Here is a 115,343-nt window from a genome sequence, read left to right as displayed (position 1 = left end):
GACAATATTTCGTCAAACTTTGGTATCAGGAACAATGTATTGAGTACCCAGGGAATTCTGAACAACTCCACTTCAGATTTATATGTAACCAATTTCTCGGGAAGTTCCGGTGTACAGTACCTGAGCGACTATTTTATCAAAAATGCTTCTTTCCTGAAGATGGATAACCTTGGTTTATCCTATAATGTTGGTAAACTGTCTAAAACCGGAAATGCAAACATGCGTATCTCTGCAAACTGCCAGAATGTGTTTGTGGTTTCCAAATACAAGGGTATAGATCCGGAACTGGTTTCGGGTATCGATTATAACCTTTATCCTCGTCCACGTACCTATACTTTGGGCTTAAATGTTGGTTTCTAATACTGAAAAAAGAAATAGAAAAAATGAAAAATTCATTTAAAACAATATTGGCATTGGGTTTCCTGGCTATCAGTTTAAATGCTTGTAAAAAAGAAGATTTAAACCTGAGGCCTACCAATGACGTTACCGCCGAGAACGTTTATGCAACGCCGGCAGGTTACAAAAACAGCTTGGTAAAGCTATACGCAACCTATGCACTTACCAGTCCATCCGGATCAGATAACAGCGATGTTGGCGGTCTGAACGCAGGTTTTGCCGATTTTTTAAGGTTATTCTGGACCTCACAGGAACTGGTAACCGATGAGGCCATCTGTGCCTGGGGCGATGTGGGGATTCCCGAACTGGATTATGGTACACCAAGTCCGGATAACCAGTTTCTGCGCGGTTTATATTCAAGGAGTATTCTGCAGATCACTTTCTGCAATGAGTTTCTTCGCGAAAGTACACCTGAAAAATTGGCGGGCAGAAACATTACAGGAGCCGACGCTAGTGCAATTAACCGTTACCGTGCCGAGGCACGTTTCTTACGCGCCTATCAGTACTGGGTATTGATGGATGCTTTCGGAAACCCGCCGTTTATTACCGAGGATGATGCCATTGGTAAAGTCAACCCTAAACAGATCCAAAGGGCTGCCTTGTTTACCTATATAGAATCAGAATTAAAAGCCATTGAAGGTGATTTAGCCGATGCGCGTACCAATGAATACGGACGTGCAGATAAAGGGGCTGACTGGGCTTTACTGGCAAGATTATATCTTAATGCTCAGGTGTATACCGGAACAGCTAAGTATACCGAGGCTATTACCTACTCAAGCAAGGTAATCAATGCAGGTTACAGCCTTAAAGCAAACTATATGAATTTGTTCAAAGCAGATAATGAAGTGAACAATACCGAGAATATACTAACCATCAACTATGACGGCATCAACGGTACCAACTATGGCGGTACAACGTTTTTAATTAATGCGGCCATCAATGGAGATATGAACCCAACGACTTACGGCGTGCCAAATGGTGGTTGGGGAGGCAACAGGACCAGGCAAAACCTGCCGGCACTTTTTCCTGATGCTAATGGAAGCCAGGATAAACGTGGTGTATTTTTTGGTACAAAAAGAAATGTTGATGCTGTAGGCGAATTTACTGATGGTTTACGCGTAACCAAATTCAAAAATGTAACTTCTACAGGTGCAATGGGCCGCTCATTGAACGGAACTTTCAGCTCGCTTGACTTCGCATTATTTCGTTTGGCAGAGCAATACCTGATTTATGGTGAAGCTGTTGCCCGTGGAGGTTCAGGCGGTAGTCTATCGCAAGCCAGAACGTATGTAAACCTGTTGCGCGGAAGGGCTTATGGCAATACCTCTGGAGATGTTTCTGAGGCGGCGTTAACTACAGACTTTTACCTGGATGAACGTGCCAGAGAACTTTATTGGGAAGGTCATCGCCGTACCGACTTGGTGCGCTATGGTAAATTTACAGGTTCAACTTATTTGTGGCCATTCAAAGGTGGTGTACAGGCGGGGGCATCATTACCTGCTTACCGTAATTTGTATCCGCTTCCTTTAGCAGATCTGATTGCAAACCCGAATTTGGTTCAAAATACTGGTTATTAATATTTAATCTTAAGAGAGATGAAATCGATATTTTTCAAAACCCTGGCAGTTGGCCTTATCGCGGTTTCGCTGTGGTCGTGTAAGAAAGACGAAACGCAGACCGTTTCAAATATTAGCCCTGCAGGAACATTAACCACATCAGCAACTACGCTTAACCTGGTACAATCTAATGCCTCGCAGGTAGCATTTACCTTAAGCTACCCGCTTGCTACTTCAACCGGATACGTGGTGCCGGTAAATACCAGCTTACAGTTTGGCTTAAAAGGCACTAATTTTTCTCCGGTTAGAGAGGTGGCCGTAACTACTAAGACTTATGCACCAACCGTTACCGAGGTAAACAATATGATTTTGGCCCTTGGCGGAAAGGTAGGAACTGCAGCACAGATTGAGGTTAGACTAAAATCGGGTGCGGCAGCAAACGATTTAACTTATTCAAACGTGATTACCTTAACTGCTACGCCTTATCTTGCCTCTGCATGGGTATACGTTCCGGGAGCGTATCAGGGCTGGAATCCTTCAACTGCCGATAGTTTGATCTCTGTTTCAAGCAATGGCATTTATACAGGAATGATCGCATTCACACCAGGCAACCTTGAGTTTAAAGTTACCCCGGCAAAAAAATGGGATGTAGCTTATGGTGACGCAGGAAGTGGTAAAATCAGCAGCAGTGCAGGCGATAACCTTAAATCACCTGATGCAGTAGTGAAACAGGTAACTGTTGACCTGAACGCGGGTACTTACACCATCGGCGTTCCGAAAGAATGGTCGATTATTGGCGACGCAACCGCAGGTGGCTGGGGCAATGATACCGATATGAAGGTGACAAACGATGGCAAAGCAAACATTTATACCATTAAAACCACTTTAACTACCGGGGCATTTAAATTCAGGTTTGCGCACGATTGGGGAACCAACCTTGGTGGTAGTTTAAGCACCCTTACAAACGGGGGTGATAATATTGCGGTTACCACTGCTGGAACCTATACCATCACTTTAGATGTGGCTGCTAAAAAAGCCACAATGGTTAAAAACTAATTTGTTATACATACCGCCCTGCAGCATTTCTTGCTGCGGGGCATTTTTAAGTTTTAGCATGATCATAATCAATTCCCTTAAAAAATTTACTTTGCTATTTAATGCTCATACTAACACTTTTTTAAATAAGGTAAGCAGTGCCGTTGTGCTTTTACTTATCTTATCTTTCAATAGTCTTTTTGCCCAAAAACTCGAGCGTATCGAACCGATGTTTTGGTTTGCCGGCATGCACAATCCTAAACTGCAATTGCTGGTTCACGGCGAAAATATTGCTTCTAGTTCAGTTTCTTTAACTTATCCTGGGGTAAAACTGCTAAAAGTAAACAAAGTAGAAAACCCAAATTATTTATTTCTTGATTTAACCATTGCACCAGCTGCTAAGGCCGGAAAATTTCCGATCAACTTTACAGCTAAGGGCAAAAAGATATTCAGTTATACCTATGAATTAAAAAACCGTGATAAAAGCGCAGGCAGGATTCAAGGGGTAACCAACAAAGATTTTATCTATCTGCTGATGCCCGATCGTTTTTCGAACGGCGATAAAAGCAACGATGTGGTTCAGGATTTAACTGAAACGGCATTGAACCGCGATAGTATGTACTACCGCCACGGTGGCGATATCCAGGGCGTAATTAATCACCTTGATTACCTGAAAGATTTAGGCGTAACCACAGTTTGGATGACTCCGGAGGTAGAAAATGACATGCCACAGGCTTCTTACCATGGCTACGCGGTAACCGATCATTATAAAATAGATCCGCGTTTTGGTACCAATGCACTTTACAAAAAATACGTAGAGATTGCACATGCCAAAGGATTAAAAGTAATTAAAGACATTGTACACAACCACATTGGTACCCAACACTGGTTTTATAAAGATTTACCGATGAAAAGCTGGCTAAACCAATGGCCAAAATATACACAAACCAGTTACCGCGATCAAACCGTAATGGATATTCATGCTTCTGCTGCAGATCGCAAACAGATGCTGGATGGCTGGTTTGTACCGACAATGCCCGATTTAAATCAGCGTAATCCATATGTACAGAATTACCTTACCCAAAACCATATCTGGTGGATCGAATATGCAGGTATAGATGGTTTACGTTTGGATACCTATGGATATAACGATCCGGTTTATATGGCCGATTGGGCTTTAAAAGTTCAGGCTGAATTTCCGCATCTTTCGGTTTTCGGTGAAACATTGGTGACTGCAGTAGCAAACCAGGCCTTTTTTACAGGGGGCAATACGGTTAACCGCGGTTTTGATACCCATTTGCAGGGGATTACAGATGCAACGTTAAAGGATGCCATTTATGAAGGAATAAACGGTAAAAATGGTTGGGTAGACGGTATTAACCGTTTGTATGCCACCTTAGCTCACGATTTTCTGTATAAAAACCCGAATACCAACTGCATCTTTTTAGATAACCACGATATGAGCCGCTTCTATTCGATGGTTGGCGAAGATTTTGATAAATACAAAATGGGAATGAGTATCCTGTTAACCATGCGTGGCATTCCTCAGATGTATTATGGAACTGAAATTTTAATGAAAAACTTTTCCAATCCGGATGGGCTGATCCGTTCTGATTTTCCTGGCGGCTGGGAGGGTGATAAAAAAGATAAATTTGTGGCTGATGGACGTACCAAAAAAGAAAACGAAGCTTTCGATTTTGTTAAAAGGCTGGCCAATTTCCGTAAAAGTAGTCTGGCTTTACAAACAGGCAAATTAATGCAGTTTGTTCCTCAGGATGATGTGTATGTGTACTTCCGATACAATGCAGAACCAAAAGGCACGGTAATGGTTATTGTAAACAATACAGAAAACGAAAAAGCATTAAGTACAGATCGTTTTGCCGAAAGAACAGCTGGAATTACAAGCGCAAAAAATGTGATCACCGGCGAAACTATCGGATTTAAAAATATTAAAGTACCCGCAAAGACCACTTTGGTGCTTGAATTAAGGTAGAAAGGTAAAAGGTAGATGGTTTAAGGTGTCGGACTTACATCTTGATACTCATTACTTGCTACTCAATACTCACTACCTGATACAAAAAAATATAACAAAAATGCAAGAAAATCTCCAATCTAAAATCTCAGATCTCAAATCTCAAATCAAAGCTTGTTTATTCGATTTAGATGGCGTACTGGTAGATACCGCAGTTTATCATTATAAAGCCTGGAAACGGTTGGCCAATACCATGGGCTTCGATTTTACAGAAGAGCAGAATGAGCAATTAAAAGGTGTAAGCAGGGTAGAAAGTCTGAATAAGATTTTGGCCTGGGGTGGTGTACAAAAAAACGACGCAGAGAAAGAAGAGCTTGCTAGCTTGAAAAACGGCTGGTATGTAGATATGATCACCAAAATGACGCCAGCAGAAGTTTTGCCTGGAACAGTAGATTTTCTAACGGCAATTCACAAAGCGGGTTACAAACTGGCCTTGGGTTCGGCAAGCAAAAACTCTGGAATTATTTTAGAAAGAACAGGCCTTGCCCATTTTTTCGATGAAATCGTCGATGGAAATATGGTGACCAAATCAAAACCCGATCCTGAGGTGTTTTTAAAGGGGGCCGAACTTTTAGGCTTTACACCCGAAGAATGTGTGGTTTTTGAAGATGCTGTTGCAGGAGTAGAAGCGGCAAAAAGAGGTGGAATGAAAGCCATCGGTATCGGCGAAAAAAATGTGCTTAGCCAGGCTGATCTGGTAGTAAGCGGATTAGACAAATTAACAGTAAAAGATTTAGAAGAATTATAAAAAAGGTTTAAGGTGTAGGGTTTAAGGTTTAGGGCGTTATGTCTTAATACTTGATACTAACTACTCGATACTAGAATATGAAAAACTACATTAAAGCAGATGAGTGGAATATTATCGAAGAAGGCTTTGATCCACATTTAAATAAAATTTCCGAGAGTATTTTCAGCTTGGGGAATGGACGTATGGGCCAGCGCGCCAATTTTGAGGAAACTTATACAGGAGAAACCTTATTGGGAAATTATGTTGCTGGTGTTTATTATCCGGATAAAACCCGCGTGGGATGGTGGAAAAACGGATATCCTGAATATTTCGCCAAAGTTTTAAACGCCGCAAACTGGGTAGGAATAGAGGTGAAAGTAGATGATGAAATTCTTGATCTGGCAACAGCCGGGGTAAGCGATTTTAAAAGGGTGCTGAATATGCATGCTGGTTACCTGGAACGTACTTTCACGGCAAAACTGAAAAGTGGTAAAACACTAAAAGTTAAATCAACCCGTTTTTGCAGCATTGCTGATGATGAAGTTGGTGCCATCCGTTATAGCATTACACCATTAAATTTTGATGGCAGATTAACATTAACACCTTTTATTGATGGGGATGTCAAAAATCAGGACAGTAACTACGATGAAAAGTTCTGGGATAAAGTTGTTGATGAAATCTCCGGAACAGAAGCTTATATCAAACTAAGAACAAAGAAAACTGAATTTGAAGTTTGCACTGGCAGTAACGTCGAACTGTATACGAATGCAGAGCGGTTGGCGATCAGTCCAGAGGCTGTACGTAAAGAGAAATTCGTCGGGCAAACTTTTTCTGTAGATGCTAAAGCAAACGAAAAGGTTACGCTGGTAAAAATTGCCGCGAATTTATCTTCAGAAAATTATCCGAAAGAGTCACTTCTGAAAGAAACCAAATCCGTAATAGCCCGAGCATCTGCCAAGGGTTTTGATACTTTACTAAAAGAACAAAGCGAAGCCTGGGCAGCGAAGTGGAAAGAAAGTGATATTATTATCGAAGGTGATGTTTCTGCACAACAGGCAATCCGTTTTAATATTTTTCAGCTTTTTCAAACGTATACCGGTAAAGATGACCGCTTAAATATCGGTCCAAAAGGCTTTACAGGCGAAAAATATGGTGGCTCTACTTATTGGGATACAGAGGCCTACTGCGTGCCTTTTTACCTGGCAACTGCTCCGCAGGATGTAAGCAGAAACCTCTTAGTTTATCGTTATAAACAATTGGGTAAAGCTATAGAAAATGCGGCTAAATTGGGTTTCAAAGACGGGGCTGCCTTGTACCCGATGGTTACCATGAATGGCGAAGAATGCCATAATGAATGGGAAATTACGTTCGAGGAAATCCACCGTAACGGAGCCATCGCTTTTGCTATTTTTAATTACATCCGTTATACAGGAGATGAAAGTTATCTTTCTGATTATGGTTTAGAAGTATTGATCGGTATTGCCCGTTTCTGGAAGCAACGTGTAAACTGGAGCAACGATAAACAACAATATGTAATGCTTGGTGTAACCGGACCAAATGAGTACGAAAATAACGTAAACAACAATTGGTACACCAATATTTTGGCTACTTGGTGTATGAGATATGCAACAGAAGCTGCCGAAGTTGTAAAAGCGCAACAACCCGAAAAATATAACAGGCTGTTGAAAGCCCTGGATTTCGATCAAAAAGAATTTGCTGATTGGGCCGATATCATCGAGAAAATGTATTATCCACAAGATGAAAAATTGGGGATTTTCTTACAACAGGATGGATATTTAGATAAAGAGCAGATTTTGGTGAAAGATCTTCCGGCAAGTGAACGCCCGATTAACCAAAAATGGAGCTGGGACAGGATTTTACGTTCATGCTTTATTAAACAGGCCGATGTTTTGCAGGGATTGTATTTCTTTGAAGACGATTATGATTTGGAAACCATCAGAAGAAACTTTGATTTTTATGAGCCACGTACCGTACACGAAAGTTCGTTATCGCCTTGCGTACACAGTATTTTAGCCGCAAAATTAAACGACGAGGCACGGGCCTATGAATTTTACTTACGTACTGCACGCTTAGACCTGGATGATTATAACAACGATACAGAGGACGGTCTGCACATCACCTCAATGGCAGGAACCTGGATGAGTGTGGTGGAAGGTTTTGCCGGTATGCGTGTACGTGATGGTAAATTGCATTTTAGTCCTTTCTTGCCGGGTAAATGGAAATCTTTTTCTTTTACTATCGGCTTCCGGGGAGCTACCTTAAAGGTGAACATTGACGGAAACAGCATCAATATCAAAAACAATACAGGTGTTGATGCAGAAATCGGCATCAGAAATCAGTTTTATCAACTGGCAGGCAATACGGAGATCGAAGTAAATAATGCTGCGCTGGTATGAGACAGGTAAAGGCTATAAAGGCGGATGGTAGAGGGTTAAAATCTAAAACTTTATCTGATAGAAGATGTTATTTTGCTCAAAGCTTATTCGCATTCGAAAGCAATAAAAGCTGGCTATTGATACTTTTTTTTTATTTCATCATCATCCCCATATCATCCTTTGCACAAAAAAAGCGCACAAAAATGAATGATAAACAGATCGTTATTTATCAGTTACTGCCCCGTTTGTTCGGAAACAAAAATACCACCAATATCCCATACGGAACCATCCAACAAAATGGTTCCGGTAAGTTTAACGATATTACCGATAAAGCATTAGATGGGATAAAAGAACTTCATGTGAACTATGTCTGGTATACAGGGGTATTGGCCCATGCCAGTTTAACTGACTATAGTGCCCATGGAATTAAACCTGATGATGCCGATGTGGTGAAAGGCAGGGCAGGTTCGCCTTATGCCATCCGCGATTATTACGACGTAGATCCCGATCTGGCTGTTGACGTTAAGAACAGGATGAAAGAGTTTGAAGCACTGGTAAAAAGAACACATGCTAAAAACTTAAAAGTGCTGATCGATTTTATACCCAATCATGTGGCCAGAAGTTACCATTCTGATGCAAAGCCAAAAAATGTAATCGACTTTGGTGCAAATGATGATGTAACTGTAGCTTTTAGTCCTAGGAATGATTTTTATTATATCCCAGGTCAGCCCTTAGTGGTTCCAACAAATGGGCAAAAAACGCCCCTTTCGGTACTTCAGGACGGGAAATTTGATGAAAATCCGGCAAAAGCAACCGGTAATAACGTGTTTTCAGCACAACCAAAATATGACGATTGGTACGAAACCATTAAGTTGAATTACGGTGTTGATTATCAGAACAGCGAGAAACAATACTTTGATCCCATTCCACCCGTTTGGTTGAAAATGCGCGATATTTTAATCTTTTGGACCCATAAAGGAGTAGATGGTTTCAGATGTGATATGGCCGAAATGGTGCCCATTGCATTTTGGAACTGGGTAATTCCGCAGGTTAAAAAAGTAAATCCGGATTTAATTTTTATCGGAGAAGCTTATAATCCAAAAGTTTACAAACAATATCTGGATGAAGGGAAATTCGATTACCTATATGATAAAGTTGGTTTATATGATGGTTTAAAAAGGTTGATCAGAAATGAACCAAATGCAGATGTAAAAGATATCCGTTTCATTTGGCAACAAGAAAGTGCCGGTTTTGGCCATCACATGCTTCGCTTTTTAGAGAACCATGACGAGGAGCGTATTGCTTCAGCTGCATTTGCGGGCAAGGCAGAACTCGCGTTACCCGCAATGGTCCTTTCCGCAACTTTAGGCGGAGGACCCGTGATGCTTTATTTTGGTCAGGAAGTTGGCGAACCGGGAAAAGGGCAGGAAGGTTTTGGCGGGGATGATAACCGGACCACCATTTTTGATTATTGGGGCGTTCCGAACCACCAGAAATGGATGAACGGGGGCTTATTTGACGGCCATAAACTAAATGCTGCACAGCAAAATTTGAGGGCTTTCTACAGGCAATTATTAAAAGTAACGTCAACAAGCGATGCCGTATTGAATGGAAAAATTTATGAAGTTCCTGTTACCGGCAATATGAACAACCGGATGTATGCTTTTATCCGCTACTCAGGCAAGCAGCGTTTACTGGTAGTAGCCAATTTTGATCGAAACCAAACATTAACCGCCAATATAGAAATCCCTGATCAGGTTTTAAAGGCGAAATCTTCCGTTCCGGTTACAGAACTGCTAACAGATAAAAAATTAAATATTCCGGCAGGAACAGCTATACCAATAAAGCTTGGGCCGGTTTCGGCACAGATAATTGAATTTTAAGATTGACTTAATGGGACAAGTAAAATTAAAACCGAGGTTATCAAACCTTCAGATCATTAACATGAGTGTTGGTTTTTTTGGAATACAGTTCGGTTTTGCTTTGCAAAATGGTAATGCAAGCCGTATTCTCCAAACCTTTGGTGCTGATGTTGAGCACCTATCCCTCTTTTGGTTAGCTGCACCTATAACCGGAATGATTGTGCAACCGATTATCGGGCATTACAGCGATAAGACCTGGAATCGATTGGGAAGGCGGCGGCCCTATTTTTTAGTTGGCGCAATTCTCACCGCACTGGCTTTAATTTTAATGCCGAATTCAGCTTTAATGGCAAGTTTACTTCCGCCTATTATAATTGGTGCAGGTATGCTGATGATTATGGATGCTTCAATTAACGTTGCTATGGAACCTTTCAGGGCTTTGGTTGCTGATAAATTACCCGACGAGCAACGTAGTTTCGGCTTTTCTGTACAAACATTTCTGATTGGGGCTGGCGCTATTGCTGGTTCCTGGCTGCCCTATATTTTATCTGAATATTTCGGTGTAGCGAAAGTGGCGCCAGCCGGGCAGGTACCTGCTAACGTGATTTATTCATTTTATTTTGGTGCAGCTATTCTTTTGGGAACAATTCTGTATACCATTTTCACCACGAAGGAATACAGCCCGGAAGAAATGGCCGATTACTATGAACATACCCAGGAAGTGGAGGAAAGTAATGGCTTAAAAGATATCCTTAAAGATTTTTCTAAAATGCCACCAACCATGAGGCAATTGGGTTTAGTGCAATTTTTCTCCTGGTTTGCACTATTCTCGATGTGGGTTTTTACTACTCCAGCCATTGCTCAACATATTTACAAGGTAGCACCGGGAGATACCTCATCAATCAAATTTGCCGATGCAGGAAATTGGGTAGGAGTTTTGTTTGGTATTTATAATGGGGTTTCTGCTATTTACGCTTTAATCCTGCCTGCTATTGCAAAAGCAACCAGTAAAAAAGTTGCACACGCCATCTCTTTAACTGCAGGAGGTATTGGACTACTTTCCATCTATTTTATTTCCGATCCGCATTATTTAATCTATTCGATGATTGGGATAGGCCTGGCCTGGGGAAGTATTTTGGCAATGCCATATGCCATTTTGTCGGGTTCCATTCCTGCAAAAAAAATGGGTGTTTACATGGGGATTTTTAATTTCTTTATAACAATGCCCCAAATAGTAAATGGTTTTTTTGGTGGTTTAATTGTAAAACACCTCTATCATGATCAGGCCATATATGCAATCGTTTTGGCTGGGATATTCATGGTATTAGGGGCTATTTCTGTCATGTATATCCAAACAAAAAAGGAATCTTAACCTGGGCTAAATTTTTTAAGCCTGCAATAAAAATTTATATGAAAAAAGTGTTTTATCTCTTGCTGTTAATAACGGCAACGCATACCGCCTGTAAAAAAGCGCCGGATGGTGGTTTAGAATCTACACCAACTGATCAGAAAGCTGATCTGCCGGCGGGAGCCAAAGATGGTGTGGTGTTTACCAACAATGGAACATCGGCCATTGTAACACTTTATGCACCAGGTAAAAAATCCGTATCGTTGATTGGTGAATTTAACGATTGGTCTGCCACCAGCTTACCCATGAAAAATACACCAGATGGAAATTATTGGTGGACTCAGGTAGATAATTTAAATCCATCTACAGAGTATGCCTATCAGTTTTATGTAGATGGAAACTTAAAAGTTGCCGACCCTTATTGCGAGAAAATACTCGATCCTGATAATGATAAATACATTTCAGCAGCCACCTATCCTAATTTAAAAGCCTATCTAACAGGTAAAACAACAGGAATTGTAAGTGTAATGCAGGTTAATCAACCCGTTTATACCTGGAAAAATACCGGTTTTACCCGTCCTGAAAAAAATAACCTGGTGATTTACGAATTATTGATACGCGATTTTACTGCTGATCATAATTATGCCTCAATTTTGGCAAAACTCGATTATTTAACCGGTTTAGGTATTAATGCAATCGAATTAATGCCGGTAAACGAATTTGAAGGAAATTTAAGCTGGGGCTACAATCCATCATTTTATTTTGCACCCGATAAATATTATGGCACCAAAACCGCATTACAGAATTTTATTGATGAGTGCCATGGACGTGGCATTGCTGTGATTTTGGATATGGTGTTAAACCACTCTTTTGGTCAGTCACCGATGGTGCAGTTGTATTTTGATGGCTCGAAACCTACAGCAAATAGTCCATGGTTTAATGTGGATGCGAAACATCCGTTTAATGTTGGTTATGATTTTAACCATGAAAGTGCGGCGACCAAAAAATTCTCGAAAGACGTGATGAAGTTCTGGATGCAACAATATAAAATTGATGGTTTCCGTTTCGATCTTTCAAAGGGATTTACACAGAAACAATCAACGGATGATGCACAGTTCAGGTTGTACGATGCTGGCCGTGTTGCCATTTGGAAAGATTACAATGGCTATATCAAAAGTTTAGACCCTAATTTTTATGTGATTTTGGAACATTTTGCAGAAGAATCTGAAGAGAAGGTACTGGCTGATGAGGGCATGATGCTCTGGAACAATATGAATTATAACATGAATGAGGCTACGATGGGCTGGTTGGACAATTCTAATTTTCAATGGGGTTTTTATGCCAACCATGGCTTCGCTAAATCGGAAAACTTAGTTGGCTATGGCGAAAGTCATGACGAGGAGCGCTTAAATTTTAAGAATATTACCTACGGCAATGCTTCCGGAAGTTATGTAATTAAAGGAAACCTGGCTACTTCATTAAAAAGAGAAGAACTCATAGCAGCCTTTTTGTTCAGCATCCCGGGACCTAAAATGGTATGGCAGTTTGGTGAATTGGGTTACGATATCAGTATCGATTTTAACGGGCGGACAGGTGAAAAACCTATTAAATGGGATTATTACAGCGATCCGAACCGTAAGGCATTATACGATGCTTATGCCAGATTTATCAGGTTGAAAAAAAATAACAGTATTTTTAATTCAAGCAATTCGACATATAACCTTGCCGGCGGCGTCAAATATATCAAGTTAACTGAAGGAACTAACACTGTTGTGGTAGTTGGTAATTTTGATGTAGTGAGCCAGGCAGCCAATATTGATTTAGGGTCTGCTGGAACCTGGATCGATGCAATTGGTGGTAGTGTTAATTTAAGCACCAGCAGCTACACCCAAACTTTAGCGCCTGGAGAATACCATATTTTTAGTAAAACAGCATTAAAGTAATTTTTTTTATCCAAAAGGCTGAATCATAAATATAAAATTATCCTCTTGAAGAGTAATTCGCTTATGTGATCCTTCTTTCGGGCGGAGTAACGCAGTGGAGAAATCTTTTGGTAGATCGCTCCACTTTGTGTTGCTGCGTTCGAGATGATGAGCCTCTGTTGGATGCTGCTCAACGTGTCAAGTTTGAAGTGAATTACAGTTTATGAGAAAGCCTCTGCTATCATTTATAAAACTTCAATCCATTATCTTTTCTCATCAATACTTTTTTATGGTAACAATTCTAATGTGCTTTTTTGATTAATACGATAATAGTTTGATCTTTAGGGACCAAACCAAACTTCATGAAACTCAGATTTATAATTGCTGCCTTGTTAAGTATCGGTATTTGCGCATACGCACAACAAAGTCCCAGAAAAAACCAATCGAAAGAAACCGTAAACACTACGCCGGTAACCATTAAAGATGAACCTAAATCTTCAGCGAATGAGAGGAACATTAAAGTGGAGAGTACAGTGGTTACCAATCATTCGGTGAACATTGATGGAAAGTCCGTTCCATATAAGGCTACTACCGGTACCTTACCGGTTTGGGATGAAGATGGAAAACCGATTGCCGGTTTATTCTATACCTATTACGAACGGAGTGATGTACAAAGCCGGGATAAACGTCCTTTGGTGATCTCTTTTAATGGTGGTCCGGGCTCTGCTTCTGTATGGATGCACATTGCTTATACTGGTCCGGTGGTTTTGAATATTGATGATGAAGGTTATCCTGTCCAACCTTATGGTTATAAGGAAAATCCATATTCTATTTTAGATGTGGCAGATATCGTATACATCGATCCCGTAAACACAGGCTATTCGAGAGCCGTGAGCAAAGATATTCCAACCAATAAATTCTTCGGTGTACGTGCTGACATTAAATACCTGGCCGAGTGGATCAATACTTTCGTAACCCGCAATAACCGATGGGCCTCGCCTAAATTTTTGATTGGCGAAAGTTATGGCACTACCCGCGTTTCAGGATTGGCTTTGGAACTGCAGAACAGTCAATGGATGTACCTGAACGGTGTGGTCTTGGTTTCGCCAACCGAATTGGGCATTGAACGTAGCGGCCCGGTTGACGCCGCTTTGCGTTTACCATATTTTGCAGCTACCGCCTGGTACCATAAAGCTTTGGCAGCCGATTTACAAGGCAAAGATTTAACAGCTATGCTTCCGGAAGTAGAAACTTTTACCATTAACGAACTCATCCCGGCCATTTCGCAGGGAGGAATGTTAAGTGCAGATAAAAAGAAAGCCATTGCCCTAAAAATGGCGCGTTACTCCGGCCTTTCCGAAAAAGTAATTTTAGATTATAACCTTAACGTACCAACCGATTTCTTTTGGAAAGAGTTATTGAGGGATAAAGGTTTTACGGTTGGTCGCTTAGATTCACGCTATCGGGGGATCGATAAAATGAGCGCTGGCGAAGCACCAGATTATAATGCTGAACTTACCTCCTGGTTGCATTCTTTTACGCCAGCCATTAATATGTACATCCGCAACGAGCTGAATTATAAAACCGATTTGAAATACAATATGTTTGGTTCCGTTTACCCATGGGACAAATCCGGAGACCAGACCGGCGATAACCTCCGCCAGGCCATGGCACAAAACCCTTATTTACATCTATTGGTGCAATCGGGTTATTATGATGGCGCCTGCGATTATTTTAATGCGAAATACAGCATGTGGCAGTTAGATGCTGCAGGTAAACTGGAAGACCGCATGACTTGGGAAGGTTACCGCAGTGGACACATGATGTACCTGCGTAAAGATGATCTGAAAATGGCGAATAACCACATCCGTGAATTTATTAAAAAAGCTTTACCAAAAGCAGGCGAGGCCGCTAAGTTCTAAAAATTTAGCGTTGATAGATTCCTATACACATGGCTATTAATTTGTCAGCATTTTTTGGTTATAGGAGCGCACTTGTATTGCAATAATTATCGTTAGTCCTGCTTTGCGCTCCGATCTTTTTTGCCCTTCGACTTCGCTCAGGGTGACAAAAAAGGATCTTCACTTCAATCAGGGCTAGGTAGGTTAGGGCGGTGGCACAGAAACCCGGCATAGTTGCGAGAACAGGAGTAATCTAAACCCGACCGGAGTGAGATGCCGATTTTTTCAATCGGCAGAAATGGGGCAGGATTGCTTTAGCCAAGGGGCTACAGGTATTGCTTTCCAAATAATATGATCTTTCAGTGGTGACAAATTCCTATTTAAATCGCTATTATTTGTCAATGCTTTTGGGTTTATAGGAGCGCAGCTACAGTGTAATAATTTATGTTCGTCCTGCTTTGCGCTCCGATCTTTTTTGCCCTTCCACTGCGCTCAGGCTGACAAAAAAGGATCTTCACTTCAATCAGGGCTAGGTAGGTTAGGGCGGTGGCACGGAAACCCGGCATAGTTGCGAGAACAGGAGTAATCTAAACCTAACCGGAGTGAGATGCCGATTTTTTCAATCGGCAGAAACGGGGGCGGGACGGAACCAAACCAAAGCACTACTGCAATTGCTTTCCAAACCATGATGATTAAAAAGTACTAAAAGCTATTTTTCTTTAGGTTAACGCGATTTTTCTGCCTAAATACTTAAACAAAAAACTGTTGGCTGCAAACCAAAAATAATTACTTATTTTTGTGGTTCAATTATGCAGCAAATAAAAACATCATTCGATTTTGAGAAACCTATTGCCGATTTAGTTCAGCAGATAGAAAAGGTTAAGCAAGTTGCCGAAAAAACCAAGGTAGATATGTCTGCCACTTTGGACGAACTTGATGGTAAATTAGATGAAACTACCAATAACTTATATAAAAATTTAACCGGTTGGAACAAGGTTCAGATGAGCCGTCATCCAGATCGCCCGCAAACCCTTGATTATATCAATATGATCTGTGATGATTTTATTGAAATGCACGGCGACAGAACGGTTAAAGATGATAAAGCTATTGTTGGCGGTTTTGCTTCTATAAATGGTCAAACGGTAATGATTATCGGTCATCAGAAAGGTAAAAATACCAAAGAGCGCCAGTTCCGCAATTTTGGTATGGCCAATCCGGAAGGTTACCGCAAAGCGTTGCGTTTAATGCGTTTGGCTGAAAAATTTAACAAGCCGGTGATCTCTTTTATCGATACAATGGGCGCTTACCCTGGTTTAGAGGCCGAAGAGCGTGGACAAGGTGAAGCTATTGCCAGAAATTTATTGGAAATGTCGGTTCTGCGTGTGCCGATTATTTGCATTGTAGTAGGTGAAGGTGCTTCCGGAGGTGCTTTGGGTATAGGAATAGGCGATAAGGTATATATGTTAGAACACACCTGGTATTCAGTAATTTCTCCTGAATCATGTTCTTCTATTTTATGGAGAAGCTGGGATTTTAAAGAAAAAGCTGCTGAGTGCTTGAAATTGACTTCTGATGATATGTTTGGCAACAAACTAATTGATGGCATTATTCCTGAGCCCCTTGGTGGTGCGCATCAGGATCCGGAGTTAATGGGTAAAACATTAAAAGAATATATCGTAAAGGATTTGGCCGCTTTGGGCAAATTGAAAACAGATAAGATGATTGAGCAAAGGATTGAGAAATTCTGTGAAATGGGTGTAGTAAACGAATAATCATTAACTAAAATAAATTTGAATCCTGTTTGGCTATGCTGAGCGGGATTTTTTTGTGCTCACGCTCGTTTCTAACGAGCGTGTAAATAGGGTACCGTATTTTACGGTGTTAATTATCAATACCTTTAGCTTGCTATACAATATTATCTTAAGGCTATTGCTGCACTCATTATAGACGAGCGCAAGCATTCAATAAATATTAATCAATGTCTAGTAATTCAATTTCTATTAGTCCTCTAAGCCCATGATAAGCACGCTCACGGTCGTTTCTAACGAGCGTGTAAATATTTAGTCGTATTTACGGCTTAGATGCGTTAATTCTAGCAATCTTTTACGGTATCTTATGGCTATTGTTGCACTCGTTTAGCGAGTACATGTAAAAGCTTTTGATATTAATTAAAATCCAATAATTCAACATCTATTGGACCGCCCAAATTACAATAATTCGATGCTGAACTGTAAATATAATGTTCCGGCTCTGATACAATCCCTGCAGTAACCGGATTTTGATGGATGTAATTTAACTTTTGAAATGTAAACTCCGAACTGATTAACTCAACTGCATGGTAACCGTCTTGCCATACCTTATAATTCTCAATTCTTGTAAGATATCTTCCTGCGAATTCAAATTTATTCAACAGCCACTTTTTCCTGCTTTCATTTCCAGAGTTAATTTCTGTGATGATTGCCCTATTCGTAAACTTTTTAAAATCTCTTATAATTTCAAAAAGCTTTATGCCACTACATGCTGAGGCGATGAGGTGTATATGATTCGTCATTAAGCAATAGGCGTAAAGTTTTAGTCCTTTGTTAGATTGGCAATATTTTAGCGAGTTGATTATGATATCTTTATAAGATATACGTGTGAATACATCAACCCAATCTACAATTGTAAAAGTTAAAAAATAGATGCCTTCTGGATCTCTGGCTTGATATTGATCTGACATTTAATAAAAATATTTATTTATTCAGAAAAATCATAATTGCTAACGTTTGCTCTAAAGAGCATTTAGATAGTTAATCATATTTACGACTTACATCCTAATTTAAATTTATATCATCTTTACGATGAAATCGTAAGGCTATTACTGCACTCGTTAGAAACGAGCGCAAGCAAACAAAAAAGCAGCTACAAATGAATGCAGCTGCTTGGTAAACTATTTTCAGATCCCTTTATTGTTGCGGACCTTGTTGTGGGAAAAACATGGATAAACGGCCTTCCAGGTTATTGAAAGTCTTTTGCAATTTATCGCTCAACTTATCCTGTCCAGCAGCTTTGCTTGTTTTAATCATTCGGTCCAGATAGTATAAGCCGGTTTGGATATTCTGCGATCCGGTTAAACCTTTTGATTGTGAAATATCGGCCAGGTAATTCAATTCCTTATTGATGTAATCGCCTGATTTGTCTAAAATATCATTGGCTCTGGCAGTTTCACCTAATTTATACAGGTTTTCAGCCATATAGAATTTTACGACAACTGTACGGATGCCGAAGAATTTATCCGGCATTACCGCATAATATTTATCCACCACTTTTTTGGCTTCATCCATTTTACCTTCTTTAATTAAGCTGTTGGTTAAGCTGCTGAAGATGTTGGTGAAAATAAATGTATCATCTGATGATTGTGGATCTAAATATTTAGCAGTTTTCATATTTCCCCACTTAAACTTATTCATCACATTATCATATAAAACAGGCGTGTTCAATTGCTCCGGTCTATCCTCAGATGCGGTTGTATCAGCTTTAAGCGGCAATAAACGCAAAGCTAAACCTTCGCTGTATAAATACTTATCCAAACCGTTATATTGCTCAGAAGGAACAGTGGAAGCGAAATAAATCGGGCGTTTCCAGTTGTTATGTGCCAGGATGTCAAACATGGCCAAAGTTCCTTTGGTAACGTAACCTTTATTAAATTTCCAATCCATTGTGGTGGTAATTTTTGAAGCATCTGCTGCAGGCACCGTTCCGGTACTGATTACTTGCTGTGGATCTACCGTAATTTTAAGGTTTTTAGTAGGCAGGAAATTAGATTTTGTTCCATCCTGCATCGGTACTTTATCGCTCTCATCGTTTGATAACAATAAATCAACTACGTTTTTAAGCTCCACGCTACCCGCAATTTTATAATCATCATATGGCATCACGTCTCTTTCTCCCTGTACATATTGCTCAGGCTTCATGGTAATTGGCAATGGGGCAGATTCGTTTTGTTTTTGCCTTAAACCGTTGATGTACCAATCTGTATCAAATAAACTTAAGTTTACAATACGTACGTCGGGGCGAACATTTTCTACTTCCTGGATATACCAAAGCGGGTAGGTATCATTATCACCATAAGTAAATAAGATGGCATTTGGCGCACATGATTGCAGGTAATCATAAGCAATATCATGTGGAACCAGTTTGGTAGAACGGTCGTGGTCATCCCATCCCTGCTCGGCCATGATAACCGGTGCGGCCAGTAAGCCAATTACTGTGGCGCCAATAGCTCCGGCAGTTGGGGTTAATTTTTTAAACAGCCATTCTTTAATTCCAAGGGCTCCTAACCCAATCCATATGGCAAAGGCATAGAAAGATCCTACATAAGCGTAATCCCGTTCACGAGGCTCTAAAGGCTTTTGATTTAAGTATAATACAATCGCAATACCTGTAAAAAAGAACAACAAAGCCACTACACCAGCATCTTTCTGGTTGCGTTTAAAATGCCATAATGCACCGATTATGCCCATGATTAACGGTAAAAAGAAGAAACGGTTGTAAGCTTTATTATCAACCGTTGATGGTGGCAAATGACTTTGATCACCACGTAACCAGCTATCAAATGGTTTGATACCACTAATCCATTCGCCTTCAAATCCGCTGCCCTGGCCTTGCTCATCGTTCTGGCGACCAACGAAATTCCAGAAGAAGTAACGCATATACATATAGCCGATCTGGTAGCTGGCCAAAAAGCCAACATTGTCAACTACATTCGGATGTTTGCTGTCATCTAAATGCATCCATTCTTTATAAAAACTGGCATGTCTGGGGTCGTCACTGTACATGCGTGGCAATAAGGTATTGTTGTTGTATTCGTAGTCGGTTTTTTTACCTGCCACTTCATATTTATCCTTACCTTTTATCCAGATGGTTTTACCTTCAGTTACACCTGTTCTTTCAGAATTGTAGTTTGGTCCATAGGCCAATGGTCTATCGCCATATTGCTCACGGTTTAGGTAACTTAAGAAAGAGAAAGCATCTTTAGGCGCACTGTTATTCAAGTTTGGATCAGCCTTTGCCCTGATGATGATCATTGCGAAAGAGGCATAACCGAAAATGATTAGAACTGTAGAGATTAAACCTAAATTTAATAATTTCTTTTGATGCTTGATCGAATAACGGATTCCCCAAACCAGGGCGCCGATCAATAATATAGCGAAGAACAATACACCTGTTCCGAAGCCCATACCCAATGTGTTCACAAAGAACAGATCGAAATAAGCACCGAATGATACAAGATATTGGATAATACCATATTGAATTACTGCCAAGATCAGGATACCTGCCAGAAGTGTTTTGATAATTCCGGATGTAGTTGCTTTATCAGTTCTTTTAAAATAGTAAACAAAGGCAAGTGCTGGTATAGTTAATAAGTTTAGTAAGTGGATACCGATTGATAAACCCATAATATAGGCAATAAACAGTAACCATCGGTCGGCTCTTGGCTCATCGGCATGCGCCTCCCATTTTAGTATAGCCCAGAATACAATGGCAGTAAACAATGATGATTGTGCATAAACCTCAGATTCTACCGCCGAAAACCAAAAACTATCAGAAAAAGTATAAGCCAAAGCACCAACAGCACCTGCACCCATAATACTGATTAACTTGCCTGTAGTTAATTCTTCACCGGCTTTTAATATGGTTTTTTTAGCCAATGCGGTGATTGTCCAAAATAAAAATAAGATAGTTGCCCCACTCGAAACAGCCGAACCCACGTTCATCCAGTAAGCAATTTTGGTTAAATCACCCGCTGCAAAAATAGAAAAGAAACGTTGGATCATTAAGAATAAAGGCGCACCAGGCTGGTGAACAACCTGCATTCTAAATGCCGATGCGATAAATTCACCACAGTCCCAAAAACTGGCAGAAGGCTCTAAGGTTAAAACGTAAGTTAGTGTAGCAATTAAAAAGCAGATCCAGCCTACTATATTATTAACTTTTGAATAATTCATTGGTTTGTTTAATGATATTAAAAAATGTTTTCACATAAAAATGCTGCCGAAATTAACTATTCTAGTCGATAAAACAGGTAAATTTTTGCATTGATTTAACAAATTTTAACGGCTTAAGGGCTTTAACATAAAGTATTTTAATTTATCGGAAAGTAAAAACCCATAAGCAGAAAGGTGAAATCTGCTTATGGGTTACATTTAGCATGTTTTTTGCCTATCCTGCAGCAAAAGGAGTAAATCTTACAATCAGATCATTATATTGTTTTTCGAGGTTTTTACTCAGGCTTGCCTGTTTAAATGCATTGGTCAGTTTGACCATCTGGCCTAAATAACCAAGGTAGAAACGCACATCCTGTTCTGATGATAACTGGTTTTTGCTTTCCGAAACATCAGCCAGATGGGTGAGTTCCTTTCCGACATAATCGGCCGTTTTTTTGATCATAGCATTCGCACGGTTTAAATCATTTAACCGATACAGGTTTTCGGTAAAATAATACGTGCTCATTACCTGGCGCCTGCTGTAAAATTTAGCCGGAATTACTTCAAAGTATTTATTTACCGCTTTTTTGCTTTCAACAATTTTACCCTCATTAATTAGTCCGGTTAATAAACCATTAAACATGTTAGATATCATGGCTACATCATCGGCAGATTGTCTGTCTAAATGATTGGCATATTTAATGTTGCCGAAGCCATACACATTCATCAGGTTGTTGTACATCGGTTTCAGGTTTACGCGATCAAAATCCTGTGTAATGGCCGTATCAGGTTTTAACGGAAGTAATCTTTTGTTTAAACCTTCGGAATAAAGGTACTTGTTAAGCCCTAAATATTGCTCGTCTGGCATGGCGCCGCTAAAATAAATCGGCCGTTCCCAGTTATTGTGCGTTAAAATATCAAACAGAGCTAAAGTACCTTTGGTTACAAAATTCGAATTGTAAGTCCATTCCATACTGCTTGCTATTTTTCCGGCATCTTCTTTTGGAACGGTTCCGGTATCCAGTACCTGTTGTGGACTTACTGCCAGTTTTAGGTTCTTTGTAGGTAACACATTGTATTTAGAGCCATCTGTCATGGTTACCTTATCCTCGTCATGATCGGACAGCAACACATCTAAAATTTCCTGTAGCTCAATGTGCTGTGCAATCTTATAATCCTGGTAATACATGATATCCCTCGTGCCTTCAACGTATTGCTCATGTTTGAGGGTGATCGGTAAAGGGGCAGATTCATTTTGTTTTTTTCGCATACCGTCAATATACCAGTCGGCAGTAAATAAGCTTAAATTCACCACCCGCACATCCGGACGGATATTTTCTACTTCCTGTGCATACCAAACCGGATAGGTGTCATTATCGCCATAGGTAAACAAGATAGCATTAGGTGCGCAGGATTTTAGGTAATTGACAGACATGTCTCTTGCCATGTGACTGTCAGAACGATCGTGATCGTCCCAGCCCTGGTTGGCCATAATGATCGGGGCGCCAAATAAAGCTATAACCGTAGCAAAAATACTGGCACGCAAGGGCGTTAGTTTTTGTGAAAACCAATCCTTTAATCCCAGTACCCCTAAACCGATCCAGATGGCAAAAGCATAAAACGAACCTACGTAAGCATAATCCCTTTCGCGGGGTTCAACAGGAACAGAATTTAAGTAAACCACTATGGCCACCCCGGTAAATACAAAAAGTAAACCGATAACACCTGCATCTTTTTGGTTGCGCTTAAAATGCCAAACGGCGCCAATTAAGCCGATAATTAAGGGCAGAAAGAAAAATCTATTATATGCTTTGTTCTCTACAATGGATGGTGGAAGGTTTTTTTGATTGCCCAGCCTGATCACATCCAAAGGTTTTACACCACTGAGCCAATTACCGTCTTTCCCGCCAAGTTGTCCATCTTCATTATCCTGTCTGCCTACAAAATTCCACATGAAATAGCGCATGTACATTTGTCCGGTCTGGAAAGAAAACATATATTTCAAATTATCCAATAGGGTAGGTTTATGTTCGTCGTCAAAACCCATGTAGCTTTTGTAAAAATTAACATGTTCAGGTTTGTCGCTATACATGCGTGGCAGTAAAGTTTTATCGGCAAAAACATATTCCGATTTTGTGCCTGCTGGTTCGTATTTTTTATCGCCTTTACGGATAATCTTGCCTGTTTCTTTAATTCCGATTTTTTCTGAATTGTAGTTTTCGCCATAAAGCAAGGGTCTGTCGCCGTATTGGTCGCGACTCACATATCTCGAAAACGAGAATACATTATCTACATTATAGTTGTTTAAATTTGGTTTAGCCTGTGCCCTGATGATGAGAAGCGCAAAAGAGCTATACCCAAAAAGTAGCAATACAGTAAACAACATCACCAGGTTCAAAACCCTTTTATTTTTAAGGATGGAATAGCGGATACCGTAAACCAGTCCCCCGATTAGGAATACTGCAAAAAACAATATCCCTGTTCCAAAGCCTAAACCCAGGGTGTTTACAAAAAAGTAATCGAAGCTTGCGGCAAAAGATATTACATATTGGATGATCCCAAATTGTACCGCCGCCAATACAGCTATTGCAACAAGGAGTACCTTTAAAATATCTTTCCAATTGGGCGATTGGTTCTTTTTGAAATAATAAACAAATATTAATGCGGGAATGGTAAGCAGGTTTAAAATGTGTACCCCGATTGATATCCCCATCATGTAAGCCACAAAAAGTAACCAACGGTCTGATTTTGGTTCATCAGCCTGTGATTCCCATTTTAATATACCCCAGAATACAATGGCGCTACAGAGCGATGACATGGCGTAAACTTCAGCCTCTACAGCTGAAAACCAGAAACTGTCAGAAAAAGCATAGGCCAAAGCGCCAACAAAACCGGCCCCCATTATGCCGATTATTTTTTGACTGCTGATTTCTTCGCCTTTTTTAATGACTGTTTTCCTGGCCAGTGCAGTAATGGTCCAGAACAGAAATAGAATAGTGCCAGCACTTGCAAGCGCAGAAGATATATTAATGAAATAGGCGACCTTGGTTTTATCGCCAAAAGCGAATATCGAAACTAACTTTTGGATCATGGAGACTATTGGAGCGCCTGGCTGGTGAACTACTTCCATCCGGAAGGCAGAAGAAATGAATTCGCCACAGTCCCAGAAACTTACAGATTGATCTAAGGTTGAAATGTACGTGAAAGTGGCAATAACAAAACAGAGCCAGCCTCCAATGGTGTTGATCCTTGAGTAATTCATAGTTTAATTTTAGTCTTTGATAATAAATGATTTAAGTGGTTCGTATTAAAAAAAAGTCACATAAAAAAAGAAAATGTTGCATGCTATATGATGATTTTTTTATCTTTGCATCGCAAACAGGAACAGCGGGAAAGAAATTAAAAATATTTTAAAATCACTCTTGCATATTTAAAATAAGGTTCCTACATTTGCATTCCCTTTCAAAGAGAATATCTTTGATAAAGCTTGTCCGATAGTATAAGGGTAGTACAACGGTTTTTGGTACCGTTTGTCTTGGTTCGAATCCAGGTCGGACAACTAAAATTTAATAACGGATCATGTTTTAAATAGGCATGATCCGATTTTTTTTAACCGTAACTACACGAACCCATGCCATTGCAGTTTAACCCGGTAAAGCTTTTTTCCGGAACAGGTTCTAAAGGATTATCACTTAAAATTGCCGAGCATTACGGCAAGCCACTTGGTAGCGTAACCATTCACAAATTCAGTGATGGAGAATTTCAGCCTTCTTTTGATGAGTCAATCCGGGGTAGTGATGTTTTTCTAATCCAGTCAACTTATCAGCCCAGCGATAATTTAATGGAACTTTTGCTTATGGTTGATGCTGCTAAAAGGGCATCTGCACATTATATTACAGCAGTTGTTCCTTATTATGGGTTAGCCCGTCAGGATAGAAAAGACAAGCCACGTGTAGCAATCGGTGCCAAATTGGTGGCCAACTTATTGAAATCAGCAGGTATTCACCGCATCATGACGATGGATTTACATGCTGCACAGATACAGGGTTTCTTTGATATCCCGGTTGATCACCTCGATGGATCGGTAATCTTTGTACCTTATATCAAAAGCTTAGGTTTAAAAAACTTAACCATTGCATCGCCAGATATGGGCGGTTCATACAGGGCACGTACTTTTGCCAAGTTTTTTAATGCTGAGGTAATTATTTGCGATAAGCGCCGTAAACGTGCCAATGAAATCGAATCGATGTCGATTATTGGAGATGTAACCGGACAGGACGTGGTACTGATTGATGATATCTGTGATACTGCCGGAACTTTATCGAAAGCTGCTGCTTTGATTATGGAAAACGGCGCAGCAAGTGTGAGGGCAGTTTGTACACATGCTGTATTATCTGGCAAAGCCGTTGAAACGGTAGAGAATTCAGTATTAACTGAACTGATCGTTACAGATACGATCCCGCTGAAAAGGGAAAGTTCGAAAATCAGGGTGCTAAGCACAGCCAGTTTATTTGCAAGGGCAATTGCTAATGTAAACGAACATGGTTCAATTAGTGACCTGTTTAGGGTTTAGTGAGGTTAATCGTATAAATTGATTGATCGGTTAATTGTAGATTTACCATCAGTTAACCAATTACAACAATTAACCAATTAAAAAAAAGAGAGTTTAAAATAAGGTTGAAGGTAGCGGGTTGAAGGCGTAAGGCTGGATACTTGATACTTAATACTTACTACTAATAAATAAATAAATATAAAAATGAAAACAATCGCAATTAGCGGTTCTCCAAGAGAGAACGTAGGGAAACGCGATGCCAAGGAACTTCGTTACGAAGGTAAAGTTCCGGCGGTATTGTATGGTGGAAAAGAGCAACAACACTTAGCTGTGGTTATTGCTGATTTAAGAGATGTTATTTATACCCCGGAAGTAAACTTTGTTGAAATCGATGTTAACGGTGCCAAAACCAAAGCTATCGTAAAAGATACTCAGTTCCACCCACTTACCGATGTATTATTGCACATCGATTTTCTTCAGTTATTTGACGATAAAGAAATCGTTATGGAGATCCCGGTTAAATTAACAGGAACTTCTCCAGGTGTTAAAATGGGGGGTAAGTTAATCCAGAAATTACGTAAACTACGTGTTAAAGCTTTACCAGCTAACATGCCGCAAAACGTAGAAGTAAGCTTAGAGAAATTAGAAGTTGGAAGTTTATTCCGTGTTCGTGACCTTCAAGGTGACAAATATGTAATCACTAACACTCCTGAAGATACCATCGTTTCTGTTGCAATGTCTAGAGCATTAAAACAAGCAGAAACTGAAGCTGCAAAAGGTAAAAAATAATCAGGATTCTTAGGATTTCCTGATTTCAAGATTAGCGTTTCGATTTAGGTCGGAACGCTTTTTTTATTGATATGAGGTTAGTTCTGCCATACCTTTATTGCTAACTGCCCCACTCTTCATCAAGAGGTTGTTTGGAAATTAGTGGTTTAGACTCCCGACTTCAGACTCCTGACTTCGGACTTTTTTTTATCTTTGCTTCCATGAAATATCTTATAGTTGGCTTAGGAAATATCGGCCCGGAGTATGCGCACACCAGGCATAATATTGGTTTTGATATCGCCGATGAATTGGTAAAAGGCTTAGGTGGTAGTTTCGACAATATCCGTTTGGCCTATTATGCTGAGGTTGGTTTTAAAGGTAAAAAACTGCATGTAATTAAACCGACCACATTTATGAACCTGAGCGGTAAAGCCGTGAACTACTGGATGAAGGAATTAAAAATAGCACCGGAAAATGTGCTGGTTGTTGTCGATGATCTTGCGTTACCGCTTGGGAAGCTCCGGTTGAAACTGCAGGGTTCCAGCGCCGGTCATAATGGATTAAAAAGCATAGAAGAAGTTTGCGGTGGACAAAATTATGCGCGTCTACGCTTCGGCATCGGAAACGATTACCCTAAAGGCAGGCAAATAGATTTCGTTTTGGGTTTGTTTGATAAAAATGAACAGTTAGAACTTCCTGCATTAATTGATAAAAGTGTAGAGTTGATTAAAAGCTTCGTTACCATTGGACCTGCCCATACCATGACAGCTTTTAATAAATAGATAGTTGATGGGCTAACTGTCCATACTGTCATCCTGAGCGAAGCGAAGGATCTTTCGTAATTTAAATCTCAAAGGAGTGTAGTCCAAAAAAGGTCATTTGAAGAGCAATTACAGTAGCTCTTTTTAATGTTCATCCTGCTTTCCATTTCAAGTCCTCGCTTCGCTGCGGGCTTTCCATTTCAATCAGGTCTAAAATGGCAGTGTCTATGCTGTTATTAAAGGGTGAATAGCATAGTCTGCTAATATGCCTTTATTTGTCAGAATGTTTCAAAACCCAATTCGTCTTAGTGTATTTGCTACCTAAATCCGATTGCAGTGGCTCCGGTGCTTTTGATAAATTACCTATCAGATTAAATCAAACAACGGATTAACGGGGCGCGGGACTGCTGGAAACCAAACGCATCTGTACCTGATTTCCAGAAAAAGAAGTGAGTTCTTACGCTGTTTGGTGAGCCACCAAACATGGAATGAGGGTAGCTTTTTTGAAGAGCAATTGCAGAATTTCTTTTAAGGTTCGTCCTGCTTTCCATTTCAAGTCCTCGCTGCGCTGTGGGCTTTCCATTTCAATCAGGTCTAAAATGGCAGTGTCTTTGCTGTAATTAAAGGGTTGAATAGCATAGTCTGCTAATATGCCGTTATTTGTCAGAATGTTCCAAAACCCAAATCGTCTTACTGCCTTTGCCACCTAAGCCCCATCGCAGTGATTCCGATGCTTTTGATAAATTATCATATCAGATTAAACAAACAACAGATTAACGGGGCGCGGGACTGCAGCAACCTAAACGCATCTGTACCTGATTCCAGAAAAGAAAGAAGTAAGTTTTTATGCTGTTTGGTGAGGCACAAAACATGGAATGGGTTTGTCATTTTTAACACAACTGAACGATGTATTAGCTCCTCTTATAGATTTCTCCATTTCGTTGCACTTAAGTCGAAATGACGGAATTATTTCAAAAGCTGCTAAATAAAAAAAGACCATCTTTCGATGATCTTTCCTGTAAGTATGTTTAGTTTTGTTTATTTAACTTTTTCCTGAGCTCTTGCAATGTAAGCGTCAATTAATTGTGCTTCTGCGCTCTCCGGATATTGCGTTTTTATTTTGGTATAAGCTTCAACCGCACCTTTAAAATCATTTTGGCTTTCATTAACCAATCCTAGCTTCTTTAAAAACATAGGTGAAGTAAATTTACTGGCTTTATCAGCCGCTTTTTTATAATAGGTGGTCGCTTGTTTGTAGTCTTTCAATTCGCTGTAAGCATCACCCAATAAACCTAAAGCCAATGGATCTGCAACCGGGCTGCCGGTAGCGCTATATTTGCTTAATGCCTCTATTGCTTGTTTATATTCGCCTTTACGTAAATAAATGCCACCTAAATAAAGGTTAGCTAAGTTTGCCGATTTGGTGTTATCATATTCTTTAGCAATCTGCTCAAAACCCGGGTAACCACCTTCGCCTTTAACTGCTCTGTTTGATAATGAATCTACACCAACAAACTGCTCAGCTTTATACATTTTGCTGGCGGCTTCTTCAGCACGGCCTTTTAAATACACGCCTTGATACCAAAGATATATTAAAACTAATAAAACTACAGCACCTGCGATAAACAGTAAGCTCTTATTATTCTCTTGTAAAAATGAACCTTTTTTAGTTGGTTGAATTGTCTGGTTATCTGTTGTAGACATGTTTGTTTAAAAAATTTAAGATTGCAAAAATACATTTTTCAATCAAAGTATCAACCTTTATTTTGAAGTATTTAATTAAACATTAGTTAATTAGGCGTTCAGATCGTAAAATCATCAAGGTCATTAGCGTAACAAGCTAATCAGGGTATTAAACCAGGTTTGGTTATCGCTAAAAATCCCGGTATGGTTAATGACCAGGTATACGGTTTGGCTTTCAGAATTGCTCAACATCGACCTGATTCTGATCGGCTGCCAGAATGCACCAAAGTTTTTGGCTGATGAAGCCGGGAATAAATCATCGAATCCCATATAAACCTCTTCAATATGGGATAATGGTAGTTCCAATTGTTCATCCCCGGTAATGAAAATACCATTGGAGGCTAGTAAAATGTCGCCTTCGTGATTATGGATAGGTTTTAAAAATGAAAATAACTCAGCTATTTTTTTTACCCAGTTCGAATTTTTATTGCTGTTCAGTTCATGATCATAAGACCAAAGAACATTTCCTTCCAGCATTTTTTGTGCAACCATTGATTCCTCCTTGCGATGAAAGTACAATTTTTTTAAATCTTATTAACGTTTATTTTAAACAATGGGTTTTAAGAAGTTAAAAAAGGGTAAATTTGTGACATATTTATGTGGTTAAAAAACATTACCCTTTTAAATTTTAAGAATTATACAGATGCAGATCTCCATTTCTCGGAAACTGTAAACGTATTTACGGGTAATAATGGCGCTGGCAAAACGAATATGCTTGATGCGATTCACTACCTCTGTTTGTGTAAAAGTTACTTTAATCCCATCGATAGCCAGCAGATCAAAACCAATGAAGAGGTTTTCATGATCCAGGGCGATTTTGATCGCAATGAAAAAAATGAAAAAATTTCTTGTGGTGTAAAGCGAAACCAGAAAAAGCAATTTAAACGAAATAAGAAAGAATATGAGAAGTTGGCCGATCATATTGGCCTTTTTCCGGTGGTAATGGTTTCTCCCTATGATGTAAACCTGATTATGGAAGGGAGTGAGGAGCGGAGAAAGTTTATCGATAATGTGATTTCACAAACCGATGCACATTATCTGGATCAACTGATTACCTACAACCGCATCCTGTTGAACCGGAATGCTTTGCTAAAACAGATCGCTATTACCAGAAAATATGATCCTACGCTGCTCGAAATTTTAGATGAACAACTGGTTATAGCCGGCAACAAAATATTTGCTGTCCGTAAAGCTTTTATGGATGAATTTATTCCACTGTTTAATCAATACTATATCTATCTTACTGAAAACAAGGAAATTGTAGAATTGAACTATCAATCGCAATTGAATGATGCATCTTTTGAAGAGTTGTTAAAAAAGTCGGTAGAAAAAGACCGTATACTGGAGCGGACCACAACTGGTATCCACAAAGATGAACTGGCTTTTGTGATCAGCGGGATGCCTTTAAAAAAGTTTGGTTCGCAAGGGCAGCAAAAGTCTTTTTTAATAGCTTTAAAAATAGCACAATATGCTTATCTTTCTAAAAACAAGGGGTTTAAGCCTTTACTCCTGTTGGATGATATTTTTGATAAGCTCGATGATAACCGCGTTCAAAAACTCATGCAAATGGTTTCACACCATGATTTCGGACAGATATTTATTACAGATACCGGGAAAGAAAGAGTGAAATCTATTTTTGAAAAAATAGAAGTTGATGTAACTTTGTTCGAAGTAGATAACGGAACCATACAAAATGCGTAAACCCAACGATGTTACCTTAAAAGATGCGATCGGCAAAATGCTTGATGTATACCGTTTACGACGTAAGTTCGATGAAACCTCAATCTTATCCGTCTGGCCTGAGATTATGGGTACTGCAATTGCCAACAGAACCAAGCAGATTTACATTCACGATAAAAAGTTGTTTTTGAGGATAGAATCTTCCGTAATCAAAAATGAACTGATTATGGTAAGACAGGGGATTATCCAGAAACTGAATGAGCATGCCGGTAGTGAGGTAATTACCGAAATGGTGTTTTTATAATGGGTACAAAAGGGCAAAAGCTTAAAGTTTTTGCCCTTTATATTTTAATAGGACTGATCATCCCGACTATAGACTTTGGACTCAGGACTAAACTAACTCCTGCCTCCGCCAAATATTTTGGCCAAAATCCAGATGACCAGCGCCACTACTACTACCACTACAATTACGCCTACCCAAACGCCGGCTTTAAATATACCTTCTACCAGTTCACAACTGCTTAAGGTGGTGCATAAAAATGCAATCAGTACTAAAGGGAATGCTTTTTTCATATTCATGTTAATTTGTAATAGCTAACATTGAATAGCGAAGAAAGTTTTAAGAATTCCTGGATTCCGTCTTGCTGAACTTGTTTCAGCATCTTTAGATAGAGTTAAATGTGGTGTCGGATGTTTCCATCTGACACAGTGGAAAAGTCCATTTTGAAAATCATTCTTGTTTAAACAAACAGTCAGCTGGTAACAGCTGACCGCACAGCAAATGTGGTGTCGGATGTTTCCATCTGACACAGTGGACAAGTCCATTTTGAAAATCATGCTCGTTTAAACAAACAGTCAGCTGGTAACAGACTGCATAGTTCTTCAAAAGATGTGGTGTCGGATGTTTCCATCTGACACAATAGAAAAGTCCATTTCGAAAATAATGCTCGTTTAAACAAACAGTCAGCTGGTAACAGCTGACCGCACAGCAAATGTGGTGTCGGATGTTTCCATCTGACACAATGGAAAAGTCCATTTTGAAAATCATTCTTGTTTAAATAAACAGTCAGCTGGTAACAGCTGACCGCACAGTATATCTTTAGATAGAGTTAAATGTGGTGTCGGATGTTTCCATCTGAAACAGTGGGAAAGTCCATTTTGAAAATCATGGTTGTTTAAACAAACAGTCAGCTGGTAACAGCTGACTGCATAGTATTCTTCAAAAAAAAATCGTCATCTCAAACTGCCTATGCTTGCCTGAGATGACGATTTCTGGTAATTTCTTCAGATGGTCTACCTTACATTTTCCATTTCACATATACCATCTTACATTTCAATTATTTCCCGTTAACCTTTAACAGTTCTACTTCAAAAATCAAAGTGCTGTAAGGAGGAATGTCTGCTCCTGCACCGCGTTCACCATAAGCCAGGTTGTACGGGATAAAGAATTTGTATTTTGAACCTGCAGGCATTAGTTGAACACCTTCTGTCCATCCCGGAATTACCCGGTTCAGTGGGAAAGAAATCGGCTCACCTCTGTCATAAGAACTGTCAAATTGTTTTCCATTTAATAAGGTGCCTTTATAATGTACCAGTACCGAATCGGTTGCCTGTGGTTTAACGCCGGTACCGGCAGTTAAAACCTCATATTGTAAGCCACTTGCAGTGGTTTGTACACCCGCACGTTTTTTGTTCTGTTCTAAGAAATCTTGTCCTTCTTTCATAATTGGCGCATATTTAATTTTGTTTGCAGCTTCTTCAGCCTTGTTTTTTATTGATGATGCCTTTGTTATCGCTTCGCTTATACATTGTTGGGCCTGCTGTTGCGTTAACAAAACCTTATCGCCGGTAAATGAATCTTTCAGGCCTTTTAACAATACATCGTAATTTAAGGTAGAAAGGCCGGTTGTTTTTAAACTGGCTCCGATTGATGTGCCAAAAGCGTAACTGGTAGAGTCTAAGGCCGATTGTAAGCCACCCATTTTTAAAGTTGATGTTTTGGTTACTGCGGTTGTTTTTTTTACAGCTGGTTTTTTTGCTGTTGTTTTGGTTTGCGCATAAGATGCACCAGCGATACCAGATAAACATACCGCTAATAAAATTCGTTTCATTGTTTGTTTTATGTTGTAATTAATTCCAGCAGGTATAACTGATGGATCATATTTAAGGCCGAAAGATACAAAATAGATAAAACAATAAAACCCCGAATATTCGGGGTTTTATTGTAAATTTTTTGTGTTGGCAGTTAGAAACGTTCGTCTGCTTTGAAGAAGAAGTTACCTTCAATTTCTGCATTTTCATCAGAATCTGATCCGTGAACCGCGTTTGCATCAATCGATTTTGCATATTTCTGACGGATTGTACCTTCAGCAGCTTCAGCTGGGTTAGTAGCACCGATCAATTTTCTGAAATCTTCAATTGCATTGTCTTTTTCTAAAATAGCGGCAACAATTGGTCCTGAAGACATAAAGCTTACTAAATCTTTATAAAACGGGCGCTCAGCGTGAACAGCATAAAACTGACCAGCAGTTTCTGGTGTAAGTTTGGTATATTTTAATGCAATGATTTTGAAACCAGCATTAGTAATGTCGTTAATGATTGATCCAATATGGCCGTTTGCTACAGCATCAGGCTTAATCATGGTGAAAGTTCTGTTAGTACTCATTGTGTTTTGATATCAATTTTCTGCAAAAATACGTTTTAATTGACGAATAACCAATAAGCATATTTTTTCGGCAAAGAGTAGAAGGTAAAATAGTTCAAAATAGCTTATTAGGCTCGTTTTATAGATGATCCGGCTAATAGTACTATCCATATACATGATCTCTTTTAAAACTATAATCTTGCTAATCCTAAAATCTTTAAATCCTAATCAAAATTTACTTAGCTTTGCAGCGCAAAAATATATGCTTACACTAACTGAATTAAAAACATTATTGGCTACGCCACAACGTATTGTGATCACTACGCATCACAAGCCTGATGGTGATGCGATGGGATCATCCCTGGGTTTGTATGGATATTTAATTCAGAAAGGCCACCATGTTAAGGTAATTACACCAACGGATTATCCTACTTTTTTGCATTGGATGCCAAATAACAGCGATGTAATTATTTTTACAGAAGCACAGGAAAAGGCTGCACAACTGGTGGATGAAGCTTCACTCATATTCTGCCTTGACTTTAATACCTTAAGCCGTATCAATGAATTAGGCGAATTAGTTAGGGCTGCTGGTGCCAAAAAGATTATGATCGATCATCATCTTGAACCAGAAGATTTTGACGACTATCGCCATTGGGATATCAATGCCTGTGCTGCAGCACAATTGGTTTATGATTTTATTGTGAACCAGTTGCAGGATGGTGAGCTGATTAACAAAGATGTAGCTTCTTGTCTGTACACAGGAATCATGACCGATTCTGGGTCGTTCCGCTTCTCATCAGCAACAGCTGAAGTATATCGCATTGCTGCAAATCTGATTGATCTGGGGGCTGACCAATCGAAAATACACGAATTGGTATACGATAACTCCAGCGAAAACCGACTGCGTTTTTTAGGCTATTGCCTGTCTAATAAACTGGAGGTTTTAAGAGATTACAACACCGCCCTTATTTCGGTTACCAAAGAAGAATTGGCTCAATACCATAGCATTACCGGCGATACGGAAGGTGTTGTAAATTATGCACTTTCCATTAACGGCATCCGTTTGGCTGCACTGATCATAGAGCGTACTGATAAAGTAAAATTATCGGTGAGGTCTACCGGCGATTTTCCGGCTAATGAAATCTGCAAGAAATATTTCAATGGCGGTGGGCACAGGAATGCGGCGGGTGGTGCATCAGAAAAACCGTTAGCTGATGTTGTAAACGAATTTAAATCAATATTAGCAGAATATAAAGAACAATTGATAGCTTAGAAACAAGAAATTAAAACAATAAAAATTTTAAAAAGTCAAATTAATAAATGAAAAAGGGAATTATTATTCTAGCAGCAGCCACTTTAGGTTTAGCAGCATGTAAACAAGAGAAAAAGGGAGCTGGTGGCTTACTATATACCATTCACCACTCGGCAGGTAACGAAAAAATCAAAGAGGGTGATATCGTGAAAATGAATTTTATTCAAAAAAATGATAAAGATTCGGTTTTGGCAAACACCTTCGAAAGTGAAACACCTGCGGTTTTTCCTGCACAGAAAAAGATGTATGCTGGCGATATGAACGATGTTTTAACATTGTTTGGAGAAGGCGATAGTGCTACTTTTAAGGTAAACCTGGATACTATGGCATTTCATAGTAAACAACCTAAACCAGAGCAGTTCAAAAATGATAAATACATTACTTTCACGGTGAAAGTTGAAAAAGTAATTAAGAAAAAAGCTGGCGAAGCTGATTCTACCTTTAACAAACGGGCTCAAGAATTTTTCCAGGCTGATTATAAAGCAACTTCTGAAAAAAAGAAAGCCGCTGAGCCTGCTAAATTAAAAGCTTATTTAGAAGACACCAAACTGGCCACCAAAACAACTGCAAGTGGTTTACACTACATCATCGAAAAACCTGGAAGTGCAGAAAAACCAGCTTTAGGCGATACCGTATTGATTGAATATACTGGTAGGGTAACTAAAAAAGGTAAAGATGGTAAATACAAAATCTTCGATACAAGTGATGAGAAACTGGCAAAAGCAGAAAACGAATTTAAACCAGGTAAACCTTACGGTCCTCAAAAAATGCCGGTTGGCGGTACAATCCCAGGATTTACTGAAGCTTTACAATTAATTGGTAAAGGTGGTAAAATAAAGGTGATTATCCCATCTAACTTAGGTTATGGCGAACAAGGTGCACCACAGGTTGGTATTATGCCTTTCAGCCCGATTGCCTTCGATCTTGAAATTAAAGATATCATCAAAGGAAAGCCGGCTGCAGCTACTTCAGCTCCGGTAACGGCCGCTCCGGTTAAAAAATAATTTCTAATTAGGTTTTAAATCCTGCTTATTCATGATAAGCAGGATTTTTTTTTGCCTTTTTTTTTGACGCTGAACATAGAAATAAAACCTTCCAAAGATTTTTAAAAACTTATTATAGCCTATCTTTGTATGATCAGATAAAGTAGCCTGTTATCCGTAAATGGGTGATAGGCTAATTTTTAATTAAAATATTAAATGAAAAAAGGAATAATTATTCTCTTGGCAGCAGCATCAGGGCTAACTGCTTGTAACAAGTTCGAAAAGGGTGAAGGAGATATGACTTACAAAATCTATCAAAGTGAAGGTAAGCCGAAAATTCAGGAAGGTGATTATGTAAAGCTAAATGGCGTTCAAACCGTAGAAACCAACAACAATCCCGATTCGGTAATGGTCAATACATACGACAATGAACGTCCTGCATTCTTTGCCATTAGTAAATCGATGTTTAAAGGCGATTTGGCCTCTGGACTAAAACTGCTGGGTGAAGGGGATAGTGCTGTCTTTAAATTGAACCTGGATTCGATGGAGAAATATTCAGGTCAGCCGAAACCAAAAGGGTTAAAGTCGAATATTGCGTCATTTACCATTAAAATTGAGAAGGTTTTACATAAAGGAAAGGATCCCGATTCTATTTTTGAAGCAAAGAAGAGACTTTTTTTTGAAGCTGAATACAAAGCTTTAAATGATAAAAACAAAACGGTAGAGCCTGCCAAAATAGCTAAGTATATTGAAGAAAACAACCTGAAGATGACTACTGCACCGTCTGGCTTGCAGTATGTGATTTATGCTCCTGGAAACTCTGAAAGAGCCACTTTAACAGATACAGTTTTAATTGATTACACCGGCCAGTTTACCAATAAAAAATCAAATGGGGGATTAAACGTCTTTGATACTTCAAATGCTAAAATTGCAAAAGAGGCTGGTATTTTCTCCGAAAATGTACAATATGTACCACGAGGCTTACCATTGGGCCAATTGCCACAAGGAGTGATCCAGGGTATTCAAATGATTGGAGTTGGTGGCAAGATCAAAATGATTTTGCCCTCTAAATTGGGTTTTGGGGAAAGTGGCGGCGGACCCATCAATCCGTTTACACCATTGGTTTTCGATGTCGAATTAAAAGGTATTATTAAGCCAAATGCAGCTTTGCCATTAGCTAAATAAAATTTATTAGACCTCGCAGGTTTTCAAAACCTGCGAGGTCTTCAATCTAAATCCAATCTTTAAAAGGTTTAACCGTGAGGTTAGAATTGTAATATTTTGCCTCTTCGGTAACTTCGGTACTTACCCAATCTGGTAAATCAAAAGGCTCATCTTCGCTTTCCAGTTCTATTTCTGCAACAATTAATCCTTCATTGTCTCCGGTAAATACATCAACTTCCCAGAGTTTGCCATTAAACTCAATTTCGTACCGGGTTTTCGAAAGCTCGGAAACCGAGAAGTTATCCAGCAATTCTGTGGCTTCGCCAACCGGAATTTCATATTCATATTCCAACCTCGACGCACCAATGGTTTGCCCTTTGATGGTTAAAAAACCTTTAGTTTCTGTTGCCCTTACCCGTATCGTTTTAGTTTGATCGGTTAACAGATAACCCTGCCTTAAAAGTTTCCCCTTTGGCTTGGTTAAGTTATCCCACTCTGGCTGATGGATTAAAAATTTGCGCTCTATTTCTTTTCCCATTTTATCTTGCCCTTTTTTGTAAATCTGCAACAGGCATACTGATCAATCTTCCGATAGGCTGTTTACCACGATAGGTAATTACGCGCAACATACTGGCATCTTTAGGCACCTGTAATGCAGCAGTATACTTAGGGTAAAAACGGTCGGGCGTAGAGTTGTCAAAACTGTAGTAAATGTCTAAGCCATCTATTTCTGTTGTCAGTTCCACCATCAGCTGTTTATCTGCGCTGCGTTTTACGGTAAAAATCGGATCGTAGATAGCAGGTGAATATTTAATCTCTGCTAAATCCAATCGTTTGAAATGCTGTTGCGTACGATCGACAAAATTTGTCCAGTTTTTTTTGTCAATCGGGCTCCAAATGGATTCAGCGATAGCAAATGCACGTGGGTAAAGCATGTATTCAACCTGGCGGAAAGTAAAAATCTGCTCTGTCCAAAGGTTAGCCTGTGCCCCAATGATATACTTTGCATTTACACCTGCAGGAACAGGATTAAATTGGTAAGCTTTATTTAACCTAAGCGAGGCATATACTTTTGGCTCCGTAATAGCGTCAGCCTGCATATAGTCCAGATAGGCGAAATCGGTAGGGCTCATCACCACATTGTGTTTATCATTGGCGGCCTGGATCCCGTATTTCATTCCCCTCCAACTCATTACTGCAGCTGTTTGCGATACCCCTCCTTCAAGAATCTCGTCCCAACCCATAAATTTCTTACCTTTCGAAATCACGATCTGTTCTGCACGTTTTTCGAAATATGCCTGAACCTGCGGCATGGTTTTCAATCCTTCACGAACCATTAAAGCTTTAACCTGATCGTTCTTTTCCCAAAAATTATGCGGCGCTTCATCGCCACCCATGTGGATGTATTCAAAAGGGAACAGGTTAGCTACCTGGGTAAGTACCGAATCTAAAAATACGTAAACCTTTTCATTGGCCGGGCAAAGTGTATTGTCAACCAAGGCCGTTGGTGGCGCACCACGGCTCCAGTCCATTATTTTCTCTCCTGACCGAACCTTATAATTAACGGCCTCTGGTGTGCATGATAGCTCTGGATAGGAGGCAATAATGGCTAAACTATGTCCCGGAACATCAATTTCCGGCAATATGTTTACAAAACGTTCCTGTGCATACTGAACAAGTTCTTTAATGTCATCCTGGGTATAAAATCCGCCATAAGTGCGGGGCTCATCAGGTGCAGGTGGAGTAAAATCACCGAAAGTTCCGGTTTTTTTAACACTCCAGGCACCGATTTCGGTTAATTTCGGCAAGCCTTTAATTTCAATCCTCCAGCCTTCATCATCGGCAAGGTGTAAATGTAAAAGGTTGAATTTATAGCGCACCATACCATCAATAAACTGTTTTACTTCTTGCTTGGTAAAAAAATGGCGGGCAACATCGAACATCAAACCTCGCCAGCCTAATTTCGGATAGTCTATTACATCAACACAGGGTGCTTTCCATTTGATGCCATTTACCAGCTCTTTACTTTCTATTTCGGCTGGGAAAAGCTGCAGTAATGATTGAATACCGTAAAAAATACCGGCCGGCTGGTTAGCTGTGATGACAACCTGCGTAGGGTTAACATTTAATTTATAGCCCTCTTTACCCAGTTGTACGTCTTCCTGCGTATTTAAAATCAGTTTAATGGTAGGATGGGATGAATTGCTTACCGAACTCACAAATTTTCCCGTGGCGGTTGTGATCCTGTCAGACAGATAATTAATGGATTGCTTTAATTCTGTACTTTTAGCCGCCTGTACAATTATATTTTCAGGCAAAGTAAATGTACCTGCCTTTTTTACCAACGATACAGGCTCAGGTATAATGGCAATTGGTGTTGGTACCACTTCACTTTCTGCAGCGCCGATTTCAGTTTCGGTAACAATATTCTGAGCGGAGATTTTAGCTGCGAAAAAGCAGCAGGAGATAATCAGGAATAATTTTTTCATGAAAATAATTAAAGCGGATTGACCGGATAAGTATAATCTGCAATTTATTAAAAAAGATTTTAATTGGAGGTTTTTGTTTTCTCAATTTAACCACTGAGTTTACAAAGAGGGGCACAAAGCACGCAGATTAGTAGGTTAATAAGCCGGATATTTGTCAGTCCGGAGTCGAAGACTTAACTGAAAACTGTTATGACGTTAAGGGAAATGGAGCTGTTTTATTTACAAAAAACGTCTCAGCCATTCCAACGCTTTCTCTTGATCTGTAAATGATTTAATCGGAATAGGTGGGTTCTGAAACTTAAATAAAATCTTCATAATCAATTGTGTCAAACCAGGTTTCGAAACCATGGCCATGGCCTTATAGATTTTAGGTAACTGCTCGGTTGAAAATTTTCGCGTTTCTTTGTCTGGTACGGGAGAATTTTTTAAGTAAATTAACAATGGAACTTTCCTATTATTGGTGATTTTCTTTACCAGCTCGACATTGGCCTTAATATTTTCTACGGTACGTAAAACGCTTTTACTGTATGAAATCAGTATGCCGTCATTCGTTAATAAATAATCGGCAATTTCGCCTTCTATAAGTTGATTGATGCTGTCGCTTTCCATGTTATTTCTTTCCTGAATATCGCCTCATGTTTGGTAGAATGCCCATATATCAAGAGCGCTATTTATCGGCATATCTATTTGCTTTCATTTTTGAGCCTGGTCTTAATGGCGTGTACGAAAGCCTCATGTATGTTTTTGCAAAACGGGCTTTGCTGATCTTTCAGCCGCTCCGGATGCCATTGTACGAATAACAAAAAAGATTTTCCGTGAGGTTCAATCCTTTCCATGGCTTCGGTAACCCCATCAGGAGATAGGGCACTCACCACGAGTCCTTTTCCTGTTTTATCGGTACTTTGGTGGTGGTTACTGTTTACCAATCCCTTATCGGTATTCACCACCTGGCTTAGCCATGAAGTGGGATTTACAATAATCTCATGATAGCGGTCTGATTTATCGCGCATTTTCGAATGATCAAATTTGCCCCAGGTTGGGATGTCGGGAATCAGGGTGCCGCCAAAAAATACATTTCCAACCTGCATGCCCCTGCAAATACCTAAAACCGGGATAGAATTGGCTTCGGTATACGTTAATACCTTAAATTCGAATTCATCGCGTTTTTCGTCTACATCATCATCATAACAGTAAGCATAATATTCAGGCTGATCGTAAAATCTTGGATGCACATCTTCACCACCAGTTAAGACAATGCCATTACATTTTTTAATCTCGTCGAAATTATCGAGTTTATGTCCAAGCCGGATCACTGTTATATCTTCACTATAGGATAAAACCCAATCCCGATAGATGTCGAATTTGCTGCAATCGGTAACGCCTATGATTATTTGATCAGTCATATCAATTATATTCGTTCTATTTCACTGATTACAAGATTACAAAATTTACCCTTAAAGTGATAAATAAAAGGCTTTTGACACAAGTTTTAAGATGGCAATTATTTCGAAGCATTTATCCTCACTAACCTTACTGCAATATTTGTTAATTTTTTTAAAGTGCTTTTGAGCATTTACCAGTTTTCTTATCTTGCATTACCAAACAATATCGTTATGTACAAAAATGCGCTCCAACCCTCTGCAAATTTTAAGAAGATGGCCCGTAAATCTATTCTGGCTATTTTATTATTTGTAGTAACCTACCTGCTATTGGTTTCTGCCGCGGTGGTTTTAACTATCCTTTCAGCGTATGCTGGGCTTATGCTTATTGTAGCCAAGCCGATGGTAATTACGATTATGCTTGGCGGTGGATTGATCTGTTTTGGCGTGTTAATCTTAATTTTTTTGGTGAAGTTTATATTCAAGGTTAACAAAATTGACCGCTCTCACTTAACACAGGTTACCAAAGCAGAACAACCGGCACTTTTCAAAATGATTGACGAAATTGTGATCGCCGTAGGTACTGATTTTCCTAAAAAGGTTTACTTTTCGTCAGAGGTTAATGCCTCAGTGTTTTACGATTCCAGTTTTTGGAGCATGTTCCTTCCGGTAAGAAAAAATCTGCACATTGGCCTGGGGCTTATGAATACGATATCAATCGATGAGCTAAAGGCAATTCTTGCACATGAATTTGGGCATTTTTCACAAAAGAGTATGCGTACCGGTAGTTATGTATATAATGTTAACCAAGTGATATACAATATACTTTACGATAACGAAGGCTACAGTCATTTTGCCCAACAGATCGCAAATGTGAGCAATTACTTCGCATTTTTTGTTGTTTTAGCTGGTAAAATAACCGGTGGAATACAGTTTATATTAAAAAAAATCTATGATGTTGTTAACCTGAACCATTTGGCACTTTCTAGGGAAATGGAATTTCATGCTGACACCGTTGCGGCAAGTATTGCCGGCTCCGATGCTTTGATTACCGCTCTTCACCGCTTACAGCTTGCTGACTATTCGCTGAACAATGTATTTAGCTATTACAACGATAAAATAAAGGATAAGGAAAAAACCAATAACATTTTTCCACAGCAAAAATTTGTGATGGATTTTTATGCCAGTCTTCAGCAGATCAGGACAGTCCATAATCTTCCAATAGTGTCAGAAGAACATTATAATAAATTCAATAAAAGTAAACTTGTGCTGAAAGATCAATGGTCTTCGCATCCAAGTACTGCAGATAGGGTAACACATCTTAAGCAACTGAATTTTCCGCTGAAAAGTTATGGTTCCGGTATAGCAATAGATTTGTTGGTCAATAAAGATGAAGTACTTGAAGAGATTACAAAAAAGCTTTTTGATGCAATAGATTATGGAGATACTCCTCTAATTTCAGATTTAAGTAAGTTTGAAGAAGGTTTTTTTGAAAACCAGCGACAAAATGCATTTCATCAGTTATATAATGGCTATTTTGATTTCAGAAATCCACCTCACGATCTCGGTGCTGATGCATTTGAAAAAACAACATTTACCATCGCGTTAGATGTTGAGGATTTTTTTAGCGATGAAAATTTAAGTTTGATATATCTCCATGACGGTATTAATGAAGATTTAAATCTGCTTAAGCAGATTGAGGATAAGACTTTTGACGTTAAAACCTTTGATTACGATGGAAAAAGATTCACTCAGGATGGTTGTCGGGATTTAATTAGTCGCTTAGAAAATGAATCCAGGGATTTGGAAGATCAAATGAAGAAATTAGATATACAGATCTTCGAATATTTCCTATCTCTTTCCGCTGAGCAAGGCCGAAAGGAAGAATTTGTAAATTTTTATAGCACCTATCAAGCCATCCACTCACTTTTAGAAGACCAGAATAATTGTCATCATAAAATTGCACAGGCGACTTCTTTCATGCATACGCGTACAGCTATTGAAACGATTGAACAACAGATGCATTTGGTCAAGAATGAAGAAATTAAATTTAAAGAAGAACTTTTAAAATTACTCGCAAACCCCTTGTACAGTGAGCAGATAAATGAAGAAGATAAAAAACTGATCGAAAAATTTACATCAACAGATTATAAGTATTTTGCAGGCGGTAGCTATTTTAATCTCCAGGTAGACGAACTTTTTGAATCGATCCAGTTATTTGTAAAGATTATTAATGTTACAAATTTTAAGTCTAAAAAGAAATTACTGGATTTTCAGGTAGAATTGGTAAACGTACATCGAAGTAAAAGCGTTAGGTTAATTGCTGATTAATCTTTTTTAAATAAAAAAGCAGGCTTTATGAAGCAATTTCATAAAGCCTGCTTTAGTTTTTGGTCACTGTAGCGATTTAGCTTTCCTGATCTTTGTTTTTATTCACAATCTGGCTGTCCCTTGTGTTTTTCTGCACCGCAATAGCACCAAAAAGAGAAAGCAAAAAGGCAAAAGCATAAAATCCTTTTTCACTGGGTAACAAAGTGGCATTCCACAAACCGATTACCAGTAGGGTAATGGTCAATAATGTTGAAAACCAACTGATGCCATAATAGATCTCAGTTACGGGGATTCCTTCCAATTTATCGCGAACAGCTTTTTGCAAAGAGATAACCGCGAAAAGGCCAAACATCAATACGGTAAAATAGTATCCTTTTTCATTAAGAAGCATATCAGAACGCCACAGGCCCACGATAAAGCCGATCATTCCGGTGCCCAGGGCAATCCAGGAGGCCGCCACAAATGCATTTGATGGTTTTTGATTCATATTTGAGATTTAATTTAATTCGATAGACAAAGCTAACGATGGGCAAAAGGTATAAAATTAAAAGCAATTGATATAAAATGTTTTTAAATCAGATGTATTTAGATATAAAAAAACCAAACAAAATTCCATCTTTTGCATTATAGCTGTATATTCTTATTTTAGTCATATGCGAACATTGCTTACTTCTGCTCAAATGCGCAGTGCTGATCAGTTTACCATAGCAAACAAACCCATTGCATCAATTGATTTGATGGAAAAAGCTGCAAGGGCTTTTGTGCAGTGCTTTTTGAGAGAGGAGTTCGATACCAGCAAAAGCGTAGCTATATTTTGTGGTAAGGGAAATAATGGGGGAGACGGACTGGCTATCGCACATTTACTTCTTGCTAACGGATATGAGAATTTAAAAGTTTACATTGTTGATTTCAGCGAAAAACAAAGCGGTGATTTTGCGATCAACCTGCAACGGATGGAGGAAACACGCTGTAAAAAAACAATTATCAGTCGGGCCGCAGATCTAAAAAACCTGAAGGCCGATATCATTATTGATGCCATTTTAGGTTCCGGCTTAAATAAACCGTTAAGCGGAGAATTTGAAGCGCTGGCGAGAACCATAAATAAGCTGAACAGAAAAGTATATGCGGTTGATGTACCTACGGGTTTTTTTGCTGAGGGTAAACTGCCAAAAGATTATAATGGAGTAAAGGCCTATAAAACCATTTGCTTTCAAAGACCCAAGATTAATTTTTTCTTTCCTGAATCGGCCATGGCGACGGAAAAGTATGAGGTAGCTGATATTGATCTGGATGAAGCTTTTATCCAAAAGCAGGATGCAGATTTCTATTTATTGGAAGTCTCTGATATAGAGAAGATCCTGCAGCCCCGGAAATTGTTCAGTCATAAAGGCACCTACGGCCACGCTTTGATTATAGCAGGTAATAGCCATACCATGGGTGCGGCATTGCTTTCTGCTATGGCCTGTTTACATACAGGGGCAGGATTAACCACTGCTTGCATTCCGCAAGGGGGATTAACCGCCTTAAATACTACTTTGCCAGAGGTAATGGCACTGCCAAGAGATGAATACACGAGGATAGAAGACCCAAAAAAATATCAGGCAATTGCGATTGGACCAGGCTTAGGTACCGGCGCTGATCATGAAAAACTATTGGAAAGTTTGCTTATTACGAATCTTCCGCTGATTATTGATGCAGATGCACTGAATATTTTAGGCAAAAGGCCCGATTTAATTGATAAACTTGTTGCGAATACTGTGATCACCCCGCATGTGAAAGAGTTTGATCGGCTATTTGGCGAACACGATAACTGGTGGGACAGGGTGCAAACGGCCCAATTACGATCTAAAAAACAAGGAATCGTTATCGTGCTTAAAAACCAGTATACTTTTATCTGTTTGCCAACAGGTAAGGTGCTCATCAATCCTACAGGTAATCCGGCAATGGCACAGGGTGGAATGGGGGATGTGCTTACCGGTATGATTACAGGTTTTAAAGCGCAGGGATATTCGGCAGCAGAGGCTGCTATTCTGGCCTGCTATATTCATGGTCGGGCAGGCGACAATTTAGCAGAGGAGCAGTTTGTCGTTGCCGCGTCGCAGCTCGCTACTAAAATATCAAGAGAGATTAAAACCCTCATCTCCAAATAGCTTCGATACAGTTTTTTTAAAAAGAAAGCTTTATTAGCCCGCTATACTTACAGTTCACACTTTAGATTTTACACGAATATTTTAATTAACAGATATCTTAAAAACGGAAAACAAATTTTTATGGCACAAAGAGAATACACTTTGAATGAGCTCATTCAGGAATCGGCAGAGAACCCAAATGAAAACGATTTTTTTGAATTAGAGAAACCAGCCATGTTGGAGGTAAACCTGAAAAATCAAAAAATCCTTGCAAAAGCCGGTTCTATGGTCGCTTACATCGGAAATATCGATTTTAAAAGAGAAGGGCTATTGAGTAAAGGATTGGGCGGTTTATTAAAAAAAGCGATCTCTGGCGAAGGTACTTCACTCATGCATGCAACGGGAACAGGCAAATTATATCTGGCAGATGAGGGCAAGAAAGTTAAAATCATCAAACTTCAAAACGAAGCTGTTTTTGTAAATGGTAATGATGTTTTAGCATTGGAAGAGAATATAAAAAATGAAATAAAAATGTTAAAAAGCATTGCAGGGATGATGAGCGGCGGTTTATTTCAGGTCAAATTATCAGGAAGCGGTTATATTGCCATTACTACACACGGCGAACCGATTTTATTGAGGGTAACCGGCAATCAGCCTGTGTATACTGACCCAAATGCTACAGTAGCCTGGTCAGAAAACTTAACGCCTAATATTAAAACCAATTTAACTTTTGGCTCTTTTATAGGCCGGGGAAGTGGCGAATCTTTTCAGTTAGAATTTTTTGGTGAAGGATGGGTATTGGTGCAGCCTTACGAAGAAGTGAAGTACGCAGCAAAGTCATAACATTGTTTGGTTAGTGGGCATGCTAACCAGTAGTCAGTAAAATGTGTAATTCGTCATGCTGAATTTATTTCAGCATCTTTATTGCAATTAAGACCCTGAAATAAATTCAGGGTGACGATCGTTAAACAAAAAACCCCAGCATTGATAAAATGCTGGGGTTTAATATTATAGCTAAATAATTTCTAATTAAACACCGCCCATAACGGTTAGCTTGTCCATTGTTGGATTAACACTTCCGCCCGTAGGCTCTAAGGTTACGGCAAAAGCCTGTGCTTCCTGGATAGCCTGCATTTTTACCAGTGCTTCATTATGCGTAGAATCTGTTTTTCCGAAGAGGCCTAAACTTACCGGTTTGCCATTTACCAGGGCCCATAGCTGATATTCGTGTTGGGCATCAGTTTTTGGCAGATCCATTGCTACATAATTAATCAATACACTTTTATCTTTTTTATTCCAGTACAGCTTCATTTTAGAAGTTGGACTAAAAGCCTGTCCTGCCATACGGATGGTTGCCCATTCTTTGCTATCGGCCATTGCAGCCATATTGCCCAAGCCCTGGTTTTCAAACTCTAGCTTGCTTACTATTCCTGCAAATTTCTGTTTATCGAGGTTTAAGCTGGCAATCTGGTCATGTGCGGCAGCTAATTTGTTGTATGTAATAAATAACGCCGCTGTACTCACTACCAATAGAGCGATACAAGCTACTAAGGCGTAACGCAAAACTTTCACTTTACCATCACTTCCATCCAAACGTATAATTTTTGCTTCGTCTGTATAGGTTGGTTCAGGTTGAATATTTACGTTTGCTTCAGGCCCATTCAATCCCAATTGTTCAAATAATCTGGTTTGTATATCTTCAGAAGGTTGTACGGCGTTTTGCATAGCATACTTTTCCATAGCTAGCTCAATAGCGGCTATTTCATCCCTTACCCCAGGGTATTGGGATGCCATTTCCTCCACCCGCAATGTTTCTTCGGGTGATAAATCACCCAAAACATACAGTTCAAGTACTCCAGATTCGATATATGCTTTTAAATTTTCCACGCTCAATTAAAACTCCTTCTCAATTCAATAATAGCCAATCTGATCCGGGTTTTCACCGTACCTAATGGCAGATCTAACTTTTCTGCGGCTTCCACATGAGTGAAACCCTTGTAATAAACTAAATCAAGAACTGCTTGTAAATCCGGTTTAAGGTTATTTACAAGTTGCTTAACACCAAGAACATCGGGATTAAAAGTAACCTTGTTTTGCTCATCAACGAAACTTACGTTATTTTCTATGTCTTGGTTTTTGAGTGAATTCTTAAAATCTTTAGAACGTAATTTATCGATAGATAAATTGCGCGCAATATTCATCATCCACGTAAATAAACGCCCTTTGGTATGATCATAGTGTGCGGCAGATTGCCAGATTTTTACAAAGGTTTCCTGTAGCACATCTTCAGCAAGCTCGGTATGGGTAATAATGCGTGAAATAACGCCATAAAGTGCTGACGAATACATACTGTATAATGTTTTTAGTACCGCTGGATCTTTCGATTGCAGTGCTAGCACAAGTTCTGGCTCAGTTAGGGTTAGTTTTTTAAATGCAGTCACTATGGTTACTAAGATACAATACACAACACCAAAAGCAAAAAAAAGTTTTATAAACACATTCCCGCAAGGAATACGATTATAAAACTTTTTGCATTTACCTGATTTAGTGAACTATACTATCCCTTCAATCGGGAAAAGGTGTTTTTCTGCATGGTAAGATGAACGAACCAGCGGACCACTTTCTACATATTTTAAGCCTTTCGCCAAGCCGGCTTCCTTATACATAGCAAAGGTATCAGGATGGATCCAGTCAACCACCGGATGGTGATTGCGGGTTGGTTGTAAATATTGGCCCAAGGTGAGGATGTGCACGCCATTGGCCACTAAATCGTCCATCGCTTCGAAAATATCTTCTTCAGTTTCGCCTAAACCAAGCATAATACCTGTTTTTGTTCTTAAACCAAATTCCGAAATTCTTTTGAGTGCTTCCAAGCTTCTATCATATTTTGCCTGTATACGCACTTGTCTGGTTAAACGCTTAACCGTTTCCATATTGTGTGAAACCACTTCCGGACGTTCTTCTAAAACACGGTATAAATTATCCCATTGTCCCTTAAAATCGGGTATCAAAGTTTCTAAAGTGGTCACCGGGCTTTCCCTGCGGATGGCTTGTAAGGTTTCAGCCCAGATGATTGAGCCCCCATCTTTTAAGTCATCACGATCTACGGAAGTAATTACACAGTGTTTAACTCCCATTAATTTTACCGAATCGGCAATGCGGTTGGGCTCGTCAACGTCAACAGCCAAAGGGCGGCCGGTAGCTACCGCACAAAAAGAACAGCTGCGGGTACAAATGTTACCTAAAATCATGAATGTTGCCGTACCTGCACCCCAGCATTCGCCCATATTCGGGCAATTGCCACTTTCGCAGATGGTATGGAGCTTATGTGTGTCTACTAAACTGCGAACTTGCGCATATTCTTTACCAACAGGTAATTTTACACGTAACCAATCTGGTTTACGCTTTACTTCAGTCACAGCAGGTACTACTGGTAAATCAATCATGGTACAAAGTTAATGAATAGGATTGAATTGTTGCAACGCCGAAATGTTTGAGGGTTGTAATAATAGTTGGGGTATATGGCCAATTGTAGTTCATCATAAATGGTATCCAGATATAAGTAAATTAGTTTAGCTGCCTAAAGTGCTAAAACCTGCCAGCTAAACCCTATTGAAGCGGCAGCTCCCGATTTTTCCATCGGGACTATAGCGGAAAGAGGGACTGCTGTTGCCGATGAGCAGTACAGTACCTTTTCCAAAAACAAAACCATTTTAGAATCCATCCAAAAAAATAAGGGATGATATGCCCCGGAGGTTAACTGAAAATCATATGCTCAACAATACAATTTTAAAGGTTTTAACTTTCTAACTAAATCTTACATTTGCAATATGAATACTGGCTTACAGCTTTACAATACGCTTTCGCGCAAAAAGGAACTTTTTCAACCCTTGAATGCACCCAATGTTGGGATGTATGTCTGCGGTCCTACTGTTTACAGCGATGTGCACCTGGGCAATTGTCGTACATTTATCTCTTTTGATTTAATTTTCAGGTACCTGAAGTATTCTGGTTATAAGGTGCGTTACGTACGTAATATTACCGATGCAGGCCATTTGGAGGGCGATAGGGATGAAGGTGATGATAAGTTTGCAAAACGTGCGAAACTGGAACAGCTTGAGCCGATGGAAATTGTACAGAAATATACTTTGGGTTTCCATGATGTATTACGCATGTTCAATACACAGCCACCAAGTATTGAACCCACTGCTACGGGACACATTATTGAGCAGATCGAAATGATTAAAATGATTATGGCCAACGGTTATGGTTATGAGGTGGATGGCAATGTATATTTTGATGTAGAAAAATATAGCAAGGAATATAATTATACCATTTTAACCAACCGCAACCTTGAAGATATGCTGAACAATACCCGCGAACTGGGAGGACAGGATGAGAAACGCGGAAGGTTAGACTTTGCCTTGTGGATCAAAGCAAAGCCTGAAACCTTAATGCAGTGGCAATCGCCATGGGGCATGGGTTTTCCGGGCTGGCATATTGAATGTTCGGCCATGAGTGCCAAATATTTAGGGGCTGAATTTGATATTCATGGTGGCGGAATGGATTTGGCAGCAACTCACCATACCAATGAAATTGCACAATCTGAAGCTTGCAGCCATAAACAACCTGCACGCTACTGGATGCACACCAATATGCTTACGGTAAATGGTACGCGCATGTCCAAATCGGCTGGTAACGGTTTTCTCCCTTTGGAGTTGTTTACGGGAGATCACCCTTTGCTAAAAAAAGGGTACAGCCCGATGACGGTAAAGTTTTTTATGTTGCAGGCGCATTACCGCAGCACTTTGGATTTCTCTAACGATGCATTGGATGCTTCAGAAAAAGGTTTCCGTCGTTTAATGTCGGCAATTGGTTTGTTGGATAAATTATCGGTTTCCGAACAAAACGATTTTGATATCGATGCATTGAAAGAAAAATGCATTTATGCGATGAATGATGATTTTAACAGTCCGATTTTGGTTGCTGAATTATTTGAGGCGGTCAGGATTATCAATACCGTTTATGATGGTAAGGGAAAAATCTCCGCAGAAGAACTGGAAAAGTTAAAGCAGCTTATCAATGATTTCGTATTTGATATTTTAGGCCTAAAAGATGAGGACGCCGGAAGCAACGACTTAAATGGCGTTTTAGATATGGTTATTAACCTCAGAACTGAAGCTAAAGCGAATAAAGATTACGCCACTTCTGACCGGATCCGTATTGGTTTACAGGAATTGGGCATTCAGCTTAAAGATGGCAAAGAGGGAACTACCTGGAGTAAAGCTTAGGCAGTTTGGGTATTGAACAGGAGAATTGGAGCTGATTTGTACAGCCAGGCGGTTTGGTTTTGAAGTAAAGCGTAGTGGGGATGAATTACAGCCTAAAACAGGCCTTTATGTGCAATTGTTAATTACTTTTAAGGCCTTGCATTAAAGAAAATTTTATATTCGCCAAACATATTATACTAACTGATAAATGAAAAACTTATTTTCAACTGCAATCGCTTCGCTTTTAGCTTTAGGTGCTTTTGCTCAAAAAAGCGACGGAACAACCAAATCTTTAATAAATGCTGAAAAGGATTTTGCTAAGTCAATTGCCAAAAATGGAGATAAAGAAGCTTTTATAGACTACTCAACCACCGGTACGTTGGTGTTTAGGCCAAATCCGGTTAATGCCAAAACTTTTTATGCAGCGAAGGCAAATGCAGAGAATGACGTAACATGGACACCAAATCTGGCAAAAGTATCGCGAAGTGGCGACTTGGGTTTTACCACCGGAGCATATGAAGTTGGTACTTCAGAAAAAAAATATGGCCAATACTTATCCATCTGGAAGTCGGAAAACGGCAGATGGAAATTAGCCATTGATTTAGGAACGGAAAGCAATAAACCTTTGGCGAAAGTTACGCCATCATTTATAGAACCCAAAGACCACGTTGCACCAAAGTTTTTGAATGAAAGAGAAATTAAGGCGGGGAGAGAAATTATCTTAACCACTGAAAAAACATTAAATACCTTATTAAAAACACATGGTATTGCTGCTTTTGGTGGCTTTTTAACCAATGATGCACGTTTGCTTTTTCCTGGGAACGAGGCCATTGATGGAAAGGGAAAAATTATTGCTTTTTATAACAGTATGATCAGCAAGATTAACCTGAAGACAACTGGAGTAGATAAAGCAATAGGCAGTGATCTGGCTTACACCTATGGTGTTGCCACTATCGATTACAAGGCCGATTTACGGGAAAGTTTTAACTACGTTTTCGTTTATGAAAAGGCAGCAGATGCGAGCTGGAATTTAATTGTTCAGGCTTTTGTGCCAGCAGAAAGATAAACAACAAAAATGTGAATTAAAGAGGGGCTATCGATAAAAAGAGGCCCTTTTTTTATTTAGGGATTTGCTATGGTTTGCTGAAACGTTCGCGCTTAGCCCTGATCCGACAACTATCGGATGAAGCGGCATCCTTGTAGCGCAGCGGAAAGATATAGCGGAAAGCAGGAAAAAACGTTAAAAACAGTACTGCATCTGCGCTAAGAAAGAAAAATATCGCCAATAAAATTATCTGTTTTACGTTTAAAAATTATGTATAAAAATTTATTTATCTTATCTGTTATACTTTTATTTTGTTTTAACGTTTCTGCTCAAAAGAAGAAATTCGATGTACAGGGCAAAGCCGGTGCACGCGGTATTATGCCGGAGAATACCGTTGAAGGAATGTTGAAAGCCATAGATTTAGGCGTTACCACCCTGGAAATGGATGCCGTAATTTCAAAAGATAAACAAGTGCTGCTTTCGCAAGAACCCTACTTTAATAACGAAATTTCTTTGCAGCCCAATGGTAAACCGATTACTTTAAAAGATCAAAAGAATTATAACATCTATAAAATGAATTATGAAGAGATCAAAAAGTTTGATGTAGGCAGCAAAGTTCACAGCCGTTTTCCCGGACAGATGAAGTTTAAAGCTTATAAGCCTTTACTCTCTGAAACTATAGATGCGGTTGAGGCTTATGTTAAAGAACATAAACTTGCCAAACCTGTTTACAGCATTGAAACAAAAACGATTAAAAATGGCGACAACGAATTTCACCCAGAACCTGCAGAATTTGTAGAACTGATTATGGACGTCATTCATTCAAAAAAAATTGCTAAAAGGGTGATTATAGAATCATTTGATATGCGTACACTACAGTATTTGCATGAGAAGTATCCAAAAATACAAACCTCTTTATTGATTGATGAAAAAGAGCCTTTTGAAGATTATATCGAAAAATTGGGTTTTAAACCAACTATCTATAGCCCTTATTCAGTGTTGGTTGGTAAGGGTTTGGTAGATCGTTGCCATGACATGGGCATTAAAATTATCCCCTGGACAGTAAATACAGTAAAGGAGGTAAAATACTTCAAAAGTTTAGGCGTTGATGGTATTATTACCGATTTTCCAAACATTATGGGGCAATTAGATAAATAGCTTCTGTCGGTAAAGTTAGGCTTAACGTTTCTACGTATTAAGAATAAGATGGAGTTTCGAATTTAATTAAAAAACGGATCAAAAAGTCTTGTCCGCTCTATAATTTTTGAAACACAGTTTACGCTCGCTTTAACGGGTACATCAATAGGAAGTGATTTCTATTGCGCTATTAGGCATTTTAAGGTGTTTGGAAACAAATGTCAGCATCTTAAATACCATTTGGCGGGTTGGTGTGATACCAAACAATAGATAAAAACAAAAAAAGCGCTGAAAATCAGCGCTTTTTTTATTCCTTTACTAATGCCTAGTGATGCGATTCAGGAGCTTCTGTGTGGTGTGCTTCCGTTTTTTCGTGTGAAGAAGTTTCTTCACCGTGGTGAAAAATCGGTCTTGTGAAAGCCACAAGCAGGATTAAAACAAGAATCCAAACAGTTAGTGGCAATGCCCAAATGCCTTTTGTTTGCTGAACCGGTGCGTGTGAATCGTGAGCTGACATATCGAATATTTTTGATTTAAAATTTATGCTTTGTAATTGTGTGGTAAAGATAGTAACAAAATTAAAATAACAAGGGTAATTTGGCGAATAGTATTTCATGATCAGCCTCTTCGTAAAAAGGATAAAGATGCCGCCTTTATTCCTGTAAGTCGTAAATCATCCGCTTCGTGCTATTCAATTTGCTTCTAATACGGGTTTGGTGTTCCTGTAAAATACTTTGCTCCGCCTGAACGGCATTAAGCAGTTCTGCTTTTTTAAAGTAATTTGCGGCTTCAGCAAAATTTTGTTGTTGCTCAGCATATAGGCCTAAACATTCGTAAATGTGCGATTCGCAAACACCTGGGACCAGTAAAGCTTTTTCTGCAACTTGTTTTACCAATTTGTGCATTTTGAGTGTAATCACAAGCTTTAGGTAGGGTTTGTACGCCTCCTGGAAATCAGGATCAAGTTCGATACAACGTTTGTAATAATAGCCCGCGGTTTTGTAATCTTTAAAATGAATCTGGAAAATGTTGCCCAACTGAAAATAAGCCCTGGCATAATCAGGGTCGAAAACAATGATTTCGTTAAAATATTGGAGCGCCTTAGGTAATTCACCCCAGTTCAATTCTTCAATAGCCTGTAGATATTTTTCTTCTACAGTGGTATAAATGTCCATAATGGATATAATTGCTTTTGATAAGCAGTATTTTGCTTAGCAAATGGATAATAAATGATTTTTAGATTTGGATTTTATTGTGTTAAACAGCAAAACCGAGCTAAGGATTGGGAAGGAAACTTAAGTCCATACCCAAACCCTTTAGGCCACAAGACGGGCTAAGGTTCATTTTTTGGATATGTAGTTGACGTAGCATTTTTGAGAATTTGTTGCAAAGATATTTATTTTCAGTGAATTGCAAATTATTTTTCATGAACTGCACGGAAAATCCCATTTCTTGTGTGAAGCCACGTCATAATAGCTGAAATTAAATGAACTGTAACAGGTATCTGAACCGGGATTACAACTTCGGGCTAACTTAGCTAATGCTATAGTAAATCTTTAATGATTTTTTCAATTGATAAGCCTTCTGCTTCGGCGCGGTAATTACGCACAATGCGGTGACGTAATATAGGTTCGGCAACCGCTTTTACATCCTCAATATCGGGTGAGTATTTTCCGGTTACTGCTGCGTGGCATTTGGCTCCCAGCACTAAAAACTGCGAAGCACGCGGACCTGCACCCCAGCTAATGTATTTATTTACTGCTTCAGTAGCAAATTCTGTATTCGGACGGGTTTTCGCTACAAGTTTAACTGCGTATTCCAATACATTATCAGTTACAGGAATCTCACGGATCAGTTTCTGGAAATATTGAATGTCATCTGCATGAATGATTTTCTGCAGTAGGGTGGTTTTATTACTGGTGGTGTTTTTTACGATATTCAATTCGTCTGCAAAAGCAGGATAGTTTAACTGAATATTGAACATGAAACGGTCTAATTGTGCTTCAGGGAGGGGATATGTTCCTTCCTGTTCAATCGGGTTTTGCGTAGCCAGCACAAAGAATGGCTTAGGCAGGGCATGCGTTTGTCCCGCTGCAGTTACCGATTTCTCTTGCATGGCCTCTAAAAGTGCTGCCTGTGTTTTTGGAGGGGTACGGTTAATTTCGTCAGCAAGGATAATATTGGAAAAAACAGGCCCTTTTATAAATTTAAAGTGCCTGTCTTCTCCTAAAATTTCTGCACCGATAATGTCGCTTGGCATCAAATCTGGTGTAAACTGGATCCTGTTGAAATCCAGATCGAGAACGGACGCTACGGTTTGTACAAGTAAAGTTTTAGCCAATCCGGGTACGCCAACTAACAGACAATGTCCGTTGCTAAAAATGGCGATCAAAACAGATTTTATGATGTCATCCTGTCCAACTACGACTTTGCTTATTTCAGCTTTAATGTTGTTGAAAGATTGATGAAGTGCATCAACAGCTTCTACTTCGTTATTATATTGCATTGGCGTTATTTTGCGGCTGTGGCAGTTTTAGTCCAGATTTTTAATTCATCACAGGTATTAAATTCGTCGTCGATTTTAATGTATGTACTTTCGCGACGTTTCTGAAACCATTCGCTTAAAGTACGATTAATTTTATCACTTTGCGCAGCATCTCTGATTTTTGGGAAATCTTGCGCTAAGTTGGCCTTGTGAGGTGGAATTTTAGATTTCAGATAAAGAATACGGTAGCCTTGTTTCCCGTCAGCGGCAGTAAATAAGTCGGGTTTAGAAATACCGCCTACCTTCATTGTGTCAATTACCAGAAACACCGAAGGGTCCAATTTATCAACCGGAATAAAGGTGCTTCTTGCCTGTACATCTTCAGCATTCATCATCATACCGCCATTGTATTTAGTTTCCTTATTATCCGAATAAAGGTTTGCTGCAGCTGCAAAACTTAATTTTTTGCCCATAAGGTTATTATAAATACTGTCTGCATGTAATTTTAAACGTGTTAAACTTTCAGGTGTAGTTTTAGGCATAATTAAAATATGTCTAACATGCACTTGCTCACCCCTACGCTCCAAAACCTGTAAAAAGTGGAAGCCATATTCAGTTTCGAACACTGGCGAAATTTCTCCGGCTTTTAGTTTAAATGCCCAGGCAGTAAATTCTTTAACCATCGTGTTTCTATCGATAAACCCATAATCACCACCATCAGAAGCTGAGCCCGGATCTTCAGAGTAGGTTTTGGCTAAAACACCCATATCCTCACCACTTTTAACCCTTAAACGGAGTGCTTCAATCTTATCGCGGAATTTTTGTTTCTCTGCCCTGGTTAACTTCGGATTTAAAATGATTTCACCAACTTCAACTTCTGTATTGAATTCTGGAACACTATCACCCAATGATTTGAAGTATTTTTCCACTTCCATTGGCGTAACGTTAATGTTCTCTGTGATTTTTTGTTGCATTTTATGCGCAATCAATTCATCCTTTATTGATGGTCTGATTTCATCTTTATACTGTAATACCGATTTGTTTAAGAACTGCTCTAAACGCTCCTGCCCACCGGCACGTTGCATGCTATAACGCATACGTTTGTTTACTTCTTCATCTACAGCACCGTCTTCAACCATTACCGAATCAATTTCAGCCTGTTGCTTCAGTAATTTTTGAGTAAGCGTTTGCTGCAATATTTTACATTTAATATCATTGTTTGGTTGGTTTCCCTGATAAAGATATTGGGTGTATTGCTGGTTTAAGTCAGATAGCAGGATAATATTGTTCCCTACAACAGCAGCAACCTTATCTACCGTGTGTTTTTGAGCAAAACTGTTTAAAAACAGGCATATTAAAGCGGTTGCTACTAAAAAAACTTTCTTCATTCTATTTATTATATTTTCAAATTTAATATTTATCGTCAAAAAAATCAGAGGGTTTATAACTTGGCAAGTTTCTTCAACTCATTTTCATTAATCTTGATCTGATATTTTTGTCTCAGGCCTTTTAGCCATTTTTCTTCCAGACTTTGTTGATAATCGGCTATTACTTCGCCCCTCACTTCGCCTAAAGGTTTATTATAATTTTTTTGGTTTTTAGTATAAAATTCATTTACGCCCTGCACATCTTCCTGTACCTTGTTCCAGATTTTTTGTTCCGAAACATTAAACATCAAAACACCTTCACGGTATTCATTCAGCAAGAAATCATGATCTTTATTGCTAACTCCAGCCTTTTTGTGTGTAGCCAGAGCATCCTCATAGGTTTTAATTTCTTCCTGGTAATCTGCGCTTTTGTCTAATCCCATCTCACGTGCATCTAAAACCTTCAGCTTAAAATTTATGTACAAGTTTAAATAGGCTTGTAAGGTATCATACGGCGCACTAACAATTCCGTTATGGCTTTTTCTGTATGCCCACATAAATTCTTTAGCACTTATGGATTTTCCGTTTACCACAGCAACGTTTTGCGCAAACGAAGTGCTATACATCAAGCAGAAAAAAAATAAGGAGTAAGCTTTCTTCACACAGAGCACTCTATAAATTTTAAGGGATAAAAGTAACAATTAGCGGCGCTATTATAAGATATTTAACTAATTTTAACAGAAATTATTATCCGACAAAAATACGAATGGAAAACCAGGTTACCAACAATGCGAATGCTTTACGTTTATTTTTTACTGAAGAGGTTTTTTTGGTAAAAGATGAAAGCGTAGAAATTCTGCCCTTACGTAATGCTGAGCCGGTTTCTGCTATTGAAAATGTTTCTGTTAAGCCCGCGGAACTGCCTGTTTTAAAGTCAGAAATAGCACAGATTCCGGAGATTAATCCTACAAATTCCCCTAAAGTTTATCCGCAAACTCCTGAAATTCCTCATCAGGTAGCAGAATCTGCACCTGAAAAAACCTTTAAATTTTTAGGCGGGAATAAAAAATCAGTCCTCATTTTAGTGAATGACAGTGAGCATGAGGTAAGTACTGAGCAGGGCAGGGAACTGTTGCGTAAAATTGTTAAAGCTGTAGATTTAGGTACATCAGATTTTGCACTCCTAAATTACTCAAATTATAAAGGAACGGATTTTGTAGAATTGCACCGGTTTTTCAAACCTGCCACTATGTTATCTTTCGGAGTGGAGTTTGCCGACCTGAGGTTGAACTTTACCTGGCAGAATGAAATCATTGTTCATGAAACCACCAGAATCATCTATGCGCCACATCTCCATCATCTTGATAGGGATTTAAATGCTAAAAAAACGCTTTGGGGGCACCTCCAGAAAATTAAATAGCTTATATAGCATCAAGTAATTAGTATCAAGTATCGAGTATGAAGATGTGACATCTTAACTTTATATAGAAACCTTAACCTTTCCATATTCCAATTTTTTACCATCCAACTTTTACCAATGAAAAAACTTGTATTTGCCACCAATAACCAACATAAAACCGAAGAAATACGTGCAGCGCTTGAAGGTAAATATGAAGTGTTAAATCTGGAAGACATTGGTTGTTTGGTTGATATTCCTGAGACTGCCGATACTTTTGAGGGTAATGCAACTTTGAAAAGCAGTTATGTTGTTGAACATTTTAATCTGGACTGTTTTGCTGATGATAGCGGTTTAGAAGTTGAAGCCTTAAATAATGAACCAGGTGTTTATTCCGCCCGATATTCCGGTAGCAGGGATAGCACAGAAAATATTCAGCTTGTATTAAAAAAAATGGAAGGTCATCAAAACAGAAAAGCCAGGTTCAAAACCGTAATTTCCTTAATGCAGGATGGTAGAAACCATATTTTTGAAGGGGTAATAAATGGGACAATCAGAACGGCTTTATCAGGTTCAAAGGGTTTTGGTTATGACCCGATTTTTCAGCCTGACGGTTATGAGATTACTTTTGCTGAAATGGATATGGTACAAAAGAATAAAATTAGTCACAGGGCTATTGCGCTAGAAAAGATGTTGGATTTTTTGAAGGGAATTTGAATTATCGTCATGCTGAATTTATTTCAGCATCTTACAGACCACGTAGACCCTGAAATAAATTCAGGGTGACGACTACAAGAATAAAACTACATTTTACCAACTGACTTTTTCACCTGAACCGAGTCTTTTTTCGGTAATATCGGTTTAATGCCAAAGTTGGTCGTATCTGCTGGTTTACTTTGAGGCAATTTTTGATCAACCTTTAGGCTGTCTTTCACCAGCTTAGTTTTGGAGTCAACAGCAGGTACCTTTGTTGATGGTTTGTTTGCAGAGGTTGCTAATGGTTTTGCACCTTTTACAGTTTTACCCAAGACTGTTTTAGCCTTCGCTTTGGTCTTAGGTTTCCCGGCTGAGCCAATCGCATCTTTTTTTGATTTCGGACGTTCGGTAGGTTTCCAGGAAAAGCCTTTTAAAACATGGTCTTTTGCAATGGTATTTTCGGGATTCAAGGCCCCTTCTATTCCTTTGATATAAACAATTTCCTCAATGGCATTTTCCTTATCCTTAAAGATGAACTTTATCCTGCTGCTCAGGGTTTGGTTCATTTCTTTATACACCTTTGTGCTGTCATCCTGGGTATAATAAATACTTTCGGCATTGCCATCCACATATAAGGTCTTAAATTTTCCGTTGGTAAAGAACCCCGTCATCAATCTGCCTTTGATCTGGTTAAACCTCAACGAATCTTTTGGCGTATTCACCAGAAATGCATTCCTAAAAGCCTGTAAATTATTTAACTTTTTATTCTTGAACTGAACAAATATAGTGTCGCCAACCTGTTGCGAACCTTCCGACCAGATGATCGGATTGTTGTAGCAACGTAAAGTAGAATCGGCACTGGTGTAAAACAGGCTGTCGGTTTTGGCCTGGATATTTGTTTTAAAGATCTTTACCCCGTGATAGGCCTTAATAATACGCGTTTGAACGGTGTCAGCTGGATTAAATTTGGCCGTATCGGTTTTTAATGTTCCGGCTTTTAAATTTCCGAGGGCTTTCGTTAAGCTATCTTTAGCGCCGGGTTTTATAACCTTTTTTTGTAAACTATCGATTTTGCTTATCGATGGATTCTTTATAGCCAGGTTAGTTTTGCCAGCAAGTTTTTTAAGACTATCACTTTTTAACTTAGGCAGGTTTTTACTAATTGAATCAGCTTTTTCTTTTGAAATATTGTTTTTTTGCAAACTGTCCAAATTAACTTTTGGCAGTCCTTTACTAATTGAGTCTGTTTTAGATTTTAGGCTATCAATATTTTTATCTTTCAGATTAAGTTGGTCTTCAGTTTCGGTGTCGCCTTTATTCTGCTTCTTTTTTTCGGTTTTGCTATTCTTGGTATTGCGCTTATTCCTATCTTCTTTTTGGCTTAATTCGGCTTCAGGTTTGTATTTTGGCTCTCCTTTTTCTTTCTTGCCACCATCTTCATCATCTTCCCCAACCTGGTTATCTGCTTTTATAGAAATTTTTGGAACTAGTTTTAAGGTTTTTTGCAATACCATTTGTGTCTCAAGTGTATCTGCACCCATCCATAGACTGTCAGGTCTTTTTTTATTCTTCACCATTACCGAGTCTTCAGTACCTATTCCAAGATAAGCGTTTCGGGTAACCAAGGTCCGTTGATCCAGTTTGTAGTAGTAACCTAAATCGCCAAACATTTTCATTTTATCTTTCGTATCAGAAAAAACAATGTTTTTAACTGCTTTACCAATTCCCTGCTTACCATAATAATATAAACTATCGCCTTTTAAAGATCGTGTACCCTGTGTGTAGAGATTTTTCTTTCCAAAAAAAGCATCTTCTGTTAAAGTATTGTATTGGCCATTTTCAGTATACAGGTTGTCATCTTTGCCCTTGATATTGGTCGGTCCGTAAAAATAGGTCCACTTATCCTGGGTGTTGTAACTCATCGTATCGGATTTGATGGTTGATTGTGGCGTAACCACTACTACATCATACTTAAAATACGCTACATTTCTCTGGCTAAAATAATAACCATTTTTACTGGTGAGCGTTACGTCTTTGTTTACAATTTTGCCACCGCTGGTATAAGTTCCTATTTTAGTGAGTGTATTGTAATCGAGGATATTAGTGGTTAAAACCGAAGTAGGGTCAACCATTCTTACATTTCCGGTTAAATGTGCCTGTTTTTTATTTCCATCATATTGTAGCTGATCGGAATAGATATCTGTAGTTTCCTGATGGATATGAACGTTTTTGTAAGCCTCGAAATAGTTTCTTTCACTATAAAAAATAGCGCTATCGCAAGTTAAGGTAGCATTGTCTTGCTGGAAAACCGGATTCCGTAAATAGCTGATCTTATTTTTAACATCCCCGGTTATTTTAGAAAACGAAACAATTTTAATTTTCGAAGCAGGTTGCTGGCCGAATAAAAATGCCGGACTAATTAAAAGGAATAAAAAGACAAATAGTTTTTGCACACTACAAAGTTAGTTTTTTGTTCCGAACGTTCGGAATACCAGTTAAAATTAAATATTTTTGGTGGATGTTACCCCTCAGTCAATTTCAGGATTTTATTGAACAGCAAAAATTATTTGTTCAGGGTAATCGCATTCTTTTGGCGGTAAGCGGGGGAAAGGACTCCGTTTTAATGTTGCATTTATTTAAGGCAATAGGCGTTGATATTGGTGTGGCACATTGTAACTTTAATTTGCGTGCCGATGAAGCGCAACGCGATGAAAGTTTTGTTGCATTATTGGCCAAAAATTTTGAGTTACCATTCTATGTAACGCATTTTGATACCAAAAAATATGCAGCCGAAAATAAAATTTCTACCCAGATGGCGGCGCGCGAATTACGCTACAATTGGTTTGAAGAAATCAGGCGTACAGCTGGATATGATTACACAGCACTGGCACAACATCAGAATGATGCAGTAGAAACCCTGCTCATTAACCTTACCCGTGGCACGGGCATAAGCGGACTGCATGGTATTTTACCTAAACGAGATTTGCTGATCAGGCCTTTACTTTTTTTAAACCGCCAGCAGATTGATGAAATAGTAAGGGTTAATAACATAGATTTTGTAGAAGATAGTTCAAACGCGAGTACAAAATACACCAGGAATAAAATCAGGCTAGAGGTGGTTCCGCATCTGCAGGCAATCAACCCTAATCTCGAAAAAACATTTGTTGAAAATATCGAGCGTTTCGCTGAGCTGGAGACTTTTTTAACGATTCAGGTACAGAAACTTGCTCATGAGATCCTGGATAAAAGGAACGATGGTATTTATATTTCCTTAGCTGAAATTTTCAGATTAAACCCACAAAAACTACTGCTCTATGAATTACTTAAGCCATTCAATTTTAGTGAAAATGTGGTGCATGAAATTATAGCTGGTTTAAAGGCATTAAGCGGTACGCATTTTTTTAGCACTACACACCAGGCCATTATCAACAGAAACGATCTGGTTATTGTTGAAAAGAGTGTATCGGTTACGGCTAATCAATTTATCCATCCCACAACAGAAAATATTGCATTTGGCAATGTAGAAATTTCATTGGTGTTTACCAGGGAAGTGAAATTTGAAGTGAATCTGAACAAAGCTTTTATAAATGCAGATAAATTGATTTTTCCCTTGGTATTGCGGAACTGGCAAAATGGAGATAAATTTATACCATTGGGTATGCGGAACCCTAAAAAGGTAAGTGATTACTTTATTGATGAGAAAGTGCCTTTACATTTGAAGAAGGTTACACCGATTTTGGTTAACGGGAATGGTGAAATTATCTGGATTGCCGGCATGCGGCCGGATAACCGATACAAATTAACTACAGCAACAAAAAAAGTTGCTATATTCGAACTCAAAATTAAATAAGTGGAAAGCAAATACGCCTATATCGAAAAACAATACATTGGCCGTGATTATGTCCGTATTTTCATCAGGTTGATTATGGCTGCGTTCTGTTTTGCTGCTTATGTTTATGAACGTGATCGCGACAATACACAAGATTTGTTCCTGGTTGTAGGCTTCGGCATCATAGGTGTTTCTATGCTTTTACTTTTCCTGATCCAGTACAAAATCGTGGTAGACAATGGAAGCATCATCTTAGATGGCCTGTGGACAACCAAACGCGTTAAGATTGACCTTAATAGTATTGTTGATGTACGTAAGGCTACCTATAGTCGTTATTTTTTCAATAACCCGGTTTACAACCTGCACACCAAAGGAACAATCCGTTTTTATTCATCTGGTAAAGATGCAGTGGTGCTAACCGATCGGGATGGTTTAGAGTATTTTATCGGTACACAACGTCCAAATGAACTTTTCCTTGTAATTAAAGAGGAAATGAGAAACCTGAAATAATTATTTGAGGAGAAATTTCCTCAATTTTCCCCACCTTACATTTTAGTGATTTCTATGTTGCCTGTTATTAAAGGTTACATGAGTTTTTTGATTTGGCATTTTAATTGAAAGTTTGCTGATATAAAGGAGGATGTTTCAGCCGCAGATTCGCAGATTAAATAAACTTATATTTATGGGAGATTCATATAGTGATATTGATTATCCTTTTCAGGAAGAATGCTATTTGTTAATTGGAATTGCTATGGAAGTACATCGCATTTTAGGGAAAGGGTTTTCAGAAATTGTTTACAAAGATGCACTGGAATTCGAACTTAGGTATAGAAATATTAAATTCGAAAGAGAAAAAGAATTTGCGGTAAATTACAAAGGAACTATACTTAAACATAAATTTTATGCCGATTTTGTTGTGGATGATCAAATTATTATAGAAGTGAAATCAAAATCTGAATTGGTAAATGAGCATTATGCACAGGTTCTAAATTACCTTGCTATATCAAAACTCAGAATAGGCCTGTTAATTAATTTTAACGAGAAATCTCTGCAGTATAAACGAATCATCAGAAGCCAATAGGCCTAAATTTATGAAACGGAATTGATCTGCGAATCTGCGGCAATTGATTTGAAAGCAATCTATTTTTATTGCAATAAACCGACATGCATTATAGATTAAAATCGGCTACATTTGCGGTAACAACAATACATTTACAATGAAGATAGGAATTGTTTGCTATCCCACTTTTGGTGGTAGTGGAGTAGTTGCAACAGAACTAGGTAAAGCGCTGGCTAACGAAGGGCACCAGGTTCACTTTATTACTTATAGTCAGCCTGCCAGGCTCGATTTCTTTTCTTCCAATCTTTTTTATCACGAGGTATCGGTAAGAGACTACCCGCTTTTCGATTACGCCCCGTACGAATCGGCACTGGCCAGTAAACTGGTAGATGTTGTTCGTTTTGAGCAACTGGATGTGTTACATGTTCATTATGCCATTCCACATGCTTCTGCTGCTTTTATGGCGAAGCAGATTCTGGCAAGTTATGGTCTTCATATCCCTGTGGTTACTACTTTGCATGGTACCGATATTACGTTAGTGGGTAAAGATCCAACCTACAAACCCGTGGTTACTTTTTCTATTAACCAAAGCGATGGTGTAACTACCGTTTCGGAAGATTTGAAAGAGGATACCTATAACCATTTTGAAATTACAAAAGAAATCAAGGTAATACCCAATTTTATAGATTTCTCACGCTTTAGTTTGCAGGCAAAAGGACACTTTAAAAAAGCAATTGCACCAAATAACGAGCGCATTTTAATCCACACCAGTAATTTCAGAAAAGTGAAACGTACGGCTGATGTAATCAGGATTTTTGAAAAAGTACAGTCCGTTATTCCATCGAAACTATTAATGGTAGGCGATGGGCCTGAACGCGCTTACGATGAACAACTTTGCCGCTCTCTGAATATTTGTGAAAATGTGAGGTTTTTGGGGAAACAAGATGCGGTAGAAGAAATCTTATCCGTTTCCGATCTTTTTTTAATGCCTTCAGAATCTGAAAGCTTTGGTTTGGCTGCATTAGAAGCAATGGCTTGTAAAGTGCCGGCAATTACCACGAATGCCGGTGGTTTGCCTGAACTTAATGTAGATGGCTTTTGTGGTTATATGAGCAATGTTGGTGATGTTGAGGCAATGGCTGCCCATGCCATTGAAATTTTAAAAGACGACGAAACGCTGAACCAATTTAAAGAAAATGCGTTTAAAAGGGCGCAGGATTTCGATTTAAAAAAGATTCTACCGGTTTATGTTAGCTATTATCAAGAAGTAATTGAGAACTCTTTGCAGCCTAAACATTAACTGACTAAATTTTCTTGTATTTTAATTTTTAATCACAGCAAAAGAGGTGTTTATGGATCATATCTGTATTGATCTATATATTTGTGTTTAAAAAACTTTATTGTTGCATAGGGTTCCCTTAGCTGATCATTCGTATCGGTAATATTAACAAATTAAACTTTCTCAAAATCAAATGATTATAAATCGTATCTTTGCAGCTCGAAACGGTTTGGTGTTTGGAAATTCCCAAATCATTTCGAGAAAATTAAAAAGAGGTTATCCCAAATGAAGAAAATAGTTGATTACAGAAAGCTTTTAAACGTAGATAAAAATGCTGAATTAAAGGAGCTTAAATCTGTGTACCGTACATTGATGAAAGATTGTCACCCTGATAAATTTCAGCAGGAAGAAGAGAAGTTGGATGCAGAAGCGAGAAGTAAACAGATTATCGAAGCTTATCATTTCCTGGTGAGTATTGCGCCGGAAACACGTGAACAAAATATTGAAACTTACACACAGACAACTACTTTGTCGAATATTCAGGATTTTGAATACAAACAACAGGTTTTAAATATCCAGTTTTTTGATGGAAGTGTTTATGAATATTTTGACGTACCAAAAGCAGTCTATGTGAAACTGGTGAATGCTGATTCTCCGGGTCGCTTCGCCCGCAGACATATTTTTAATGAATTTCCCTATCGTAATGTGTCGAGGGTTGCAGAACCGGCATAATACATGATAATATTTATCTCAAAGGCTCCGATGAAAACCGGGGCCTTTTTTTTGGTGCGCCGGGCATGGCAATCGACTATAGGGTTAGAGTCCCGAACACGCTTAGCAGTAGGAAGTGTTAGCTAAAGACAAGGGTGTCGTGGGTGACTGCGAATCTGAAGGAAGTCGGCGGCAAATATGGGGGCTTACGAACAGAAACTGTATATGAGGCGGATCTAGTCTGGGTGATGTTGCCAAACAAACAGAAGCCCAATACTGCACGGAGACTATTACGTAAATACAGAGGCCACATCCATAGGAAGTAGATTGTCTTACCCCGGGAGATCTGAATGAGTTCTGTCAAGAGTAAGCGCGATTACAGGAGAGGAAACATTTGGCGGGGACGTTCAATGGCTCACTCAGAAGTCAGCAGCGGTCGTAGTACTGCATTTTAAGGTGCAGGAAGGACCAAATGTTGAAATGGCAAAGGAAACAGGAAGTTTATGGCAGAGCGTTTACAGTGGAATTACATTAGAGAACTGCTTATATGAGGGTAGGACGGAATCCAAGAGTAAAATATAAGAGGAGCTGAGCCGAGCCGTGCAACCAATGTGCACAATGCCTGGCAATAGGTGAATATCATCGGTTGTCAAGAGATACTGTTTCAACAAACCGCTGTATACCGAACGGTACGTACAGTGGTGTGAGAGGACAGATAGGGAACTAATCCCTATCTTCCTACTCGATTCGTTTATGGCAATTGTTCAGTATTTATTATGCTTTAAAGACCCTGAAACAAGTTTAGGGTGACGATTGCTTGTGGAATTTCGTCATAATGAACTTGTTTCAGTATCTATTATTCTATAAAGATACTGAATTAAATTCACTTATTGGTTATTCAAAATCGAGGTATTCAGACCCTTGTAATTCTTTAGGCAGCGTCTGATTGCTGAACTCTAAATAAATCCTCTTCTATCCGTAGAGTTAAGCGCAGCAGCTCTACGGATCTATGAATAGCGCTGAGTTTATAACTCAGCAATCCTAACGGTTCACAGACTCATATCCTTTCGGTAATCCGTAGAGCCTTTAGAAGGCTATGCTTAGATGTGAAATTTAAACATTTAGCAACTAAAAATTAAAATACTCTGACCAGTGCAGTTCTTTAGGTAAATGCTGATTGCTAAACTCCAGATGAATTACCCTTCTTTTTTTATGATTGCTTGTTCTACTTGAACTATGAAGCAGCAACGGTTTCATAATCATGAGGCTGCCCCTGTTTACGTTGCAGCTTACTTCGTTTTCAATGCTCCAGTCGATCGTTTCGGGACGGTAAATACCTTTACTGTGAGAATTGGTGATTACTTTGAGCGCACCATTCCGCTCATTGGTATCATCAAGATGGATGCGAATGGTAAAATTCCCTTCAAGGATATGAAGAGGTGGCTGAACGGCGAACTGATCATGTTTGCTGGTATAAGGTCCATATCCAGGAATTTTCGCGTTATGGTCGACCGAAATGGTTAAGTCCTGATGATAGGGGACAAACCAATTCGATGTTTCGGGTTTGTCAAAGTAAATTGATTTAACCAGAAAGTAATCTTTGCCGAAAAGCTCTTGTACGATGGCTTTTACTTTCTGATTGAATATAAGAGCAATGGTGTCAGGAACTTCTTTTAAAAATCGACGTATCGCAAAGAGATCTTCAGATTTTCTAAAGGTTTCTTTTGTAGAATCTGCTATTTTAATAGCCGAAAGGATCGCTTCAACTTCCTGTTCTGTAAATACATGATCAATCACGGAAAATCCTAATTCCTGGATTTCCATTTTATTAGTAACTAAATCCACTGATTAATTATTTAAAACAATTTTTGCCCATGCATTTGTATATATTCCTGAATTAGCTTTAATGAGAATTTTAATTGCGGATCTTCCAATCGAAATCTTCCATGAACAAAGTTGATGTTAATCAAAAAGCAGGCATACCGGAGCGCCAACATCAATTCTTTTGCCACTATCGGTTAATTTGCCGGTGTTTTTATTTCTGTTAAAAATAACGATGTTATTGGTGTACTGGTGTCCAATCAAAAGAAATTTTCCAGTCGGGTCAATGGTGAAGTTCCTCGGTCCTTTACCTAACGTACTTAGGGTTTCAATGAATTTTAATTTACCATTTGGCAGTATTGAGAAGGCAGAAATGCTGTTGGCATCTCCCCGGTTAGTTTCATAGAGGAATTTTCCATCTGCAGAAACGTGGATATCTGCACCGTCAATTTTTCCTGTGAAATCTTTTGGGGTAGTACCAATTTCCTGGATTTTGGTTAGTGTTCCGTTCGCGTAAGCAAAAGCAGTTATGCTACCATTAAATTCGTGCGCCAGATAGGCAAATTTCCCATTTGGACTAAAAGTAATGTGTCGTGGTCCGCTACCGGCATTCGTTTTAAGGACCGATTTTATGGTCAATATTTCTTCTTTTGCAGTTGGGTTATAGTTGTAAATATAAGTTTGATCTTCACCCAGGTCATTAACAATTAAATATCGATGATCCGGTGTAAATTTAACCATGTGTACATGAGCGCTTTCCTGTCTGCCCTTAGGGTCAATGCTTTTTCCGGTATGTTTAATGATCTGTAAAGCTTCTGTTAAAGAACCATCTGCTTTTCGTGAAAATACGGCTAAACTTCCGCCGCTATAATTAGCCACAATGACGTTTTTGTTATCTACGGTAAGGTAACATGGATCTGCACCATGACTATCAACCTTGTTTAGTAACGTTAGTTTTCCGCTTGCTGCATCATACTTGAACGCGCTAACCGTACTGGTAGCTCCGGTTTCGTTAACCGCATAAATAAATTGATGATCTGGTGAAGGGGCCAGATAGCTTGGGTTTGCCGTATTTTTTGTAATGCTTTTTATGGATGTGGCAGCTGTTCCAGCATTGAAATCATAAATATAAATCCCTTCACTTTTTCCAGGTGCGGTATAAGTGCCAACAATCAGGTTGTAATTGCTTTTTTGGGCAAATGTTAAGGTAGATAGTATCGTGAGTGTAAGCAATGAACTGAATTTTTTCATGAAACAATGATGTTGATTTTAACAAATATAAAGAAAGTATGTTAGGCAGGTACTGAAAATACGTAAGATGTTTCGTGATTGATCGTCGTTATCGTCCTCGTTTAACGCGGATGAGTAGAGAGGTGCATTTTTAATGCATGTTCATTGCTGGACGATATAATCGTCTTTCTCCTGCATCCTCGTTAAAAACGGAGACGATGGGGGATTTAAATACAGTAAACTAAAAAAGCAGCCAATTGGCTGCTTTTATGCTATTTAATTAGATGTTTAATCTGGATCAATTCATGCTCTTCAAGATAGCGCCATCTGCCACGTGGCAGGTCTTTCTTGGTTAAATTGCCATAAACCACACGGTCTAATTTTTCTACGTTATAACCTAAGTGTTCAAAAATACGGCGAACAATCCTGTTTTTACCACTGTGGATCTGAATGCCGATTTCTTTTTTGGTGCCACCTGCCACGTAAGAAATGTTGTCCGGTTTAATCAAACCGTCTTCAAGCTCTAAACCAAAAGCAATTTTGTTCAAATCTCCTTGTGATAAAGCTTTATCCAGCTCAACATTATAAATTTTGGTGATACCGTTCTTAGGATGCGATAATTTATCGGCTAAATCGCCATCATTGGTCATTAACAACAAACCAGTGGTATTGCGGTCTAAACGGCCAACCGGATAAATGCGTTCGCGGCTTGCTTTATCAACCAACTGCATTACGGTACGGCGTTCCTGTGGATCATCCGTAGTGGTAATGTAATCTTTTGGTTTATTCAGTAGAACGTAAACTTTTTTCTCGCGTTTTAGTAATTCCCCGTTATAACGAACCAAATCTTTTGCCGGATCTACTTTGTGTCCCAGTTCGGTAATGGCTTCGCCGTTTACGGTAATAATACCGGCAGTAATCAGTTCATCTGCTTTACGACGTGAGCAGATGCCTGCATTTGAAATATATCTGTTTAGGCGAATCAAGCCTTTGTCTTCATTCGTTTTACGGCCCTGGGTAATAACAGTGCGCTCCGGGCGGTTAAATTCTGTATCTCTTGGCTTTGCTTCCTCACGTTTTCTAAACGGACGTGTATCGCCTTCCCTTGGCTCTCTGGGTTTTACATCTCTTGAACTTCCTGCACTTGGTTTGAAGTCAGATTTGCCCCTTGACTTGTAATCTTTGTAGCCGCCTTCTCTCGGTTTAAAATCGCGCGAATCTCCATCCTTAGCTCTGAAATCGCGTTCTCCTGTTCTTGGTTTATAATCTCTTGCACCACCATCTCTTGTTTTAAAATCTCTGTCTCCTGTTCTTGGTTTGTAGTCTCTCGACCCGCCATCTCTCGATTTGAAGTCACGGTCGCCAGTTCTGGGCTTGTAATCTCTTGATTTAGCACCACGATCTTCTGAGTTTGAATCTTTAGATTTAAATTCACGATCTCCAAATTTGAAACTCTGCGGTTCTGCATCTTTTGATTTAAAGTCACGTCCGCCTGATCTTGGTTTGAAATCTTTTTTGTCTCCGAAAGATTTTGATTTGAAACCTTTACCGTCGGTGCTTCTGGGTTTGAAGCCATCTTTTGAATCGGATGATTTTTTGAATTTGCTGTCTTTGTCGTCTGACCTTCTTCTGTCAGATCCTGCCGAACTGCTTCTGCCTTCTGTTTTCCGACTGCCTGATTTGGACTTGTCATCCCGACTGTTCCTGTTGTTTTTATTTATCATGATACGCTTTTAACGCATTAAAAATGCGGGCTGCAAATTTATGAAAAAATGGTGAACATAACAATTATCCGGGCGGAAAAAGCAGATAAAAAAAATAGCCTCTAAAATAGGTAAAATCGCTTAGAAATCCAAATTTAAAATCCGCGTTTAAAGGGGTTTAAAGGCTGATTTTTGCACTTAATTTCGTAACTATTTGATAGTGTGCTTATTATTTTTTAGCTTTGCCGACGTTTTTATTAAGTTTCACCAAAAAAAGGAGGAGAATGTTAAAGAAACACATCGTACCATTTTCAGTAGTGGCAACACTATTTATCTTGGCAAAAGTGTTCACTTACCAAATGCCCTTAACAAAAAAAAGTCTTTTTAAGGAAGAAAAATTAAGCTCTACAATAACAAAAACTGATAGCACAAAAGTTGAAGACGTTGTGAAACCTCTTTCTCTGATGGCTCAGTTAAATTTCGCGGATGAAACCCTGCCTTTGGGCGATAAAAGGGTGGAAAGAAAAATGAAAAAGATTTTGGCCGCACACAGTTACAAGAACACACATACTAATCTTTTGCACCAGAAAGCAGCAAAATGGTTTCCGGTTATCGAGCCAATACTTGCCGCTTATGGTATCCCGAATGATTTTAAGTATTTGGCCCTTGTCGAATCCGGAATGACTGAAGGAACTTCACCAAAAGGTGCAGCAGGGATCTGGCAGTTTATGCCGGGTACCGCCCGTAATTATGGATTAAAGGTAAACGGGGATGTTGATGAGCGCTATAATTTGCGCAAATCTACTATTGCAGCCTGCAAATACATTAAAGAAATGTATAAAGGTTTAGAAAGCTGGACATTGGTGGCTGCGGCTTACAATGTTGGCGACGGGCGTTTGCGTAAGCAGATCAATAATCAAAATCAGGATAATTACTACAAAATGAGGCTAAACCGCGAAACCGGGGGCTATGTTTATAAAGTAATTTCTATGAAACAGATTATGGAACACCCAAAACGTTACGGTTACAAGAAACCGAGGGTATTATTGGCCTATAACGGCGAATAATATAATTAAGATAAAGACAAGCATTTGGTAAGGCGTCCCGGTTTCAAAATCGGGACGCTTTTTTTTAAAGGATTGTTTCACAGATTTGTTTTGCTTACTACCTTTATTAGGAACTACAGCTACCATAGAAACTATCTGCATCACGTTCGCTAAAAGGCAAATAAATCAAATGAACTTTATTGCCACGGAAACGGATTAGCAAGGAATGGTTTTACCAGAGAAATCTAAGGTAATTTAAGCGCATTTGTGTATAAATATATTGGTCATTTATTATTTTCCATTATTACAAAAACAAGCTTCTCTAATCGGCGTTTTTCCTAAACCCTAAACCCTAAACCCTAAACCCTAAACCCTAAACCCTAAACCCTAAACCCTAAACCCTAAACCCTATCATTGAATTTACGTCAACCGCTTTTCGCTTTACGCTCAAAACCTTTTCTTTGCATATGTTCAAACTGCGGATCAATAAAATCATCAATCAACCCGGCGATAATATTACTTTTCAATTTGAAGAGCTGGATGAATATCCTGCATATTTACCGGGACAATTTTTATCATTGGTTTTTCATGGAAAACAACGTGAGTTAAGAAGATCATATTCTTTTAACAGTTCGCCGGATGTTGATGAGCCTTTGGCTATCACGGTGAAGAGGGTAGAAAATGGGGAAATCTCCAGGTTTTTACATCATAAAACTGCTGTAAGTGATATTCTTTTGGCACAAGAGCCGCAAGGCCTGTTCAGTTATATTGCAGATGAAAATCTGGAACGCGATCTTTTTCTTTTTGCTGCAGGTGTTGGAATTACCCCATTATTTTCCATTTTGAAAACGGCATTAGTGCGGGAGCAAAAATCGTTGGTTACACTGATTTACAGTAATCGATCGAAAGAGGAAACTTTGTTTTATGATGAATTGATCGAATGGCAACAGAAATATCCCGAAAGATTAAAGATTATCTGGATTTTCAGTAATAGCAAAAACTTAATGACGGCCAGGCTAAATAAATTTTATATCGAAAAACTAATTAAAGAGCATTTACATTTCGATCGGGACCAAGTGCTGTTTTACACTTGCGGACCCGTAATTTATATGGATTTATGCCGTATCACTTTATTAGGTTTGGGATTCGATATTAAACAGATTAAAAGAGAAACTTTTGTTTTGCCGGAGGATGAAGTTGATGAAGATGACAGCTCTGAAAAAATAGTCGATAAAAATACCTATTCCGTTGTTTTAAACTTTGAAGGCGAAACCTATCATCTCGACGTGCCTTGGCCAAAGAGAATTCTGGATGTTGCGCTTGAAAATAAGATCAAATTACCCTACAGCTGCCGTGGGGGTGTATGTAGCACCTGTGTAGCCAATTGTACCAAGGGCGGGGTAAGGATGGATTATAATGAAGTACTGACCGATGATGAATTGGAAAGGGGAAGGGTGTTGGTTTGTACTGGGCACCCTACAGAGAATGGGACGACGATAGTTTGGTAGGTTGTCGGGCTATAATTTACTTGTCTTTTTTGCTTTTAGCATCATTTAGATTAAATCATCGTTTGTAATCCTGTAAAATGCAATCGTCATGCTGAATTTATTTCAGCATCTTTTATTGATATAGACCCTGAAATAAATTTACTCCGTACCTTTCCGCTTCGCTACAGGTCAGGGTTACGATACGATAAACATAAAACATATTTGTTATTAATCATGTTTTAGCATGTAATTTCTGTAGGAATTAATGCTGATATTATGACAATTAATCCTTAATACAGCTTGGTTATAACTTTCTTTTTGATAAAATTTTTAGCATTTTTGCAGATTGAAATCTGGTCGGTTTTAAGCCCGGGTTTTGACCCCAACTTTAAATAAAATATGAGCAATAAATCTGTCGACCTCGGTGAGCAAAAGGATGTAGAAGTATACGGTGCGAGGGTACATAATTTAAAGAATATAGACGTTAGCTTTCCGCGAAATGAACTTGTGGTGATTACAGGCTTAAGTGGCAGCGGTAAATCTTCCCTTGCTTTTGATACCATTTACGCTGAGGGCCAGCGCCGGTACATGGAAACATTCAGTGCCTACAGCCGTCAGTTCATGGGCGGTATGGAGCGTCCGGATGTAGACAAAGTTTCGGGTTTAAGTCCGGTTATTGCCATTGAGCAGAAAACCACCAGTAAGAACCCCCGCTCTACCGTAGGTACCATTACCGAAATTTACGATTTTATGCGTTTGCTTTATGCGCGTGTGGCTGATGCCTATTCGTACAATACGGGTGAGAAAATGGAGCGGATGAGTGAAGACCAGATCCTACAGAATATCTTTAATAAATTTGATGGTTTAGCGGTAAATATACTGGCACCTGTGGTTAAAGGTAGGAAAGGTCACTACCGTGAACTTTTTGAGCAGATCCGTAAACAGGGTTATGTTAAAGTGCGTGTAGATGGAGAGATTAAGGATATTACCGCTAAAATGCAGGTAGACCGTTATAAAATCCACGATATTGAAGTGGTGATTGACCGTTTAATCGTTGATGTAAAAGATAAAAAACGTCTGCTCGATTCCTTGCAAACCGCAATGAAAATGGGTAAAGGAGTGATCAAAATAAGCGATAAGGATAATAATGTAGCGCATTTTAGTAAATTTTTGATGTGTCCAACCACAGGTATTTCTTACGATGAACCTCAACCAAATAGTTTTTCGTTCAATTCGCCTTATGGCGCCTGTGAGCGCTGCGATGGTTTAGGGTATATTTTCGTGGTGGATAAAGAATCGGTTATCCCTAATCCTAAATTGAGCATTTTAAATGGGGGTTTAGCACCCTTGGGTGAATACCGCGATATCTGGATGTTTCAGGTATTAAAAGCGTTGGCTAAAAAATACAGTTTCTCGCTTTCTACGCCAATTGAAAAATTAAGCGACGAAGTCATCAATATTATTTTAAACGGTTCACCCGATCTGATCAAAGTTGAGGTAGAATACAATAAGTGGAACGTTCAGAATTATAACATCACGTTTGATGGGATAATTAAAATGCTTGAGGAGCAGAACGAAAAAAGAAGCGAATCTGCGGCTGACGATATGGATGAGTTCAGGAAACTGAAAACTTGTCCGGAGTGTCATGGAGCTCGTTTAAAAAAGGAAAGCCTGCATTTTAAAGTGGATGGCAAAAATATTTTCGAGCTCTCTTCAATGGATATCAACAACCTCCACCAATGGTTCGAAAAAGTTGATGAGCGCTTGTCTGACCGCCAGAATATTATTGCCAAAGAAATTTTAAAGGAAATTAAAGCCAGAATTGGTTTTTTAACTGATGTAGGGCTAACCTACTTAACTTTAGATCGTACAGCGCGCACACTGTCCGGTGGTGAGGCACAACGTATCCGCTTGGCTACCCAGATTGGTTCGCAGTTAATGAATGTGATGTACATTCTCGACGAACCAAGTATCGGTTTGCACCAGCGTGATAACGAACGTTTGATCAATGCATTGAAGAACCTCCGGGATTTAGGAAATACTGTTTTGGTTGTAGAACACGATAAGGATATGATCCTGGAAGCTGATTGGGTAATTGACGTTGGTCCTGGGGCAGGTATTCACGGTGGTACCGTGGTTGCAGAGGGAACCGCCGCACAGATCCTTAAATCCAACACTTTAACCGCTGATTACCTGAACGGTAAAAGGAGCATTGAAGTACCAAAAGTCCGAAGAAAAGGCAACGGGCATAAATTATCGCTCATTAAAGCTATTGGACATAATTTAAAGGAGGTTTCTGTCGATTTTCCTTTGGGTAAATTTATTGCTGTAACCGGTGTTTCGGGCAGTGGAAAATCGAGTTTAATTACCGAGACATTATATCCGATTTTAAATCATCATTTCTTCAGGGCCAAAAAAACACCTTTGCCTTACGAAAAGATCAATGGCTTAAAAGAAATTGATAAAGTAATCGAAATTGATCAGGCACCGATTGGCAGAACGCCGCGTTCAAATCCTTCTACCTATACCGGGGTTTTCTCTGATATCAGGAATTTGTTTGTGCAGTTGCCTGAAGCAAAAATCCGTGGCTACAAACCCGGCCGTTTTTCTTTCAATGTTAAAGGTGGCCGTTGCGAAACCTGTCAGGGAGCCGGCTTGAAGGTGATCGAAATGAATTTTTTACCCGATGTGCAAGTGCCTTGCGAAGAATGTGGCGGAAGGAGATACAACAGGGAAACTTTGGAGGTGCGTTTCAGAGGAAAATCGATCAGTGATGTATTGGATATGAGTATCGAAGATGCCTGTACGTTCTTCGAAAATATTCCGATCATCTATAGAAAAATCAAAACTTTAAAAGATGTAGGCTTAGGTTATATTACTTTAGGTCAATCGTCGGTTACTTTATCCGGAGGGGAGGCGCAACGTGTAAAACTGGCAACAGAACTTTCTAAAAAGGATACCGGAAAAACGTTCTACATTTTAGATGAACCTACAACCGGACTACACTTTGAAGACATTAATGTGCTTCTGGGCGTTTTGCAGGAGCTGGTTGATAAGGGAAATACGGTTTTGGTGATCGAACATAATTTAGATGTAGTTAAAGTTGCCGACTGGGTAATTGATTTGGGTGAAGAAGGTGGTGTTGGCGGCGGAAGGATTTTGTTTGAAGGTACACCGGAGGGTTTAATCCAGAATCCAATCAGTTTGACAGGTAAATTTTTGAAAAAGGAAATGGAGTATAATCCCCAGTCCCAAGTCGGAAGTCCGGAGTCTAAAGCCAAAGCACCAAGAAAAAGTAAGGCCGGAAAGAAATAGAATTCTTGTACAGGTATCAAGAATCAGCAAATCCATCTTGATACCTGATACTTATTACTTGATACTATAATAAAACATGATCTTCACTGATACCCATACCCATTTATATTACGAGCAGGATGCCGGGAAACAAGCCCTTTTAATGGAGCGTTGTTTTGAAAACAATGTGAACCGTTTGTTTTTGCCGAATGTTGATGCGAAATCGATTGCGATGATTGATGACCTGGTAGCAAAATATCCCGATAACTGCTTTGCGATGGCCGGCCTGCATCCCTGTGATGTAAAAGAAGATTATCTGGCGTTGTTGGATGAAATATATAACAGTATTGCAGGGCGAAAAATTTATGCCATAGGCGAAATCGGGATTGATTTATATTGGGACAAATCTACTTTGGCCATTCAGCAGGATGCATTCCGTAAACAGATAGGCTGGGCAAAAAGCTTAGGATTGCCGATCGTGATTCATTGCAGAGAAGCTTTTGAAGAGGTTTTTGAAGTGTTGGAAAGTGAAAGAGATGAAAAGTTGCATGGCATATTTCATTGTTTCACCGGAAATTTGGCGCAGGCAAAACAGGCTATTGATTTAAACTTTTATTTAGGCATTGGTGGTGTGGTTACCTATAAAAAAGCAGGTTTGGATGCCGTGATTGCTGATATTCCTTTGGCTCATCTCGTTTTAGAGACTGATTCTCCTTATCTGGCACCAGTTCCTTTCCGTGGTAAACCCAATGAAAGCAGTTACCTGATTTATATCGCGCAAAAGCTAGCCGATATCTATGGCGTTTCCATTGAAGAGATTGCAGCGGTAACAACTCAAAATTCGAAAGAGATTTTTAGAGTTTAATTAATTCGTCGTTATAAGAAGGCTTTTTCAGCAGGCGAAGCAATCTATTTAGTGGGCTTAGTCCTCATCTATCCACAGCGGTCGAAACGCCGGGGATACAAAATGGAACAGAAGCTCTGACTCGTTGTGATTATTGCGTTTTCGATCAATTTCATTACCAGGCCGTAGAGATTCTGCGCTTAACCCGACGGACAGGATTGTGAACAGATTGCGGCGGTAGTAACTCAAGATTCGAAAGAGATTTTTGGAGTTTAGGTTTGGTTGAGAGTCCCTAATCAGGGTTAAACTGGCCATCATTTCGATTAAAAGCGCAGCGTAATGAAGAGATCTGTTCTCAGGATGATATCGTTAACTCGAATAAAGAATTATTAATTATGTAATTTTTTATATTAAAATTATCAAATTGATAATTTAGTAGGTTTATTATTGTTATTTTTTGCTAATTTAAAAATATAGCCGGATCATTTCTAAATTTTTAGTTTCTTTGTGATGAGCAACCTTCACTAAACCAAATGACCAAAATACTTATTATCTATACCGGTGGCACCATTGGTATGGTTAACGACCCTACAAACGGAATGTTGGTTCCGTTTGATTTCGAGCAGATCAAAGAAAACGTTCCAGAACTGAGCCGTTTGGATTATCATTTAGATGTACATTCCTTTAACCCGGTTTTGGATTCATCAAATATGGATCCTGAAATATGGAAAACGCTTGCAGAACTGGTTTATAACAAATATGATCAGTATGATGGCTTTGTGATCCTGCACGGATCAGATACCATGGCCTTTACTGCTTCTGCACTAAGTTTTATGCTCGAGAATCTGGATAAACCTGTTGTTTTGACCGGGTCTCAGCTGCCAATTGGCGAAATCAGGACCGATGCGAAAGAGAACCTGATTACTGCTTTAGAGATTGCCGCAACTAAAGAAGATGGCAAAGCACTGTTTCCTGAAGTTTGTATTTATTTTGATGCACAATTATTCAGGGGCAACCGTTCTATAAAATACAATAGCGAAAAATTTGAGGCTTTCCGATCACCTAATTACCCTGTACTGGCAGAGGCTGGGGTACATTTGCAGTTTCACAGAAATTATATTTTAAAAGCTACAGGCGGCAAGTTAAAACTGCATACCAATTTTAATGCTAACATTGGCGTGCTGAAATTATACCCTGGAATTACACCACAAGCGGTTCAGGCTATTACCGATTCTAAAGTAGATGCCATTATTTTAGAAACTTTTGGTTCAGGCAATACCTCTACTGCGCGATGGTTTTTAGATAGTTTACGACAGGCCATTTTAAACGGGAAAATTATTATTGATATTTCCCAATGTAAAAAAGGCTCTGTGCAGTTAGGTCGCTACGAAACCAGCAGGGAATTGTTGAAAATGGGCATTGTAAGTGGTTACGATTTAACTTTTGAGGCTACGGTTACCAAACTGATGTTTGTAATGGGCCTGGGTTTATCGGTAGAAGAAAGCCGTAAACTGATGGATGAATCATTAAGAGGGGAGCTGACAAAGGATTAAATGCTAGCCGGGATTTGTAATCCCGTCTCTTGAACTAACGATTTAAATCTTTAAAACTAGTAAGGTCGGGATTGCAAATCTCGACCAACGAAGTGAATCGTTGCGGGAATAGCTGACGAAGGATTAATATTTCCAGCGTTTATAACATTTTGTTAAGGAAATGAGCAGTTTGCGCTCTTTTGGAGGTTTTCAGTCCTGCTCACGCTTCTGCCGATAAAGAATTGGCATCTCGCTTCGATCGGGTTTAGAGACAAAGGATAAGTGCAATTGACTAAATTTACCAAAGTGCAGTATTTGACGTGATGTAAGGAACAGGCCTTTCGGTTATAAACCTGACAGCAGCGGCAGCTCCCGATTTTTTTATCGGGACTAAAGCGAATGGCAGGGCTTCACTGGCCATGAACAACAAAACGTTCGTTTTCAAAATAAAACGATTAAGATTTAGCATTACTAAATTTAATATCCAGATAAGCTGTATCACGCACCAAAATAAGTAAAACTTCTGCAATTATGAGCAACATCATTTCGGTTATCACTATTTAGCCCTATTTTTGCTAAGGAAGGGTATATGGCGAAAGGCTTAAGGCATAAGGTTATATCTTGATACTTACTTCTCCATACTTGATACTTATTAAACATGAAAATAGAACAAATATATACAGGTTGCCTGGCAGAAGCCGCTTATTACATTGAGAGTGAAGGCGAAGCTGCAATAGTAGATCCTTTAAGAGAAGTTGCAACATATCTAAAGAAAGCAGAAAAAGCGGGCGCTACCATTAAATATATTTTCGAAACGCATTTTCATGCAGATTTTGTTTCTGGTCATGTAGATTTGGCCGAAAAATCGGGTGCTGAGATTATTTACGGACCAACTGCAAAAACCGAATTTAAAGCGCATATTGCCAAAGATGGTGAGCAGTTTAAAATTGGTAGCCTAACCATTACTGCGTTACACACACCAGGGCATACCTTAGAATCGACCACTTATCTTTTAACTGATGAAAACGGTAAAGACCATTGCATTTTTAGTGGCGATACCCTGTTTATTGGTGATGTCGGCCGTCCGGATTTAGCACAGAAAGGTAATTTAACAATGAATGACTTAGCCGGGATGCTTTACGATTCCTTAAATGAAAAGATAAAGCCACTAGCTGCTGATGTAATTGTTTATCCTGCCCATGGTGCCGGCTCGGCTTGTGGCAAGAGCATGAGTAAAGAAACTTTTGATACTTTAGGTCACCAGAAACAAGTAAATTACGCCTTAAAGGCAGAAACGAAAGAACAGTTCATTGCCGAAGTAACGGAGGGTATTTTGCCTCCACCACAATATTTTGCTAAAAATGCTGCCATTAATAAAGGCGGAGTAGAAAGTATTGATGATATTTACGAAAAGGGATTGAATGCGCTAAATCCCCAACAATTCGAGGATCTGGCGAATCAAACGGGTGCTGTTATGCTGGATACACGTGATCCGCAGGTTTTTGCAAAAGGCTTTATTCCGAATTCGATCAATATCGGTTTAAACGGACAGTTTGCGCCTTGGGTTGGGGCGTTGATTAGCGATTTACAACAGCCCATTTTATTGATTACCGATCAGGGGAAAGAGCAGGAAACGATTACACGTTTAACCCGGGTTGGTTATGACAATACGATTGGATATCTGGATGGAAGTTTCGAAAGATGGATAGATGCGGGAAAAGAAATAGATACGATTGAAACAATTTCTGCAGATGCTTTTGAAGCGGCCGCCTCAAATGGTGAAATTACTGCACTTGATGTACGTAAGCCAGGTGAGTATGAAGCCGAACACCTGGAATTTACCCTGAGCCGTCCGTTGGATTTTATTAACGACTGGACTGGCGAGATCGATCATAAAGCTACCTATTACATTCATTGTGCAGGTGGTTACCGTTCGATGATTGCTGCTTCCATTTTAAAGTCGCGTGGAGTAGAAAATGTGATAGATGTGGCCGGTGGTTATGGTGCAATAAAAAATACAGGTTTAAAAAGAACAGATTTCAGCTGTCCGAGTAAAGCAATGAAGGTGTAGTAGCGGCAAGATCGTTATTTTAAGCGTAACATACTTAGTCTATAATACTTATGCCCAAATGGTATTCGTTTGGTAATTATCCAATCGGGATGATTTTATATTGATGTTTTTGTAATATCAATTACCACTATATATCATGTTTTATTCCTTTAAAATCTAATTTCAGCAATTCCTCATAAGCATTTTTCTCAATTCCCAGTAATTTGGCAAAGGCTGGTTCGGTTTTATAACCTTGTTTTTTTAGGGCTATAATCTCCTGCCTGAATTCCTCTCCTTTTTCCAGAAGTAATCGATATTCAATTAACATATGGCGATAGGCATTTTGCTTTATTGTTGGTATGGCCTGACCAAAAATTTCAACTTCAAAACCACCCAGAAAGAAACTGACATTGATGGATTGCAAGGTCGGGTTTTCGGTGATTTTAAAGCCTTTTTCGTTTTGAAAATGATTGGTCAACATTTTGATAAAAGCAATTTTATCCTGGATACAACAGATGATGTCAAGATCACTGCTTTCAATGTCTATATTAATGGGTATGGTGCCGACTAAAATAGGTTGATATAGTGCAAGTTTTTCTAAAATTTTATTATCGGTTAAAATTTGATAGGCAGTCTTTTGCTTCTCATTTCCAAATTGTAAATAGGAGATGTTAAGAAAGTTAATCATTTGAATCGAATTATTGTCAAGTTAATAAACATAAATTTAAGGAATCTTAGAGTGGTTAACGCTATCCTTACAGTTAAGCGCATTGTCTCTACGGATTATTGAATGGATTTGAGTTGTTAACTCAGCAATAAGCGAGTCGGAGACTCTTTTCTATGCTATGAATCTTAGAGTGGTTAACGCTATCCTTACAGTTAAGCGCATTGTCTCTACGGATTATTGAATGGATTTGGGTTGTTAACTCAGCAATAAGCGAGTCGGACATTCTTCACCATGCTTTAATCAGTAGAACCCTCTGAACGCTACATACAGACGGGAACCCGTTCCTCTCGTGATGATGGATCTTCATAAAAAAAGCCTGTCTCATGGTTGAGGCAGGCTTCGATTTATCTAAATTTTGTCCGTTGGAAATTAATCTTCAACAATTTCACTGTTTAAGCTTACATCATCCTTTACATCTTCTTTAAAGTAACTTTTCTGAAAGATCAGGATCAAGATTACCCCAACTGAAATTGCAGCGTCTGCAAGGTTAAAAACGGGTCTGAAGAAAACGAATTCTTCGCCTCCCCAAATTGGAAACCAGGTAGGGAAATGACCTTCTGCAATCGGGAAGTAGAACATATCAACCACACGGCCATGAAACCAGGTTTCATATCCATAAATCTTGCCATAAAAAACTGAATCGATAATGTTTCCTAAGGCGCCGGAAAAAATCAAAGCGACGTTTAGAATTAAACCGCGGTGATATTTATGCTTGATCAGGTAGTGCAGGCCATAACCAATTCCTGCTACAGCAGCAATACGGAATAGCGATAAGGCTAGTTTACCAAATTCGCCACCGAACTCCATTCCAAAGGCCATTCCATTATTCTCGGTAAAATGAATAATAAACCATTTACCAATAATATGGAACTCCTGTCCAAGGTACATATGCGTTTTAACCCAGGTTTTAACCAGCTGATCGGCCAGTAAAACCAAAAAGATTACAATTAAAGGTTTTGTATAGCCTTTCATTAACTCTGCTTTAATTTAGCTTCCATGCTTAAAGTAGCATGAGGAACAGCACGTAAACGTTCTTTTTGGATTAATTTACCCGTTTCACGGCAAATACCATAAGTTTTGTTCTCGATACGCACCAACGCGTTCTCCAGGTTATCGATAAATTTTTTCTGACGGGCAGCCAATTGATTGATCTGCTCTTTCTCCATTGTTGCAGAACCGTCTTCTAAGGTTTTGTAAGCGCCTGAAGTATCTTCTGTTCCATTGGCGTTAGGGTTACTTAAAGATGCCGTTAAAGCATTAAGTTCCTCTTTTGCCATGCGTAATTTATCTTGAATTAATTCTTTAAACTCCTGTAATTCACTGTCTGAGTAGCGTGTTTTGTTGCTGTTTTCCATGTTCTTTTCTAATTTTCTAATATATGGATTTATATTTTAGTTACTGAAATGCTTAACTCAACATCATCAATCACGATTTTGTTTGCATTATTTACAGCATCTGTTAATTCAAATTCATCGGCCAGTATTTCGGCACAAATGTAATCCTTGTTTTTAGCAACTGCGCTGGCTACCAGGTTATCATTTTGTAATGAAACTTTAATCCTGTCAGTTACTTCAAAGTTTAATTCTTTTCGTAAGTTCTGGATTCTGTTAACCAATTCGCGCGAAATACCTTCCTGTTTAAGCGCTTCAGAAATGGTTACATCCAAAGCAACGGTTAAGCTGCCTATATTGGTTACCTGCCATCCCGGAATATCTTCAGCAAAAACCTCAACATCATCATTCAGGTCAATGGCATGTTGAATGTTGTTGGTGCCGAAAACGTTGATGTAGCCATCAACTTCCAAACGTTGGATATCATCCTGCGTCATGTTCTCTAAAGCTTCTTTTACGATGCTCATATCCTTACCCACTTTTTTACCCAGCGATTTAAAGTTTGGTTTCAGCTTTTTCTTTACGATGCCATGTGTATCGGTGATGAATTCAATATGTTTCACATTGGTTTCAGAAAGGATATAATCGGCAACTTTAGAGATCTTTTTTTCAAAATCGCCATTTAAAGATGGGATTAAGATTTTTTCCAATGGCTGACGTACATTGATACCTGATTTTTTACGCAACGATAAAACCATCGAAGAGATATCCTGCGCATAAACCATTCTTTCATTCAGGGCATTATCTGTTAAACCCGGATCAGCTTCTTTCCATAAGGTTAAGTGAACCGATTCTTCAGCATGGGCATCGGTAACGGTTAAGTTTCTGTATAACCAATCGGCAAAGAAAGGCGCTACAGGACTCATTAACTGGGCCAGGGTTTCTAAACAGGTGTAAAGTGTTTCGTAAGCAGCACGTTTATCATCAGTCATTTCGCCTTTCCAGAAACGACGGCGGCTTAACCTGATGTACCAGTTGCTTAAGTGTTCGTCAACAAAAGTCTGGATGGCACGGGTAGCTTTGGTTGGCTCATAAGTATTGTAGCTCTCATCCACTTCGCTGATCAGGTTTTGTAATAACGACAAGATCCAGCGGTCTAATTCAGTCCTGTCTTCAACTTTGCTTAAGTTGTTTTTGTCGATTTCGAATTTATCGATATTGGCATACAGGGCAAAAAAAGCGTAGGTATTGTAAAGTGTTCCAAAGAATTTACGGCGCACTTCATCTAAACCTTCCAAACTAAATTTAAGGTTATCCCATGGAGATGCATTGCTGATCATGTACCAGCGCGTAGCATCGGCACTGTAGGTTTCGATGGTGCTGAACGGATCAACGGCATTGCCCAGGCGTTTAGACATTTTGTTGCCGTTTTTATCCAATACCAAACCGTTTGAAACAACATTTTTAAAGGCTACCCCAGGGTTACCCACTTTTGCATTTACCGCTTTAATATCATCGCTGGCTTCGCTCAGCATTACTGCAATGGCATGTAAGGTAAAGAACCAGCCTCTGGTTTGGTCTACACCTTCTGCGATAAAATCAGCCGCATAAGCATTTTCAAACTCTTCCTTGTTTTCAAAAGGGAAGTGCCATTGCGCATAAGGCATGGCGCCGCTATCAAACCAAACGTCGATCAGGTCAGTTTCGCGGGTCATTTTTTCGCCTTTTGATGAAGTTAAAATCACATCATCAACATAAGGACGGTGCATATCCTTTAGTTCGAAACCTGCCGGCATAAAGCCAGCTTCTATCGATTTTGCAATCTCGGCGTTTAAATCAGCGATAGAACCGATACATTTCTCCTCTGTGCCATCAGCTGTGCGCCAGATCGGCAATGGTGTTCCCCAATAACGCGAACGCGATAAGTTCCAGTCAACGAGGTTTTCCAGCCAGTTACCAAAACGGCCTGTTCCGGTCGATTCCGGTTTCCAGTTGATTCCTTTGTTTAATTCCACCATTTTATCCTTAACGGCAGTGGTTTTGATAAACCAGCTGTCTAATGGATAGTATAAAACCGGTTTATCCGTTCTCCAGCAATGTGGATAGGTGTGCACGTATTTCTCAACCTTAAAGGCTTTATTCTCTTCTTTTAACTGGATGGCGATTTCTACGTCAACTGATTTTTCAGGCGCTTCACCATCTTTATAATATTCATTTTTAACGTATTTGCCACCATAGTTTCCGCCTAATGATGCAATAAATTTACCTTGCAGATCAACCAGTGGAACGGCATTGCCTTTTTCATCCAAAACGAGCATTGGCGGTACTTCAGGTGTAGCCAGTTTAGCTGCCCGGGCATCATCCGCACCAAATGTAGGTGCAGTGTGTACGATACCGGTACCATCTTCGGTAGTTACGAAGTCGCCGGAAATTACCCTAAAGGCATTTTCAGGATTTTGGTAAGGCAGTGCATAAGGCAATAACTGTTCGTATTTAATCCCTACTAAATCTGCACCTACAAATTCTGCTAAAACCGTATATGGTATTTTTTTATCTTCAGCTTTATAGTTTACAAAAGCGTCGTCGCCTTCAGCTAAGAAATATTTGCCCGAAAATTGTTTACCTACCAAGGCTTTCGCCAGTACCACCTGGATCGGTTCAAAAGTATACTGATTAAATGTTTTAACCAGTACATAATCGATCTTCGGTCCTACGGTTAATGCCGTGTTACTCGGCAATGTCCACGGGGTGGTTGTCCAGGCTAAAAAGTGAACCGTACCAAAACCTTTTAATGCCTCGGGTAAGGTAGACTCGATAGTTTTAAACTGCGCCACAATAGTGGTATCGCTTACATCCTTATAAGTGCCTGGCTGGTTCAGTTCGTGCGAACTTAAGCCTGTACCCGCCGCAGGCGAATAAGGTTGAACGGTATAACCTTTATATAAAAATCCTTTGTCGTAAAGCTGTTTTAAGATCCACCAAAGGGTTTCGATGTATTCATTTTCGTAAGTGATGTATGGATTTTCAAGGTCAACCCAGTAGCCCATTTTTTCGGTCAGGTCGTTCCAAACATCCGTATAACGCATTACCTCGGTACGGCAGGCTTCGTTATATTCATCTACACTGATTTTTTTACCGATATCTTCTTTGGTAATGCCCAGTTTTTTCTCCACAGCCAGTTCAATCGGAAGACCATGTGTGTCCCAACCACCTTTGCGCTTAACCTGATAACCTTTTAAAGTTTTATAGCGGCAAAAAATATCCTTAATTGCGCGCGCCATTACATGGTGAATCCCTGGCATGCCATTGGCAGAGGGTGGGCCTTCGTAAAAAGTAAACGGATTAGATTTAGGACGCGAAGAAATGCTTTTTTCAAAGATGTTTTCTTTTTTCCAAAAATCTAATATTTCCTGCCCTATTTTGGCAAGTTCCAGTTGTTTAAATTCGCTATACATCAATCAAGTACCTCAAAAAATTAAAGGTTGCAAAGTTAACAGAATTGGCTGAATTTTGGTAGTTTTGATGTAAATACTTTTAACGTGAAATTATTTAATATCGGGCTTACCTTAATGATTGTTGCGGTAATTGTTTTGCCAATTATTGTGGTAGTAAGCCCTTCTGACCGGGATTTTGTGCTTTATGCTTTTTATTTCTGCGGCCTGCTCGAACTTATTGGACTTATTTTTGTTTTAGTTCATATGGTAACACTAAAAAGAAAGACCCGATGATTAAGCTATTAAAATTGCAGAAGGCCGTTTTTGTAATTGCTGCAGGGCTGCTTTCTTTTATCGCATATAAAATTTTAGATGCAAACGAAGTAAAAGGAAGCATCTATTTTCAAATGCTGGCGGGTGTACTCGTTATGATTGGTGCACTTTGGCTGCTTTACCCGATTTTATTCGCCAAAAAAGATAAGGATGGCAATGCCGAAATTATTACCGATCCTACTGTTGAGGCTCCGGCTGATGAAGAGGAAAAAAAGCCTGCAACAGAATAATCAACAGACCTATAAGGTTTTTAAAACCTTATAGGTCTAGGATAGATTTTTCATTTCGATGAAATTCTATAAACTCTTCAATGCCTCCGAACCAATCAAAAACAGCATTTCGTTCCAGCTTGGAGCTTTTATTGATAGTGATTATTGAATTATAAGAAGAATAGTCCCATTCTGATGGCGTTTTGCAAAAACCATGATGAACAGGATTTTGATGAATATAATTTATTAATTTGCAGAAATAAGATTCATTGCTAACTTCTTTTCTCCTAGTAAAATCTAAAAATAAAGCTCCTCTTCTATTGCATTGTTTATTAAATGACTTTGCATAGCTATTTAAAAAATTGCTGAGTTGCTGCATAATAAATTTATGGAAATCGAATTCATCATGATCATTTTTTGCCAGCAGCCTAATCACCTTTTCATTTCTTATTTGAATCAATAAGTGAAAATGATTAGGCATTAAACAATAGCTAAATGTTTTAGCGATAGGGGATATATATTTATCATATCTGCTCAGGAAAAAAATAAAGTTATCACGTTTCCTAAACAGATTCTCTTCTCCTACAGCGTGGTTATAAATATGGTAAAAATTGTCGGGATGAAATTTATCGAAATATTTCATGGCAATTTTTTTTATAAATATAATAATCCTATAAGGTTTTGAAAACCTTATAGGATTAAAAAGAGGCCTAATGATCAAACTCACCTGCGTTTTTTGCCGATTCTTCATCTGATATCAGTTTTCTTACTTTCTTTTTATCTAGCCACAATACCAGTGCTGGCAATAAAGTTAGGTTGAAAATTAAGGCTACCAATAAAGTTATCGATAAGAGTAAACCCAGCACCACCGTACCTCCGAAGGTAGAAGCCGTAAAAATTCCGAAGCCGAAGAATAAGATCAGGGCAATATGTGTCATACTTACGCCTGTTTCAGTAATGGTATCCGTTATCACTTTTGGTACACTAAAGTTGGTCAGGTTTAATTCCTGCTGATAACGTGTAAGGAAATAAATCGTCTGATCGGATGCCAGACCAAAAGCAATGGTAAAAATTAAAATGGTTGAAGGTTTTAACGAAATGCCGAAATAACCCATAATCCCTGCGGTAATAATTAAAGGAACAATGTTCGGAAGCAGTGAAATAAACATAATGCCCAGGCTCTTAAACTGCGCCAGCCTTAAAAGCGATATTAGCACAATGGCAAGTGCAATACTCTCGACCAAATGCCTTAACATATAATCCGTACCTTTCGAAAAGATAATACTTGATCCGGTCAATTCGACATCAAATTTAGATGGAGGTAAAATGCTGTCGATACGTGGTTTTAATTCGGCCATAATGGCGTCTAAACGTTTCGAACCGACGTCAGCCATCTGGAAGCTGATCCGTGTGCTCTGATTTCCTCTACTGATAAAGTTGGTTAACAGACTGGCATTTCCTTTACCACCGTTGGCGATGTATGCTAAAATAAAATTCTTTTCTAAATTATCCGGTAAACGGAAAAAAGTTGAATCGTTATTGTAAAAAGCCTGGGTAGCATATTTCAAGCCCATGTTTACCGAAATAGAGCGTGAAAACTCTGGATAAGCGGAAATCATTTTTTCCAGTTTTTCCATTCTTTTAAGGTTGGTTAAATTGAAAACGCCATTCTTTTTCTTGGTATCTACACTTACTTCCAATGGTAAAATGCCCTCAAAATTCTTCTCGAAGAACTTTAAATCAGTTAAAATTTCAGAGTTTTTAGGGAGGTCATCAACCACATATCCGTTAACGTTGATTTTCATCACTCCGATAAAAGCAATAATTGATATGACAATCGTTCCGATATAGATCAATCCGCTTTTATTTTGAACCAGTATATCGGTTTTAACCAATAGTTTATGCAAAAAACCTTCTTCAACATGGTTTTGTGCTTTAAGTTTTGGTGCAGGTAAATAGCTAAAGATAATTGGGATTAAACACAGGCACATTAACCAGGTAACCATCACATTGATAGAGGCTACACTGCCAAATTGCATCAGTAGTTCACTTCCGGTAAAATACAAAACACCAAATCCGATAGCCGCGGTAATGTTGGCAATCAGTGTAGTAATGGCAATCCGCTCTATGGTAATGCTTAAAGCTTTTTGCTTATCGCCATGTTTGCGCAGCTCATTCTGGTATTTGTTTAGCAATAAAATGCTGTTTGGAATGCCGATAATCACGATCAAAGGCGGAATCAGTCCGGTTAAAATGGTTAATTCAAAACCAAATAAAACCAATGTCCCGATACTCCAGATTACACCGATCACCACCACTAAAATAGGGAAGAATACGGCGTAGAATTTTTTGAAGAAAATTAGTAAGATTAAAGCTGAAACCATGATCGATAAGCCCAGGAACAATACAAATTCGTTGCTCACGAGTTTACTTACCGCCGTGCGGATATAAGGTAAGCCCGATATATGAACCTTGATTTTTGTTGCTGTTTGAAAAGCTTTTGCCTTAGCCTCAATCTCTTTTAAAATGGGGTTACGTTCTGCTGTATTTAAGATTTTAGTATCAAAAGTGATAGCCATTAATGTGGCATTCCGGCGGTTATAAACCAGTCCTTCAAAAAAAGGATTACCGTAAATGGCATTTTTGATGGAATCCATCTCTGCATCCGTTTTCACCAGGCCACCGGGCAATGGTTTCAATACAAATTTTTGGTTCACAGTATCTTTTTCCAGTTGGAAAATTCTTCCTGAAGATAAAACCTGTTTAATGCCTTTTAATTTCTGTATATCGTTTGAAAGCTGGACCCATTGGTTGTAAACTTCTTTTTTAAAAATATCAGGTGATTGTATGCCGACTACCATTACACTTCCGTCTTCTCCGAAAGTTTTTTTAAAGGCATTATATTTGATGAAAGCGCTATCGGTAACAGGTAGGATTTTACTCCCGGTGTAAGAGAGTTTTACATTTTTGGCCTGGTAAGCCATGAAAATTGTTCCTAATACAAAAAATACGATGATTGCGATACGATTCTGAAGAATAAATCTCGATAGCTTAACCCACATGTGCAGCTTAGTTTTTAATAATATTAAAGGCAAAACTAATCTTATTTATAAAATGGGATTAGTTTTCGCACAATTAAATTTGCACAAATAACATACTTTTGAAAAAATTGTTTTAAGCGGATGTTGCACAAGGTTAGGGGCATTGTTTTAAAGACTACAAACTACAGTGAAAGCAGTGTAGTAGTGCAGGTGCTGACTGATAAATTTGGTATGCAGTCTTATCTCATCAATGGTGTTAAAAAGCCAAAGGCGAAGATTAAAATGAATATGCTGCAATCGCTCCATTTGTTGGATATGGTAGTTTATCATAAAGCAAATACCAATATGCAAAGGGTTGCTGAAATCAGGCAAACGCCGGTTTTTAGAAGTATTCCGTATGATATGATGAAAACCAGTATTGTTATTTTTTTAAATGAGGTCCTGTATAAAAGCATTAGGCAGCAATCGGCTGATGAAAGTTTATTCGATTATATTTTTAATTCGATCGCCTGGTTTGATGAAATTGGAGAGATCAACCCGAACTTTCATCTGTCCTTTTTATTGAAACTTACCCGGTTTTTAGGTTTTTCTCCCAATGAGAAAAGAAGGAGTGATCAGATTTATTTTGATCTGCAGGAAGGAGCGTTTACTTCACGGCTGCCTATCCATTCCAATTACCTGCAACTGGATGATGCTATTGGTTTCATTTCACTGTTTAATTCGCCACTGGAAAAAATTTCTGAAATAAAATTAAGCAATACCCAGCGCCGGTTTTTATTAGATAAGATATTGGTTTTCTATACCTTACATACAGCCTCTTTCGGGGTGGTGCAGTCGCATAAAATCCTCGAAACTTTGTTAAGTTGAAAAAAAAGAAAAAAAGATTTGCAGAACAGTTTTATAGCGCTATATTTGCATTCCCAAACGGAGAGTGGGGCATTAAGTTTGACGAAAAAATAAGGGAAATTAGCTCAGCTGGTTCAGAGCACCTCGTTTACACCGAGGGGGTCGGGGGTTCGAACCCCTCATTTCCCACCAAAACTTTCAAGATAACGGAGAGTTTTTTTATCAGATTTGACATATATACAAAAGGGAAATTAGCTCAGCTGGTTCAGAGCACCTCGTTTACACCGAGGGGGTCGGGGGTTCGAACCCCTCATTTCCCACCATTAAAGCCTTTCAATTTATTGAGAGGCTTTTTTGCTATTAGTGAAATTAATTCATCTGGTTTAGGGATCACCTTTATGCCGAGGGTCGTCTCCATCGAAATCGGGATCATTTCCCACCGAAGCCTATCAATACCTTTTAAAGAATTTTTGATAAATTCACTCTCATTGCAATTTCACAAAAAAATAAGATTCTGGAATAAAACAATTTACTATGGAGCTAATAAATGAATTATTGGAGAATACTTTTACCTATCGGATTGTTAAAAAGTATAAGAGGAGGATTAAATTCTTATCTAAAATTACATTGATGCTATTATTGCTCGGTTTAATTTTTTCTTATATATTTTTTATACTTCATAAGCTTGCCATTGTTATTATATTATTAACAATAACTTTTGTTTTTGGCTGGATTTCAATAAAGATTCAAACTCATGAAAGGATAAGAATAGTGAAGTCCGATGATGATTTAAAGTTTCTTATCGATAGTAAAAACAAAATTGATATGCATGCATTTAACTTGATCATGAAGAATGAAATTTTTTCAAAAATTAAAAATTCAGAAGGTAAAATCAGTATCATTCTTATTGATTACTTAATAATAGAACTTACGGAAACTATTGAAGTACATGTTAAACGTTATCTTGCCTTTGGGGTTATTTTATCTTTTTTAATCGGTCCACTTTTTAACTTATATTTTGAGAAAATCCCATCGACCAACTCTTTAGAATTGAATATTATTATTCATGTGTTCGTAATAATTGTACTTGTTGCATTCTCTTTTATAATTCTTAGTTTTAAAAACACTTTTTTAGAATTTACCAAAGATTATCATGCGAAAATAGCCATACTGAGTCACCTTAAAAATATTAAGGCTGATGTTTTACTTAACCCTGATCTATAAGCCTGAGAGAGATGTTTTACGCTTATATATTATACTCGAAAACGCGAAATAAATATTACATCGGATCTACCATTAATTTAACCGAAAGATTAAAGAAGCATAATACAAACCATGCCGGATTTACTTGTCACACAGGAGATTGGTGCATTGTCTGGTTTGAGGCTTTTGATAATCTAAGAGATGCCAGGCTTAAAGAAAGACAGATCAAAAACTGGAAAAGTAGGATAATGATAGAAAAATTAATTTCATCGGCTGAGTCATAGCACCTCAGTCTTTTGCTAAGTAGGGTCGTCCCGATTGAAATCGGGATCATTTCCACCGAGCCTTTCAGCAAACTGGAAGGCTTTTTTTATGCTGTTATTCTGAACGCAGTGAAGAATCTTTCATTGAAAGTAAATTGTTATTCTAACGTATATTTAAAAGGATTCGATTAACATCAAATATTTTAAATGATGATAGTTTATTTCGTAAAGATCTTTCGCTGTGCTACTATTGACAGGATCCACTAATTCGGCCGTCCTCTCGACTGTAGCGCAGCGAATGGAGAGATCTATTTAGTTAGATTTCTCGACTGCGTTGCACTCCGCTCGAAATGACGCCAACTCGAGATTTAACTAGGCTCCCATAATTCAATCTTATTACCCTCTGCATCCATAATATGGATAAATTTTCCATAGTCATAAGTGGCAAGTTCATCCAATATGGTTACACCATTTTCTTTGAGTTTTTCCAATAGTGCCTCTAGATTTTGTACACGGTAATTAATCATAAATTCCTTTTTCGAGGGAGAAAAATATTCATCACCTTTTTTAAATGGGCTCCATTGAAGTGACTCCACTTCGTCGGGGTTATCGATATTTCGCGAATCAAAACTCACAGCACCCCATGCGTTGATTTCGACTCCTAAATTTTTGGCATACCAATCTTTAGTTTCCTTCGGATTGTCTGAAAAAAAGAAAATACCGCCAATTCCCGTCACCTTTGGTGTGGCATCATTAGCTGATTTTGAGTTTTTTGTATCCTCCATCTTATTGTTGATTTTATTGTTAATTTCTTTCTAACCCTAAGATAGCAGAAAATCAACTTTATTATTTACCATATTCAATAATATATCCGAAATTGCTGACGAAAAACATATTTAAATGCTCGGTAAAATCATCAGGTTTATTTTTTTTGGAAACTACTTTGTAGGGATTTTGGCAGTAGCCCTTACGCTGGAAGCCACCCTGCAGTTAAGACTTCCATTTAACTCCCTCAATTATTACCTGTTGCTATTTTTGGCACCGACTATTTATTATACTTACGCTTATAATAAAGTTTCTACGGCACCCTCTACTACCAATCCGCGTAATCAGTGGTATTTTAAACATAAAACTTTTATTAACTGGAGTCAGGCTGTGCTTTTTATCAGTTGCATGCTATTGGCCATTAATCTGCTGTACCAAAACTTTCAGCATATTCTGGCGCTCCCGATTAGTTATTGGATAGCCATAGTTATTATTATCATCGCAGGTGTTTTATATTACGGCTTACTCCCCAAATCCTTTATTAAGTTCAATTTGCGTAATACTGGCTGGTTTAAAGCTTTCGTTATCGGTTTTGTTTGGGCCTGTTGTGCCAATGTACTGCCTTTAATTATGCTTAAAATTGAAACAGGCGTGGGCTATCACGATTCGGTATTGTGGACCTGGTTGTTTGTAAAAAACTGGATGTTCTGCACCGTAAATGCCATTATTTTCGATATTAAAGATTATCCTACAGATGCGAATAAACACCTGCGCACATTCGTGGTGCGTTATGGTTTGCGAAGGACCATTTTTAATATTTTGATTCCGCTGCTAATTATCGGCTTAATTTCGTTGGGTATATTTGCCAGTTACAAAGGTTTTGGGGTACCGCAGGTTCTGTTCAATGTTCTGCCATTTGTTTTGACAATTTATATTGCTTATTCCATGCACAAAAGGAAAAACATCCTATACTACCTGATGGTGATTGATGGACTGATTTTATTTAAGGCCATATGTGGGATAATAGGAATGCAGTTTGTTCATTAAGGGGAAAGACTAAAGCTGAAAAGCTAAAGCTTAAAGACTAAAGCAGAAAGACCAAAACGTATTTACAACCGAGAAATTTATCTTGATACTTGAATCTCAATACTTGATACTACACCAAAAATGAACAACAACTACGATAAAATAGCCAATCATTACGATACCTTAAGCCGTTTGGTGTTTTTTAAATCGCAGGTTAATGCTCAGGTTAATCAACTTCAATATATCCCAAAAAATAGTTCAATTTTAATTGTAGGCGGGGGAACAGGGTGGATTTTAGAGGAAATTGCCAAAATATATCCAAGTGGTCTGAAGCTGGTTTATGTTGAAATCTCAGGTAAAATGCTTGCACTTTCGCAAAAGCGAGACTATAAAAACAATCAGGTCGAATTTGTGAATATCGGCATTGAAGATTTTAAGACTGATGTATTATTTGATGTAATTTTAACGCCATTCCTTTTCGATAATTTTGCTGAAGAAAGGGCTGCAAAAGTATTTTGGCAATTGAATTCTTATTTAAAGGGTGGCGGACAATGGTTTCTGGTCGATTTCTCTCTAGATCAAGGTAATGGAAATTGGTGGAAATGGCTCTTGCTCAAATCGATGTATGGCTTTTTTAAATTGCTTGGAATTGTAGAGGCCAATCAATTAATTGACATGAGTCCTTATTTTTTGAATGCAGATTATCAGATTTCAGCACAACGTTTTTATTATCGGGGTTTTATAAAAGCACTTATCTATAAAAAATAAAATGACATTGATTTAATGCATCTATGTTGCATTTGTAATTTGAATTCTGATCTTTGTTTTAAAAGATAAGTATATGGATTTTGATGTAATTATAATTGGTGGTAGCTATGCAGGTTTGTCTGCAGCATTAACCCTGGGCCGTTCAACCCGCAACGTTTTAATAATCGATTCTGGTAAACCTTGTAACCGACAAACGCCGCATTCTCATAATTTTTTAACACACGATGGTGATCGGCCAGCGGATATTGCCAGAGCAGCAAAAGAAGAGGTGCTAAAATATCCAACTGTGAGGTTTTTGGAAGGAAAAGCCATTTCAGCTGAGCGGATACATAAAGGTTTTAGGATTAAAGTAGAAAATACCGGAAGTTTTACGGCCCGGAAAATATTACTGGCCACAGGTTTAAAAGATGTGCTGCCCGATATTAAAGGATTGGCATCATGTTGGGCTATCTCGGCAATACATTGTCCTTATTGCCACGGTTACGGAGTAAAAAATGAAAAAATTGGTCTTTTAATGAATGGTGAACATGCTTTCGAAATGGCCAAAAACCTTCACCTCTGGAATAAGGATCTAACCATTTTAACCAATGGAAAATCAGAATTAAATGTAGAACAGACCAAAAAGCTGAAATCTAAATCGATTACCATTTTAGAAGACGAGCTTGTTGAACTGGAACACGAAAATGGTCAGCTCGAAAATGTTGTTTTTAAAAATGGGGAAAGATTAAACTTTAAGGCAATATATGTTAAACCTGAAATAGAGCAGCACGTAAATTTTAACGAGCAATTGGGGTTTGAATTAACGGAGCTGAAAACAATAAAAGTGAATGAGCAGCAGCAAACCACTGCCGAAGGCGTTTATGCCGCAGGAGATTGTACAACCTTGTTCAGGTCGTTGTCTTTCATTACAGCTGCCGGAACAATAGCTGCAGTGATGATTAATAAAGAATTGATTTCTGAAGATTTTTGATCAATCATCTGAAATTAAAATAAGATGGCACCAATAATCGTGATGATAAACATTGCTGCCATTACGATCCTGTCAGCAGTGATCCATTGGTCTCTGGAAAGAGGTGTTGCCACTTTTTTTACGGTTTCGGCTTTATGCCTCGAAAGCCTGAAAATCGATGTGTCTAATTTAATAATCATGGGATGATGTTTTAATAGGGTCGATTTTATAAGGACAAATCCCAGGCCAATATTTAAGAAAAATGTTAAATTGTGGATAACTAATATTTTTTGATAATGAATTGATATTTATACGATTGTAAATACGAAGTGTGATTAAAAAAGGGCAATCATGCTGTTGGATATTCCATACAACCCGATTAGCCTATCTGTATAGTAAATGGTGATTACTGGGCTTCCGCTTGTTTTTCTGCTGTGTTTAATTTACTGTTCTTTTTACCATAGCCGAAGTAAATGGCTAAGCCCATTACCAGCCAAACGGCAAGCCTTAACCAGGTTTCCCAGGGTAAAAATGCCATCATGGCAATGCAGGTTAAAATACCCAAGATTGGGATTAACGGCACTAAAGGAACCTTAAACGGTCGTTTAGCTTCAGGATTTGTTTTTCTTAAAATCAGAATACCTACACATACCATTAAAAAGGCCAGTAAGGTACCGATGCTGGTCATTTCACCAACCACATTCATGGGGACAAATGCAGCAAAAAGGCCAATAAATAAACAAAGAATAAGGTTTGATTTATATGGCGTTTTAAATTTTGCGTGTACATCAGAAAACATTTTTGGTAACAACCCATCTTTACTGATGGAGTAAAACATCCGCGATTGTGCCATTAAATCGATGAGGATTACGGATGTGTAGCCGATCAGGATGGCTAAAATAATGGCCTGACTTAGCCAGGCATAAGGTGTTTTTTCGATGGCTATGGCTACTGGCGCACCGCTATTGGCAAATTCTTTATAATTGGCCAATCCTGTCATGACATGACCGAACAATCCAAACAAAACCGTACAAACCACCAAAGAGCCAATAATACCGATCGGTAGATCCCTTGCCGGATTTTTGGTTTCCTGTGCAGAGGCGGCAACGGCATCAAAACCGATGAATACAAAAAATACTAAACCTGCACCGCGTAATACACCGCTCCATCCAAACTGACCAAATGTTCCGGTATTTTCAGGGATATACGGATGATAATTAGCGGGATCTATATATTGCCAACCCAAGGCAATAAAAACCAACACTACACCCACTTTCAGAAATACAATAATGCCATTTACAATGGCCGAGCCCTTGGTACCTCGGATCAATATAGCCGTCATTAATACCACTACCAGCGCTGCGGGGATGTTAATAATGCCGTGAACAGCAGAACCATCTGTCAGCTTAGCGGTTTCGAAAGGGGATAGGGTTAACTGCGGGGGAAGATAAATGTGTAAGCTGGCTAAAAACCTGGTTAAATACTGCGACCAGCTGATGGCTACTGTAGCACAACCCACAGAGTATTCCAATACCAGGTCCCAGCCGATAATCCAGGCGAAAAGTTCACCCATAGTAGCATAAGAATAAGTATAGGCGCTACCCGCAACAGGAATCATGGAGGCGAATTCTGCGTAACAAAGTGCCGCAAAACCGCAACCTAAAGCTGCAATGACAAAAGACAGGGTTACTGCCGGACCAGAATGATTGGCCGCTGCCAAACCCGTAATGGAAAATAAACCGGCACCAAGTGTCAGTCCAACACCAATTAAAATCAGGTTGATGGGGCCTAAGGTTCTTTTAAGCGTTCCTTCGCCGCTTTCGTTTGCCTCGGCAACAATGCTGGCAATAGATTTCTTCATGAAAATAAGTTAAGACTTTGCAAAACTATTAAAATATATTAAATCTATCGTATTTATATATTTAATAAGATGGTAATTTCTGCAGTTTGAATTCTTTTACTGCTCTATGCCGCAGGGCATGGTACTTTGGAGCGCCAAAGTACCCAAAGCGCTCTGTCAATCCAACAAGGTGGCTTCACACTGGCCCAAGCTCATCAAAAAAACAGCGGCACTTTGTTTTGTGTTTAAACTATTCATAATATTAAACTCTCGTTTATGAACACAAAACCACTGCGTTTCAGGTTTGTTAGTGCCGTTCGTTCTATATTGCACCTGTTTTTTTGATCTTTCTGCCACTTGGGATTGACGGCGTCCTTCGCTGAAACTTGTGCTCTGTTAAAGTCTGTTAGCAAAATGCCTAAATTATTATAAAAAGATGTGTCTATCTGGTTGAATGAAAAATGGGGATGCAGAATATACCGTTCTGGCACTATGCCAAAACCCAAAATAGTAATACCAGCCTTTCCACCTAAACCTGATAGAACCAGATAGCTCCCGATTTAAGTAAATGTTTGTATTTAAGAACTATCCAATCGGGACTATAGGTGATAGCAGGACTGCAAAAACCGAAGTATTACCGGACCTTTCTTTTCCAAAAAAATCATCAAAAATTTTCTCTATTTAAAGAATTATTTCCGAATCACAAAATTTTATTTAAAATTATTATGCTGATAATCAGTTTTTTATGAGTTTAATTTAATTTATTTTAGTACTATGTATTGCATGGTAGTATATAAAACATATATCTTTGTTATATGATAGCAGAAAATACGCAAACGCAAATGCGGAAGGGCATTCTGGAATACTGTGTTTTATCAATCATCTCACGGGGCGAAATTTATGCTTCGGATATTATTGCCGAATTAAGGTCGGCAAAACTGTTGGTGGTTGAGGGTACATTATATCCACTATTAACCAGGCTTAAAAACAACGGTTTGTTAAGCTACAACTGGGTAGAATCTACTTCGGGCCCACCGCGTAAATATTATACCTTAACCGAAGATGGTCGGGGCATTTTATCACAATTAGATCAAACCTGGCAGGAGCTGGCTTATGCTGTAGGTATTTCACAAAAAGGAGCCAATTCATAATTACTAAAAAGGAAATGGAAAAGACCATCATCATCAATATAGGAAACACGATTATTCACATTGAAGAAAGTGCTTACGAGCTCTTAAAAGCCTATTTGAACGAAGTAAAACAATATTTTGCCAATCATGCCGATGACCTCGAAATTGTAACGGATATTGAAAACCGGATTGCCGAACTGTTAACCGAGCAATTGGAAGAGCAGAAAAAGCAAGTGGTAGATTCGGCCAACGTAAACTCGGTGATTGCACAAATGGGCAGGGTACAGGATTTTGATACGGCCGAAGAAGGTGAGGAAGAACCTGTGATTAACAGTGCCTACCAACACCAGTATGTAGAGAAAAAATTATACCGCGATATGGACGACCGTGTGGTAGCAGGTGTTTGCGCCGGTATTGCACATTTTGTAAATGCCGATCCTAAATGGATCAGGTTGGCTACCTTGCTGATCAGTTTTGTTGGCGGATTTGGCATACTGGTATATGCACTGCTTTGGATCATCATGCCAAAAGCAAAATCACGGGTAGAAAAAATGGAAATGAAAGGTGAGCCCGCAAATCTTCAGGGCTTCCAAAAGAACCTTGATGAGGAATTACAGGCTGTTAAGGAACGCTTAAATGAAGTAAATAAACATGCACAGCCTTTATTTGCGCGTTTTGGAATTTTCATAGGTGAGTTTTTCGAATGGCTTGGCCGTTTTATCTCAGGCACCGGAAAGGTAATTTTTAAAGTAATTGCTGGTTTTATCGTGGTATTTGGTGTGTTATTTTTAATTGCGTTAATTATTGGTACAGCTGCTTTTCAGGGATTTTGGGATGCCAGTATTTATGAATATTTCCCTTTCTCCATTGTTAATGAAAGCAATAGAGGGATCATTTTATTTGGTGCATTTATTGTTTGCTTTGTTCCAGTTCTGGCTTTGGTGTTATTCTCCATCAGGGTAGCTTTTAACAAACAGGCCATTAATAAAACACTTTCTTTTGCGCTGTTGATTATCTGGCTGGGCGGTGTGGCCGTTACGGGTTACCAGGCTGCTAAAATATCATCTGAATTTAAACAGCACGCAGAGTTAATACAAACCACCGACCTGAAATCATTTTCTATGTATACCCTGAACATTGATAAAAGTAAATATTTCAGCAAAGAAGATAGCGTGGCTTACCATATTGATGCCAATAACCGCCACCAGATTGTGGTTGATGATTTTGAAAACGGACCATTTGTTTCGCCGAACCGGATCCGTATTGATATTAATAAAAGCGAAAACGGTGTTGCCCGTTTAACACAGAAATACGAATCGCAGGGCAAAACCTTCCAAAGTGCCTTACAAAATGCACAGAACATCAGCTATAATTATGTAGTGAAAGATTCAGAACTGATTTTTAGTCCACGGTTTCAATTGAGAAAGGGAAGTATCTGGAGAAACCAGGAAGTAAGGTTAAACCTTGAAATCCCGGTAGGTACAAAACTAATTTTAAAGCAGGATACTTACCGCTACGTGAATAACTACTGGGCCTGGGAGTGTAATGACAGTGAAAATGACCACAACGATTCGAGTCTCTGGATCATGACGGATGATGGGTTGAAATGTGTTGCCAAATTGAAAGAAGAGGCTTTAAAAAGACAAAAGCTAAAAGGAGAACTATTTGATTTGGAACAGTTGAAAAAGAGTAAACCTACGGATACCATTTACCAGGATTCTGTATCAAACCGGATTAGGGAGGTTAAAGAGGAGTTGGGGATAGCGGCTGAGCAATAATCATAAAAAAAAAGAAACCTACTAAAATAGATCTCTCCGTTTCGCTGCGCTTCAGTCGAGATGACGATTAGCGAGGCCGGGATTGACGATCACACCTAAAAAGAAGAAACCATGAAACCATTATTTACGCTAATTGCATGCCTGATGGTGTGTGGGGCTTCTTTTGCCCAAAAATTAAATAAACTTACCGGCAAAATTGTTGATGAAAAAACTGTTCCGGTGTCGTTTGCCGTTGTTCGGATACTGAATTATCCGGATACGAGCCTTTTAAAAAGTGTATCGACCAATATAGATGGTGAGTTTAGCATCGATCAGTTAAAAAGTGGCGACTATGCGCTTTCGGTTTCTATAGTAGGTTTTAAAAGCAAAAAGACAGAACGTTTTACCATCAACGGAGATTTAAATCTACCTGCCATCAGTATAGAAAGTTTAACTAAACAGTTAAAAGAAGTGAGCGTTCAGGGTAAAAAGCCTTTTATCGAACACCAGATTGATAAAACGGTGCTGAATGTAGAGAATAGTATTACATCAACAGGGAATACCGCACTCGAAATTTTAGAGAAAGCGCCTGGTGTGCAAATCGACAGGCAAAACGAACAGATTTTATTAAACAATAAATCGGGTGTAACAGTGATGATTGATGGAAAGAATAATTTTTTATCGGCAGCCGACTTAACTACTTATTTAAATAACTTAAACAGTAGCCAGATCGCAACCATTGAAATTATTACCAATCCATCAGCTAAATATGATGCGGCAGGTAATTCAGGGATCATCAACATCAGGCTAAAAAAGAATAAGGCGTTTGGTACCAATGGTAATGTCTCGTCAACCTATCGTAATGCAATAAGGGCTAATCTGCCTACCAATATTTATGGCTCGGAGTTGAACTTCAACTTAAATCACCGCGTAGAAAAGTGGAACTTTTTTACCAACGCAAATGCCTCTAAAAACAATAACTTCTCCAGTTTATTTTTAGATCGAAGTACCAATGCCAATGGTTTGCAGAGTGTATTTAATCAAAATTTTCAAAAAATATATACCGGATCTCGCCTGGCTGCAAAATTGGGCGCCGATTATTTTGTGAATGACAAAACAACGATCGGAGTGATGTTTGATGGCAGCAGCAGTACGCGTAAACTCGATAATTTCTCCCAAACCTTTATCAATGAAACGCAGGCCGGTACAGTGAATAAAAATTCATTGATCCAATATTCTGATGCCAATACACCAAACAAAAATTATAGTGCAAATTTTAATATCAAACATGATTTTAAAAAGGAGGGGGCAAGTTTAAATTTCGATGCCGATTTCTCTGGTTTTGATTATTCGGGACTGGAAAACTTTAATACTAATTTTTATAATGATAAAGGTGTAGTGTACAACAATACCATCATTAAAAATGATAGTAAAACAGCCATTGATATTTATGCAGCAAAAACCGATTTTACCTGGCCATTATCAAAAACGACCAAGCTGGAAGCGGGCCTGAAAAGCGCTTATGTTAAAACCAATAACGATTTTCTTGCGTCAGCGCTGATTAATAATGAATGGCAGAATATTGTAGGGCAGAGCAATAACTTTATCTATAAGGAAAATGTAAATGCAGCTTATGCCAATTTAGCTAAAGATTGGGGTAAATGGCAGCTTCAGGCGGGTTTACGGGCAGAGTATACACAATCTACCGGTACATCGGTAACCAATAACACGGAGGTGAAGCAACATTATTTATCATTGTTCCCGACGGTTTTTGTCAGTCAGAAAATTTCGGAGAGCAGTAACTTACGATATGCATACGGCAGGCGGATAGACCGACCCAATTACCAGCAGTTAAATCCGTTTAATTTTTATATGGATCCTTATACCATACAGCAGGGAAATCCATATTTGAAGCCCCAGTTTACCAATAATTTTGAAGTGAGTTATAACTATAAAAGTGGATTATCATTTTCTTTGAGTTATTCGAAAACAAAAGATCTCATTTTAGATAGTAAAACGGCACAGAATGACAGCACCAGGATTGTTACCGTTGGACAGGGCAATATTGGGAGCGGAGCATATTATACCGCTAGCTTATATTTTCCGGTAAATATTACCAAATGGTGGAGCCTGCAGAACAACTTTAGCTTATTTTATAATAAATTTAAGGATGATAACCTGGAAGGCGCTCCATTTATGTTGAGTAAAGTGATGTACAACTTTAACATTAACAGTTCTATCACCTTGCCTCATAACTGGACTTTAGAAACCAATTTCTGGCTAAACTCTCCACGTGTGCGTGGTATAGAGCGGACCACTATTTATCAGTACGCTTTAAATATGGGCGTGCAAAAAAGCTTCCTAAACAAAGCTTTAAAATTTAGATTGAATGTTGATGATATCTTCCAGACCAATTACTGGAAAGGCACGCTCGATTATCAAAATGTGAATTTAAGGGTGCAGAACAATTACATCAGCAGAAGGGCTTCCTTCAGTGTGAGTTATAACTTCGGAAACCAGAATTTAAAATCGAACCAAAACCGGAAAACAGCTGCCGATGATATTAAGAACAGAGCGGGAGGGTAGTTTTGAGTTGGGAGTTGGGAGTTCGGAGTCTGAAGTCCTTAGTCTGAAGTCCTTAGTCCGAAGTCCAGAGTCGAACTTACCCCAGTTAACCAATTTAAACAATTAACCACTTAACCATTTCAATATGAAAAATATCTTGTACAGCATCGCGATTTTAGTTGTCGCATTAAGTTTTGGTTGCCATAATGGCGAAGGACATTTATCGGTAAGCACGATAGATAACCTGTCTGTCTTTAAATTTGAAGCAAATTACGCCGAAAGTAAAACGGATAAACTGGAAAAATACCTGGATAGTGCATTGAACAATGAACTACCACTGGATCAGCATATCGATCTTTTAGTGAACTTAAATGGCAGCGATAAGTTTAACCTCAAAGCCAAAAAGGGCTGGTTGGAAATCAATTTCGACAAGAAGAACAGTTCTTTAGCAGGTTATGTGAGAGTAAAAAAACTGACGGAAGGGATTAAAAGCAAGTTGATGGAATAGGTGCGTTTTTAACCGCAAAGGATGCTGAGAGAAGGCGCTGAGGAAGCAAAGTTGAATGTTCTTCGACTCCGCTCAGACTGACGATTTATGAAGAAAAATCTGCGTGTATCAGTGTGATCAGCGGGAGAATGTTTGCCTAATATTTTCCCGCAGATTTAAGATGATGGGCGCAGAACTAAAGCGGTCGTCATTCCCGCGCATGCAGGAACCTTAATGCTTGTATATTGCTATTGCTTTTTTAATGAGGAAGTTAAGCAAGAGAAAAGGCTCAGCTGGTATATCATTAGCTAGTCTTCGACTCCGCTCAGACTGACGATTTATGAAGAAAAATCTGCGTGTATCAGTGTGATCAGCGGGAAATCAATACTGTCATTCTGAACGCAGTGAAGAATCTTTATTAAACCACAGAGAACACAAAGAGAAACACAGAGCTAGTCGATTGTCGCTTAGCACCATGATCTTCGGACTTCGGTCTCTGGACTTTCAGTTGTTGAATCATAAAAAACGCCCATACTTTTCGGCATGAGCGCTAGTTGCTTGCTTATTATTTTTATTGTTTTACATCAGCAGGTGCATTGGTGGTCGAATCTGCTACAGAATCAGTACTGGTACTATCAACTACCTTATTGGTATCGGTGTATTTATACATGCTGTCGGCATTTTCCTGATCGGCTTTTTTACCACTACATGCTGACAATGCTAAACCAAATGCGGCTACTAAAATTATTATTTTCGTTTTCATATCAAATGTTATTGGTGTATTTATATAATCCGTTTTAAAAGGCAATTGTTTTGATCATGGTTAAATTAGTTGGGAGTTGGGTGACCGGGGCCGGAAGTTTAGGTAAATTTTTTTTAACCGCAAAGGTCGCAAATAGAAATGCCCAAAAGGGCACAAAGTTATAGTCAGAAGTCGGAAAGACCGAGGACCGAGGTTTGGTGTCGTCATTGCGAACGGAAGGGCTGGGCAGTTTTGGCGGCGTGAAGCAATCTTTTTAGCAGAATATTCTAGGTATCAAAAGTTGGTCGTCATCTCGACTGTAGCGCAGCGGAACAGGGAGATCTTTGGGCTATGTTAAAAGATTTCTCGACTTCGCTGTGCTCCGCTCGAAATGACGGATAATCGGATGGAGAAACTTCCATAGCAAATCTCTAGGCGTATCGTCATTTCGACCGTAGCGGAGAAATCTTTGAACTGGGTTTACATGCAACTTTAAAAGATTTAGCTTCGCTGAGCCTTCGGGTTCTCGACTTCGCTGCGCTCCGCTCGAAATGACGGATGATCGGATGGAGAAATTTCCATAGCAAATCTCTAGGCGTATCGTCCTTTAGATTTGTTTTGATATTTTATTTAAGGATAAGAAATATCTACTTTGCTTAAATTATAAATCAGATTACCTAAAACGGTAGCGGCACATTAATATGTCGTCAAGGTTTTTATACCTAAGGAATGATGCAATCCGCTACCGTTTTTTCCCTTAGTGACCAGATAACAATTAGGGTATTCCCCATTATTAAGGACTAGGATCGATGGGGCAAAATTTAGGTAACCTTATGCAAACATAAAAAATAAGATGATGATTGCCACTACAAAATTCTTTATTGGTATCGATGTCTTCAAGCCCCACTTTGATGTTGCAGTTATGGCTGTTTTGGATCATGTGAAACAGGAGATAAGAACTGCACGGTTTGATAATACAGCTCCAGGCATAAAGCTGTTCGAGAAGTGGTTGAAATTGCAGAAAACCACATTCAATGCAGATTCCCTGGTTGTCATGGAAAACACCGGCATCTATCACCGTTTGATATGGAGTTTCTGCAGCAGGAGAAACCTGCCCATCCATATTGGCAATGCAGCCCATATTAAATGGAGTTTTGGGATAGCCCGGGGCAAGAACGATAAGATAGACAGTATCCGTTTATGTAACTATGCATTCAAGGAAGCGGATGAACTAAAGGCTACAGCTGCACTTGATCCCGAGCTGATGCTGCTGAAAGACCTGGTATCGGCAAGGACCAAACTGCTTAGGCAAAGGGCCGGCATCAGTGTATCGATGAAAGAACTTGGCAATGTCAATGGGAAAGCGTATCAGAAAGTGGTTGAAAAAGCACTTAAAAGCGCAATAAACGGTATAGCCAGATCAATCAGGGACGTTGAGGACCAGATCAAAAAGATTATCATGGGAAACCGGGATTTCAAACGCAACTATAAACTATTGATAAGTATCCCTGGAATGGGACATGTTACAGCGGTATACCTGATCGGCTGTACAGGAAATTTTTCGGGCAGGCCTAGCGGAAAGGAACTGGCCTGTTACGCAGGGGTTGCACCATTTGAACAGACCAGCGGTATAAGCATAAAAGGCAAGCCAAAGGTTCACCGGATGGCCAATAAAGAGCTTAAAAGGCTTTTGCACATGTGTGCATTATCTTTAATTCAGCACAATCAGGAATTCAAAGCATACTATAATAGAAAAAAGGATGAAGGGAAGCACAGCATGAGCATAATCAATGCCGTTAGAAACAAAATAGCACTGAGAGTCGCTGCAGTTATAAAAAATCAGACCAGCTATAAAAATAACTATAATATAGCTGCATAAAATTTGTTTTTATCATAACAATCATTTCGACCGTAGCGCCTGCCCGTACAGGCGGGGAGAAATCTTTGAACCGGGTTTTATATGCAACTTTAAAAGATTTAGCTTCGCTGAGCCTTCGGATTCTCGACTTCGCTGTGCTCCGCTCGAAATGACGGATAATCGGATGGAGAAATTTCCAGGCATATCATTGCGAACTGAAGGGCAGGGCAGTTGTGGTGGCAGGGAAGTCCGCTTTTATAACATGTGCAAAAATAATTAGCCACGGAAACACAGAAATCATGGAGGAAATTAAAGTTTTCCGTGTTCTTCGTGCTTCCGTGGCAAAAATAATGCTTGAGCAGGCGCAGAAAGAAGAAGTAGTATATTGAAGATGATCGTCACCCTAACCTGTAGCGCAGCGGAAAGCTACGCAGTAAACCGAGCCTTATGCGAGTTCACCGAAGGTAATTTATTTCAGGGTCTATCCATAATTAACATACCCGTAGTACCATTAAATTCTTCTTTTAATACATTTTTTAGCAGCTTAATTATAAAATTTTGCTATATTCATATCGCGAACACAGTTGGGCATGTATTTAATTTTTTTAAAATGCACCTAACAAAAAATCAAATTACTTTAGCTAAACTGGAGTTTAGTTATCGCACACTGAAAAGACCGGTAAACGTAAACCTGGCCCAAAATTCAATTCAATTTTTAAAACAGCTCCGCGGCAAACCATCATCTGGTAAAGAATGCGATTGGTATGTGCTGTTTGTAAATCAAAACCACGAGGTTTTTTGCTGGCACAAACTAAAACAGCAAGCAAAACCAATTAACGGCATACAGCAACTGGCGGGTTTGGCTGTTGCCTGTAATGCTTATGGTGTACTGGTGTTAAACTATTGTGACGTGAAAAGCATTAAGGTTAACCCCCTCGACGAACTTTTTGTAAGCACCTGTTTTAATACCTGCGCAAAGCTAAACATCGAAATTATCGATTATGTAATCTGTAATGCGCAAACACATTATAGTTTTAGGGATGGGTATAGGGATTAAAAAACTACTGGGCTGTTGAAAGACAGCCTAGTGCATTTAAGTTTGTTTTATCGTTATTCGTTGGCCGCTTCGTCATTAAGAACCGAAGCGTATTGACTTGAGATGGGGTAAAGCAATCTTTTAGTATCTAAATTTAGATAAAGTACAAGTCAGGCCGTCGCACCGGTCTCGGACGGTAAAGACTTGCGCTAGATTGGGTATGGGCTTGGGGTGGAGTGAAGCAATCTTTTTAGGAAATATTTCACGCCTAAATTTTAAATAAAGCACAAGTTAGGCCATTGTTTCGACTAAAGCGCCAAGACTTGCGCTAGAATAGAGAATTGATAATTTCACACACGACATGCGTGTGCTAACGAAGCTTTTATCAAACTCATAATTATGTAGTGCTCATTTATTCAAATTCAACTAACTCTGGATATTTTGTCATTAAGCTTTCGACTTCGTACAGCATGTTTTTTCTTCTGTAAATTTCAAGAAGTGCTCTAAATGCAAAATAGTTATGTGAATTCATGCGCAATGATTCAGTAAGTGTTATAATGGCTTTTTGAGCATCACCCTGAATGTAGTAATCAAACTCTGCTTGCATTTCTCTCATTACATCAGTAGCCTTTTTGTCTAAACTTTTTGAAGCGTTATTAAGAAGTTCTTCGATTTTTTCTAAGTCGAATTCTGTTTTATCTGCCTTTTTTATTAAGCATGTAAAATATGCTTGAATATGAAGAATATTGGTCTTAAATCTGTTGTAATTATCTTTTGCCCAACCTAGAGCTTTCATATATTCACCTTTTCGCAGGTAGACATTCACCAACTCTCTTTTTGTCCTTGAATGATTTTCATCAATCTTTAATACATCTAAAAAATGGGTTTCAGCTTCTGTCATCTTATCACCATTTCGGTAATAAAACCCAAATAAAAAGTGATAATCGATCTGGGACTCGTCATCTTGATTGTTGAAAAACTTCACAATCTCAAAAAAATTCTCATTTTGTTTTCTACAATAAGCAAGGCATAACCAAATTCTTGTTTCTCGAATAATTTGGAAATCGAATTTGCTCTCATTTTCCAAAAGTTTAACACATAATTGAATTACGGTTTTATATTGCCTGTCATTATATTCTTTAATAATAGATTTTAAAATGAATGAGGGGATTAAATATCTGGAGGGAATAGGTTTGTTCTCTCTAATCATTGTCTCCAGGGTAAATAAAAATTCTGAATAGTCAGATGTCTCTGTTAACTCTAGAGGTTTTTCAATCGCCTCTTTTGCGACTTCTTTGATTCTTTCACTTATAGATTTGTCAAGTTCTAATTTAGAACGGTTTATATAGTCAGAAATAGAGGTATTTAATTTTAAATAGTCGTGTGTTGAACTTATAGAAAAGAATAATGTCAAGTCGAAAAGTCTTTGGATTGATTTGTAAACATCATCACTTTCTCCGAAAATTTTATATACCAAATCGTAACTAATAACTTCAAATCTGGATAAGGCAATTAACATTTGCCTACTCAGTGTATCATCTTTTAAAAAACCTAAAATTGATAATGCTCTTAGTTCATCAAATTCTTCAATATCATTTACAAAAGACTTTGAATCTACAACACCCATACTGTCGATTAGGTTAGCGGCATATATAATTTGTCCTGGGATACCTTTCAAATATTGAAGAAAAAATTTTGTGTCTGCTGGATTAAGGGTTTGTTTAATAATGTTAAGGTATTGTATGAAAAAAGTTTGAGTGTCTTCTTTGGAAAGTTCATCTACTTGAAAATTAAGAACATTTCCAAGTTTTTTAATGTGAGGACCGTAGGGTTTGAACTTTGAAATTAAACAAATGCAAACTTGATTTTGTAGTTCAGGTGCGGATATTATCTCCTTAAACCATCCAACCAAAGAATGATTGGGTAATACGATACTTCCTTCGTCTACTACGAATAAAATTTCACCTGTTTCGGAAAATTTCTTAATATAATCGCGACCGAGTTTAATTTTATCTTGTAACTCTTCAGTGGAAAAATCTTTTTGAAAAATCTCTGGACTAATTTCGACAAAATTTAGCTTGTAGAGGAAATCTTCAATACTTTCTTTTGCGCCTATTGAAATCGGAACTGGTTCATACCATTTATCGACAACTCTGGTTTTTATTAATCCATTTCTTAAAAAGGTTCTTCTTCCCATTCCTTCAAAGAAACTCGACGCAATTATGCAGGTGGGTTTAGAATTATCAATGTTAATGATCTTTCTTTCAAACTCCTGCATTATATCATTGCGGCCAACAAATAGGTCATTAGTTTCTCTTAAATGAGCAAATTGCTTAAAATTACTTTCCCTTAATAATTGTCTAATTTTTTTTAGGATAATTACTTCATTGTCAAAATATTTTAAGTTATATGGTTTTCTAATCCAGTCAGGAATATTTTCGTCATTGTGATCTATTGATTTATCAATAATTAGTGGAAATATCCTATCAATTCTTTTGTCTGAGGATAAAAGTTTTGCTTGGGTAATTTCCTTTTTAATCCACTCTGATTCTAGTGCGGTCTTAGAAATAAAGAGAACAAAAACATCTGTATCAGACAATCCTTTAAATATTTCGTCCAAGGTTTGTCTGCCTGCTTCAAATGTGAATTTGTCATAGTGGCAATTATTTTTTCCTAGTTGAGTTGCAATTTTTTCGACTAATTCTTTGTCTTTACTGCTATGAGATAAAAATGCTTTTGCCATCTTCTGGTTTGTTATTTATTAATTTAAAATGTCTACATCAAAATCTTAATATAGCCCATCATTATAGCTATACTTTATGTTGTAAACATATGCAATCTCCAGTTTATAACTAAAGAAAACTAAATCACATTTTAGTCTTTGCATAAAACTAAGATTATTTTTCAAGTTCCAAAAATTACATAGGTTAATAGAATAGGAATTGAACGGCTTAGTTTTTCTAAGATATAAACAAAAATCACAGCAAACACAGTAAACCGTAAGAATTTATTTAACTGCTCGTACCGAAATACTTATAGAGCTGGGGGCATTACCCCCTTTTAGCGCAAATCTAGTGGGTAGGATAGTAGGGTTGGGGCACTTCTGCTTTCCAGAATTTGGATAGATAGATTTTTACCTTAGAGATTATTTTAAAGCACTAGTCATTCCTTTGTACTGGCCTAAAGCACTTAGACTTCCGCCAGGAAGTTTTCCTAAAACCTAAAGAACAAATCGGTATCTGGTTTTCTATAGCTATTTGCTATGCATGCATTGTAAATCTGTTATCTTTGCAGCATTTAACCGTTTATCCGCATTCATTAACTTATTTCATGGGCAAAAACAGAATCGGCTCTACCATTTCGTACTTCTTTTTAGGCGAGTACTTTTCTGATGCCCTGCGCACCACCATTACCGTGGTATTGCCCATTATTTTATTTTTTTACCTGGGCAATCCCGAAGCCGCCAAAGGAATAGGGGTTGGGGCTTTGCTAATCAGTTTAACCGACCTGCCTGATAACCGGCTGAATAAATTGAAAACAGCCTTATCCAGTATCATCGTGTTTTTCCTGGCCACATTGGTGGTTTCATCCGTATTGTACCATCCATACCTTACCGCGGCAGTGGTGGTTATGGCTGCTTTTGGCTGTTCCATGTTTGCGGTATATGGGCAAAAACTCTCGTTGATCGGCACCATGGCCCTGATTGTATGCACCTTTGTAATGGGGCTCCATCCGGCCAGGCCGCTGTATTTTAGCAGTTATATTTTGGTGGGTGGTGTATGGTATTATGTCATCAGCCTGATCCAGATTTTGATACGGCCCTACCGTTCGCTGCATCATGCTATTTTCGAATGCCTGATGAGCAGTGCCGCATTTTTAAATGCAAAGGCTAAAAATTATGATGTGGATGTACCGCTCGATCCACAACAGAAGGAAGCCATTAAACTGCACATTAAGGTAAACCAGAAACACGAGCTGATCCGCAACCTGCTGCTTACCGATAAATATGCCATGAATCCCGATAACCCCAAAGGCCGGTTGTTGCTGGAGCGGGCCAGGTTACTGATTGATTTATACGAACAGTTGAACGCCGTACATTACGATTATGCTTTGGTGCGAAAAACTTTAGCTATCGGCCCGAGTCTGAAACTGATTGCCGGTTTGATTAAATTACTGGCTAAAGAACTGGAGCAGTTGGGCAGGCACGTACGTTCGGCAAAGGCTTATAAAGGAGAGGTAGCCACCAACATCGAATATCAGCAGCAACGCATCGTGTTATTGCAGGAAATGGAACGTTTAAACGAAAGCCAGCGTAAAATTGTGCTGAAGGTGGTTTCGAACATGAACGATATTGTACGTATTATCGAGATGATCAGGGGTAATGAGCGTACCACCGAAAAACACTTGCAGGAACTGAGCGGAAAAATTTCTTACCCGCTGTTTATTACCGGCGATCGTTTTTCCATTCAGGAGCACCTGACGCTAAAATCGCCCATTTTTAGGTTTTCACTGCGGCTGGCTATCTGTTTCCTGTTTGGTTTCCTGCTCATCTGGCAGTTGGAGCCGAGCAAATACAGTTATTGGCTTTTTCTCACCCTGGTCATTGTAGCGCGACCTAAATTTTCAATCACCTGGAAACGGAATTTACAGCGTTTAAAGGGTAGTATGGGGGGCGTTGTCATCGGGCTGATCATTATCTATTTTGTGAAAAGTCCGGCGGTGCTGCTTTCTTTTTCGGTTGTTTTCTTACTTGGTTTTTATGCCTTTAACCGTTTAAACTATACGATAAGTGTATTGTGTATTACACCGGCGGTTATTTTAACACTGGGCAGTTATCAGGGGCATTTCGATCACCTGGTGCACGACCGGATTATCTTCACCGTACTGGGCTGTGTTATTGCTATTTTTGCTACCTATTTGTTCCCGATTTGGGATAGCCAGCAACTAAAGGCGAAAATTACGGATGCGGTTAAAGCCAGTATCCGTTACCTGGAGGTGGCTATTCAAAACCAGGCCGAAAGGGATGAGAATCAATCGCGCATGGCGCGAAAAAATGCCAATTTAAGTTTGTCTGGCTTAAGCGAAGCGATTGATTCCGCCAGTCAGGAACCGATGCGGAAACACATCGATTTTAATGGACTTTATGATGTACAGGCTATTATTTACCAGATTAATGCCATCATCACTTCTATATACCTTTCGGGTCATCATCAACCGGGGCAGGCCAATGCGTTGCTGGTGAAACAAATTGTAAGTAACCTGAATAATGAAACTGAATTAAAAAACGATGCAGTACCGCGTGTTGATATTAGGGATTTAAATCATGACGATCATTCTACCAGCCAGAAGTTGGCGCACATTACCGCTTTATCGGATGAATTTAAGCGGTTTAGTGCTGGTTTTTTCAGGTGAATTTGATTGCTTGTCAGTCTGAGCGGAGTCGAAGACCTCTTCAATAGATCAATTTAGCTGTTTTTTGGAAATGAAAGGGCAGTATATCTTGGCGGATTATAGTCCTGCTTTCCATTCCAAGTCCTCTTCCGATGGAAAATCGGGATTCCGGGCTTTCCATTTCAATCAGGTTTATTCACGAAGTTTTGTGCTGGTTTTCGAAGATAAATTTAATTTTTTGTCAGTCTGAGCGGAGTCGAAGACCTCTTCAATAGATCAATTTAGTTGTTTTTTGGAAATGAAAGGGCAGTATATCTTGGCGGATTATAGTCCTGCTTTCCATTCCAAGTCCTCGCTGCGCTGTGGGCTTTCCATTTCAATCAGGTTTATTCACAAAGTTCTGGGCTGGTTTTCGAAGATAAATTTAATTTTTTGTCAGTCTGAGCGGAGTCGAAGACCGTATCAAATGTTAATTATCAAAATGTATTTGTACATAAAAGATCCTTCGACTACGCTACCATTGACGTTATTTTGAAAATCATTACTAATCAACACTTAACCGCTTTTGCATTTCCATCCAGCTAGGCCATAGCACGGTATCCCCGTTCTACCTAAATCCGGCCTAACAAATTTTTCGGGCTGCACTGCCCAAGCCAACCTACTAGCTTCGAAAGAAAAATTTTCAGCCGGTGTTTTTTGTTTCTTTTTGACACCAAAAAGAAAGAGCCCTTCGGCGGCGGCGAGCCGAGGCAAGAATTGTGTGAAGGAAAAAACGTCAATCATATTGATTTTTATATCATAAATTATCCCTCAGGATGACAGATTCTCTAAAAATAGTCGTCATTGCGAGGAGGAACGACGAAGCAATCTTTCATGCTAATGATCCTCACTATAAAGATTGCTTCGTCGGCTGAAAGAGCCTTCTCGCAATGACGATTCTAACATTGGAGATAACCTCCACCTCCGTGTTTAACCCGTGCTTCCATAGCATCACATCGTAAATCAGCGGTAATAAATTTGTTTGATTTACCCGCCGCCAGTTGTATATTACTATATTGTGCCCGTTTTAAACATGCTTATATGAAAAAATCATTCCTTATTCTGCTTTGCCTCTCTTTTCTAGCCGTAACCACTTTTGCCCAAAAGAAACCCAATTTCTGGGATGATGTACAGATAATTAAAAAGTACGATCAAATGTATAAACCGCCTGTAAATCCGGTGCTGTTTGTGGGGAGTTCATCTATCCGTAAATGGGATGATTGTACACAGGTTTTTGCCAAATACAATGCTTTGAACCGTGGTATTGGTGGAGCTGTAATTAATGATATTACCTATTATTTAAATGATGTTGTTTTTCCCTATCAGCCAAAACAGATTGTACTGTATGTGGGCGAAAACGACCTGCCAAACGAAACGGTAACACCCGATACCGTTTTAAACCGGACCATCCAATTATATCAGTCCATTAGGTCAAAACTACCAACGGTGCCTATTGTGTACATCTCAATTAAACCGAGTCCGAGCAGAGATAAGTTTAAAGAAAAAGCAGTAGCCTCAAATGCGCTAATCCAAAAGTTTTTAGCAGGCGAAGCCAACACCAAATTCGTTAACGTTTATTCTTTAATGTTAACGAAAGATGGAAAATTAAGACCCGAACTTTTTGTGGAAGATATGCTGCATATGAATGCTAAAGGTTATGCCATCTGGAGAAAAGCTGTGGAACCGCTTTTGTTGAAGTAGATTTTTTAGTCGGAAAGTCCGGCGTCGGAGGTCCGAAGGCTAAAGTTGAATATCAAACATAAATTCCGTCATTTCGACCGGAGTGCAACGTAGCGGAGAAATCTATGGTAAGTATATCGAGGTTAAAATTAATCAGGGATATTTTATCAAAGTGTATTGGGGTAGCGTAACGATACAATCGTTACGCTATTTATGCGCGCGTTAGAAGCGAGCACAAGCCTGGAACCGGAATCCGTCATTTCGACCGGAGTGCAACGTAGCGGAGAAATCTATGGTAAGGATATTGAGACTAGAATTCCTGCAAGAGGTAAACAAAGTGTATTGGAATAGCTTAATTATACAATCGCTATTTTATTTACACACACGTTAGAAACGCGCGCAAGTTTAATGAATAATCTAAAGCACACGCTAGTAGCGATCGTTTTAAGATTGCTTCGTCGGCTGAAAAAGCCTTCTCGCAATGACGACCCTTGCAGCCCACCATTTAGTACAAATAAACCACGGTCTCCAATAAACTAGCCCCGATAGAGCGGAAAGCCCGGAGCGAAGCATGAGTGAGGACTTGCAGTGAAAGCGGGACCGAACCCAACCTACTAACCACAGGTATTGCGCTTCAAAATAATAGGAAGACTAAATAGGAAAGGCCAAAGCAAAAAGTTAGATGTTTAAAAATGTCTTTATAATGGTGCACATTAAACGATACAATCGTTAAACTATTTCTGCACGCGTTAGAAACGCACCCAAGCCACTGAAATTGTAAGCGCGGCTAACCAGAATTAAAATTATATATTTATTATTGCGTTTTAACTCCTCCCTAACCAAAATGAAGCGACTTTTACCGGCTATATTATTCTTCTTAACTGCTTATTATACCCATGCACAGGTGCTGTTAGGGATACCGCAAGTGGTAAACTACAATAACGAGCAATATAATGGCGGCATTCAGAACTGGGACGTAGAGCAGGATAAAAATGGCATCCTTTATTTTGGTAACAACGAGGGGCTGCTAACTTTTAACGGTCGCTATTGGAACCTGTTCAAATTACCCAACTTTACCTCTGTACGTTCGGTGGGGATCGATTCCAAAAACCGCATTTATGTTGGCGGACAGGATGAGTTTGGTTATTTCTACCCCAATGCGCAGGGTATTTTAAAATATACCTCGCTGTTAAACCTATTGCCCGAAAATATGCGGAAACTGGCCGATATCTGGGGCGTCTCAGTCGTTCGTGATGAAGTGTTTTTTAGGTCGATACATGCCATACTGCATTATAAAGATGGCGTAATTAAAAGTTATAAAACCAATACCAACTGGATGTTTATGGGTACTGCAAAAGGCAAAATCTTTTCGCAGTCGTCTGATTCGGGCCTCATGTTTTACGATCATGGCCTATGGAAACCATTTTGTAAGGACAGTATTTTAAACCGCTCAGGCATTACCGCTGTATTGCCCTACAGTGGCGATACTTTACTGGTTTCGATGTTAAAAAAAGGATTGTTTTTGCTTATTAACCACCAACTAAAACCTTTGACCAGCAGCTTAA

At 38.8% G+C, this 115,343-nt stretch carries 92 protein-coding genes and 2 tRNA genes (2 of these 94 cut by a window edge); 57 read left to right on the top strand and 37 right to left on the bottom strand.

Going from position 1 to position 115,343, the window contains the following annotated elements:
• From ACFE6N_RS08740 to ACFE6N_RS08690, 11 genes are all read left to right on the top strand, one after another.
• Nucleotides 1-360 carry the 3' portion of a SusC/RagA family TonB-linked outer membrane protein gene (locus tag ACFE6N_RS08740; protein WP_378935633.1) on the top strand. It extends 2,607 nt beyond the left edge of the window, so 360 of the gene's 2,967 nt are visible here — the last part of the coding sequence; the start codon falls outside the window, past its left edge; its stop codon occupies nucleotides 358-360.
• 23 nt (nucleotides 361-383) lie between these two features.
• Nucleotides 384-1,973, top strand: coding sequence for a RagB/SusD family nutrient uptake outer membrane protein (locus tag ACFE6N_RS08735; RefSeq protein ID WP_378935631.1), 1,590 nt, complete (start codon nucleotides 384-386; stop codon nucleotides 1,971-1,973).
• An 18-nt stretch (nucleotides 1,974-1,991) separates the two neighbouring features.
• Nucleotides 1,992-3,008 carry a SusE domain-containing protein gene (locus ACFE6N_RS08730; RefSeq protein ID WP_378935629.1) on the top strand — a complete coding sequence of 339 codons (1,017 nt, stop codon included), beginning with the start codon at nucleotides 1,992-1,994 and terminating at the stop codon, nucleotides 3,006-3,008.
• Nucleotides 3,009-3,066: 58 nt separating this feature from the next.
• Nucleotides 3,067-4,980: a glycoside hydrolase family 13 protein gene (locus tag ACFE6N_RS08725; protein WP_378935627.1), complete on the top strand. Its 1,914-nt coding sequence runs from the start codon at nucleotides 3,067-3,069 to the stop codon at nucleotides 4,978-4,980.
• 100 nt (nucleotides 4,981-5,080) lie between these two features.
• A complete protein-coding gene (gene pgmB / locus ACFE6N_RS08720; RefSeq protein ID WP_378935625.1) occupies nucleotides 5,081-5,767 on the top strand; it encodes a beta-phosphoglucomutase in 687 nt (228 codons plus the stop codon).
• Nucleotides 5,768-5,844: 77 nt separating this feature from the next.
• Nucleotides 5,845-8,163: a glycoside hydrolase family 65 protein gene (locus ACFE6N_RS08715; protein ID WP_378935623.1), complete on the top strand. Its 2,319-nt coding sequence runs from the start codon at nucleotides 5,845-5,847 to the stop codon at nucleotides 8,161-8,163.
• Between the two features lie 182 nt (nucleotides 8,164-8,345).
• Nucleotides 8,346-10,025: an alpha-amylase family protein gene (locus tag ACFE6N_RS08710; protein WP_378935621.1), complete on the top strand. Its 1,680-nt coding sequence runs from the start codon at nucleotides 8,346-8,348 to the stop codon at nucleotides 10,023-10,025.
• A 10-nt stretch (nucleotides 10,026-10,035) separates the two neighbouring features.
• Nucleotides 10,036-11,376, top strand: a complete 1,341-nt coding sequence (locus ACFE6N_RS08705; protein ID WP_378935619.1) for an MFS transporter — start codon at nucleotides 10,036-10,038, stop codon at nucleotides 11,374-11,376.
• A gap of 38 nt (nucleotides 11,377-11,414) precedes the next feature.
• Nucleotides 11,415-13,295 (top strand): alpha-amylase family glycosyl hydrolase, encoded by a 1,881-nt coding sequence (locus ACFE6N_RS08700; RefSeq protein WP_378935617.1) that lies wholly within the window; start codon nucleotides 11,415-11,417, stop codon nucleotides 13,293-13,295.
• A gap of 341 nt (nucleotides 13,296-13,636) precedes the next feature.
• On the top strand, nucleotides 13,637-15,196 hold the full coding sequence (locus ACFE6N_RS08695; RefSeq protein WP_378935615.1) for a S10 family peptidase: 1,560 nt from the start codon (nucleotides 13,637-13,639) through the stop codon (nucleotides 15,194-15,196).
• Between the two features lie 788 nt (nucleotides 15,197-15,984).
• Nucleotides 15,985-16,947, top strand: coding sequence for an acetyl-CoA carboxylase carboxyltransferase subunit alpha (locus tag ACFE6N_RS08690; protein WP_090986499.1), 963 nt, complete (start codon nucleotides 15,985-15,987; stop codon nucleotides 16,945-16,947).
• 392 nt (nucleotides 16,948-17,339) lie between these two features.
• On the opposite strand, the gene ACFE6N_RS08685 is transcribed toward ACFE6N_RS08690, so the two are convergent.
• The 3 genes from ACFE6N_RS08685 to ACFE6N_RS08675 form a co-directional block, all read right to left on the bottom strand.
• Nucleotides 17,340-17,894: an REP-associated tyrosine transposase gene (locus ACFE6N_RS08685; RefSeq protein WP_378935613.1), complete on the bottom strand. Its 555-nt coding sequence runs from the start codon at nucleotides 17,892-17,894 to the stop codon at nucleotides 17,340-17,342.
• A 226-nt stretch (nucleotides 17,895-18,120) separates the two neighbouring features.
• Nucleotides 18,121-21,162 (bottom strand): protein O-mannosyl-transferase family, encoded by a 3,042-nt coding sequence (locus ACFE6N_RS08680; protein ID WP_378935611.1) that lies wholly within the window; start codon nucleotides 21,160-21,162, stop codon nucleotides 18,121-18,123.
• Nucleotides 21,163-21,376: 214 nt separating this feature from the next.
• The gene (locus ACFE6N_RS08675) at nucleotides 21,377-24,403 is read right to left on the bottom strand and encodes a DUF2723 domain-containing protein (protein ID WP_378935609.1); all 3,027 of its coding nucleotides are present in this window, start codon (nucleotides 24,401-24,403) and stop codon (nucleotides 21,377-21,379) included.
• Nucleotides 24,404-24,772: 369 nt separating this feature from the next.
• Between ACFE6N_RS08675 and ACFE6N_RS08670 the strand changes: the two genes are divergently transcribed.
• The 3 genes from ACFE6N_RS08670 to pth all read left to right on the top strand — a co-directional run bounded on the left by ACFE6N_RS08670 (nucleotide 24,773) and on the right by pth (nucleotide 27,243).
• Nucleotides 24,773-25,714, top strand: a complete 942-nt coding sequence (locus tag ACFE6N_RS08670) for a ribose-phosphate pyrophosphokinase (RefSeq protein ID WP_145857215.1) — start codon at nucleotides 24,773-24,775, stop codon at nucleotides 25,712-25,714.
• A gap of 183 nt (nucleotides 25,715-25,897) precedes the next feature.
• Nucleotides 25,898-26,482 (top strand): 50S ribosomal protein L25/general stress protein Ctc, encoded by a 585-nt coding sequence (locus tag ACFE6N_RS08665; RefSeq protein WP_090986510.1) that lies wholly within the window; start codon nucleotides 25,898-25,900, stop codon nucleotides 26,480-26,482.
• Nucleotides 26,483-26,682: 200 nt separating this feature from the next.
• Nucleotides 26,683-27,243 (top strand): aminoacyl-tRNA hydrolase, encoded by a 561-nt coding sequence (gene pth / locus ACFE6N_RS08660; RefSeq protein WP_090986512.1) that lies wholly within the window; start codon nucleotides 26,683-26,685, stop codon nucleotides 27,241-27,243.
• 436 nt (nucleotides 27,244-27,679) lie between these two features.
• Here the strand turns inward: pth and ACFE6N_RS08655 are convergent, their stop codons facing one another.
• The 3 genes from ACFE6N_RS08655 to ACFE6N_RS08645 form a co-directional block, all read right to left on the bottom strand.
• The gene (locus ACFE6N_RS08655) at nucleotides 27,680-27,928 is read right to left on the bottom strand and encodes a hypothetical protein (RefSeq protein WP_378935606.1); all 249 of its coding nucleotides are present in this window, start codon (nucleotides 27,926-27,928) and stop codon (nucleotides 27,680-27,682) included.
• 332 nt (nucleotides 27,929-28,260) lie between these two features.
• The gene (locus ACFE6N_RS08650) at nucleotides 28,261-28,926 is read right to left on the bottom strand and encodes a tetratricopeptide repeat protein (RefSeq protein WP_090988260.1); all 666 of its coding nucleotides are present in this window, start codon (nucleotides 28,924-28,926) and stop codon (nucleotides 28,261-28,263) included.
• Between the two features lie 123 nt (nucleotides 28,927-29,049).
• A complete protein-coding gene (locus ACFE6N_RS08645) occupies nucleotides 29,050-29,457 on the bottom strand; it encodes a hypothetical protein (protein ID WP_378935604.1) in 408 nt (135 codons plus the stop codon).
• A gap of 105 nt (nucleotides 29,458-29,562) precedes the next feature.
• Here ACFE6N_RS08645 and recF point away from each other — a divergent pair, with 105 nt between their 5' ends.
• Nucleotides 29,563-30,666: a DNA replication/repair protein RecF gene (gene recF / locus ACFE6N_RS08640; RefSeq protein ID WP_145857211.1), complete on the top strand. Its 1,104-nt coding sequence runs from the start codon at nucleotides 29,563-29,565 to the stop codon at nucleotides 30,664-30,666.
• A complete protein-coding gene (locus ACFE6N_RS08635; protein ID WP_378935602.1) occupies nucleotides 30,659-30,949 on the top strand; it encodes a DUF721 domain-containing protein in 291 nt (96 codons plus the stop codon). The genes recF and ACFE6N_RS08635 overlap by 8 nt, the downstream gene beginning before the upstream one ends.
• A gap of 92 nt (nucleotides 30,950-31,041) precedes the next feature.
• On the opposite strand, the gene ACFE6N_RS08630 is transcribed toward ACFE6N_RS08635, so the two are convergent.
• The 3 genes from ACFE6N_RS08630 to ACFE6N_RS08620 all read right to left on the bottom strand — a co-directional run bounded on the left by ACFE6N_RS08630 (nucleotide 31,042) and on the right by ACFE6N_RS08620 (nucleotide 33,310).
• Nucleotides 31,042-31,218 carry a hypothetical protein gene (locus tag ACFE6N_RS08630; protein ID WP_244278902.1) on the bottom strand — a complete coding sequence of 59 codons (177 nt, stop codon included), beginning with the start codon at nucleotides 31,216-31,218 and terminating at the stop codon, nucleotides 31,042-31,044.
• Nucleotides 31,219-31,982: 764 nt separating this feature from the next.
• On the bottom strand, nucleotides 31,983-32,756 hold the full coding sequence (locus tag ACFE6N_RS08625) for an FKBP-type peptidyl-prolyl cis-trans isomerase (protein ID WP_378935600.1): 774 nt from the start codon (nucleotides 32,754-32,756) through the stop codon (nucleotides 31,983-31,985).
• Between the two features lie 134 nt (nucleotides 32,757-32,890).
• Nucleotides 32,891-33,310 carry a nucleoside-diphosphate kinase gene (locus ACFE6N_RS08620; RefSeq protein ID WP_090988166.1) on the bottom strand — a complete coding sequence of 140 codons (420 nt, stop codon included), beginning with the start codon at nucleotides 33,308-33,310 and terminating at the stop codon, nucleotides 32,891-32,893.
• 241 nt (nucleotides 33,311-33,551) lie between these two features.
• Here ACFE6N_RS08620 and ACFE6N_RS08615 point away from each other — a divergent pair, with 241 nt between their 5' ends.
• The 3 genes from ACFE6N_RS08615 to ACFE6N_RS08605 all read left to right on the top strand — a co-directional run bounded on the left by ACFE6N_RS08615 (nucleotide 33,552) and on the right by ACFE6N_RS08605 (nucleotide 36,769).
• Nucleotides 33,552-34,562: a bifunctional oligoribonuclease/PAP phosphatase NrnA gene (locus ACFE6N_RS08615; protein WP_090988271.1), complete on the top strand. Its 1,011-nt coding sequence runs from the start codon at nucleotides 33,552-33,554 to the stop codon at nucleotides 34,560-34,562.
• 47 nt (nucleotides 34,563-34,609) lie between these two features.
• Nucleotides 34,610-35,605 (top strand): FKBP-type peptidyl-prolyl cis-trans isomerase, encoded by a 996-nt coding sequence (locus ACFE6N_RS08610; RefSeq protein WP_378935597.1) that lies wholly within the window; start codon nucleotides 34,610-34,612, stop codon nucleotides 35,603-35,605.
• Between the two features lie 195 nt (nucleotides 35,606-35,800).
• Nucleotides 35,801-36,769: an FKBP-type peptidyl-prolyl cis-trans isomerase gene (locus ACFE6N_RS08605; protein WP_090988162.1), complete on the top strand. Its 969-nt coding sequence runs from the start codon at nucleotides 35,801-35,803 to the stop codon at nucleotides 36,767-36,769.
• A 46-nt stretch (nucleotides 36,770-36,815) separates the two neighbouring features.
• Here ACFE6N_RS08605 and ACFE6N_RS08600 read toward each other — a convergent pair whose 3' ends face one another.
• From ACFE6N_RS08600 to ACFE6N_RS08585, 4 genes are all read right to left on the bottom strand, one after another.
• Nucleotides 36,816-37,286 (bottom strand): CYTH domain-containing protein, encoded by a 471-nt coding sequence (locus ACFE6N_RS08600; RefSeq protein ID WP_378935595.1) that lies wholly within the window; start codon nucleotides 37,284-37,286, stop codon nucleotides 36,816-36,818.
• 1 nt (nucleotide 37,287) lies between these two features.
• Nucleotides 37,288-39,237 carry a beta-N-acetylhexosaminidase gene (locus ACFE6N_RS08595; protein WP_378935593.1) on the bottom strand — a complete coding sequence of 650 codons (1,950 nt, stop codon included), beginning with the start codon at nucleotides 39,235-39,237 and terminating at the stop codon, nucleotides 37,288-37,290.
• Nucleotides 39,238-39,456: 219 nt separating this feature from the next.
• Entirely contained in the window at nucleotides 39,457-39,846 is a 390-nt protein-coding gene (locus tag ACFE6N_RS08590) for an STAS/SEC14 domain-containing protein (protein ID WP_378935591.1), read from the bottom strand.
• Nucleotides 39,847-39,920: 74 nt separating this feature from the next.
• On the bottom strand, nucleotides 39,921-40,640 hold the full coding sequence (locus tag ACFE6N_RS08585) for a gamma-glutamyl-gamma-aminobutyrate hydrolase family protein (RefSeq protein WP_378935589.1): 720 nt from the start codon (nucleotides 40,638-40,640) through the stop codon (nucleotides 39,921-39,923).
• A 210-nt stretch (nucleotides 40,641-40,850) separates the two neighbouring features.
• Between ACFE6N_RS08585 and ACFE6N_RS08580 the strand changes: the two genes are divergently transcribed.
• The gene (locus ACFE6N_RS08580; RefSeq protein WP_378935587.1) at nucleotides 40,851-42,947 is read left to right on the top strand and encodes a M48 family metalloprotease; all 2,097 of its coding nucleotides are present in this window, start codon (nucleotides 40,851-40,853) and stop codon (nucleotides 42,945-42,947) included.
• A gap of 76 nt (nucleotides 42,948-43,023) precedes the next feature.
• Here ACFE6N_RS08580 and yiaA read toward each other — a convergent pair whose 3' ends face one another.
• A complete protein-coding gene (yiaA, locus tag ACFE6N_RS08575; protein ID WP_378935585.1) occupies nucleotides 43,024-43,434 on the bottom strand; it encodes an inner membrane protein YiaA in 411 nt (136 codons plus the stop codon).
• A 166-nt stretch (nucleotides 43,435-43,600) separates the two neighbouring features.
• Between yiaA and ACFE6N_RS08570 the strand changes: the two genes are divergently transcribed.
• Both ACFE6N_RS08570 and ACFE6N_RS08565 read left to right on the top strand, forming a co-directional pair.
• On the top strand, nucleotides 43,601-45,097 hold the full coding sequence (locus ACFE6N_RS08570) for an NAD(P)H-hydrate dehydratase (protein ID WP_378935583.1): 1,497 nt from the start codon (nucleotides 43,601-43,603) through the stop codon (nucleotides 45,095-45,097).
• A gap of 120 nt (nucleotides 45,098-45,217) precedes the next feature.
• On the top strand, nucleotides 45,218-45,919 hold the full coding sequence (locus ACFE6N_RS08565; protein ID WP_134204197.1) for an AIM24 family protein: 702 nt from the start codon (nucleotides 45,218-45,220) through the stop codon (nucleotides 45,917-45,919).
• 186 nt (nucleotides 45,920-46,105) lie between these two features.
• On the opposite strand, the gene ACFE6N_RS08560 is transcribed toward ACFE6N_RS08565, so the two are convergent.
• The 3 genes from ACFE6N_RS08560 to lipA form a co-directional block, all read right to left on the bottom strand.
• Nucleotides 46,106-46,963, bottom strand: coding sequence for an anti-sigma factor domain-containing protein (locus ACFE6N_RS08560; protein ID WP_378935580.1), 858 nt, complete (start codon nucleotides 46,961-46,963; stop codon nucleotides 46,106-46,108).
• A gap of 2 nt (nucleotides 46,964-46,965) precedes the next feature.
• Complete coding sequence (locus ACFE6N_RS08555; RefSeq protein WP_134204195.1) at nucleotides 46,966-47,517, bottom strand: RNA polymerase sigma factor; 552 nt, start codon at nucleotides 47,515-47,517, stop codon at nucleotides 46,966-46,968.
• A 111-nt stretch (nucleotides 47,518-47,628) separates the two neighbouring features.
• Nucleotides 47,629-48,522 carry a lipoyl synthase gene (gene lipA / locus ACFE6N_RS08550; protein WP_090988144.1) on the bottom strand — a complete coding sequence of 298 codons (894 nt, stop codon included), beginning with the start codon at nucleotides 48,520-48,522 and terminating at the stop codon, nucleotides 47,629-47,631.
• Nucleotides 48,523-48,906: 384 nt separating this feature from the next.
• Here lipA and cysS point away from each other — a divergent pair, with 384 nt between their 5' ends.
• The 3 genes from cysS (at nucleotide 48,907) to ACFE6N_RS08535 (ending at nucleotide 52,549) form a co-directional block, all read left to right on the top strand.
• Nucleotides 48,907-50,367, top strand: coding sequence for a cysteine--tRNA ligase (gene cysS / locus ACFE6N_RS08545; protein WP_378935577.1), 1,461 nt, complete (start codon nucleotides 48,907-48,909; stop codon nucleotides 50,365-50,367).
• Nucleotides 50,368-50,554: 187 nt separating this feature from the next.
• Nucleotides 50,555-51,412 carry a nuclear transport factor 2 family protein gene (locus ACFE6N_RS08540; RefSeq protein ID WP_145857192.1) on the top strand — a complete coding sequence of 286 codons (858 nt, stop codon included), beginning with the start codon at nucleotides 50,555-50,557 and terminating at the stop codon, nucleotides 51,410-51,412.
• A gap of 249 nt (nucleotides 51,413-51,661) precedes the next feature.
• Nucleotides 51,662-52,549, top strand: a complete 888-nt coding sequence (locus tag ACFE6N_RS08535; RefSeq protein ID WP_378935575.1) for a glycerophosphodiester phosphodiesterase family protein — start codon at nucleotides 51,662-51,664, stop codon at nucleotides 52,547-52,549.
• A 304-nt stretch (nucleotides 52,550-52,853) separates the two neighbouring features.
• Here ACFE6N_RS08535 and ACFE6N_RS08530 read toward each other — a convergent pair whose 3' ends face one another.
• The 5 genes from ACFE6N_RS08530 to ACFE6N_RS08510 form a co-directional block, all read right to left on the bottom strand.
• The gene (locus tag ACFE6N_RS08530) at nucleotides 52,854-53,144 is read right to left on the bottom strand and encodes a hypothetical protein (protein ID WP_378935573.1); all 291 of its coding nucleotides are present in this window, start codon (nucleotides 53,142-53,144) and stop codon (nucleotides 52,854-52,856) included.
• A gap of 37 nt (nucleotides 53,145-53,181) precedes the next feature.
• Nucleotides 53,182-53,703 carry a hypothetical protein gene (locus tag ACFE6N_RS08525; protein WP_378935571.1) on the bottom strand — a complete coding sequence of 174 codons (522 nt, stop codon included), beginning with the start codon at nucleotides 53,701-53,703 and terminating at the stop codon, nucleotides 53,182-53,184.
• Nucleotides 53,704-54,071: 368 nt separating this feature from the next.
• Nucleotides 54,072-55,034, bottom strand: coding sequence for an AAA family ATPase (locus ACFE6N_RS08520; RefSeq protein ID WP_378935569.1), 963 nt, complete (start codon nucleotides 55,032-55,034; stop codon nucleotides 54,072-54,074).
• 5 nt (nucleotides 55,035-55,039) lie between these two features.
• The gene (locus ACFE6N_RS08515; protein ID WP_090988367.1) at nucleotides 55,040-56,401 is read right to left on the bottom strand and encodes a peptidylprolyl isomerase; all 1,362 of its coding nucleotides are present in this window, start codon (nucleotides 56,399-56,401) and stop codon (nucleotides 55,040-55,042) included.
• Between the two features lie 53 nt (nucleotides 56,402-56,454).
• Complete coding sequence (locus ACFE6N_RS08510) at nucleotides 56,455-57,006, bottom strand: hypothetical protein (protein WP_378935809.1); 552 nt, start codon at nucleotides 57,004-57,006, stop codon at nucleotides 56,455-56,457.
• 140 nt (nucleotides 57,007-57,146) lie between these two features.
• Between ACFE6N_RS08510 and ACFE6N_RS08505 the strand changes: the two genes are divergently transcribed.
• Together ACFE6N_RS08505 and ACFE6N_RS08500 are read left to right on the top strand one after the other, a co-directional pair.
• A complete protein-coding gene (locus ACFE6N_RS08505; protein ID WP_378935567.1) occupies nucleotides 57,147-57,800 on the top strand; it encodes a hypothetical protein in 654 nt (217 codons plus the stop codon).
• 117 nt (nucleotides 57,801-57,917) lie between these two features.
• Nucleotides 57,918-58,493 (top strand): non-canonical purine NTP diphosphatase, encoded by a 576-nt coding sequence (locus tag ACFE6N_RS08500; RefSeq protein ID WP_378935565.1) that lies wholly within the window; start codon nucleotides 57,918-57,920, stop codon nucleotides 58,491-58,493.
• Between the two features lie 86 nt (nucleotides 58,494-58,579).
• Here ACFE6N_RS08500 and ACFE6N_RS08495 read toward each other — a convergent pair whose 3' ends face one another.
• A complete protein-coding gene (locus ACFE6N_RS08495; protein ID WP_378935563.1) occupies nucleotides 58,580-60,925 on the bottom strand; it encodes an OstA-like protein in 2,346 nt (781 codons plus the stop codon).
• 65 nt (nucleotides 60,926-60,990) lie between these two features.
• Between ACFE6N_RS08495 and tilS the strand changes: the two genes are divergently transcribed.
• The 5 genes from tilS (at nucleotide 60,991) to ACFE6N_RS08470 (ending at nucleotide 65,372) form a co-directional block, all read left to right on the top strand.
• Complete coding sequence (gene tilS, locus ACFE6N_RS08490) at nucleotides 60,991-62,322, top strand: tRNA lysidine(34) synthetase TilS (RefSeq protein ID WP_378935561.1); 1,332 nt, start codon at nucleotides 60,991-60,993, stop codon at nucleotides 62,320-62,322.
• Entirely contained in the window at nucleotides 62,323-62,811 is a 489-nt protein-coding gene (locus ACFE6N_RS08485) for a hypothetical protein (RefSeq protein ID WP_090988355.1), read from the top strand.
• Between the two features lie 172 nt (nucleotides 62,812-62,983).
• Complete coding sequence (locus ACFE6N_RS08480; protein ID WP_378935558.1) at nucleotides 62,984-63,382, top strand: GxxExxY protein; 399 nt, start codon at nucleotides 62,984-62,986, stop codon at nucleotides 63,380-63,382.
• A gap of 136 nt (nucleotides 63,383-63,518) precedes the next feature.
• Entirely contained in the window at nucleotides 63,519-64,661 is a 1,143-nt protein-coding gene (bshA, locus tag ACFE6N_RS08475) for an N-acetyl-alpha-D-glucosaminyl L-malate synthase BshA (protein WP_378935556.1), read from the top strand.
• Nucleotides 64,662-64,925: 264 nt separating this feature from the next.
• Entirely contained in the window at nucleotides 64,926-65,372 is a 447-nt protein-coding gene (locus ACFE6N_RS08470) for a KTSC domain-containing protein (protein WP_378935554.1), read from the top strand.
• Nucleotides 65,373-66,479: 1,107 nt separating this feature from the next.
• Here ACFE6N_RS08470 and ACFE6N_RS08465 read toward each other — a convergent pair.
• From ACFE6N_RS08465 to ACFE6N_RS08455, 3 genes are all read right to left on the bottom strand, one after another.
• Entirely contained in the window at nucleotides 66,480-67,196 is a 717-nt protein-coding gene (locus tag ACFE6N_RS08465; protein ID WP_378935552.1) for a phytanoyl-CoA dioxygenase family protein, read from the bottom strand.
• Nucleotides 67,197-67,313: 117 nt separating this feature from the next.
• Complete coding sequence (locus tag ACFE6N_RS08460; RefSeq protein WP_378935550.1) at nucleotides 67,314-68,423, bottom strand: lactonase family protein; 1,110 nt, start codon at nucleotides 68,421-68,423, stop codon at nucleotides 67,314-67,316.
• Nucleotides 68,424-68,674: 251 nt separating this feature from the next.
• On the bottom strand, nucleotides 68,675-70,126 hold the full coding sequence (locus ACFE6N_RS08455) for a pseudouridine synthase (protein ID WP_378935548.1): 1,452 nt from the start codon (nucleotides 70,124-70,126) through the stop codon (nucleotides 68,675-68,677).
• A gap of 263 nt (nucleotides 70,127-70,389) precedes the next feature.
• On the opposite strand from ACFE6N_RS08455, the gene ACFE6N_RS08450 reads away from it, so the two are divergent.
• The 6 genes from ACFE6N_RS08450 (at nucleotide 70,390) to ACFE6N_RS08425 (ending at nucleotide 80,379) form a co-directional block, all read left to right on the top strand.
• On the top strand, nucleotides 70,390-71,172 hold the full coding sequence (locus tag ACFE6N_RS08450) for a lytic transglycosylase domain-containing protein (protein ID WP_378935546.1): 783 nt from the start codon (nucleotides 70,390-70,392) through the stop codon (nucleotides 71,170-71,172).
• Between the two features lie 446 nt (nucleotides 71,173-71,618).
• Entirely contained in the window at nucleotides 71,619-72,659 is a 1,041-nt protein-coding gene (locus ACFE6N_RS08445; RefSeq protein ID WP_378935544.1) for a 2Fe-2S iron-sulfur cluster-binding protein, read from the top strand.
• Between the two features lie 378 nt (nucleotides 72,660-73,037).
• The gene (gene uvrA / locus ACFE6N_RS08440; protein ID WP_378935542.1) at nucleotides 73,038-75,953 is read left to right on the top strand and encodes an excinuclease ABC subunit UvrA; all 2,916 of its coding nucleotides are present in this window, start codon (nucleotides 73,038-73,040) and stop codon (nucleotides 75,951-75,953) included.
• A 76-nt stretch (nucleotides 75,954-76,029) separates the two neighbouring features.
• Entirely contained in the window at nucleotides 76,030-76,797 is a 768-nt protein-coding gene (locus ACFE6N_RS08435) for a TatD family hydrolase (RefSeq protein ID WP_378935540.1), read from the top strand.
• 512 nt (nucleotides 76,798-77,309) lie between these two features.
• On the top strand, nucleotides 77,310-78,329 hold the full coding sequence (locus ACFE6N_RS08430; RefSeq protein WP_378935538.1) for an asparaginase: 1,020 nt from the start codon (nucleotides 77,310-77,312) through the stop codon (nucleotides 78,327-78,329).
• 637 nt (nucleotides 78,330-78,966) lie between these two features.
• Nucleotides 78,967-80,379, top strand: a complete 1,413-nt coding sequence (locus ACFE6N_RS08425; RefSeq protein ID WP_378935536.1) for a rhodanese-like domain-containing protein — start codon at nucleotides 78,967-78,969, stop codon at nucleotides 80,377-80,379.
• Between the two features lie 127 nt (nucleotides 80,380-80,506).
• On the opposite strand, the gene ACFE6N_RS08420 is transcribed toward ACFE6N_RS08425, so the two are convergent.
• The 4 genes from ACFE6N_RS08420 to ileS all read right to left on the bottom strand — a co-directional run bounded on the left by ACFE6N_RS08420 (nucleotide 80,507) and on the right by ileS (nucleotide 85,871).
• Entirely contained in the window at nucleotides 80,507-81,046 is a 540-nt protein-coding gene (locus ACFE6N_RS08420; protein ID WP_378935534.1) for a DUF4269 domain-containing protein, read from the bottom strand.
• A gap of 408 nt (nucleotides 81,047-81,454) precedes the next feature.
• On the bottom strand, nucleotides 81,455-82,057 hold the full coding sequence (locus ACFE6N_RS08415; RefSeq protein ID WP_090984198.1) for a lipoprotein signal peptidase: 603 nt from the start codon (nucleotides 82,055-82,057) through the stop codon (nucleotides 81,455-81,457).
• Nucleotides 82,057-82,440 (bottom strand): TraR/DksA C4-type zinc finger protein, encoded by a 384-nt coding sequence (locus ACFE6N_RS08410; RefSeq protein WP_090984197.1) that lies wholly within the window; start codon nucleotides 82,438-82,440, stop codon nucleotides 82,057-82,059. Before ACFE6N_RS08410 ends, ACFE6N_RS08415 begins: the two co-directional genes overlap by 1 nt.
• Nucleotides 82,441-82,469: 29 nt before the next feature.
• Nucleotides 82,470-85,871: an isoleucine--tRNA ligase gene (gene ileS, locus ACFE6N_RS08405; protein ID WP_378935531.1), complete on the bottom strand. Its 3,402-nt coding sequence runs from the start codon at nucleotides 85,869-85,871 to the stop codon at nucleotides 82,470-82,472.
• Nucleotides 85,872-85,955: 84 nt separating this feature from the next.
• On the opposite strand from ileS, the gene ACFE6N_RS08400 reads away from it, so the two are divergent.
• A complete protein-coding gene (locus ACFE6N_RS08400) occupies nucleotides 85,956-86,144 on the top strand; it encodes a hypothetical protein (RefSeq protein ID WP_090984193.1) in 189 nt (62 codons plus the stop codon).
• Nucleotides 86,141-86,413 carry an isoleucyl-tRNA synthetase gene (locus ACFE6N_RS08395; RefSeq protein WP_378935529.1) on the top strand — a complete coding sequence of 91 codons (273 nt, stop codon included), beginning with the start codon at nucleotides 86,141-86,143 and terminating at the stop codon, nucleotides 86,411-86,413. The genes ACFE6N_RS08400 and ACFE6N_RS08395 overlap by 4 nt, the downstream gene beginning before the upstream one ends.
• Before the next feature lie 28 nt (nucleotides 86,414-86,441).
• Here ACFE6N_RS08395 and ACFE6N_RS08390 read toward each other — a convergent pair whose 3' ends face one another.
• Together ACFE6N_RS08390 and ACFE6N_RS08385 are read right to left on the bottom strand one after the other, a co-directional pair.
• Nucleotides 86,442-87,035 carry a transposase gene (locus ACFE6N_RS08390; protein ID WP_378935527.1) on the bottom strand — a complete coding sequence of 198 codons (594 nt, stop codon included), beginning with the start codon at nucleotides 87,033-87,035 and terminating at the stop codon, nucleotides 86,442-86,444.
• A gap of 67 nt (nucleotides 87,036-87,102) precedes the next feature.
• The gene (locus tag ACFE6N_RS08385) at nucleotides 87,103-89,454 is read right to left on the bottom strand and encodes an RND family transporter (protein ID WP_378935525.1); all 2,352 of its coding nucleotides are present in this window, start codon (nucleotides 89,452-89,454) and stop codon (nucleotides 87,103-87,105) included.
• Between the two features lie 120 nt (nucleotides 89,455-89,574).
• Between ACFE6N_RS08385 and recO the strand changes: the two genes are divergently transcribed.
• The 5 genes from recO (at nucleotide 89,575) to ACFE6N_RS08360 (ending at nucleotide 91,766) form a co-directional block, all read left to right on the top strand.
• On the top strand, nucleotides 89,575-90,300 hold the full coding sequence (gene recO / locus ACFE6N_RS08380; RefSeq protein WP_378935523.1) for a DNA repair protein RecO: 726 nt from the start codon (nucleotides 89,575-89,577) through the stop codon (nucleotides 90,298-90,300).
• A gap of 93 nt (nucleotides 90,301-90,393) precedes the next feature.
• Nucleotides 90,394-90,471, top strand: a tRNA-Val gene (locus tag ACFE6N_RS08375).
• Between the two features lie 53 nt (nucleotides 90,472-90,524).
• A tRNA-Val gene (locus ACFE6N_RS08370) sits at nucleotides 90,525-90,602 on the top strand.
• Nucleotides 90,603-90,813: 211 nt separating this feature from the next.
• Nucleotides 90,814-91,503, top strand: a complete 690-nt coding sequence (locus ACFE6N_RS08365) for a hypothetical protein (protein ID WP_378935521.1) — start codon at nucleotides 90,814-90,816, stop codon at nucleotides 91,501-91,503.
• An 11-nt stretch (nucleotides 91,504-91,514) separates the two neighbouring features.
• Complete coding sequence (locus tag ACFE6N_RS08360; protein WP_378935519.1) at nucleotides 91,515-91,766, top strand: GIY-YIG nuclease family protein; 252 nt, start codon at nucleotides 91,515-91,517, stop codon at nucleotides 91,764-91,766.
• Between the two features lie 347 nt (nucleotides 91,767-92,113).
• Here ACFE6N_RS08360 and ACFE6N_RS08355 read toward each other — a convergent pair whose 3' ends face one another.
• Nucleotides 92,114-92,530 (bottom strand): VOC family protein, encoded by a 417-nt coding sequence (locus ACFE6N_RS08355; protein WP_090984185.1) that lies wholly within the window; start codon nucleotides 92,528-92,530, stop codon nucleotides 92,114-92,116.
• A gap of 115 nt (nucleotides 92,531-92,645) precedes the next feature.
• On the opposite strand from ACFE6N_RS08355, the gene ACFE6N_RS08350 reads away from it, so the two are divergent.
• From ACFE6N_RS08350 to ACFE6N_RS08340, 3 genes are all read left to right on the top strand, one after another.
• Nucleotides 92,646-93,557, top strand: coding sequence for a hypothetical protein (locus ACFE6N_RS08350; RefSeq protein ID WP_378935517.1), 912 nt, complete (start codon nucleotides 92,646-92,648; stop codon nucleotides 93,555-93,557).
• A 120-nt stretch (nucleotides 93,558-93,677) separates the two neighbouring features.
• On the top strand, nucleotides 93,678-94,304 hold the full coding sequence (locus ACFE6N_RS08345) for a class I SAM-dependent methyltransferase (protein ID WP_378935515.1): 627 nt from the start codon (nucleotides 93,678-93,680) through the stop codon (nucleotides 94,302-94,304).
• 73 nt (nucleotides 94,305-94,377) lie between these two features.
• A complete protein-coding gene (locus ACFE6N_RS08340) occupies nucleotides 94,378-95,274 on the top strand; it encodes an NAD(P)/FAD-dependent oxidoreductase (RefSeq protein WP_378935513.1) in 897 nt (298 codons plus the stop codon).
• A gap of 14 nt (nucleotides 95,275-95,288) precedes the next feature.
• Here ACFE6N_RS08340 and ACFE6N_RS08335 read toward each other — a convergent pair whose 3' ends face one another.
• Both ACFE6N_RS08335 and ACFE6N_RS08330 read right to left on the bottom strand, forming a co-directional pair.
• On the bottom strand, nucleotides 95,289-95,453 hold the full coding sequence (locus ACFE6N_RS08335) for a hypothetical protein (RefSeq protein WP_378935511.1): 165 nt from the start codon (nucleotides 95,451-95,453) through the stop codon (nucleotides 95,289-95,291).
• A gap of 206 nt (nucleotides 95,454-95,659) precedes the next feature.
• On the bottom strand, nucleotides 95,660-97,114 hold the full coding sequence (locus ACFE6N_RS08330; protein ID WP_378935509.1) for an amino acid permease: 1,455 nt from the start codon (nucleotides 97,112-97,114) through the stop codon (nucleotides 95,660-95,662).
• Between the two features lie 794 nt (nucleotides 97,115-97,908).
• Here ACFE6N_RS08330 and ACFE6N_RS08325 point away from each other — a divergent pair.
• The 4 genes from ACFE6N_RS08325 to ACFE6N_RS08310 all read left to right on the top strand — a co-directional run bounded on the left by ACFE6N_RS08325 (nucleotide 97,909) and on the right by ACFE6N_RS08310 (nucleotide 103,053).
• Nucleotides 97,909-98,244 (top strand): PadR family transcriptional regulator, encoded by a 336-nt coding sequence (locus ACFE6N_RS08325; RefSeq protein ID WP_025145298.1) that lies wholly within the window; start codon nucleotides 97,909-97,911, stop codon nucleotides 98,242-98,244.
• A 14-nt stretch (nucleotides 98,245-98,258) separates the two neighbouring features.
• Nucleotides 98,259-100,001 carry a PspC domain-containing protein gene (locus ACFE6N_RS08320; protein WP_378935506.1) on the top strand — a complete coding sequence of 581 codons (1,743 nt, stop codon included), beginning with the start codon at nucleotides 98,259-98,261 and terminating at the stop codon, nucleotides 99,999-100,001.
• 111 nt (nucleotides 100,002-100,112) lie between these two features.
• Nucleotides 100,113-102,566, top strand: coding sequence for a TonB-dependent receptor domain-containing protein (locus ACFE6N_RS08315; RefSeq protein WP_378935504.1), 2,454 nt, complete (start codon nucleotides 100,113-100,115; stop codon nucleotides 102,564-102,566).
• A 124-nt stretch (nucleotides 102,567-102,690) separates the two neighbouring features.
• Nucleotides 102,691-103,053 (top strand): hypothetical protein, encoded by a 363-nt coding sequence (locus ACFE6N_RS08310; protein ID WP_378935502.1) that lies wholly within the window; start codon nucleotides 102,691-102,693, stop codon nucleotides 103,051-103,053.
• A gap of 550 nt (nucleotides 103,054-103,603) precedes the next feature.
• Here ACFE6N_RS08310 and ACFE6N_RS08305 read toward each other — a convergent pair.
• The gene (locus tag ACFE6N_RS08305) at nucleotides 103,604-103,795 is read right to left on the bottom strand and encodes a hypothetical protein (protein WP_378935500.1); all 192 of its coding nucleotides are present in this window, start codon (nucleotides 103,793-103,795) and stop codon (nucleotides 103,604-103,606) included.
• A gap of 832 nt (nucleotides 103,796-104,627) precedes the next feature.
• Between ACFE6N_RS08305 and ACFE6N_RS08300 the strand changes: the two genes are divergently transcribed.
• Nucleotides 104,628-105,653 (top strand): IS110 family transposase, encoded by a 1,026-nt coding sequence (locus tag ACFE6N_RS08300; RefSeq protein ID WP_378935498.1) that lies wholly within the window; start codon nucleotides 104,628-104,630, stop codon nucleotides 105,651-105,653.
• Nucleotides 105,654-106,242: 589 nt separating this feature from the next.
• Nucleotides 106,243-106,689, top strand: a complete 447-nt coding sequence (locus tag ACFE6N_RS08295) for a hypothetical protein (protein WP_378935496.1) — start codon at nucleotides 106,243-106,245, stop codon at nucleotides 106,687-106,689.
• Between the two features lie 391 nt (nucleotides 106,690-107,080).
• Here the strand turns inward: ACFE6N_RS08295 and ACFE6N_RS08290 are convergent, their stop codons facing one another.
• Nucleotides 107,081-109,411, bottom strand: coding sequence for a TIR domain-containing protein (locus ACFE6N_RS08290; protein ID WP_378935494.1), 2,331 nt, complete (start codon nucleotides 109,409-109,411; stop codon nucleotides 107,081-107,083).
• A gap of 587 nt (nucleotides 109,412-109,998) precedes the next feature.
• Between ACFE6N_RS08290 and ACFE6N_RS08285 the strand changes: the two genes are divergently transcribed.
• The 3 genes from ACFE6N_RS08285 to ACFE6N_RS08275 form a co-directional block, all read left to right on the top strand.
• The gene (locus tag ACFE6N_RS08285) at nucleotides 109,999-112,080 is read left to right on the top strand and encodes an FUSC family membrane protein (RefSeq protein WP_378935492.1); all 2,082 of its coding nucleotides are present in this window, start codon (nucleotides 109,999-110,001) and stop codon (nucleotides 112,078-112,080) included.
• Nucleotides 112,081-113,139: 1,059 nt separating this feature from the next.
• Nucleotides 113,140-113,799, top strand: coding sequence for a GDSL-type esterase/lipase family protein (locus ACFE6N_RS08280; RefSeq protein WP_378935490.1), 660 nt, complete (start codon nucleotides 113,140-113,142; stop codon nucleotides 113,797-113,799).
• Between the two features lie 823 nt (nucleotides 113,800-114,622).
• On the top strand, nucleotides 114,623-115,343 hold the 5' end (the start) of the coding sequence (locus ACFE6N_RS08275; protein WP_378935488.1) for a triple tyrosine motif-containing protein. It continues 2,198 nt past the right edge of the window; the window shows 721 of its 2,919 coding nt (coding positions 1-721); it begins with the start codon at nucleotides 114,623-114,625; the stop codon falls past the right edge of the window.

The sequence above is a fragment of the Pedobacter sp. BG31 genome (assembly GCF_042464845.1).
Classification (GTDB): Bacteria; Bacteroidota; Bacteroidia; order Sphingobacteriales; family Sphingobacteriaceae; genus Pedobacter; species Pedobacter suwonensis.
This window is presented reverse-complemented; position numbering and strand designations above follow the sequence as displayed.

Excerpts from the sequence above, each read along its gene's own strand:
- ACFE6N_RS08735 (WP_378935631.1), top strand. The coding sequence starts at position 384 with ATGAAAAATTCATTTAAAACAATATTGGCATTGGGTTTCCTGGCTATC.
- ACFE6N_RS08730 (WP_378935629.1), top strand. The coding sequence starts at position 1,992 with ATGAAATCGATATTTTTCAAAACCCTGGCAGTTGGCCTTATCGCGGTT.
- ACFE6N_RS08725 (WP_378935627.1), top strand. The coding sequence starts at position 3,067 with ATGATCATAATCAATTCCCTTAAAAAATTTACTTTGCTATTTAATGCT.
- pgmB (WP_378935625.1), top strand. The coding sequence starts at position 5,081 with ATGCAAGAAAATCTCCAATCTAAAATCTCAGATCTCAAATCTCAAATC.
- ACFE6N_RS08715 (WP_378935623.1), top strand. The coding sequence starts at position 5,845 with ATGAAAAACTACATTAAAGCAGATGAGTGGAATATTATCGAAGAAGGC.
- ACFE6N_RS08710 (WP_378935621.1), top strand. The coding sequence starts at position 8,346 with ATGAATGATAAACAGATCGTTATTTATCAGTTACTGCCCCGTTTGTTC.
- ACFE6N_RS08705 (WP_378935619.1), top strand. The coding sequence starts at position 10,036 with ATGGGACAAGTAAAATTAAAACCGAGGTTATCAAACCTTCAGATCATT.
- ACFE6N_RS08700 (WP_378935617.1), top strand. The coding sequence starts at position 11,415 with ATGAAAAAAGTGTTTTATCTCTTGCTGTTAATAACGGCAACGCATACC.
- ACFE6N_RS08695 (WP_378935615.1), top strand. The coding sequence starts at position 13,637 with ATGAAACTCAGATTTATAATTGCTGCCTTGTTAAGTATCGGTATTTGC.
- ACFE6N_RS08690 (WP_090986499.1), top strand. The coding sequence starts at position 15,985 with ATGCAGCAAATAAAAACATCATTCGATTTTGAGAAACCTATTGCCGAT.
- ACFE6N_RS08685 (WP_378935613.1), bottom strand. The coding sequence starts at position 17,894 with ATGTCAGATCAATATCAAGCCAGAGATCCAGAAGGCATCTATTTTTTA.
- ACFE6N_RS08680 (WP_378935611.1), bottom strand. The coding sequence starts at position 21,162 with ATGAATTATTCAAAAGTTAATAATATAGTAGGCTGGATCTGCTTTTTA.
- ACFE6N_RS08675 (WP_378935609.1), bottom strand. The coding sequence starts at position 24,403 with ATGAATTACTCAAGGATCAACACCATTGGAGGCTGGCTCTGTTTTGTT.
- ACFE6N_RS08670 (WP_145857215.1), top strand. The coding sequence starts at position 24,773 with ATGCCATTGCAGTTTAACCCGGTAAAGCTTTTTTCCGGAACAGGTTCT.
- ACFE6N_RS08665 (WP_090986510.1), top strand. The coding sequence starts at position 25,898 with ATGAAAACAATCGCAATTAGCGGTTCTCCAAGAGAGAACGTAGGGAAA.
- pth (WP_090986512.1), top strand. The coding sequence starts at position 26,683 with ATGAAATATCTTATAGTTGGCTTAGGAAATATCGGCCCGGAGTATGCG.
- ACFE6N_RS08650 (WP_090988260.1), bottom strand. The coding sequence starts at position 28,926 with ATGTCTACAACAGATAACCAGACAATTCAACCAACTAAAAAAGGTTCA.
- ACFE6N_RS08645 (WP_378935604.1), bottom strand. The coding sequence starts at position 29,457 with ATGGTTGCACAAAAAATGCTGGAAGGAAATGTTCTTTGGTCTTATGAT.
- recF (WP_145857211.1), top strand. The coding sequence starts at position 29,563 with ATGTGGTTAAAAAACATTACCCTTTTAAATTTTAAGAATTATACAGAT.
- ACFE6N_RS08635 (WP_378935602.1), top strand. The coding sequence starts at position 30,659 with ATGCGTAAACCCAACGATGTTACCTTAAAAGATGCGATCGGCAAAATG.
- ACFE6N_RS08630 (WP_244278902.1), bottom strand. The coding sequence starts at position 31,218 with ATGAAAAAAGCATTCCCTTTAGTACTGATTGCATTTTTATGCACCACC.
- ACFE6N_RS08625 (WP_378935600.1), bottom strand. The coding sequence starts at position 32,756 with ATGAAACGAATTTTATTAGCGGTATGTTTATCTGGTATCGCTGGTGCA.
- ACFE6N_RS08620 (WP_090988166.1), bottom strand. The coding sequence starts at position 33,310 with ATGAGTACTAACAGAACTTTCACCATGATTAAGCCTGATGCTGTAGCA.
- ACFE6N_RS08615 (WP_090988271.1), top strand. The coding sequence starts at position 33,552 with ATGCTTACACTAACTGAATTAAAAACATTATTGGCTACGCCACAACGT.
- ACFE6N_RS08610 (WP_378935597.1), top strand. The coding sequence starts at position 34,610 with ATGAAAAAGGGAATTATTATTCTAGCAGCAGCCACTTTAGGTTTAGCA.
- ACFE6N_RS08605 (WP_090988162.1), top strand. The coding sequence starts at position 35,801 with ATGAAAAAAGGAATAATTATTCTCTTGGCAGCAGCATCAGGGCTAACT.
- ACFE6N_RS08600 (WP_378935595.1), bottom strand. The coding sequence starts at position 37,286 with ATGGGAAAAGAAATAGAGCGCAAATTTTTAATCCATCAGCCAGAGTGG.
- ACFE6N_RS08595 (WP_378935593.1), bottom strand. The coding sequence starts at position 39,237 with ATGAAAAAATTATTCCTGATTATCTCCTGCTGCTTTTTCGCAGCTAAA.
- ACFE6N_RS08590 (WP_378935591.1), bottom strand. The coding sequence starts at position 39,846 with ATGGAAAGCGACAGCATCAATCAACTTATAGAAGGCGAAATTGCCGAT.
- ACFE6N_RS08585 (WP_378935589.1), bottom strand. The coding sequence starts at position 40,640 with ATGACTGATCAAATAATCATAGGCGTTACCGATTGCAGCAAATTCGAC.
- ACFE6N_RS08580 (WP_378935587.1), top strand. The coding sequence starts at position 40,851 with ATGTACAAAAATGCGCTCCAACCCTCTGCAAATTTTAAGAAGATGGCC.
- yiaA (WP_378935585.1), bottom strand. The coding sequence starts at position 43,434 with ATGAATCAAAAACCATCAAATGCATTTGTGGCGGCCTCCTGGATTGCC.
- ACFE6N_RS08570 (WP_378935583.1), top strand. The coding sequence starts at position 43,601 with ATGCGAACATTGCTTACTTCTGCTCAAATGCGCAGTGCTGATCAGTTT.
- ACFE6N_RS08565 (WP_134204197.1), top strand. The coding sequence starts at position 45,218 with ATGGCACAAAGAGAATACACTTTGAATGAGCTCATTCAGGAATCGGCA.
- lipA (WP_090988144.1), bottom strand. The coding sequence starts at position 48,522 with ATGATTGATTTACCAGTAGTACCTGCTGTGACTGAAGTAAAGCGTAAA.
- cysS (WP_378935577.1), top strand. The coding sequence starts at position 48,907 with ATGAATACTGGCTTACAGCTTTACAATACGCTTTCGCGCAAAAAGGAA.
- ACFE6N_RS08540 (WP_145857192.1), top strand. The coding sequence starts at position 50,555 with ATGAAAAACTTATTTTCAACTGCAATCGCTTCGCTTTTAGCTTTAGGT.
- ACFE6N_RS08535 (WP_378935575.1), top strand. The coding sequence starts at position 51,662 with ATGTATAAAAATTTATTTATCTTATCTGTTATACTTTTATTTTGTTTT.
- ACFE6N_RS08530 (WP_378935573.1), bottom strand. The coding sequence starts at position 53,144 with ATGAAATACTATTCGCCAAATTACCCTTGTTATTTTAATTTTGTTACT.
- ACFE6N_RS08525 (WP_378935571.1), bottom strand. The coding sequence starts at position 53,703 with ATGGACATTTATACCACTGTAGAAGAAAAATATCTACAGGCTATTGAA.
- ACFE6N_RS08520 (WP_378935569.1), bottom strand. The coding sequence starts at position 55,034 with ATGCAATATAATAACGAAGTAGAAGCTGTTGATGCACTTCATCAATCT.
- ACFE6N_RS08515 (WP_090988367.1), bottom strand. The coding sequence starts at position 56,401 with ATGAAGAAAGTTTTTTTAGTAGCAACCGCTTTAATATGCCTGTTTTTA.
- ACFE6N_RS08510 (WP_378935809.1), bottom strand. The coding sequence starts at position 57,006 with ATGTATAGCACTTCGTTTGCGCAAAACGTTGCTGTGGTAAACGGAAAA.
- ACFE6N_RS08505 (WP_378935567.1), top strand. The coding sequence starts at position 57,147 with ATGGAAAACCAGGTTACCAACAATGCGAATGCTTTACGTTTATTTTTT.
- ACFE6N_RS08500 (WP_378935565.1), top strand. The coding sequence starts at position 57,918 with ATGAAAAAACTTGTATTTGCCACCAATAACCAACATAAAACCGAAGAA.
- tilS (WP_378935561.1), top strand. The coding sequence starts at position 60,991 with ATGTTACCCCTCAGTCAATTTCAGGATTTTATTGAACAGCAAAAATTA.
- ACFE6N_RS08480 (WP_378935558.1), top strand. The coding sequence starts at position 62,984 with ATGGGAGATTCATATAGTGATATTGATTATCCTTTTCAGGAAGAATGC.
- bshA (WP_378935556.1), top strand. The coding sequence starts at position 63,519 with ATGAAGATAGGAATTGTTTGCTATCCCACTTTTGGTGGTAGTGGAGTA.
- ACFE6N_RS08470 (WP_378935554.1), top strand. The coding sequence starts at position 64,926 with ATGAAGAAAATAGTTGATTACAGAAAGCTTTTAAACGTAGATAAAAAT.
- ACFE6N_RS08460 (WP_378935550.1), bottom strand. The coding sequence starts at position 68,423 with ATGAAAAAATTCAGTTCATTGCTTACACTCACGATACTATCTACCTTA.
- ACFE6N_RS08455 (WP_378935548.1), bottom strand. The coding sequence starts at position 70,126 with ATGATAAATAAAAACAACAGGAACAGTCGGGATGACAAGTCCAAATCA.
- ACFE6N_RS08450 (WP_378935546.1), top strand. The coding sequence starts at position 70,390 with ATGTTAAAGAAACACATCGTACCATTTTCAGTAGTGGCAACACTATTT.
- ACFE6N_RS08445 (WP_378935544.1), top strand. The coding sequence starts at position 71,619 with ATGTTCAAACTGCGGATCAATAAAATCATCAATCAACCCGGCGATAAT.
- uvrA (WP_378935542.1), top strand. The coding sequence starts at position 73,038 with ATGAGCAATAAATCTGTCGACCTCGGTGAGCAAAAGGATGTAGAAGTA.
- ACFE6N_RS08435 (WP_378935540.1), top strand. The coding sequence starts at position 76,030 with ATGATCTTCACTGATACCCATACCCATTTATATTACGAGCAGGATGCC.
- ACFE6N_RS08430 (WP_378935538.1), top strand. The coding sequence starts at position 77,310 with ATGACCAAAATACTTATTATCTATACCGGTGGCACCATTGGTATGGTT.
- ACFE6N_RS08425 (WP_378935536.1), top strand. The coding sequence starts at position 78,967 with ATGAAAATAGAACAAATATATACAGGTTGCCTGGCAGAAGCCGCTTAT.
- ACFE6N_RS08420 (WP_378935534.1), bottom strand. The coding sequence starts at position 81,046 with ATGATTAACTTTCTTAACATCTCCTATTTACAATTTGGAAATGAGAAG.
- ACFE6N_RS08415 (WP_090984198.1), bottom strand. The coding sequence starts at position 82,057 with ATGAAAGGCTATACAAAACCTTTAATTGTAATCTTTTTGGTTTTACTG.
- ACFE6N_RS08410 (WP_090984197.1), bottom strand. The coding sequence starts at position 82,440 with ATGGAAAACAGCAACAAAACACGCTACTCAGACAGTGAATTACAGGAG.
- ileS (WP_378935531.1), bottom strand. The coding sequence starts at position 85,871 with ATGTATAGCGAATTTAAACAACTGGAACTTGCCAAAATAGGGCAGGAA.
- ACFE6N_RS08395 (WP_378935529.1), top strand. The coding sequence starts at position 86,141 with ATGATTAAGCTATTAAAATTGCAGAAGGCCGTTTTTGTAATTGCTGCA.
- ACFE6N_RS08390 (WP_378935527.1), bottom strand. The coding sequence starts at position 87,035 with ATGAAATATTTCGATAAATTTCATCCCGACAATTTTTACCATATTTAT.
- ACFE6N_RS08385 (WP_378935525.1), bottom strand. The coding sequence starts at position 89,454 with ATGTGGGTTAAGCTATCGAGATTTATTCTTCAGAATCGTATCGCAATC.
- recO (WP_378935523.1), top strand. The coding sequence starts at position 89,575 with ATGTTGCACAAGGTTAGGGGCATTGTTTTAAAGACTACAAACTACAGT.
- ACFE6N_RS08365 (WP_378935521.1), top strand. The coding sequence starts at position 90,814 with ATGGAGCTAATAAATGAATTATTGGAGAATACTTTTACCTATCGGATT.
- ACFE6N_RS08360 (WP_378935519.1), top strand. The coding sequence starts at position 91,515 with ATGTTTTACGCTTATATATTATACTCGAAAACGCGAAATAAATATTAC.
- ACFE6N_RS08355 (WP_090984185.1), bottom strand. The coding sequence starts at position 92,530 with ATGGAGGATACAAAAAACTCAAAATCAGCTAATGATGCCACACCAAAG.
- ACFE6N_RS08350 (WP_378935517.1), top strand. The coding sequence starts at position 92,646 with ATGCTCGGTAAAATCATCAGGTTTATTTTTTTTGGAAACTACTTTGTA.
- ACFE6N_RS08345 (WP_378935515.1), top strand. The coding sequence starts at position 93,678 with ATGAACAACAACTACGATAAAATAGCCAATCATTACGATACCTTAAGC.
- ACFE6N_RS08340 (WP_378935513.1), top strand. The coding sequence starts at position 94,378 with ATGGATTTTGATGTAATTATAATTGGTGGTAGCTATGCAGGTTTGTCT.
- ACFE6N_RS08335 (WP_378935511.1), bottom strand. The coding sequence starts at position 95,453 with ATGATTATTAAATTAGACACATCGATTTTCAGGCTTTCGAGGCATAAA.
- ACFE6N_RS08330 (WP_378935509.1), bottom strand. The coding sequence starts at position 97,114 with ATGAAGAAATCTATTGCCAGCATTGTTGCCGAGGCAAACGAAAGCGGC.
- ACFE6N_RS08325 (WP_025145298.1), top strand. The coding sequence starts at position 97,909 with ATGATAGCAGAAAATACGCAAACGCAAATGCGGAAGGGCATTCTGGAA.
- ACFE6N_RS08320 (WP_378935506.1), top strand. The coding sequence starts at position 98,259 with ATGGAAAAGACCATCATCATCAATATAGGAAACACGATTATTCACATT.
- ACFE6N_RS08315 (WP_378935504.1), top strand. The coding sequence starts at position 100,113 with ATGAAACCATTATTTACGCTAATTGCATGCCTGATGGTGTGTGGGGCT.
- ACFE6N_RS08310 (WP_378935502.1), top strand. The coding sequence starts at position 102,691 with ATGAAAAATATCTTGTACAGCATCGCGATTTTAGTTGTCGCATTAAGT.
- ACFE6N_RS08305 (WP_378935500.1), bottom strand. The coding sequence starts at position 103,795 with ATGAAAACGAAAATAATAATTTTAGTAGCCGCATTTGGTTTAGCATTG.
- ACFE6N_RS08300 (WP_378935498.1), top strand. The coding sequence starts at position 104,628 with ATGATGATTGCCACTACAAAATTCTTTATTGGTATCGATGTCTTCAAG.
- ACFE6N_RS08295 (WP_378935496.1), top strand. The coding sequence starts at position 106,243 with ATGCACCTAACAAAAAATCAAATTACTTTAGCTAAACTGGAGTTTAGT.
- ACFE6N_RS08290 (WP_378935494.1), bottom strand. The coding sequence starts at position 109,411 with ATGGCAAAAGCATTTTTATCTCATAGCAGTAAAGACAAAGAATTAGTC.
- ACFE6N_RS08285 (WP_378935492.1), top strand. The coding sequence starts at position 109,999 with ATGGGCAAAAACAGAATCGGCTCTACCATTTCGTACTTCTTTTTAGGC.
- ACFE6N_RS08280 (WP_378935490.1), top strand. The coding sequence starts at position 113,140 with ATGAAAAAATCATTCCTTATTCTGCTTTGCCTCTCTTTTCTAGCCGTA.